76 protein-coding genes, 1 tRNA gene and 1 pseudogene (2 of these 78 running past the window's edge) are annotated in these 115343 nt (G+C 54.3%); 52 read left to right on the top strand and 26 right to left on the bottom strand.

Annotation, left to right across the window (positions count from 1 at the left end; genetic code table 11):
• On the bottom strand, nucleotides 1-298 hold the beginning of the coding sequence (locus tag BLR00_RS16625) for a DVUA0089 family protein (protein WP_176759945.1). Its footprint begins 422 nt before the window's first position; the window shows 298 of its 720 coding nt (coding positions 1-298); it begins with the start codon at nucleotides 296-298; its stop codon lies off the left edge, out of view.
• Between the two features lie 504 nt (nucleotides 299-802).
• Between BLR00_RS16625 and BLR00_RS07530 the strand changes: the two genes are divergently transcribed.
• From BLR00_RS07530 to BLR00_RS07570, 9 genes are all read left to right on the top strand, one after another.
• The gene (locus BLR00_RS07530) at nucleotides 803-1033 is read left to right on the top strand and encodes an MbtH family protein (protein ID WP_074631800.1); all 231 of its coding nucleotides are present in this window, start codon (nucleotides 803-805) and stop codon (nucleotides 1031-1033) included.
• The gene (locus tag BLR00_RS07535; RefSeq protein WP_074631801.1) at nucleotides 1033-1779 is read left to right on the top strand and encodes a thioesterase II family protein; all 747 of its coding nucleotides are present in this window, start codon (nucleotides 1033-1035) and stop codon (nucleotides 1777-1779) included. Before BLR00_RS07530 ends, BLR00_RS07535 begins: the two co-directional genes overlap by 1 nt.
• Nucleotides 1780-1816: 37 nt before the next feature.
• Nucleotides 1817-2449 carry a 4'-phosphopantetheinyl transferase family protein gene (locus tag BLR00_RS07540; protein ID WP_176759946.1) on the top strand — a complete coding sequence of 211 codons (633 nt, stop codon included), beginning with the start codon at nucleotides 1817-1819 and terminating at the stop codon, nucleotides 2447-2449.
• Nucleotides 2450-2563: 114 nt separating this feature from the next.
• A complete protein-coding gene (locus BLR00_RS07545; protein WP_074631803.1) occupies nucleotides 2564-7843 on the top strand; it encodes a non-ribosomal peptide synthetase in 5280 nt (1759 codons plus the stop codon).
• A complete protein-coding gene (locus BLR00_RS07550; protein ID WP_074631804.1) occupies nucleotides 7843-12447 on the top strand; it encodes a type I polyketide synthase in 4605 nt (1534 codons plus the stop codon). Before BLR00_RS07545 ends, BLR00_RS07550 begins: the two co-directional genes overlap by 1 nt.
• Before the next feature lie 79 nt (nucleotides 12448-12526).
• Complete coding sequence (locus BLR00_RS07555; RefSeq protein WP_074631805.1) at nucleotides 12527-15142, top strand: condensation domain-containing protein; 2616 nt, start codon at nucleotides 12527-12529, stop codon at nucleotides 15140-15142.
• On the top strand, nucleotides 15091-15891 hold the full coding sequence (locus BLR00_RS17170; RefSeq protein WP_074631806.1) for an AMP-binding enzyme: 801 nt from the start codon (nucleotides 15091-15093) through the stop codon (nucleotides 15889-15891). The genes BLR00_RS07555 and BLR00_RS17170 overlap by 52 nt, the downstream gene beginning before the upstream one ends.
• A 118-nt stretch (nucleotides 15892-16009) precedes the next feature.
• On the top strand, nucleotides 16010-19333 hold the full coding sequence (locus BLR00_RS07565) for a non-ribosomal peptide synthetase (RefSeq protein ID WP_074631807.1): 3324 nt from the start codon (nucleotides 16010-16012) through the stop codon (nucleotides 19331-19333).
• A complete protein-coding gene (locus BLR00_RS07570) occupies nucleotides 19334-31285 on the top strand; it encodes an amino acid adenylation domain-containing protein (protein WP_074631808.1) in 11952 nt (3983 codons plus the stop codon).
• 50 nt (nucleotides 31286-31335) lie between these two features.
• On the opposite strand, the gene BLR00_RS07575 is transcribed toward BLR00_RS07570, so the two are convergent.
• The 4 genes from BLR00_RS07575 to BLR00_RS07590 form a co-directional block, all read right to left on the bottom strand.
• Nucleotides 31336-32316: an alpha/beta hydrolase gene (locus BLR00_RS07575; protein ID WP_074631809.1), complete on the bottom strand. Its 981-nt coding sequence runs from the start codon at nucleotides 32314-32316 to the stop codon at nucleotides 31336-31338.
• Nucleotides 32317-32346: 30 nt separating this feature from the next.
• Complete coding sequence (locus tag BLR00_RS07580) at nucleotides 32347-34638, bottom strand: TonB-dependent siderophore receptor (RefSeq protein WP_074631810.1); 2292 nt, start codon at nucleotides 34636-34638, stop codon at nucleotides 32347-32349.
• Between the two features lie 309 nt (nucleotides 34639-34947).
• The gene (locus BLR00_RS07585; protein ID WP_074631811.1) at nucleotides 34948-36252 is read right to left on the bottom strand and encodes a lysine N(6)-hydroxylase/L-ornithine N(5)-oxygenase family protein; all 1305 of its coding nucleotides are present in this window, start codon (nucleotides 36250-36252) and stop codon (nucleotides 34948-34950) included.
• A gap of 10 nt (nucleotides 36253-36262) precedes the next feature.
• Nucleotides 36263-37357 carry a GNAT family N-acetyltransferase gene (locus tag BLR00_RS07590; protein ID WP_081346671.1) on the bottom strand — a complete coding sequence of 365 codons (1095 nt, stop codon included), beginning with the start codon at nucleotides 37355-37357 and terminating at the stop codon, nucleotides 36263-36265.
• 351 nt (nucleotides 37358-37708) lie between these two features.
• Between BLR00_RS07590 and BLR00_RS07595 the strand changes: the two genes are divergently transcribed.
• Together BLR00_RS07595 and BLR00_RS07600 are read left to right on the top strand one after the other, a co-directional pair.
• Entirely contained in the window at nucleotides 37709-39427 is a 1719-nt protein-coding gene (locus tag BLR00_RS07595) for a cyclic peptide export ABC transporter (RefSeq protein ID WP_254773484.1), read from the top strand.
• A 27-nt stretch (nucleotides 39428-39454) separates the two neighbouring features.
• Nucleotides 39455-40696, top strand: coding sequence for a PepSY-associated TM helix domain-containing protein (locus BLR00_RS07600; protein WP_081346672.1), 1242 nt, complete (start codon nucleotides 39455-39457; stop codon nucleotides 40694-40696).
• A 64-nt stretch (nucleotides 40697-40760) separates the two neighbouring features.
• On the opposite strand, the gene cgtA is transcribed toward BLR00_RS07600, so the two are convergent.
• The 3 genes from cgtA to rplU all read right to left on the bottom strand — a co-directional run bounded on the left by cgtA (nucleotide 40761) and on the right by rplU (nucleotide 42480).
• Nucleotides 40761-41801: an Obg family GTPase CgtA gene (gene cgtA, locus BLR00_RS07605; protein WP_074631812.1), complete on the bottom strand. Its 1041-nt coding sequence runs from the start codon at nucleotides 41799-41801 to the stop codon at nucleotides 40761-40763.
• Between the two features lie 97 nt (nucleotides 41802-41898).
• Complete coding sequence (gene rpmA / locus BLR00_RS07610) at nucleotides 41899-42156, bottom strand: 50S ribosomal protein L27 (protein WP_074631813.1); 258 nt, start codon at nucleotides 42154-42156, stop codon at nucleotides 41899-41901.
• A gap of 12 nt (nucleotides 42157-42168) precedes the next feature.
• The gene (gene rplU / locus BLR00_RS07615; RefSeq protein WP_074631814.1) at nucleotides 42169-42480 is read right to left on the bottom strand and encodes a 50S ribosomal protein L21; all 312 of its coding nucleotides are present in this window, start codon (nucleotides 42478-42480) and stop codon (nucleotides 42169-42171) included.
• Between the two features lie 191 nt (nucleotides 42481-42671).
• Here rplU and ispB point away from each other — a divergent pair, with 191 nt between their 5' ends.
• The 4 genes from ispB (at nucleotide 42672) to ampD (ending at nucleotide 44797) form a co-directional block, all read left to right on the top strand.
• Nucleotides 42672-43640 (top strand): octaprenyl diphosphate synthase, encoded by a 969-nt coding sequence (ispB, locus tag BLR00_RS07620; protein WP_074631815.1) that lies wholly within the window; start codon nucleotides 42672-42674, stop codon nucleotides 43638-43640.
• A gap of 197 nt (nucleotides 43641-43837) precedes the next feature.
• Nucleotides 43838-43914 (top strand) — tRNA-Pro (locus BLR00_RS07625).
• Between the two features lie 25 nt (nucleotides 43915-43939).
• The gene (locus tag BLR00_RS16935; protein WP_074631816.1) at nucleotides 43940-44179 is read left to right on the top strand and encodes a PP0621 family protein; all 240 of its coding nucleotides are present in this window, start codon (nucleotides 43940-43942) and stop codon (nucleotides 44177-44179) included.
• 54 nt (nucleotides 44180-44233) lie between these two features.
• On the top strand, nucleotides 44234-44797 hold the full coding sequence (gene ampD / locus BLR00_RS07635; protein WP_074631817.1) for a 1,6-anhydro-N-acetylmuramyl-L-alanine amidase AmpD: 564 nt from the start codon (nucleotides 44234-44236) through the stop codon (nucleotides 44795-44797).
• 199 nt (nucleotides 44798-44996) lie between these two features.
• On the opposite strand, the gene BLR00_RS07640 is transcribed toward ampD, so the two are convergent.
• From BLR00_RS07640 to kdpF, 10 genes are all read right to left on the bottom strand, one after another.
• Nucleotides 44997-46601 (bottom strand): ABC-F family ATPase, encoded by a 1605-nt coding sequence (locus tag BLR00_RS07640; protein WP_074631818.1) that lies wholly within the window; start codon nucleotides 46599-46601, stop codon nucleotides 44997-44999.
• A 256-nt stretch (nucleotides 46602-46857) separates the two neighbouring features.
• On the bottom strand, nucleotides 46858-47952 hold the full coding sequence (locus BLR00_RS07650) for a porin (RefSeq protein WP_074631820.1): 1095 nt from the start codon (nucleotides 47950-47952) through the stop codon (nucleotides 46858-46860).
• Nucleotides 47953-48200: 248 nt separating this feature from the next.
• Nucleotides 48201-49871 (bottom strand): magnesium transporter CorA family protein, encoded by a 1671-nt coding sequence (locus BLR00_RS07655; protein WP_074631821.1) that lies wholly within the window; start codon nucleotides 49869-49871, stop codon nucleotides 48201-48203.
• A 443-nt stretch (nucleotides 49872-50314) separates the two neighbouring features.
• Nucleotides 50315-50605, bottom strand: coding sequence for a hypothetical protein (locus BLR00_RS07660; protein WP_074631822.1), 291 nt, complete (start codon nucleotides 50603-50605; stop codon nucleotides 50315-50317).
• A 189-nt stretch (nucleotides 50606-50794) separates the two neighbouring features.
• On the bottom strand, nucleotides 50795-51496 hold the full coding sequence (gene kdpE / locus BLR00_RS07665) for a two-component system response regulator KdpE (RefSeq protein WP_074631823.1): 702 nt from the start codon (nucleotides 51494-51496) through the stop codon (nucleotides 50795-50797).
• A 16-nt stretch (nucleotides 51497-51512) separates the two neighbouring features.
• Nucleotides 51513-54350, bottom strand: a complete 2838-nt coding sequence (gene kdpD / locus BLR00_RS07670; protein WP_074631824.1) for a two-component system sensor histidine kinase KdpD — start codon at nucleotides 54348-54350, stop codon at nucleotides 51513-51515.
• 80 nt (nucleotides 54351-54430) lie between these two features.
• Nucleotides 54431-55003 (bottom strand): potassium-transporting ATPase subunit KdpC, encoded by a 573-nt coding sequence (gene kdpC, locus BLR00_RS07675; RefSeq protein WP_074631825.1) that lies wholly within the window; start codon nucleotides 55001-55003, stop codon nucleotides 54431-54433.
• A 251-nt stretch (nucleotides 55004-55254) separates the two neighbouring features.
• The gene (kdpB, locus tag BLR00_RS07680; protein WP_074631826.1) at nucleotides 55255-57321 is read right to left on the bottom strand and encodes a potassium-transporting ATPase subunit KdpB; all 2067 of its coding nucleotides are present in this window, start codon (nucleotides 57319-57321) and stop codon (nucleotides 55255-55257) included.
• A gap of 12 nt (nucleotides 57322-57333) precedes the next feature.
• On the bottom strand, nucleotides 57334-59142 hold the full coding sequence (gene kdpA / locus BLR00_RS07685) for a potassium-transporting ATPase subunit KdpA (RefSeq protein WP_074631827.1): 1809 nt from the start codon (nucleotides 59140-59142) through the stop codon (nucleotides 57334-57336).
• A complete protein-coding gene (gene kdpF, locus BLR00_RS17175; RefSeq protein ID WP_074631828.1) occupies nucleotides 59142-59231 on the bottom strand; it encodes a K(+)-transporting ATPase subunit F in 90 nt (29 codons plus the stop codon). The genes kdpA and kdpF overlap by 1 nt, the downstream gene beginning before the upstream one ends.
• Before the next feature lie 453 nt (nucleotides 59232-59684).
• On the opposite strand from kdpF, the gene BLR00_RS07695 reads away from it, so the two are divergent.
• On the top strand, nucleotides 59685-60653 hold the full coding sequence (locus BLR00_RS07695; protein ID WP_074631829.1) for an acetyl-CoA carboxylase carboxyltransferase subunit alpha: 969 nt from the start codon (nucleotides 59685-59687) through the stop codon (nucleotides 60651-60653).
• Nucleotides 60622-62055: a tRNA lysidine(34) synthetase TilS gene (gene tilS, locus BLR00_RS07700; RefSeq protein WP_074631830.1), complete on the top strand. Its 1434-nt coding sequence runs from the start codon at nucleotides 60622-60624 to the stop codon at nucleotides 62053-62055. Before BLR00_RS07695 ends, tilS begins: the two co-directional genes overlap by 32 nt.
• A gap of 51 nt (nucleotides 62056-62106) precedes the next feature.
• On the opposite strand, the gene BLR00_RS07705 is transcribed toward tilS, so the two are convergent.
• The 3 genes from BLR00_RS07705 to BLR00_RS07715 all read right to left on the bottom strand — a co-directional run bounded on the left by BLR00_RS07705 (nucleotide 62107) and on the right by BLR00_RS07715 (nucleotide 64761).
• The gene (locus BLR00_RS07705) at nucleotides 62107-62781 is read right to left on the bottom strand and encodes a hypothetical protein (RefSeq protein ID WP_074631831.1); all 675 of its coding nucleotides are present in this window, start codon (nucleotides 62779-62781) and stop codon (nucleotides 62107-62109) included.
• A gap of 182 nt (nucleotides 62782-62963) precedes the next feature.
• Complete coding sequence (locus tag BLR00_RS07710; RefSeq protein WP_074631832.1) at nucleotides 62964-64316, bottom strand: IS5 family transposase; 1353 nt, start codon at nucleotides 64314-64316, stop codon at nucleotides 62964-62966.
• 208 nt (nucleotides 64317-64524) lie between these two features.
• Nucleotides 64525-64761, bottom strand: coding sequence for a hypothetical protein (locus tag BLR00_RS07715; protein ID WP_074631833.1), 237 nt, complete (start codon nucleotides 64759-64761; stop codon nucleotides 64525-64527).
• A 202-nt stretch (nucleotides 64762-64963) separates the two neighbouring features.
• Here BLR00_RS07715 and BLR00_RS07720 point away from each other — a divergent pair, with 202 nt between their 5' ends.
• The 22 genes and pseudogenes from BLR00_RS07720 (at nucleotide 64964) to radA (ending at nucleotide 92498) form a co-directional block, all read left to right on the top strand.
• Nucleotides 64964-65377 (top strand): hypothetical protein, encoded by a 414-nt coding sequence (locus BLR00_RS07720; protein WP_074631834.1) that lies wholly within the window; start codon nucleotides 64964-64966, stop codon nucleotides 65375-65377.
• Between the two features lie 27 nt (nucleotides 65378-65404).
• Entirely contained in the window at nucleotides 65405-66976 is a 1572-nt protein-coding gene (locus BLR00_RS07725) for a phage tail sheath family protein (protein ID WP_074631835.1), read from the top strand.
• A gap of 18 nt (nucleotides 66977-66994) precedes the next feature.
• Nucleotides 66995-67519: a phage tail protein gene (locus BLR00_RS07730; protein WP_074631836.1), complete on the top strand. Its 525-nt coding sequence runs from the start codon at nucleotides 66995-66997 to the stop codon at nucleotides 67517-67519.
• A gap of 5 nt (nucleotides 67520-67524) precedes the next feature.
• Nucleotides 67525-68223, top strand: a complete 699-nt coding sequence (locus tag BLR00_RS07735) for a hypothetical protein (RefSeq protein ID WP_074631837.1) — start codon at nucleotides 67525-67527, stop codon at nucleotides 68221-68223.
• A complete protein-coding gene (locus BLR00_RS07740) occupies nucleotides 68220-68984 on the top strand; it encodes a hypothetical protein (protein ID WP_074631838.1) in 765 nt (254 codons plus the stop codon). Before BLR00_RS07735 ends, BLR00_RS07740 begins: the two co-directional genes overlap by 4 nt.
• The gene (locus tag BLR00_RS07745) at nucleotides 68981-70264 is read left to right on the top strand and encodes a Pvc16 family protein (protein WP_074631839.1); all 1284 of its coding nucleotides are present in this window, start codon (nucleotides 68981-68983) and stop codon (nucleotides 70262-70264) included. The genes BLR00_RS07740 and BLR00_RS07745 overlap by 4 nt, the downstream gene beginning before the upstream one ends.
• Nucleotides 70261-72345 carry an ATP-binding protein gene (locus BLR00_RS07750; RefSeq protein WP_074631840.1) on the top strand — a complete coding sequence of 695 codons (2085 nt, stop codon included), beginning with the start codon at nucleotides 70261-70263 and terminating at the stop codon, nucleotides 72343-72345. Before BLR00_RS07745 ends, BLR00_RS07750 begins: the two co-directional genes overlap by 4 nt.
• A complete protein-coding gene (locus tag BLR00_RS07755) occupies nucleotides 72342-72611 on the top strand; it encodes a hypothetical protein (protein WP_074631841.1) in 270 nt (89 codons plus the stop codon). Before BLR00_RS07750 ends, BLR00_RS07755 begins: the two co-directional genes overlap by 4 nt.
• A gap of 364 nt (nucleotides 72612-72975) precedes the next feature.
• A pseudogene (locus BLR00_RS17180) lies at nucleotides 72976-73221 on the top strand (eCIS core domain-containing protein); the annotation flags it as partial.
• Between the two features lie 762 nt (nucleotides 73222-73983).
• Nucleotides 73984-75474: a hypothetical protein gene (locus tag BLR00_RS16940; protein WP_256324080.1), complete on the top strand. Its 1491-nt coding sequence runs from the start codon at nucleotides 73984-73986 to the stop codon at nucleotides 75472-75474.
• A gap of 302 nt (nucleotides 75475-75776) precedes the next feature.
• Nucleotides 75777-76430, top strand: coding sequence for a hypothetical protein (locus tag BLR00_RS07765; protein WP_074631843.1), 654 nt, complete (start codon nucleotides 75777-75779; stop codon nucleotides 76428-76430).
• The gene (locus BLR00_RS07770; protein WP_218124312.1) at nucleotides 76430-76801 is read left to right on the top strand and encodes a LysM peptidoglycan-binding domain-containing protein; all 372 of its coding nucleotides are present in this window, start codon (nucleotides 76430-76432) and stop codon (nucleotides 76799-76801) included. The genes BLR00_RS07765 and BLR00_RS07770 overlap by 1 nt, the downstream gene beginning before the upstream one ends.
• On the top strand, nucleotides 76794-77921 hold the full coding sequence (locus tag BLR00_RS07775; protein WP_074631844.1) for a hypothetical protein: 1128 nt from the start codon (nucleotides 76794-76796) through the stop codon (nucleotides 77919-77921). The genes BLR00_RS07770 and BLR00_RS07775 overlap by 8 nt, the downstream gene beginning before the upstream one ends.
• Nucleotides 77918-78448: a phage baseplate assembly protein V gene (locus BLR00_RS07780; protein ID WP_074631845.1), complete on the top strand. Its 531-nt coding sequence runs from the start codon at nucleotides 77918-77920 to the stop codon at nucleotides 78446-78448. Before BLR00_RS07775 ends, BLR00_RS07780 begins: the two co-directional genes overlap by 4 nt.
• A gap of 2 nt (nucleotides 78449-78450) precedes the next feature.
• Nucleotides 78451-78771 (top strand): hypothetical protein, encoded by a 321-nt coding sequence (locus tag BLR00_RS07785; RefSeq protein ID WP_074631846.1) that lies wholly within the window; start codon nucleotides 78451-78453, stop codon nucleotides 78769-78771.
• Between the two features lie 7 nt (nucleotides 78772-78778).
• Nucleotides 78779-79144, top strand: a complete 366-nt coding sequence (locus tag BLR00_RS07790) for a GPW/gp25 family protein (RefSeq protein WP_074631847.1) — start codon at nucleotides 78779-78781, stop codon at nucleotides 79142-79144.
• A complete protein-coding gene (locus tag BLR00_RS07795; protein ID WP_074631848.1) occupies nucleotides 79141-81795 on the top strand; it encodes a putative baseplate assembly protein in 2655 nt (884 codons plus the stop codon). The genes BLR00_RS07790 and BLR00_RS07795 overlap by 4 nt, the downstream gene beginning before the upstream one ends.
• 10 nt (nucleotides 81796-81805) lie before the next feature.
• The gene (locus BLR00_RS07800) at nucleotides 81806-84757 is read left to right on the top strand and encodes a putative baseplate assembly protein (protein WP_074631849.1); all 2952 of its coding nucleotides are present in this window, start codon (nucleotides 81806-81808) and stop codon (nucleotides 84755-84757) included.
• Complete coding sequence (locus BLR00_RS07805; RefSeq protein WP_074631850.1) at nucleotides 84754-86775, top strand: hypothetical protein; 2022 nt, start codon at nucleotides 84754-84756, stop codon at nucleotides 86773-86775. Before BLR00_RS07800 ends, BLR00_RS07805 begins: the two co-directional genes overlap by 4 nt.
• A gap of 12 nt (nucleotides 86776-86787) precedes the next feature.
• Nucleotides 86788-90051 (top strand): DUF6519 domain-containing protein, encoded by a 3264-nt coding sequence (locus tag BLR00_RS07810; protein WP_074631851.1) that lies wholly within the window; start codon nucleotides 86788-86790, stop codon nucleotides 90049-90051.
• A 15-nt stretch (nucleotides 90052-90066) separates the two neighbouring features.
• On the top strand, nucleotides 90067-90582 hold the full coding sequence (locus tag BLR00_RS07815; RefSeq protein ID WP_074631852.1) for a hypothetical protein: 516 nt from the start codon (nucleotides 90067-90069) through the stop codon (nucleotides 90580-90582).
• 566 nt (nucleotides 90583-91148) lie between these two features.
• Nucleotides 91149-92498: a DNA repair protein RadA gene (gene radA, locus BLR00_RS07830; protein WP_074631853.1), complete on the top strand. Its 1350-nt coding sequence runs from the start codon at nucleotides 91149-91151 to the stop codon at nucleotides 92496-92498.
• A gap of 90 nt (nucleotides 92499-92588) precedes the next feature.
• On the opposite strand, the gene BLR00_RS07835 is transcribed toward radA, so the two are convergent.
• Both BLR00_RS07835 and BLR00_RS07840 read right to left on the bottom strand, forming a co-directional pair.
• Nucleotides 92589-92918, bottom strand: coding sequence for a type II toxin-antitoxin system PemK/MazF family toxin (locus BLR00_RS07835; protein WP_256324081.1), 330 nt, complete (start codon nucleotides 92916-92918; stop codon nucleotides 92589-92591).
• Entirely contained in the window at nucleotides 92909-93121 is a 213-nt protein-coding gene (locus BLR00_RS07840) for an antitoxin MazE family protein (RefSeq protein ID WP_074631855.1), read from the bottom strand. The genes BLR00_RS07835 and BLR00_RS07840 overlap by 10 nt, the downstream gene beginning before the upstream one ends.
• 88 nt (nucleotides 93122-93209) lie before the next feature.
• On the opposite strand from BLR00_RS07840, the gene BLR00_RS07845 reads away from it, so the two are divergent.
• A complete protein-coding gene (locus BLR00_RS07845) occupies nucleotides 93210-94019 on the top strand; it encodes an alkaline phytoceramidase (RefSeq protein WP_074631856.1) in 810 nt (269 codons plus the stop codon).
• A 57-nt stretch (nucleotides 94020-94076) separates the two neighbouring features.
• On the top strand, nucleotides 94077-94463 hold the full coding sequence (locus BLR00_RS07850) for a group II truncated hemoglobin (protein WP_074631857.1): 387 nt from the start codon (nucleotides 94077-94079) through the stop codon (nucleotides 94461-94463).
• Between the two features lie 185 nt (nucleotides 94464-94648).
• Here BLR00_RS07850 and BLR00_RS07855 read toward each other — a convergent pair whose 3' ends face one another.
• A complete protein-coding gene (locus BLR00_RS07855; RefSeq protein WP_074631858.1) occupies nucleotides 94649-96040 on the bottom strand; it encodes a DEAD/DEAH box helicase in 1392 nt (463 codons plus the stop codon).
• Between the two features lie 475 nt (nucleotides 96041-96515).
• Entirely contained in the window at nucleotides 96516-98363 is a 1848-nt protein-coding gene (ftsH, locus tag BLR00_RS07860; RefSeq protein WP_074631859.1) for an ATP-dependent zinc metalloprotease FtsH, read from the bottom strand.
• Between the two features lie 209 nt (nucleotides 98364-98572).
• Between ftsH and BLR00_RS07865 the strand changes: the two genes are divergently transcribed.
• The 6 genes from BLR00_RS07865 to BLR00_RS07890 all read left to right on the top strand — a co-directional run bounded on the left by BLR00_RS07865 (nucleotide 98573) and on the right by BLR00_RS07890 (nucleotide 105806).
• Complete coding sequence (locus BLR00_RS07865; RefSeq protein WP_074631860.1) at nucleotides 98573-99208, top strand: paraquat-inducible protein A; 636 nt, start codon at nucleotides 98573-98575, stop codon at nucleotides 99206-99208.
• Nucleotides 99195-99890: a paraquat-inducible protein A gene (locus tag BLR00_RS07870; protein WP_074631861.1), complete on the top strand. Its 696-nt coding sequence runs from the start codon at nucleotides 99195-99197 to the stop codon at nucleotides 99888-99890. The genes BLR00_RS07865 and BLR00_RS07870 overlap by 14 nt, the downstream gene beginning before the upstream one ends.
• Nucleotides 99887-101608 (top strand): PqiB family protein, encoded by a 1722-nt coding sequence (locus tag BLR00_RS07875; protein ID WP_074631862.1) that lies wholly within the window; start codon nucleotides 99887-99889, stop codon nucleotides 101606-101608. The genes BLR00_RS07870 and BLR00_RS07875 overlap by 4 nt, the downstream gene beginning before the upstream one ends.
• Entirely contained in the window at nucleotides 101605-102261 is a 657-nt protein-coding gene (locus tag BLR00_RS07880; RefSeq protein ID WP_107797723.1) for a PqiC family protein, read from the top strand. Before BLR00_RS07875 ends, BLR00_RS07880 begins: the two co-directional genes overlap by 4 nt.
• 523 nt (nucleotides 102262-102784) lie before the next feature.
• Nucleotides 102785-103558 (top strand): MlaA family lipoprotein, encoded by a 774-nt coding sequence (locus BLR00_RS07885; protein WP_074631863.1) that lies wholly within the window; start codon nucleotides 102785-102787, stop codon nucleotides 103556-103558.
• Nucleotides 103559-104009: 451 nt separating this feature from the next.
• Nucleotides 104010-105806, top strand: a complete 1797-nt coding sequence (locus tag BLR00_RS07890; protein WP_256324082.1) for an autotransporter assembly complex protein TamA — start codon at nucleotides 104010-104012, stop codon at nucleotides 105804-105806.
• A gap of 60 nt (nucleotides 105807-105866) precedes the next feature.
• Here BLR00_RS07890 and BLR00_RS07895 read toward each other — a convergent pair whose 3' ends face one another.
• Nucleotides 105867-106973 carry a tellurite resistance/C4-dicarboxylate transporter family protein gene (locus BLR00_RS07895; RefSeq protein WP_074631864.1) on the bottom strand — a complete coding sequence of 369 codons (1107 nt, stop codon included), beginning with the start codon at nucleotides 106971-106973 and terminating at the stop codon, nucleotides 105867-105869.
• Nucleotides 106974-107101: 128 nt separating this feature from the next.
• Here BLR00_RS07895 and BLR00_RS07900 point away from each other — a divergent pair, with 128 nt between their 5' ends.
• The 5 genes from BLR00_RS07900 to coxB form a co-directional block, all read left to right on the top strand.
• Nucleotides 107102-111175: a translocation/assembly module TamB domain-containing protein gene (locus BLR00_RS07900; RefSeq protein ID WP_176759948.1), complete on the top strand. Its 4074-nt coding sequence runs from the start codon at nucleotides 107102-107104 to the stop codon at nucleotides 111173-111175.
• Between the two features lie 660 nt (nucleotides 111176-111835).
• A complete protein-coding gene (locus tag BLR00_RS07905; protein WP_074631866.1) occupies nucleotides 111836-112558 on the top strand; it encodes a flagellar brake protein in 723 nt (240 codons plus the stop codon).
• Nucleotides 112559-112715: 157 nt separating this feature from the next.
• Nucleotides 112716-113333: a TetR family transcriptional regulator gene (locus BLR00_RS07910; RefSeq protein ID WP_074631867.1), complete on the top strand. Its 618-nt coding sequence runs from the start codon at nucleotides 112716-112718 to the stop codon at nucleotides 113331-113333.
• Nucleotides 113334-113388: 55 nt separating this feature from the next.
• Nucleotides 113389-114495 carry a metal-dependent hydrolase gene (locus tag BLR00_RS07915; RefSeq protein WP_074631868.1) on the top strand — a complete coding sequence of 369 codons (1107 nt, stop codon included), beginning with the start codon at nucleotides 113389-113391 and terminating at the stop codon, nucleotides 114493-114495.
• A 459-nt stretch (nucleotides 114496-114954) separates the two neighbouring features.
• Nucleotides 114955-115343, top strand: the 5' end (the start) of a protein-coding gene (gene coxB / locus BLR00_RS07920; protein WP_081346614.1) for a cytochrome c oxidase subunit II. 748 nt of this gene lie beyond the right edge of the window; 389 of the gene's 1137 nt are visible here — the first part of the coding sequence; its start codon is at nucleotides 114955-114957; its stop codon lies off the right edge, out of view.

The raw sequence follows: 115343 nt of genomic DNA on the forward strand, positions 1-115343 counted from the left end.
AAAGTGCGAGAACCGAATCAAAGTTACCGGAGACAGAGGTTACGGACGCAGAGAAGATGGTGGGATCGGAAATGAAGATCTTGTACAGATCGACATCTGCATTGGTCGAAACAGCACCCCTGATATTTCTCAGGGGACCATTGCCGAGGGGCTCTTGTGCCGTGCCAAGCAATTGACCCGCATCGCCTGCTTCCTGCCAGTTAACCGCATGTGCCGGGTTGACAAGCAGCGATAATGTTAACAGGGATGCTGTGACGCCCGCTTTCTTGAAGAAGTTGCTATTAAGTTTTGAGTCCATTAAATTACCCTCCATATTTAACTATAAAAATTTCTAAAAATTATTATTAACTTATTGCCAGAACAAATCATCGCAATAACCGCGTCGTCTCTGAAAATTTCACCCCCATTGTCAAGTTATTAAAAATACCCATGACTCTTTTGAAGCTGGCCACAATGTGGCTGCGCGCTATTTCGTTCGTGGCAGTCTTTCCCATCAACTGCATCGCTTATCCATAAGAACCAGCGAGCCTTTGCTCTTCTTGTCTCCCGCTATTCGGACAGCGGGAGTGCGGTCGTCGAAGATATTCTGATCTCCAATACGTAACTCTATTTACTCTAACGCAGTGGCATTAATGATATCGTAGTTAATAATGATAACGATTGTCATTATCGTTAATATTGAGGAACAAGCAAGTTTTTTTTCTTTGTACTTTCCTCGTCCTGATTCGTCTAGGTGAATAAGAAGCATTCTGATCTACTGGATCGGGAATTTATCTGTAGTTATCAAATTCAGGAATCCGTTATGACAAGTTGTTTTGATCGTGAAGACGGGATATTTCGCGTCCTGATTAATCACGAAGAGCAGTATTCAATCTGGCCGGAATGGAAAGCCATACCGGGTGGCTGGCGTGACACGGAAATAGCCGGTGACAAAAAAACCTGTCTGGAATATATCGAAAGAGTCTGGACCGACATGCGGCCTTTGAGTCTACGGCGCTTCATGGACGAACAGGCATCGGGAGCGGGCCAGTAATGCCGGCACCGTTGACACTATTCAGTTTGCCTTGTGCAGGCGCCAGTGCAGCCATGTACTTACGCTGGCGGCGCAGGCTGCCCTCATGGGTGAGGGTGCAGCCGATCGAGTTGCCTGGTCGCGGAGAACGTCTGCATGAAACGCCCGAGAAGACTTTTGATGCGCTGGCTGCACGCTTATGTGATGAGCTTGCAATGAATCCATCGCAGCGATATGCCCTCTTCGGGCATAGCATGGGGGCCTTGCTGGCTTACCGGGTTGCCCATTGTCTGCGTGCGAGAATGCGGCCCTTGCCGGTGGCCTTATTGGTATCCGCGTGTGCTGCACCCTCGCAGCAGGATTGGAAACGTTATGCTGACAAGGATAGCGACGCATCTCTCATAGCTGAACTTCGCAAGCAGGATGGGACACCGGAAGAGGTGTTCGGGAATCCTGAGCTACTGTCCATGACGCTGGGTTTGCTGGGTGCGGATTATCGTATTTGCGCGAGCTTCCGCTATCAGAAATTTCCGCCGCTGCCGCTCCCTATCCATATTTTTAGCGGGCGCGCGGATGAGATTGACGTGTCCAAACTCGAGGCATGGCGACTTGAAAGTGCCGCGAATTGCTCCCTGGATTGGTTCGAGGGCGGTCATTTCTTTCCCCGGTTGCATGAAGAGGCATTTCTTTCCACTCTGGCGCAACGTCTGGCGGGAGATGCCGCCCAGTTATCCGATGTCCCCCATGCAGCGCTTGCCTCTTCCTGAAACTGTTCCTTCCGGCGTTGAAGTCTGGTTACTTAAAATGAATCTGCAGACGCCGGTATCGGATTCGGATCTGGTTCTGCTAAGCGAGGACGAACTTGCCTACGCATCACGGTTTCGCAGGCATGAAGACCAGGTACGTTCAGTCACAACGCGGGCGGCTTTGCGGCGAATACTGGGTTCGCGGCTCGAGTTACCGCCGGACACGCTGAGGTTTATTGCAAATCACCATGGCAAGCCTTTTCTACAGGATGATGCTGGAATCGAGTTTAACGTCTCGCATGCCGGTTACTTTGCTCTGATTGCGCTTTCGACAGGCGGACAGGTTGGCGTGGATATTGAATCACGCGATCACGAGATCGATGTAAAAAGTCTGGGTGCCTATGTTTTTTCGCCATTGGAACGTAAGTCCGGATTAAAGACAGATGAAGACTTTATTAAGCACTGGGTTGCAAAAGAATCGGTGTTGAAAGCCCTGGGTGAGGGAATTTCCGAGCATTTGCAGGCTATTTCCATTCTGCCAGGTGAGGGGGAATGCTACCGCATCGAACACGAGCGTCCCGAGTGGTCGGGCATAAAAGCATGGTCCATTAAGGCGCCTGATGGTTACGCCGCGGCACTGGCGGTTAAAAATGATGCAGCGTTTTCTGCGCTAAAGACATTCCAATCGTAGCCGGTTGCGGCCATAGATATCACCCCCGCATTTCCTGAAATACAGAGTAATCGGTATCGATTTCCATATAAATTTTGATTGTTCGCCAGTTGTGACGACTTACAGGGATTCTCCATGAATGCAAGGTTGATTTCGCATCGCAGTTATCCGGTAAACATGGTTACGCATCTACTGGCGCTTGCATCGACGCGTCCAAATGATACCGCGCTGATTGTGGTGCGCCCGGAGAATTCACAGAGTGGTGCAGCTGTTGATACAAAAATCAGTTATAGAGCACTGGATCGGCATGTCCGCGCACTGGCTGCCATCCTTCAGGAGCGCTTTGCAGCAGGGGAACGGGCGTTGCTCTTGCTGGATAACGACGAGCATTATGTCATTGGCTTCTTTGCCTGCCTGTATGCCGGCTTGATCGCCGTACCCGTTTTTCCGCCCGAATCGACACGTGAGCGGCATCTGGCAAGATTGCTTGCGATCGCTACCGATGCGAAGGCATGTTGCGTGCTCACCACGAGCGAGATTCTGCCTCTGATCGGTAGCGCGGAGCAATTTGCCCAAGTCTCAATGGTCGCGGTAGATGCGGTGAAACCCGATGAGGCTTTCGCCTGGCATCCGCATGTTCCCCGAGATGACGACATTGCCTTCCTGCAATACACCTCCGGATCGACTTCCATGCCAAAAGGGGTGATGGTCAGTCACGGCAATCTGATGGCGAATGCGAGAGCGCTTGAGGAGGGCATGTCGATGAATGCGGAGGACATATGGCTGAGCTGGCTACCTCTCTACCACGACATGGGTTTGATTGGAGGGTTATTGCAGCCTGTTTATCGGGGCATACCTGCCATACTGATGACGCCCAGGTTTTTTATCGAACGGCCCGTGCGTTGGCTGGAAGCGATCTCGCGTCATCGCGCCACTGTCAGCGGTGCACCGGATTTTGCTTTTCGGCTATGTGTGGAACGAGTCAGGGACGCGCAGATGCGGGAACTCGATTTGTCGAGTTGGCGCATTGCTTTCTCGGGCGCGGAGCCGGTACGGTATGACACGACGAGTGCGTTTATTGAACGGTTTGCGCCAGTGGGATTTGCGGCAAATGCTATTTATCCCTGTTATGGTCTGGCTGAGGCGACGCTCTTTGTCACCGGCGGTACGCGCGGGGATGGCATGGAAGCCCACCATTTCTCAGCCGAGATGCTGGCCCAAGGCAATGCCGAAGTAGTGGAGCATGGGACGCCCCTCGTGGCCTGCGGCATGCCGGTATCACATCACGCGATAAGGATCGTCGAGCCGGAAACGCTGGACCCGTTGACGGATGGCAGCATCGGCGAAATCTGGACAAATGGCCCAAGCCTCGCCTGCGGCTACTGGCAACGGCCCGGGGAAACGGCGGACACCTTTGTCAGTCATGAAGGCAGGCGCTGGTTGCGCACCGGGGATCTTGGGTTCGTTCATGCCGGGCAGCTATACATTGCCGGACGGCGCAAGGATCTCATTATTGTACGCGGGCAGAATATTTATCCGCAGGATCTCGAACAGATCGTGGAAGAAGAGGTCGAGGCCGCACGGAAGGGGCGAGTTGCAGCCTTTCCGGTGGACACTGCGGAAGGCGAAGGTATCGGAGTTGCGGTAGAGATATCCCGTGGCATGCAAAAACTTGTTTCCGTTGAAACGCTGGTAAAGGCACTCAGCGAAGCAGTCAGCGCCAGCTGTCACGAGCCACTCTCGGTGATTGTGCTACTGAATCCGGGTGCTCTGCCCAAGACTTCCAGCGGGAAGCTGCAGCGCGCCGCGTGTCGTCAGGGATGGCGTGAGCGCACACTGGACGCCTATGCGATTTATGAACACGGCAGCTACCTGCTGGGTGGCGGCATACAGCCAGTACAAGCGTTAACAGATGAAACCGAGATTGCGCTGGCGGCTATCTGGGAAACGGTGCTGAAACGCACGGGACTCGTGCGTGAGGATCATTTCTTTGCGATCGGCGGCAATTCACTTGCCGCAGTACAGGCTGCCGCGCGTATCGCCGATCGCTGGGAGATCGATTTTCCGGTACGGAGCCTGTTTGAAAGTTCGCGGTTGCATGAGTGCGCGATGGAGATCAAGCATCGTTTGGCGACGGGCACCCCCCGGCGCAACGCCGATATCCGAATCCTGCCGACCGAATACAGAGCGCATTCCTTACCGTTATCTTTCGGTCAGCAACGTCAATGGTTCCTTTGGCAACTGGACCCATCAAGTACCGCATATCATATTAAGCATGCGTTGCGATTAACCGGGATGCTGGATATCCAGGCACTGCACGCAGGTTTCGATGGCCTTATGGAACGCCACGAATCATTGCGAACGGTTTTTCGTCCGGGGAAGGATGGGGCGGCTGAACAAGTGATTCAACCGGTGTTGCAGATTGATATTGTGCATCTTGATTTACGCCAGGTGGCTGTTTCAGAACGTGAAATGCAGGCTGCCCAAGAAGCGCAACGAATCGTCGCGACTCCTTTCGATCTCACCCAGGGTCCGCTGCTTCGGGTAGCACTGCTTCGAATCGCCGATCAGGAGAATATCCTGGTGATAGTCATGCATCACATCGTCTCTGACGGCGCTTCGATGCAGATTCTAGTTGATGAGTTTGCGGCGCGTTATCTGGCCCATGTGCAAGGAAAAAGCGTGCACCTTGAGGCACTGCCCATCCAGTATTCCGATTATGCCATTTGGCAGAGAGGCTGGCTGGATGCGGGGGAGAGGGGCAGACAACTTGCCTACTGGCGTGATTATCTGGGAAATGTCCATCCCGTACTCGCGCTGCCCGCCGATCATCCGCGGAAACCGATAGCACATTACCAGGCGGCACGGCACGCCTTCGACCTGCCTGCGGATCTGGTGAGTGCATTGCGCCGAATGGCGCAGGATCGGGGCGCAACACTTTTTATGGCTTTATTGGCGGGCTTTAATGCTTTGTTGTACCGTCACACGGGACAGCAAGATATTCGTGTCGGTGTGCCGATAGCCAATCGCAATCGGGTTGAAACCTCGAGCCTGATCGGCTTCTTCGTGAACACTCAGGTATTGCGCAGCGAAATACATGGCCGTATGGTTCTTGCCGACGTTCTGAACCAGGTACGGGAAGCTGCCATTGATGCCCAAGCCTGTCAGGACCTGCCGTTCGAGCAATTGGTTGAGGCATTGCAGCCGGAGCGAAGCCTGAGTCATAGTCCGCTTTTTCAAGTGACGATCAACCATTTGCGCAGGGATTATCGTGCACTTCAGCAGCTTCCCGGGCTCACGATGACCGGCTACGATCTCGCTGAGCAGGCGGCTCAGTTCGAGTTGATCCTGGAAACCATTGAGTCGCCGGATGGCGGTGTGCAAGCCAGCTTCATTCATGCTTCCGAGCTCTTTGATTCCCGGACCGTTGAGCGGCTGGCTCGGCACTACGTTCATATACTGCGGATGCTGGCCGGGCAGCCGGAGCGATCCATTGCCGACATCGATCTGCTTAGCGAAAGTGACAAGGGACAGCTTCGAGCCTGGGGTATCCATGACCAGCGCTTTGCGGCGACACAACCTGTCCATCAGTTGATTGAACGGCAGGCGGAGAAATGCCCTGATGCTGTCGCGGTGATTTTCGATAGTACCGAATTAAGCTACGCGGAACTGAATCGCAGATCGAACCGGCTGGCACATCGACTCATTGGCCTCGGGGTAAAGCCGGAAGTCAGGGTCGGCATCGCCGTGGAACGTTCCCTCGAGATGATAGTCGGTCTTCTGGCCGTCCTTAAGGCAGGTGGCGGATATGTGCCTTTCGATCCGGAATATCCGCGGGATCGCCTGAATTACATGATGGAAGATAGCGATATTCAGTTGCTGCTCACACAAAACTCTGTCAAGGCACGCATCCCGCGCCCCTCAAAGCTTGACGTGCTGGGAATTGACACCCTTGATTTGAGTGTTGGAATAGAAACCAACCCGGACGTGGCATTGCATGGTGAAAATTCTGCCTATGTGATCTATACCTCCGGTTCGACTGGCAGACCCAAGGGCGTGGTGGTTCCCCACGGTCCCCTGGCAATGCATTTGACAGCCATCAGCGAGATTTACGATGTTCAACCCGGGGATCGAGAATTGATGTTTTTCTCGCTAAATTTCGACGCCGCCGCGGAACAATGGATGACCCCCTTATGTGGAGGTGCGACGATTGTGCTGTCATCCGCACGGGGACTGGCAAGCGATCATTTCACCGACCTGATTACGACGCATCGGGTAACCACGCTGCACCTGCCGCCCGCTTACTTGCGGCTGCTCCTACCCATCGAGCGCGGAAACGGCGCTTCAGTCCGTACATGTATCGCGGGAGGGGAAGCATGGTTTGCTGCAGATCTTGCCGCGACCCAGGCGGCATTCAAGAACGTTCGGCTGGTGAATGCCTATGGCCCGACAGAAACGATTATTACACCCACCGCCTGGACAGGCAATGCCGCGGCGGGCATCGATGGGGATTATGCCCCCATCGGCCGGCCGGTGGGCGATCGAAACGCATATGTGCTCGATGAAGAACTCAATCTCGTTCCTCCCGGCATTACAGGCGAGCTCTACATAGGAGGATCGGGTCTGGCGCGGGGTTATCTCAATCGTCCAGCATTGACCGGCGAGCGATTTGTTGCCGACCCATTCAGTCAGACTGGAGGGCGCCTTTACCGCACGGGCGACCGGGTGCGTTGGCGGATGGATGGGCAGCTGGAATATGTAGGCCGCCTGGACCATCAAATCAAGGTACGTGGCTTTCGCATCGAATTAGGTGAAATCGAAGCTCAGTTGCTAGCACAGACTGGTGTACGCGACGCAGCGGTGGTGGCGCAGGAGAGCCGCAATGGCACGCGCTTGATCGCGTATGTGGCAGCTCATGCCGGGATACTGCTTAATTCCGCACTGCTTAAGACTGCGCTTGGCACAGTGCTTCCCGAATACATGCTTCCAAGTTTGTTTGTTTTTCTGGATGTGCTGCCACTCAGTCCCAACGGCAAGGTCGACCGGATGGGATTGCCTCCGCCTGAGCAGTTAAACGAACAGGATTACGATCCGCCTATTAGCAGAATGGAAACACTGATCTCGGATGTCTTGGCCGAAATTCTGGAGATTCCCCGTGTAGGATTGCATAACAATTTTTTCGATCTTGGCGGTCATTCATTGTTATTGATCAAAGTGCAATGCAAGCTGGAGGAACGCCTAAGCACCCGCATTGCCATTATCGATCTCTTTAAATACACCACGGTTGCCAGTCTGGCAAAATTTCTCGGGCAGGAACGGACAGAACACGTGTCCTTGCCGCACCATCAGGAACGGGCACAGCGTCAACGAGGTGCTTTTATTCAACGCAAGCCGAAAGCAGGGAGGATTCATTGATGCACCATGAAGACGAGTTATCAGAGGACACAGGCATCGAAATTGCGATTATTGGCATGGCGGGCCGTTTTCCTGGTGCGGACGATGTCAACGCCTTCTGGCGCAACCTGCGGGATGGGGTAGAGTCAATCACTTCATTTAGCGATGATGATTTGCTGGCACGCGGTATTCCAGCCAAGCAACTGGATGATCCGCTTTATGTAAAAGCGGGTGCAAGCCTGGATGGTGTAGATCTTTTTGACGCTTCTTTCTTTGGTTACACCCCGCGCGAGGCAGCGGAGATGGATCCGCAACATCGGCTCTTCCTGGAGACCGCATGGCAGGCGCTGGAAGATGCGGGCTATGATGCTTCGGCTTACCGGGATCTAATTGGCGTCTATGCAGGCTGCGGTGTGAATACTTATCTGCTGCTCAATCTGCTTTCCAGTGGGCATTTCTCGGACATGCAGGACATATCCTCGTTGCAAGGGTTGATGAATGGTAATAACAAGGATTCGATGACCACGACCGTCTCCTACAAACTCAATCTGCGCGGACCGGGAATAACGGTGCAAACCGCCTGTTCCACCTCGCTAGCGGCGATCCACGTCGCTTGCCGGGGATTGCTCAACCATGAAGCGGACATGGCCATAGCGGGCGGCGTCTGGGTCAATCTCCTGCATGAGGGCGGTTATCATTACCAGGCTGGCGCTATTCTTTCACCTGACGGTCATTGCCGTGCCTTCGACGCGCAGGCAGCGGGCACCGTGATTGGCAGCGGGGTGGGGATCGTGGTGCTGAAACGTCTGGCTGACGCCGTGGCGGATGGCGATACGATTCACGCGGTAGTCAAGGGTTCGGCGATTAATAATGATGGCTCGGCCAAGGTGGGCTACACGGCACCCAGCGTGGAAGGGCAGGCAGAGGTTATTCTTGCCGCCCAGGCAATTGCGGGCGTATCCGCTGACACGATCAGTTATGTGGAAGCGCACGGCACCGGCACCACGATGGGTGATCCCATCGAGATCGCAGCATTGACGCAGGCGTTCCGCGAGAGCACGGAACGGCGCGGATTTTGCGGCATTGGTTCGGTCAAGACCAACGTAGGGCATCTTGATGCCGCGGCGGGTGTTGCCGGTCTGATCAAAACCGTGATGGCGCTGGAACATCGGACTCTTCCACCGAGCCTGAATTTTGAACGGCCCAATCCACAGATCGATTTTTCCACCAGCCCTTTCTACGTTAATACTATCGGTAAGACATGGCCTGAGGGTTCGACGCCACGCCGTGCGGGAGTCAGTTCGTTCGGCATCGGTGGCACCAATGTTCATGTGGTCCTGGAAGAAGCTCCGCCAGCAAAACCTTCCGGGCCTTCCCGCAATTGGCAGATACTTGCGCTTTCCGCGCGCAGCGGCAATGCCCTAGAGGCAATGGCTGCCCGTTTAAGTGATCAACTGGAAACTCATCCCGAAGTGCCCCTGGCGGATGTCGCCTATACGCTCCAGACCGGCAGAAAATGCTTCTCCCAGCGAGCCATCGCTCTTTGCCGCGACAATGAGGACGCGATCAATCTTTTGGAAAGCCGTGATGCGGAACGCTTTCTTGTCCGGCAAGTGGCGTTCGAAAATCCTCCGGTGGTATTTCTTTTTCCGGGACAGGGTGCCCAGCACGTCGATATGGCTCGTGATCTTTATGAGAACGAACCAGTTTTCCGGCAGGAATTCGATCGTTGTCTCGATTTGTTGAAACCGCATCTTGATTTCGATCTGCTGACGCTTCTCTATCCAGGCGAGGATGAGGCGGAACAGGCTGCGTCGGCGGTGCGCCTTGCGCAAACAGAAGCTACGCAGCCAGCTCTTTTTGTCATTGAATATGCGCTGGCGCGGCTATGGATGTCATGGGGCGTCATGCCCACGGCCATGATAGGTCACAGTATTGGCGAATACGTTGCCGCATGCCTGGCTGATGTGTTCTCGCTGGAGGATGCATTGCATCTGGTCTCGATGCGAGGACGTTTATTGCAGCGCATGGAATCTGGGGCAATGCTTGCGGTTATGTTGCCGGAAGCAGAAATAACACCCTACTTGAACGTTGACTGTGACTTGGCCGCAGTCAATGGACCGGAGCTTTGCGTTTTATCCGGCTCGTTGACGGCGATGGAAACCGTGGAAGCGAGCCTGGAAAGTAAAGGTATCGCAAGCCGGCGATTGCATGTCTCCCATGCATTCCACTCGGCGATGATAGAGCCTATGTTGCCCGCTTTCATCGATATGGTCGGAAAGATTGCGCCACGTCAGCCAAAAATTTCATTCCTCTCCAATCTCAGCGGTGACTGGATTACTCCCCAGGAGGCGACTGATCCCAGTTATTGGAGACGGCATTTGCGCGGGACGGTGCGCTTTGGCGATGGCCTGCACGAATTACTGAGCAATCCAGCTCGAATTCTGCTGGAGGTCGGCCCAGGGGAAACTTTGACCAAGCTCGCGCAACGGCATCCCGACGTGAGTCCGGAGCAGGTCATTCTTTCATCGCTACCTCATCCGGGCAAAGCCCACCTGGCGCATAGGCATCTGTATCTTAGCCTTGGCAAACTTTGGTTGAGCGGCGTTGCCATCAACTGGCAAAATTTTTATGCTGAAGAGCATCGCCATCGTGTTCCGCTGCCCACGTACCCTTTCGAGCGCCAATCGTACTGGGTTAAACCTGGCGCAGCAAGCGATCATGCCCGCCATACGGTCGAGAATAGAGCCGGAGCGCGGATGGACGACGGGAATAAGTCAGGGGTTAGATCGCTGGATGACTGGTTTTACGCGCCCTCATGGCGGCGTGCCGATAAGGTGGCACTTACTCCTGACAGCTTTTCTTCAGATCCGGCCGAAGGCCTGATCGTTTTCAAGGACGGGCATCATCTCGGCACCGCACTGATCACGCATCTATTAAGCAGTGGAATCCACCCCATCGTGGTTTCCGCTGGTTCGGCATTTCGTCGGCGGGATAAGGATCATTACACGATCTGCCCCGGTGAGCGGCATGATTACGATCTTTTATTGAGTGCTATCCGCGATGATGGAAGGGCGATCGACCATATCTTCCATCTCTGGAGCATCACTGCGGATACCGAAGGGCAGTCACTTGCCGAGAGTCAGGCGAGGAATTTTTTCAGTTTGTTTTATCTCGCACAAGCGTTGGAGGGCGTCCGGGCACTTATTCCTGCGGGTAAAAAAGTGGAAATCACGGTTATAACCGATCAACTAGAGGATGTGACGGGCAATGAACAATTGCGTCCGGAAAAAGCAATGGTGCTCGGACCGTGCAAAGTCATTCCACAGGAATATTCCCATCTTGCCTGCCGTATTATAGATATCGAATTACAACCCGCTGACCCGGTTGCGGAGGCCAGGCTTGTCAAGCAGATTCTGGCGGAATCACAAACCGATTCCATCTCATCCGTCGTCGCCTATCGGGGTCCGCACCGCTGGATCCAATGTTTCGATCAAATTTGCAACCCCGCGCCCCTGCGCTCTTGCCTCAGACAAGAGGGTGTCTATTTTATCACGGGGGGACTGGGTGGGGTCGGCCTCACGCTGGCTGAGCATCTGGCCAAAACGCGCCAGGCAAAACTCGTATTGCTGGGGCGTTCGCAGTTTCCATCGCGGGAAAACTGGCCGCGGTTGCTATCAGATACCGGTAACGGGGATTCAACGCGCCGAAAGATAGAGAAGATCATGCATCTCGAAACGCTGGGTGCCGAAGTGCTGGTATTACAAGCGGATGTCGCAATCCAGGCCGAGTTGAAAGCGGCTGTCGCACAGGTACGTCAACGCTTCGGTGCAATTCACGGTGTTATTCATGCCGCGGGCGAAGTCGGCAGTGGGCTGATATCGGCCAAAACAGAAGCGATGGTGGCACAAATATTCTCTCCGAAGGTGCAAGGAATGCGTGCGTTGCAAGCCGTATTCAAGGATGAGGCGCTGGACTTCATGTTGTTGTGCTCATCACTTGCGGCTATCGCGGGAGGTCTCAGCAAGGTGGATTATTGCGCAGCCAATGCCTATCTTGATGCTGTGGCCCGTGCTGCTTACCGTGAAACCGGGTTTCCCATGATCTCGGTTAACTGGGACGGCTGGCGGGAAGTGGGCATGGCGGCAAATATGGCATTGCCAGCTGGAGTAGGGATTGCGCCACTTGAGGGAGTCGAGGCTTTCGAGCGCATTCTGAACGGTGTGATGAGACCTCAAGTAATCGTGTCCACGGTTGATCTGAGCGAAAGGCTTAGCCAGACCCAGGATGACCTGATTGCTCAGCCTCTAGAATTCGATATGGCCACGAAGCGGGAGAGATATCCAAGGCCTGCATTGCAGACAATTCTTAAATTGCCCGACGGCGAACTGGAGAAAGGTATCGCGGAGATCTGGCAGAACCTGCTCGGAATGGATGTAATCGGTGTCGACGATAATCTATTCGAACTGGGCGGTGATTCTTTGCTGGGTATACAGCTCCTTTCCAGGGTCCGGGTAGGTTTTGGCGTTGATCTTCATCCGGCCGATTTCTTCAGGTCACCCACCATTGCAGGCCTGGCGGCGCTGGTGGAGACAAAACTGATCGATGAGATAGAGTATTCATGATTTTTCTTGAATGGGTTTGTATCAATGACCACGTAGAGTTCTGTCATTGTGGTTTTCATGTCCCTGCACAGAGCTGTTTATGAATAGTGATCTTGTGCAACGGCGTGCAAGGCTGACGCCTGAACAACGCAATCGGCTTGCGCAGCGTTTGTCAGGTTCGGGTGCCACCACGCGGGCCGCATCAGCCATCCCGCGCAGAAATTCCTCTACGCTCCCGTTAGTCTCCTACGCGCAGCAGCGGCACTGGTTTTTATGGCAGCTGGAGCCATTGAGCACGGCGTATCACCTGAGTGGTGCATTGAGTTTAACGGGAAGACTGGATATTGAAGCGTTGCGTTCGAGTTTCGATGCATTGGTAATGCGGCATGAATCGCTGCGCACGGTTTTCCGGGCGAATGATCAGGGGATGGCCGAGCAGATCATTGCAGCAGAACAGAAACTGGATATTCCGTTGGTTGATCTATGCGGTTTGCCGGCGACACAACGCACGGTATGCGCGCATGAAGAAGTGAAGAGGATAAACGCAACGCCTTTTGATCTGACGCAAGGCCCGCTGTTGCGGGTGGTGCTCATCAAGATCGCGCCGGAAGAGCACCTGCTGGTTGTGGTAATGCATCACATCATCACGGATGACTGGTCGAAGCGCATCATCATCGACGAATTTGCCACCCATTACCGTGCGTGCGTGCAGGGACAGGCGCTTTCTTTGCCGGCACTGCCGATCCAGTATGCCGACTATGCCGTATGGCAGCGCAACTGGCTGGAGGCGGGAGAGAAAGACCGGCAGCTGGCCTACTGGCGCGCCCAATTGGGGGACGATCATCCGGTATTGCAGCTACCGACCGATCATCCCCGGCCATCCACCGCCAGCTATCGCGCAGCGCGCTTTTCTTTTGTACTGCCGGCCCCGCTTGTGGCGGGATTGCAGCGCCAGGCCCAACGCCAGGGCGCCACGCTTTTCATGGCGCTGCTGGCCGGTTTTCAGGCCTTGCTGCAACGCTATACCGGGCTGGATGACATACGCGTGGGCGTTCCGATCGCCAATCGTCACCGGATCGAGGTGGAAAGCATTATCGGCTTCTTCGTCAACACCCAGGTGCTGCGTAACCGTATCGACAGCCGCGCCCCCCTTAAGGTACTGCTCGACCAGGCACGTGAAGCGGCGCTGGGTGCACAGACCCATCAGGACCTGCCGTTCGAGCAGCTGGTTGAAGCACTCCAGCCCGAACGCAACCTGAACCAGAATCCTTTATTCCAAGTCATGTACAACCACCTGCGCGAGGATCATCGTCCGCTGGAGAACTTGCCTGGGATTACCCTTGGCGGTTATGAGGTGGACGAACAGACGGCCCAGTTCGAGCTGACGCTGGACACCACCGAACGGCCGGATGGGCAAGTCGGCGCCCTGTTCAGCTATGCCGCCGAGTTGTTTGAAGCGGCGACCATTGAACGGCTGGGTGCACACTATCTTCATCTTCTCCAGCAACTGGCCGAACATCCTGAACGCATCCTGGGCGACATTGATATTCTGAGTGGAGAGGAGAAGGCGCAGCTGAAGGCATGGGGAGTCAACGAGCAGCGCTATGCGAATGCCGAGCCGGTGCACCGTCTGATCGAACGGCAGGTGGAAGCCTGCCCCGAGGCGGTCGCACTGATTTTTGGCGACACCGAGTTGAGCTATGCGGAGCTGAACCGGCGGGCGAACCAGCTGGCGCATCGGCTGATTGGCTTGGGGGTCAAGGCCGAGACCAGGGTGGGCATCGCGGTGGAGCGCTCGATCGAGATGATAGTTGGCCTGCTGGCAATCCTCAAGGCTGGGGGTGCGTATGTGCCGCTGGACCCGGAGTATCCGCAGGAGCGGCTGAACTACATGGTGACGGACAGCGACATTGGCTTGCTGCTGACGCAAAGCCATATCAGGGCGCGCATCCCGCACCCGGCGCAGTGCACGGTGCTGGAACTGGACACGCTGGATGTGAGCGGGGAAGGGGCAGGCAATCCCGCCATACCCGTGCACGGGGACAATCTTGTGTATGTCATCTATACCTCCGGCTCTACCGGCAAGCCCAAGGGCGTGGGGCTGGCGCATCATGCCCTGGCCGAACATGCCCAGGCAGCGGTCGGCTTCTTTGGCCTGAGCGCGGCCGACCGGATGCTGCTGTTTTCCACCATCAATTTTGATGGTTTCATCGAACAGTTTTTCCCGCCCTTATGCGCAGGTGCAGCCATTGTCTTGCGCGGTCCCCAGCTATGGGACAGTGACACCTTCTATCGCGAGCTGATTAATAAACGCATCACGGTTGCGGATCTCACCACCGCCTACTGGTTCTTGCTGGCCCAGGACTTTGCCCGGCAAGGCCCACGGGACTATGGGCTGCTGCGGCAGGTGCATGCGGGTGGCGAAGCCATGTCGCCCGAAGGCATCAAAGCCTGGCGTGAGGCTGGACTTGGTGGCATTACCCTGCTTAACACCTACGGTCCGACCGAAGCCACCGTGACGGCCACCGCCCTGGATTGCGGCAGTTATTCGAGCGATGATTCCGTGCCGATGCAGGTAAGCATTGGCCAGCCGCTTGCCGGGCGCAATATTTACTTGCTTGATGCCAACCTGACTCCCGTCATACCGGGGGTTGCGGGCGAATTGTGCATCGGGGGGATTTGCTGGCGCGCGGCTACCTCAATCGTGGCGGGCTGACGGCGGAGCGTTTTATTGCCGACCCCTTTGATGAGAAGGGAGGGCGGTTGTACCGCACGGGGGATCTGGCGAGATGGCGAGCGGATGGACAGATCGAGTATCTGGGGCGACTGGACCATCAGGTCAAGATTCGAGGTTTCCGCATTGAACTGGGAGAAATCGAAGCGCAGCTGCTGTTACAGCCCGAGATAAGGGAAGCGGTGGTGGTTGCAGGGGAAGGGCCGGGTGGAACAGGGGGCGCCAGGCTGGTGGCGTATGTTTCCCTGCAAGCGGGCGCCAGCATTGACAATGCCGTGCTGCGCGAGGCGCTTGGCCAGGCGTTGCCGGACTACATGATTCCTGCGGCGATAGTGGTGCTGGAGCGTTTGCCGCTGAATCCGAACGGCAAGGTGGACCGCAAGGCGCTGCCCGAGCCGGAATTTACCAGTATCGACCACTATGAAGCGCCGCAGGGCGAGGTGGAAGAAGTGCTGGCGGGCATCTGGGCCGAAGTGCTCGGTATTGGGCAGGTGGGGCGCAATGATAATTTCTTCGCATTGGGCGGACATTCGCTTGCAATCCTGCAAGTGCAGCAGAAGCTGCAACAGATTTTATCCATTTCATTGCCGCTACGTTCGTATTTCGAGAATCCTCTGCTGGCCGATGTTGCGTCCGTCATACAGGGGAAACGATTACTTGGATTCGTGGAACATGTTGAGCTTACCGAGCTGACGGGGATGTCGGAATTGCTCGATTTACTGGAGAGCTGAATGGAGTTGATCAAACAGGATTCTGGAGATCGAGTATTCATGATTTTTGCCGATCTATCCTCTGCCAGCGGTCTGGTAGCCTGTTATCGAAATGAGACATTTATGCGAGGAATTGCTTATGTCGAATGACCTTACGCAACGGCGTGCAAGGCTGACGCCTGAACAACGCAATCGGCTTGCGCAGCGTTTGTCAGGTTCGGGTGCCACCACGCGGGCCGCATCAGCCATCCCGCGCAGAAATTCCTCTACGCTCCCGTTAGTCTCCTACGCGCAGCAGCGGCACTGGTTTTTATGGCAGCTGGAGCCATTGAGCACGGCGTATCACCTGAGTGGTGCATTGAGTTTAACGGGAAGACTGGATATTGAAGCGTTGCGTTCGAGTTTCGATGCATTGGTAATGCGGCATGAATCGCTGCGCACGGTTTTCCGGGCGAATGATCAGGGGATGGCCGAGCAGATCATTGCAGCAGAACAGAAACTGGATATTCCGTTGGTTGATCTATGCGGTTTGCCGGCGACACAACGCACGGTATGCGCGCATGAAGAAGTGAAGAGGATAAACGCAACGCCTTTTGATCTGACGCAAGGCCCGCTGTTGCGGGTGGTGCTCATCAAGATCGCGCCGGAAGAGCACCTGCTGGTTGTGGTAATGCATCACATCATCACGGATGACTGGTCGAAGCGCATCATCATCGACGAATTTGCCACCCATTACCGTGCGTGCGTGCAGGGACAGGCGCTTTCTTTGCCGGCACTGCCGATCCAGTATGCCGACTATGCCGTATGGCAGCGCAACTGGCTGGAGGCGGGAGAGAAAGACCGGCAGCTGGCCTACTGGCGCGCCCAATTGGGGGACGATCATCCGGTATTGCAGCTACCGACCGATCATCCCCGGCCATCCACCGCCAGCTATCGCGCAGCGCGCTTTTCTTTTGTACTGCCGGCCCCGCTTGTGGCGGGATTGCAGCGCCAGGCCCAACGCCAGGGCGCCACGCTTTTCATGGCGCTGCTGGCCGGTTTTCAGGCCTTGCTGCAACGCTATACCGGGCTGGATGACATACGCGTGGGCGTTCCGATCGCCAATCGTCACCGGATCGAGGTGGAAAGCATTATCGGCTTCTTCGTCAACACCCAGGTGCTGCGTAACCGTATCGACAGCCGCGCCCCCCTTAAGGTACTGCTCGACCAGGCACGTGAAGCGGCGCTGGGTGCACAGACCCATCAGGACCTGCCGTTCGAGCAGCTGGTTGAAGCACTCCAGCCCGAACGCAACCTGAACCAGAATCCTTTATTCCAAGTCATGTACAACCACCTGCGCGAGGATCATCGTCCGCTGGAGAACTTGCCTGGGATTACCCTTGGCGGTTATGAGGTGGACGAACAGACGGCCCAGTTCGAGCTGACGCTGGACACCACCGAACGGCCGGATGGGCAAGTCGGCGCCCTGTTCAGCTATGCCGCCGAGTTGTTTGAAGCGGCGACCATTGAACGGCTGGGTGCACACTATCTTCATCTTCTCCAGCAACTGGCCGAACATCCTGAACGCATCCTGGGCGACATTGATATTCTGAGTGGAGAGGAGAAGGCGCAGCTGAAGGCATGGGGAGTCAACGAGCAGCGCTATGCGAATGCCGAGCCGGTGCACCGTCTGATCGAACGGCAGGTGGAAGCCTGCCCCGAGGCGGTCGCACTGATTTTTGGCGACACCGAGTTGAGCTATGCGGAGCTGAACCGGCGGGCGAACCAGCTGGCGCATCGGCTGATTGGCTTGGGGGTCAAGGCCGAGACCAGGGTGGGCATCGCGGTGGAGCGCTCGATCGAGATGATAGTTGGCCTGCTGGCAATCCTCAAGGCTGGGGGTGCGTATGTGCCGCTGGACCCGGAGTATCCGCAGGAGCGGCTGAACTACATGGTGACGGACAGCGACATTGGCTTGCTGCTGACGCAAAGCCATATCAGGGCGCGCATCCCGCACCCGGCGCAGTGCACGGTGCTGGAACTGGACACGCTGGATGTGAGCGGGGAAGGGGCAGGCAATCCCGCCATACCCGTGCACGGGGACAATCTTGTGTATGTCATCTATACCTCCGGCTCTACCGGCAAGCCCAAGGGCGTGGCTACGCGGCATCGCTCGCTTCTTAACCGTCTGGTATGGATGCAACAAGCCCATGGGCTGGTCGCAGGCGACGTGATCTTGCAAAAGACCCCGTTCAGTTTTGATGTTTCTGTCTGGGAATTCTTCTGGCCGTTGATGAATGGTGCGCGCCTGGCCGTAGCCGCGCCGGGAGATCACCGCGATCCTGCGCGCCTGATCGAACTGATCCGGCGATATGCAGTCACCACGATCCACTTCGTTCCTTCAATGTTGCAGAATTTTATATCTGGCGATGACACGCAAACCTGCACAACCTTGCGGCGCATCCTCTGTAGTGGAGAGGCATTGCCTATGGAACTGCAACGCAAGATGCTGAGACAGTTTCACTGGGCAAAACTTTTCAACCTCTACGGACCGACAGAAGCGGCAATCGATGTTACGCAGTGGGTATGCAAAAATGATACCCACGGCAGTGTGGCGATCGGACAACCCATTTCCGATACGAAAACCCACATTCTTGACACGGATCTCAACCTGATCCCACAAGGGGTGGCTGGAGAGCTGTATCTGGGAGGCGTGGGACTGGCGCGTGGCTATCTCGATCGTAGGGGGCTGACTGCCGAGCGCTTTGTTGCCGATCCCTTTGATGAGAAAGGGGGACGACTGTACCGCACGGGGGATTTGGCAAGATGGCGGGGAGACGGGCAGATCGAATATCTGGGGCGCCGGGACAATCAAGTCAAGGTGCGAGGCTTTCGAATTGAGTTGGGAGAGATCGAAACCCAGCTGCTTTTACAGCCCGGAGTGAGGGAAGCCGTCGTGGTGGCCAGGAGAGGAACAGGCGGAGCAAGGCTGGCGGCGTATGTGTCCGCACACGCGGGCAAAAACCTGGATATCCCGGTCTTGCGGGAAGCGCTAAGCAAGGTGCTGCCAGACTATATGATTCCCGCGACGGTCATGGTGCTGGACAGTTTACCACTGAGTCCGAATGGCAAGGTGGACCGCAGGATGTTGCCAAAACCGGAATTTGCCAACAGAGGCCGCTATGAGGCACCACAGGGTGAGATGGAAGAAGTCGTGGCGACCGTCTGGGCCGAGGTACTCGGTATTGGGCAGGTGGGGCGCAATGATAACTTCTTCGCACTGGGCGGCCATTCGCTTGCAATCCTGCAAGTTCAACAAAAGCTGGAACAGATCTTATCTATTGCGTTGCCTTTACGCTTGTATTTCGAGAATCCCCAATTGGTAGATATTGTGCGGGTCCTACAGGAAAAACGTTCTTTAGTGTCTGAAAAATCTGCCGGGCTGCGCGGGATAGCGAATTTACTCGATTTACTGGAGAGTTGAATGGAATTGGACAAGCAGGACATTGCGAAACGATACTCAGCGCTTCCTCCCGAGAAGCAGAAAGAGTTCCTTAGCGCGCTGAAAAAACGGGGATTTGATTTTTCCCTGCTTCCGATCGTCCCGCAGCAAGCGCAAAACCGCAACATACTTTCCTACGCGCAGCAGCGGCACTGGTTTTTATGGCAGCTGGAGCCATTGAGCACGGCGTATCACCTGAGTGGCGCATTGAGTTTAACGGGAAGACTGGATATTGAAGCGTTGCGTTCGAGTTTCGATGCATTGGTGATGCGTCACGAATCGCTGCGCACGGTTTTCCGGGCGAATGATCAGGGGATGGCCGAGCAGATCATTGCGGCAGAACAGAAACTGGATATTCCGGTGGTTGACCTGTGTGATCTCCCACCTACCCAACGCGCGGTGCGTGCGCATGAAGAAGCCAGCGGGGTAAGCGCCACCCCTTTTGATCTGACGCAAGGCCCGCTGCTGCGGGTGGTGCTCATCAAGACCGCACCGGAAGAACACCTGCTCGTGATGGTGATGCATCACATCATATCGGATGACTGGTCAAATCGCATCATCTTCGACGAGTTTGCCGCCCATTACCGTGCGTGCGTGCAGGGACAGGCGCTTTCTTTGCCGGCACTGCCGATACAGTATGCCGACTATGCCGTATGGCAGCGCAACTGGCTGGAGGCGGGAGAGAAAGACCGGCAGCTGGCCTACTGGCGCGCCCAATTGGGGGACGATCATCCGGTATTGCAGCTACCGACCGATCATCCCCGGCCATCCACCGCCAGCTATCGCGCAGCGCGCTTTTCTTTTGTACTGCCGGCCCCGCTTGTGGCGGGATTGCAGCGCCAGGCCCAACGCCAGGGCGCCACGCTTTTCATGGCGCTGCTGGCCGGTTTTCAGGCCTTGCTGCAACGCTATACCGGGCTGGATGACATACGCGTGGGCGTTCCGATCGCCAATCGTCACCGGATTGAGGTGGAAGGCATTATCGGCTTCTTCGTCAACACCCAGGTGCTGCGTAACCGTATCGACAGCCGCGCCTCGCTTAAGATCCTGCTCGATCAAGCGCGTGAAGCGGCGCTGGGTGCACAGACCCATCAGGACCTGCCGTTCGAGCAGCTGGTTGAAGCCCTCCAGCCTGAACGCAACCTGAACCAGAATCCTTTATTCCAGGTCATGTACAACCATCTGCGCGAAGACCCGGATGTGTTGGAGCCATTGCCGGATCTTACGATGGAAAATCATGTACTGGGTGAGCAGACGGCCCAGTTCGAGCTGACGCTGGACACCACCGAACGGCCGGATGGGCAAGTCGGGGCCCTGTTCAGCTATGCCGCCGAATTGTTCGAGCCGGCCACCATTGAACGGCTGGGTGCACACTATCTTCATCTCCTCCAGCAACTGGCCGAACATCCTGAACGCATCCTGGGCGACATTGATATTCTGAGTGGAGAGGAGAAGGCGCAACTGAAGGCCTGGGGAGTCAACGAGCAGCGCTATGCGCATGCCGAGCCGGTGCACCGTTTGATCGAACGGCAGGTGGAGGCCTGTCCGGAAGCGGTCGCACTGATTTTTGGCGACACCGAGTTGAGCTATGCGGAGCTGAACCGGCGGGCGAACCAGCTGGCGCATCGGCTGATTGGCTTGGGGGTCAAGGCCGAGACCAGGGTGGGCATCGCGGTGGAGCGCTCGATCGAGATGATAGTTGGCCTGCTGGCGATCCTCAAGGCTGGGGGTGCGTATGTGCCGCTGGACCCGGAGTATCCGCAGGAGCGGCTGAACTACATGGTGACGGACAGCGACATTGGCTTGCTGCTGACGCAAAGCCATATCAGGGCGCGCATCCCGCACCCGGCGCAGTGCACGGTGCTGGAACTGGACACGCTGGATGTGAGCGGGGAAGCGGCAGGCAATCCCGCCATACCCGTGCATGGGGACAATCTTGTGTATGTCATCTATACCTCCGGCTCTACCGGCAAGCCCAAGGGTGTGGGTGTAGCCCATGGCCCTCTGTCGATGCATGTCCAGGCTATCGGTGAAGTTTACGGTATGACGGCAGCGGATCGGGAGCTTCAGTTTGCATCGATCAATTTTGACGGTGCGCACGAACGCTGGCTTGTACCCCTGGCCTTCGGCGCGGCATTGATGCCGCGTGACAATGATATCTGGTCCGTTGAGCGCACCGTTGCCGAGATTGCGAGGCACCGGATAACCATCGCCTGTTTCACACCCGGTTATCTGCATCAATTGGCTGAGCTAATAGGTAATGCCGGCCGGAGTTTGCCGATCCGCTCCTATACCGTCGGCGGCGAAGCAATGACTCGTGCCAGCTTTGATTTCGTGCAAGAGGTACTTCAGCCCCCCCGCATTGTCAATGGCTATGGTCCTACCGAAACAGTCATTACTCCCTTGATTTCGAAAGCTTATCCTGGTACGGGATTTGAGTCCGCCTATATGCCGATTGGTCATCCCGTCGGGGATCGGACGGCCTACATTCTTGATTCTGACTTCAATCCGGTTCCGCAGGGGGTTGCAGGCGAATTGTATCTGGGGGGAGGTGGATTGGCGCGCGGCTACCTCAATCGTGGGGGGCTGACGGCGGAGCGTTTTATTGCCGACCCCTTTGATGAGAAGGGAGGGCGGTTGTACCGCACGGGGGATCTGGCGAGATGGCGAGCGGATGGACAGATCGAGTATCTGGGGCGACTGGACCATCAGGTCAAGATTCGAGGTTTCCGCATTGAACTGGGAGAAATCGAAGCGCAGCTGCTTTTACAGCCCGAGATAAGGGAAGCGGTGGTGGTTGCAGGGGAAGGGCCGGGTGGAACAGGGGGCGCCAGGCTGGTGGCGTATGTTTCCCTGCAAGCGGGCGCCAGCATTGACAATGCCGTGCTGCGCGAGGCGCTTGGCCAGGCGTTGCCGGACTACATGATTCCTGCGGCGATAGTGGTGCTGGAGCGTTTGCCGCTGAATCCGAACGGCAAGGTGGATCGCAAGGCGCTGCCCGAGCCGGAATTTACCAGCATCGACCACTATGAGGCGCCGCAGGGCGAGGTGGAAGAAGTGCTGGCGGGCATCTGGGCCGATGTGCTGGGTATTGGGCAGGTGGGGCGCAATGATAACTTCTTTGAACTGGGTGGCGATTCGATACTCAGCTTGCAGATAGTGACTAAAGTACGCCGTGCGGGCTGGAAGATCACCCCCCGGCAACTGTTCGAACGGCAGACCATTGCCGCCCTGGCCGTAGTGGTCGCCCCGGCAGAAGGGCTGGCTGAAACGATACAGAAAGATACAGGAAACACTTCAATGGGTGCGAGCAGCCCCGTGCCGCTGCTCCCAATCCAGGTTGAATTCTTCGCACAGGAAATTCCTGTCCGGCATCACTGGAACCAGGCCGTGCTGCTCAAAAGCAGCCAGCTTCTGGATATCGAATGCCTGGCTCGGGCGTTGGAAGCCGTGGTGCGTCATCACGATGCCCTCCGTTTTCGCTATGTAAAACAATCGGCCGGCGACTGGCAACAGACTTGCGGCGAACCTGTTGCCCAAAGTTTGCAGGTTGTGCCATGGGTACGTCATGCTGCCAGTACCGAGCAGTTCGAGGCGTTATGCAATGAGGCTCAACGCAGCTTGAATCTGACGGAAGGCCCGCTATTGCGAGCTCTGGTCATCGAAATGAGCGATGGCACCCAGCGACTGCTGCTGATTATTCATCATCTGGTGGTTGATGGTGTTTCCTGGCGTATCCTGCTCGAAGACTTGCAGAATGCCTATGATCAATATCGGACAGGGGTATCGATCACGCTGTCCGAAAAGACGAGCGGCTATCCGATGTGGGCGCAACGGCTCCAGAGCTACGTTCATAGCCATGGGGATGAACTGCCTTACTGGCAAGGCTTGGCAGATATGCCCGTTTCCCTGCCTAAGGATTATCCGCAAGGCCCGAACAACGTTCATCATCAAGTCAGCATTATCCTCAGGCTCGACCGCAGGCAGACGCAAGCCTTGCTCAAGCAAGCTCCCGCGGCCTACCGTACTCAGGTTAACGACCTTTTGTTGACCGCGTTAGGAAGCGCCTTATGCCGGTGGAGCGGGCACGAGAAAATCCTGGTCGATCTGGAAGGTCATGGACGCGAAGATTTGTATGCGGACATCGATCTTTCGCAAACGGTGGGTTGGTTTACCAGCCTTTATCCGGTGATCCTTGATCCCTCCGGTGATTTGGACCAGAGGATCAAGCGTATCAAGGAGAGCCTGCGGCAACCACCCAACAAGGGATTGGGCTATGGCTTATTTAAATATCACGGTACGCCGGAACAGCGGTGGGCCCTGGCATGCGTACCCAAGGCGGAAGTGGTCTTCAACTACCTTGGACAATTCGATGCCAGTTTTGACGAAGCATCGTGGACGCTGGCAACCGAGCCTGCCGGTGATTTAATGGATGCAGCCGTGGCGCCGACCCATGACATATCCATAAATAGTCACGTCTATGCGGGCGAACTCAGCCTGGAAGTGAGTTATAGCCAAGCTCGTTATGCCAAAGCCACGATCGAGTCCTTTGTTAAGGACTATCAGGCTGAACTCGAAAGATTGATTAACCATTGCACCAGCGGGATCTGGGGCACCACGCCATCCGATTTTCCCCTGATTCAGGTCACGCAAGATGAGTTGAATGGTTTGCCAATTCCGGCAGAACGGCTTGATGATCTTTATCCGCTTTCGCCGATGCAATCGGGAATGCTGTTTCATAGCGTATATGATTCCGACGGCAGTCTCTATGTGAATCAGTTGAGAGCCGACGTCGAAGGATTGGACGTGGAGCGATTCAAGGCGGCGTGGCAAGCTGCTGTGGATCGTCATGACGTATTACGCACAGGCTTCCTGCATCAGCGCGATGTACCGCTTCAGTGGGTAGCCAGAGCTATTGAGCTGCCGCTGACGGAATATGATTGGCAAGACCAGTCAAGCCGGCAATCAGTGAATCAGGAACAGGATCTGCAGGCGCTGGCCCGGTCAGAACACGCTCGCGGTTTCGATCTGGCACAACCCCCGCTCATGCGCTTGGCATTGGTGCGCCTTGCGAACAAGAAGTATCACTTTATCTGGACCATTCATCACCTGCTGCTGGACGGCTGGAGTGCTTCCCAGTTGATGAGCGAAGTATTGCAGCAGTATGGCGGAATGAGGCTGCCCTCATCGGGAGGCCGCTATCGCGATTACATTGAGTGGCTTCAGAGCCGCGATATGAATGCGTCAGAGGTCCATTGGCGGGAACAACTACGCGGCATGGGCGAGCCAACCCGATTGGCTGATGCTTTCTCCGCGCATGACGAAGATTCGGCTTACAACGAATACACATGTGTAATTGAGCGCGCTGCTACAGCGGGTTTAATCGATTTTGCAAGGCGCGAGCGCGTTACCGTCAATACCTTGATACAGGCCGCCTGGGCATTGCTTCTGAATCGTTACACTTGCCAACCAGCGGTGGCTTTCGGCGTAACCATTGCGGGCCGGCCGGATGATTTGCCAGGGGCTGACCGATTGCTCGGGCTTTTTATCAATACTCTGCCCGTGATCGCGATGCTGGATCCAGAGCAAGAGATGGCCGCCTGGCTACGTGAGTTGCAAGCGCAGAATCTGTCCTTGCGTGAACATGGGCATACGCCATTGTATGAGATCCAGCGCTGGGGAGGGCAGGGTGGCCAAGGGTTATTCGACAGCATTCTGGTATTCGAAAACTATCCGATGGACGAGGCTTTGCAGCAATTCGCATCCAGCGAACTGGTCTTTTCCGCTGTCAAAAGCCGGGAAGTTACCAATTACGCCTTGACGGTGTCGGTAACACAGGCAGACACGCTCAATCTTCAATATAGCTACACTAGTAAGGATTTTTCGGAGATCAATATAAGCCGCATCGCGGCACAGGTGGAAAGGCTACTCCACGAAATTGTGCAGGGTTCAGGACGCATCCTGGGCGACATTGATATTCTGAGTGGAGAGGAGAAGGCGCAGCTGAAGGCATGGGGAGTCAACGAGCAGCGCTATGCGAATGCCGAGCCGGTGCACCGTCTGATCGAACGGCAGGTGGAAGCCTGCCCCGAGGCGGTCGCACTGATTTTTGGCGACACCGAGTTGAGCTATGCGGAGCTGAACCGGCGGGCGAACCAGCTGGCGCATCGGCTGATTGGCTTGGGGGTCAAGGCCGAGACCAGGGTGGGCATCGCGGTGGAGCGCTCGATCGAGATGATAGTTGGCCTGCTGGCAATCCTCAAGGCTGGGGGTGCGTATGTGCCGCTGGACCCGGAGTATCCGCAGGAGCGGCTGAACTACATGGTGACGGACAGCGACATTGGCTTGCTGCTGACGCAAAGCCATATCAGGGCGCGCATCCCGCACCCGGCGCAGTGCACGGTGCTGGAACTGGACACGCTGGATGTGAGCGGGGAAGGGGCAGGCAATCCCGCCATACCCGTGCACGGGGACAATCTTGTGTATGTCATCTATACCTCCGGCTCTACCGGCAAGCCCAAGGGCGTGGGGCTGGCGCATCATGCCCTGGCCGAACATGCCCAGGCAGCGGTCGGCTTCTTTGGCCTGAGCGCGGCCGACCGGATGCTGCTGTTTTCCACCATCAATTTTGATGGTTTCATCGAACAGTTTTTCCCGCCCTTATGCGCAGGTGCAGCCATTGTCTTGCGCGGTCCCCAGCTATGGGACAGTGACACCTTCTATCGCGAGCTGATTAATAAACGCATCACGGTTGCGGATCTCACCACCGCCTACTGGTTCTTGCTGGCCCAGGACTTTGCCCGGCAAGGCCCACGGGACTATGGGCTGCTGCGGCAGGTGCATGCGGGTGGCGAAGCCATGTCGCCCGAAGGCATCAAAGCCTGGCGTGAGGCTGGACTTGGTGGCATTACCCTGCTTAACACCTACGGTCCGACCGAAGCCACCGTGACGGCCACCGCCCTGGATTGCGGCAGTTATTCGAGCGATGATTCCGTGCCGATGCAGGTAAGCATTGGCCAGCCGCTTGCCGGGCGCAATATTTACTTGCTTGATGCCAACCTGACTCCCGTCATACCGGGGGTTGCGGGCGAATTGTGCATCGGGGGGGATTTGCTGGCGCGCGGCTACCTCAATCGTGGCGGGCTGACGGCGGAGCGTTTTATTGCCGACCCCTTTGATGAGAAGGGAGGGCGGTTGTACCGCACGGGGGATCTGGCGAGATGGCGAGCGGATGGACAGATCGAGTATCTGGGGCGACTGGACCATCAGGTCAAGATTCGAGGTTTCCGCATTGAACTGGGAGAAATCGAAGCGCAGCTGCTGTTACAGCCCGAGATAAGGGAAGCGGTGGTGGTTGCAGGGGAAGGGCCGGGTGGAACAGGGGGCGCCAGGCTGGTGGCGTATGTTTCCCTGCAAGCGGGCGCCAGCATTGACAATGCCGTGCTGCGCGAGGCGCTTGGCCAGGCGTTGCCGGACTACATGATTCCTGCGGCGATAGTGGTGCTGGAGCGTTTGCCGCTGAATCCGAACGGCAAGGTGGACCGCAAGGCGCTGCCCGAGCCGGAATTTACCAGTATCGACCACTATGAAGCGCCGCAGGGCGAGGTGGAAGAAGTGCTGGCGGGCATCTGGGCCGAAGTGCTCGGTATTGGGCAGGTGGGGCGCAGTGATAACTTCTTTGAGCTGGGTGGCGATTCGATACTCAGCTTGCAGATAGTGACTAAAGTACGCCGTGCGGGCTGGAAGATCACCCCCCGGCAACTGTTCGAACGGCAGGCCATCGCCGCGCTGGCGGAGGTAGCTGAACCAGTACAGGAGTCCGTTGTAGTAGCGGTTAAGCCCGAGAGAGGCTATTTGCGCGACTATCTGAATGTCGAAGCGATCGCCGCGCTGCCGTTTGGAGAGAATGAAATCGAGGATATTTACCCCCTGGCGCCAATTCAGGAAGGGATGCTGTTTCATACCCTGGAAGCACCGGGCACCGGACTTTATGTGACCCAGCTCAGTGTTGCGGTGGAGGGTCTTGACCCTGATCGCCTAGTGGATGCATGGCGAGCCATGATCGCACGGCATCCGGTATTGCGCACGGGTTTCTTGTGGCAAGCTGGATTGGCGCGCCCGCTGCAGATTGTATTCAAACAGGCTGATAATCCTGTTGTTCAGTTGGATTGGCGGGGCCTGGATGGGCAGGAATCGCGGATTGCCGCTTACGCGGACGAAGACTTGAAGCGTGAATTTGATTTCCTCACCCCTCCGGTAGCGCGGCTGAGTCTTATCCGCTTGAGTGAAAACTGTTATCAACTGGTGTGGACGAAGCATCACATACTGTTGGACGGCTGGGGCGACTCCATGCTGGTCAGCGATTGGTTGCGCTGCTATGCCGGCGAAACCCTTGCTGCACCGGGTTCGGGTTATGGTGATTATGTGCGCTGGCTCGCGCAACAGGATGCAGAAGCGACCAAAGCTTTCTGGAAAACCGAGCTCAAACAGGTCGAGGGCGCAACCTTGCTTTCGAATGCCTTTCGCACGACAGCGAAAGCGGACAGCCTGGATAAGCGAACTGGCTACGCTCAGATCTATACGCATTTGAGTGTTGAAGAAACCAGGAAATTGCAGGCATTCGTGCAGCGAGAACGAGTCACGCTCAATACGCTCGTACAGGCCGCATGGGGACAGCTTCTACAACGCTACACTGGAAAGGATACGGTTGTATTTGGGGTTACCGTGGCCGGCAGGTCGCCGAATTTACCAAAATCTGATGAGATTCTCGGCTTGTTCATCAACACCATTCCGGTTCCGGTTGAGCGGTGCAGCGATTTGACGGTGAGCGAGCATCTCGCCATGCTGCAAAGTGTCAATGCAAGACTACGCGAACACGAACATACATCGCTAGCCGATATCCAGCGATGGACAGGCTCGTCCGGGCAGCCTCTTTTCGACAGTATCGTTGTGTTCGAGAACTATCCCATCGCCGAGACGCTGCGCAGTAATGAACTATATGGTCTTCATTTTGGTGATATTGAAGGCAAGGGCCTGACCGGTTACGCGATGGACTTGCAAGTCGTTGTCGGCGATACGATCGAGATCGAATATTCATACGGACGAAATGATTTTACGGATGACTTCGTGCTGGAGCTGCGAAGCCATATGGAATTTTTGCTGCGGGAAATGATGGCCCATCCGGAACGGGCGCTAGGCGAACTGCCATGGATGGGAGCCAAAGCGCTTAATCAAGTAATTTCATTAGGATGTAATACGCATGATCTTGCGACCAGCACCCCGGTACGTTCGCATCAGCCGGTACATCGCCTGATTGAACATCATGCCAGGGTGCAACCCGGCGCTATCGCGCTATTGATGGGTGAACAGGAGCTTTCATACGCCGAACTGAACGCACGGGCAAACCGGCTTGCACATCACCTGATCGATATGGATATCGGCCCGGAAATCCGGGTGGGTGTGGCAATGGAGCGTTCGCTCGACGTGATTGTGGTACTGCTTGCCATACTCAAGGCCGGAGGGGCGTATGTGCCGCTGGATACGGAATATCCAGCTGACCGGCTTTCATTCATGATGGATGATAGCGCCTTGTCCCTTCTCATTACGCAAAACAATGTATTGCCCAAGCTTGTAATCACCACCGGGGTGCGAACGTTGATACTGGATTCAACCTATCTCGATGCTGAGCAGGATTCGAATCCCGAGGTTTCGGTTAATGAGCATAATCTCGCCTATGTCATTTACACATCGGGCTCCACAGGCATTCCCAAAGGGGTGGCAGTGACGCATGGCCCGCTGTCGATGCACTGCCAGGCCACTGCCGAGATTTATGGCATGAGCCTGCATTCATGCGAATTGCTTTTTATGTCATTCTCTTTTGACGGGGCCCATGAGCGCTGGCTAACCGCACTCACTGTCGGTGCGGGACTCGCGGTACGCGACCAGGAATTGTGGACCGCTGAGCAAACCTACGATGCACTGCACCATTATGGTATTACCAATGCTGCCTTTCCACCTGCCTACCTGGGGCAGGTAGCGGAATGGGCTGCGCCCCGGGATGACCCGCCGCCGGTGGAGCTCTATGTATTCGGCGGTGAAGCCATGCCCAAGGCCTCTTATGACCTGATTCGGCAAACGCTGCGGCCGCGTATTCTGATCAATGGCTATGGACCGACCGAAACGGTCGTTACGCCATTGATCTGGAAGACCGAGGCCAGGAACAGTTTTGATTGCGTTTATGCACCCATCGGCCGTCCCGTAGGTGAGCGTACCGCATACGTGCTGGATGTCGACATGCAACCCGTACCTATGGGTACAGTGGGCGAGCTTTATATTGGCGGGTACGGATTGGCACGCGGGTACCTGGGCCGAGCCGGTTTGACAGCCGAGCGCTTCGTTGCCGATCCTTTCGATGAGAATGGCGGACGTCTCTATCGCACTGGAGATCTGGTGCGATGGCTGAATGACGGCAATATCGAGTATATCGGCCGCGTCGACCATCAGGTAAAGATTCGCGGCTTCCGCATCGAACTGGGCGAAATCGAGGCCCGTTTACGTGAAGCAAGCGGAATAGCCGATGCAGCAGTTATCGTACATGAGAGTGCAACGGGCGCCCAGCTGGTTGCCTATGTGGTGCCGATGGATGACATGCCGCCGCCCGACCTGGCTCGGCGGCTCAAACAGGAGCTCGGCAATCGCCTGCCTGACTACATGCTTCCCGCGCATATCATGACGCTCGCGACCCTGCCACGATTACCCAGTGGCAAGCTCGACCGTAATGCGTTGCCGGAACCGGGTGTTGCTATCGGTCTGAGCTACCAGGCACCGTCGACTGATCAAGCCAGGATGCTGGCAGAAATCTGGCAGGAAGTGCTTGGCGTCGAGCGCGTGGGAGAAACTGACAACTTTTTTGCGCTGGGTGGAGATTCGCTATCGAGCCTGAAAGTGATGGCCAAGATGCGCAATCTGCCCGGTGTCAAACTCAACTTCAAACTGCGCGACCTGATGCAACGCCCGACCATTGCAGGTTTGTTAGGAATAGATACCCTGGCCCCGAAAGACGTCCAGCCGCTGCTGGCACTCAATCAGCCGTGCGAAGAGGCAGCACCGCTATTCTGCATTCACGCGGGACTGGGCACGGTATTCGACTATCAGCCTCTGGCACGCTTGCTTCAGGGTGACCGGACAGTATATGGTCTTCCCTGCCGCATGCTGACGGATCCTCAACACCGGGATAGTTCGCTTGAAAAAATGGCGGCAGACTATTGTCAGATGATCCGCCGCATCCAGCCACAAGGGCCATATCATCTGGCTGGCTGGTCTCTGGGCGGCACGCTGGCAGCCATGATCGCTGCATTCCTGGAGGCAGATGCGCAAAAGGTAGCATTTCTGGGCCTGATTGATCCCTTTATTCCGGGCATCGAGCAACCCCAGCCCGATAGCTGGCGCCAGGATTTATCTGATTTCGTCTCTGTGGTTATCCCAGGCATGACGTTAAGCGATATGGACATCGATTCATCCGGTGGCGAAATGACGGAAGCACAGGCAGTTTCCAGCTTGCTGGGGAAGCTTCTTCTAACCGAACGGATGAGAGCGCGAACAGAAGGCGATCAAGAAACAGGAGGAGGCTACGCCGACATGGGAAGAGAAGAATTGGCGCATACCTTCGCCGTCGCGCGCCAGTTGAAAGCGCTGTCGCTACAGGCCACTGGCTTGACCGCTTTGCAGGGCCGGCCAACATGCTGGTGGGCGGCCGAACGTCCATTGCCGGACCGGGATGCGCTGGCTTCGCAGATAGATCAAGACAAGTTGCTTTCCATCGAACTCGAAGCTGACCATTTTGCCATCGTGCGGGGGGAAGCTCTGTTACTGGGGATAGTATCTGCTCTGGCAGCGATTCCGCCCTTGCCCACGGAGAGCAGGGTGGCTGGCTGAATCATGCCAACTAGGCCTTTCAAGGTTTACAGAAAATTGGAAAGAAGCGTTCAGTTTTCCTTTTCAGGAAGTTGAGAAGAAAATGCTTTCGCAAGCGCCTGCGATATATCCCTTCGTACCAGTTCGGCTTCGTTCACGATATTTCCGAGACGGGCAAAATCGTGAGTCATTCCTTCATAGACCTTGAGTTGAGTGGAAACGCCTGCCGCCTTCAGTCTATCCGCATACGCGACACCTTCATCCACCAAGGGGTCATATTCCGCCAATGCGATAAATGCCGGAGCAAGCTTGCCTAGATCAATCGCTTCAAGGGGCGCAAAACGCCAATCCGTACGATCCGCAGCATCGCGCAGGTAATTGCTGAACATCCATTGCAGCGTCGGAGCTTCAAGCAGATATCCCTGAGCCAGGCGGCTGTGCGATCCGGTGTCCTGCCAAGCTGCGGTGCAAGGATAAAGAAGCACCTGTAATACGGGCTGCAGCCATCCTTCGTCACGCGCAGCGATCGTCAACCCCGTTGCCAGCGTTCCCCCCGCGCTGTCGCCTCCTACCGCAATACGCCGGGCATCTATTCCGCAGGTGGACCCATTCGAAAGCAGCCATCGATAGGCGTCCTGGGCATCGTCAACAGCCGTGGGAAATTTATGCTCTGGGGCAAGCCGATATGCAACGCTCAGTACACAGCAGGGGGTGAGTGCCGACAATGCACGACAGAGCGAATCGTGTGAATCCAGTCCACCAACGCAGTATCCGCCCCCATGAAAATACAGCAGCGCAGGTAACAATGATCCATCATGAGCCGGGATAGCGGGTACATAAAGCCGTGCGTCGATCTGATTGCCATCCCGGCATGGTATTTCAATGGATTTTGCGCTGGCGACATCCATTCCTTCAGCATCAAGCGCCAGCGTGGAATTATCGTACTGGACACGCGCCTGTGCTGGCGGCAATTCGTGCAGCGGTTGTGCACCATTGTCGATGCCAGCCTCGACCAGTTCAAGGAACGCGGCAAGATCCGGGTCAAGCGGCATCGTATATCTCGACTATGGTGGTGTGATTGATTAAAAATTAAGTTTAAGCGTGCCAACCACCACGCGGTCCGTCCCACGGAAAAAATTCCCGCCGGAGCTTGCAGAAAAGTAGTGTTGATTGAATATATTATTGGCATTTATGAAAAACCGCCAGGGGCCGTGATCATACCGAAGCACCGCATCGAACAGGGTGAACGACCGCGTGGTACTGGTATTTGCGTCATCGTTATAGACCCTGCCCACATAGCGAACTCCCCCACCGATTCCAAAGCCCTTCAACCAGCTTATATTCAGTGCACTAAAGTTGTAATCGAGCCAGCCGGAAGTAGTCGTATTCGGAACTCGGATGGGCATATTACCTTCAAAGCCATCCTCGCTCTTGGTCACCTTGACATCATTGTAAGTAAAAGCACCGATAGCATTCAAACCTCGGAAAATTTCCGCCCTTGCTTCCACTTCCGCGCCGCGAGAGCGAATTTCACCCGTTTGCGACAGAACACCACCTGCGCGCAGATCGGGGGTCAGAACATTGGTTTTGGTCAACTCAAACAGCGCCACCGTGAACAGAGCTCTGGAGCCCACAGGCTGGTATTTGACCCCTACCTCATACTGGGAGGCCCGAGTAGGGTCGAACGGCCGGCCGTCACCATTTCGATCTATTCCAGGTTGAGGCAGAAATGATTGGGAATAGCTGAAATAAGGGGCGATGCCATTGGAAAAAAGATAGGTCAAGCCAGCCCTGCCGGTGTATGCGGAATCCTTATTCCGAAACACATCTCCGCTGACGACATCTGATGTGTTGTTTGACACCTTGTCGTGACGGCCGCTGAGGGTAAGAATCCAGTTTTGATATTTGACTTGGTCCTGTATATAAAAACCGACATTATCGATCTTTTGTTTCGCATCGACAGCCAGAAAATCCGGCGTAGGTATCGGCTGAAAGTACACAGGGTTAAATACATCTATGGACGGTGTTAATGAAGTGCTGGCAAAGTAATTGAGGGAGGCGTTCATGCGATTCCAATCAATTCCGAATAATGTCGTGTGCTTTATCGGGCCCGTGTCGAATCTTGCCTGTAAATGGGTGTCCAATGTTGTCTGATCCAGTCTCTCCTTGGTTGCAAATGCTGAACGATCCAGGATGGAGGTAGGGTTTCCCGTTATGGGGTCGACAGCAAATCCAGCTGGGTTTATGTCTCTAAAATTACCATCCTGCCTCTGGAAACGAAAATTCTGTCGTGCGGTCCAGATTTCGTTGAAATGATGTTCGATTTTATAACTGAACGAAGCTTGATTGGTGGAGTATCGTGTAAAGGCCGGGTCGCTGATTAATGTATTGGTTGGGGTAATCAAATCCGGTGCTGCAGAATAAAATGCAGCTGCCCCGCTGCGGTTGTTTAGAATATCGCCAAAAAGCGTAATGGATGTCCTGTCACTGGGGCGCCATGTCAGCGATGGGGCGATATAAAAACGCCTGATGCTGGCACGGTCTCCATTGGTATTGGTGAATCGGACCTGAGTGTCCTGGTCCAGGGCTGAGGTGACGAGACGGAACATGAGCGTGCCATCTGCATTAGTCAATCCAAAATCGGCGGCGACCCGCTTGCGATCGAAATTGCCATACTGGATCTCGAATTCGCGGACCGGGGTGGCGGAGGGAAGCTTGGTGATGCGATTCACGATACCGCCTGCGTCGCCCCGGCCGAAGGTGACCGAAGTGGGTCCACGCAATACTTCTACCCGCTCAAGCGCATACGGGTCCGTGATAAATGCGCCGAAATAAAGCCCCGTTGCTGCCTGATTCAAATTATCCCGAAAATTCGCAGTAGTTTGAACATTGAAGCCGCGCATGCCCAGATATTCGAAACCTGTTCCATTGAAACCGAATTGATCGACCGTAACCCCAGGCACATAGCGCAGCGCTTCAGTGATATTAAGGTTCACGGCGCGTATATCCATCTCATTGCGATTAACAACGGAAATGGACTGCGGCACCTCGATAATCGGTGTGTCGGTTTTTGTCGCGCTCAGCGTGCGAGTGGTCACATAGCCAGGAATGTGTCCTGTATCCTTGACGATCACCGTCGGCAGGACCGCCGCCCCTCCAGCGTTCGTGGGTTTGGGGTTGCTTTCCTGTGCCTCGAGCACACTCGGGGCGACCGGCTTTCCTTTCGTGTCCGGTTTGGCCGATTCAGTGCCAGCTTGTTGCGCATGAGCATAACCGGTGACGGATAAGGCCAGGAAGGTGTACTGCAGGGCACGTGAAATTACGGTGTGTTTCAGGTGTTTCAGCCCTATGTTGGTTTTTGTGTAGGCTTTCATAATTATAGTTACTCGTGGTTAAAAAAAGGGTGTGGAATTGACTGCATTAAACCTAAATCCGGTAGTTGGACGGGGTGAAGTGTGCGGTTTTTGGGGCGCGGGGCAAGGCGCAACGACGCGGAATGGTCGTTCCATTCCAAGAAGTTGCAACGCAGCCATGTGCCGCAAAAACTGTGCAATTCACCCCGTAGCGGTCTCACCCGGAAGGTGAGTGTCAAATAATAGGAAATATTTTTATGAATCATGGCATTGATATGTTAAATGAGCGGTCAACTACCGGATTTAGGTTAAATTAAAGAAATAAAAAATTTACCGGCCGGCAACCGCCCGTATTGGATTATCTGTTTGCGTTGCTCCGGGCTGATTGACCACGCCCAGCAATGCTTGCCCTATCTCATCCGTGCGAACCGCAGTGACCGAAAGTAGGGTATCGCTCAAACCGTGACTTGATTCGCAGGCACCTTGCAGGAAAATGGCGGGCCGAAAGTTTGGCGTACTCTGCAAACAGTATTGACGGTCGACCGCGAACTCGCCCATATAAGGCGAAAGTGGTTTCAATAGCGATTTGTGGTGGTCCCGGTTATAGCCAGTGGCAAGTACGATCGCGTCATAGGTGGCAACATGCTCGCGACCGGCATTCAGATCCCGTAGAACCAATTGAATGCCTTCCGGCAAAGGATTGGCGCTGACCACTTCGTGACGACGCAGGAAGCGGTGGCGCTCATTGCCCGTGACTCTTTGCTGATAGAAAACATTGAAAATTTGTTCTATCAGAACGAGATCGGGTGCCGCGTAATTGGTGTGCCAGAACTCGTCGAGGAGTGCGACGCGATCCTCATCGGAGCGGCTGAAAACGAACTCAGTGAAATCGGCATTAAAAATTTCGTTGACGAAGGGACTGTCATCCGACGGTTTGATTGCACGAGCGCGCATGATCAGGTCGACATGTGGAGCGCCGGGGCGATTGTGTAAATCCATGAAAATTTCCGCGGCGCTTTGACCCGCTCCTACGACCGCTATCTTTTTGGCACTGCCATGCTGTGCGATCTCACGAAGGTATGCGCTCGAATGAAACACGCGTGGATCGCCTTTTAAAGACAGGAAGCACTCGGGAATGCTGGGCATGCCGCCGACACCAACGATAAGATTGCGGGTGAGCCGTTCATGAATCGCGCCGTCCGAATCACGCGAGCACACGCGCAGGAGTGCGACTTCGTCATTTCGTTTTTCGGGGAGGACTTCCAAAACTTCTTCGCCATACGCACAGCGATCATTGAAATGCGACGCAGCCCAGGCCAGGTAATCGTTGAACTCGTGTCGGCTTGGAAAAAAAGTTTTCAGGTTGATAAAGTCTTGCAGCCTTTGCTTCTGATGCAGGTAATTGATAAAAGTGAAATAACTTGAAGGATTTCGCATGGTCGCCAGATCCTTCAGGAAGGAAATCTGCATATGCGTGTTATCCAGCATCATGTTGGCGTGCCAGGCGAAACCCGGCTGCTTTTCGATAAAGAACGCGTCTACATTGAACCCATACTGCTTTTTTTCCTCCAGGGTAATGGCAAGCGCAATATTGGACGGGCCGAAGCCAATACCGATCAGGTCATGAATTTGCATGGCGATATCCTCAGAGCGGAGTGGCGGAAATTGACATTGCTACGGCATCGCGGGGAACCCACAATTGTTCAACAAAGAAGCGCTCCCGCAACAGTATGCTGAGCATGGCGCGTTTGTGAGGGAAGTCGAACTCCTTGAGATTGGCGTAGCCACATTTGACTAGATTGCGAATCATCTTGTAATTATCCGAACGAGGTTCAATGACTATGCGCCGCGTTCTGCAATCATCGAGAAACAGGTAATGGGAAAGGGATGGCATCCATGCGGTAACAAATGGCTTGCCTCGAAAGTGGGGTTCTCCGATCAGTACATGCCAGCCACGGTCAAAATCGTCCGCATCGTAGAAGGGAGCAATCCGATCTTCCTTCGCCCAGTAAACTTCAAAATAACCAAATGCTTCGTCGTCAAAACAACCAATAAGCCCGATGGTATGCGGATCGGCAGCGATGCCTTCCAGATAGGTCTGGTGTTTGGCAAGGTCACCTTGTTCTCCCCATGAGTGTGCTACCACCGGATCATTCATCCAGCGATTGAAGCGTTCCAGATCGTATTCGATATTCACGGCCCGGAAGGAAAGCGTGCGGTCGAGCCATGGAATGTACCGTTGATAAACGATACCGGCCGGTTTAGGCGGTCTCAATGGGTGGCGACGGCCCTGGCTGAAGACGTAGGATGAGGGGAAGGCGTATGGCAGAGGTGAAGGGAGCCAGATTCTGGCCTGCTGCCAGAAAAGCTCACTGCGGGCAATTAGGTGATTGTTCCCGCTTCTGAGTAAAACCCCGGATTGAAGTAATTCATCGGCCTGCCCAACGGGTGTCACGAGGTTCAACTGATGTTGATTGGGATAACGGGTAAAGGCGGCTTCCAGCGCTGCCAGCAACTCGGCCGTATCCGGCATACCCGAATGAGTATCGATCCATTCCAGCTTTAATTGGCCCGATTGCTGGGTCAGTTTCCACCTTGATGGATTTTCTTCTCCATCAACGATCTGCAACAGCAGCGTATTGCCATAAAGCGTTGCCACATAGAGGGCTCCATCGGGGCGGGATTTCAATGGCGTCACATGAGCGGATGGCTCCTGAATTTGCTCATGCTGTATACCCATCAATGGACTCCTGGCAGAACTTAGTTTGAGGCAAATGATCCCTATAGTGGAGAAAGACGAATGAGAAACGTTATTATTTAATAACTTTTCGAACGTAATGAATATCGATTGGATTTAACTAAGAATCTCATTCGGAACCTGCTGGATTGGCGTTGCCGGCACATGCCGGATTCATCGCTCCGGCGGCTTCGTGCTTATAGATTCACAAGAATGACGGTCGAAGGCGAAGGGAGAGGAAACGAAGCTGCAGTCTGAGCAGCAGGAGAGAAAATTGCTGGGCGCGACACCATGAAACCAGCGCGCTTTGCAAAAGGAGCTGTCGCGACATTGTGCTCTTAGCAGTAAATATTCATGGTGATCATTCGTCACCTTCATATTCATCTTTATTACGAGACAGCCGTGCTTAAGTATCTCATCAGCCAATCAAAAAGATTACTAATAGGTGCATCGATTGCAAGCGTAGTGCATGGTGCTTGCAGTGTATTCCTGTTGGCGCAGATCAGTTCCGCGCTTACGGCCGAAGCCCCGGATCGCATGGAAATGGCGCTGATTTTTGGGGGAACCGCAGTTGCGGTCATGCTGAGCTATATGGTTGCGAATATTTTATTTGAGCGCTTGGGGCAGCGTGCCCATGCTGAATTGCGCAGTTTTATCGCGAAACGCGTGATAGCCTCTGATTACCGGCATCTTGAATTGATCGGCGCCGCGCGTGTACAATCCGCGTTATCCGAGCATTGCACGCATGTTGCTGAATTTTTTGTGAGTTTTCCGATAATCCTGACCAATGCGGTCATCGTGGCTGGATGTCTGATTTATATGGCGCTGCTTTCCTGGCAAGTCTTCCTGCTCGCGGTTATTGTTATCGGGTTCGGCTCGCTGGGCTATCATCTTGCACATTTGCGTGCGATACGGCATCTGGATACTGCCGCTCAGGAGCAGGACAGGCTGTTTGCCTATTTTCGCTCCCTAACCGATGGGGCCAAGGAGTTACGTCTGAATCGTGATAAACGGGTTGCATTTTATGATAACGTGCTAGGGAAATCGATTGAGATCGTCCGCCATGAACGGACTTTTGGCATGTCGCTGTTTATTGGTTCAGCAAGCTGGGGTAATTTCCTGATCTATGCTTTTATCGGCATGGTATTGTTCGTGCTGGTGGGTGACGTGCCCGATCGGGCGTTAATCATGACGGGCTTCGCACTGGTGTTTGTTTATATGGTGGGACCGCTCGAAGCACTCCTGTTGAATATTCCGCGAGCTAACCTGGCACAGGTGTCCGCGGATCGGATTGACGAGATTACACGCACTATGGCAGCGTCGGAAGAACAGACAGATGGACTTTCTCCACCGTCATTGCAATCCATTAAGCTTCAAGGCGTATTGCATCGTTACTATCATGAACAAAGCGACGAATTGTTTACCATGGGTCCGATAGATCTGGAGTTTTGTCCGGGACAGATCACCTTTCTGGTCGGCGGTAATGGCAGCGGCAAGACAACCTTAGCCAAATTGCTGGTAGGGCTCTACCCACCGGAAGAGGGGCAGATAATCTTCAACGGCACCGTGGTGGACGAGACAAATCGCGATCACTACCGGCAGCTATTTTCGACAATCTTTTCCGATTTTCATCTTTTCGATCGCCTGCTCGAAACGGGTGGCGTCGATCTGGACAATGAAGGCAACCGGCTTCTGGCCAAACTACATTTGCAAAACAAGGTAAAGGTCAAGGATGGCGCCTTTACTACGCTTGAGCTGTCACAAGGACAGCGCAAGCGCCTGGCGCTAGTGGTGGCTTATCTGGAGAATCGGCCCTTCTTTATGTTTGACGAATGGGCGGCGGATCAGGACCCGGTATTCAAGGAAGTATTTTATCGTGAGGTGCTTCCCGAGTTACGTGCCATGGGTAAGGCGGTATTGGTAATCTCGCACGATGATCGCTACTTCCACCTTGCCGATCGTCTGATACGCATGGAGAGCGGTTGCCTGACCCTTAATAGCCAGGCGGCGATGAAGGACAAGGACAGTCTGGCGTCCGCAACACCCTCGGTAGCCTGTAGCAATGCGGTTTGATGCCATAAAGCGGAGTATTGCGTTGCAATGTCCAATGTAATCGAGCAATTCGAAAAACAACGCGCTGCCAAACTGTCGATCGGGCGTAGTTTTCTTGTCCTGATGCACCGTTGGGCCGGTCTTTTTCTGGCCGTATTCCTGTTCATTTCCGGTCTTACCGGTGCAATAATCTCATGGGATCATGAGCTGGATGAGTGGCTTAACCCGCAACTATTCGAAGCGCGCGGGTTGGGAAAGCCGCTCCCTTCATTGTTGATTGCAGAGAAACTGGAAGCAGCCGATCACCGGCTGATGATCACCTGGGTTCCGCTCGCGGTGGAGTCTGGACACAACCTGGGGGTGGGCGTCGGCCCGCGTCTTGATCCAGCGTCCGGCAAGGCGTTCGAACTGGACTTCAATCAAGTTGCGCTCGATCCCGTGAGCGGGGAAATACGAGGAAAACGGATGTGGGGAGAGGTCTCGCTCAGCCGTGAAAATTTACTCCCATTCCTGTATAAGTTGCACTACAGCATGCATATCCCCGATGGGTTTGGGATCGAGTTTGGTGTCCTGTTCATGGGGATCCTTGCCATTGTCTGGGCTCTCGACTGCTGCATTGCGTTATGGATTTCGTTCCCCAAGGCGAGCGCATGGCGTAAGTCTTTCATTTTCCGGTGGCGGCAGGGCCGCTCCAAGCTCAATTTTGACATGCACCGTTCCGGCGGGGTATGGGTGTGGGGATTCTTGCTGCTTCTGGCCGTCACCGCAACGTCCATGAATCTCAATCAGGAGGTGATGAGGCCGCTGGTATCGCTATTCTCGACGCTGACCCCAAGCCCCTTCACGGGTACGCCCAATCCACCTGACCAGCCCATTGAACCGGTGGTTAACCGCCACGCTATCATCCAGCTCGCTACCGAGGAAGCTAAAAGGCTTGGTTGGGACGCCCCACCAGGCGGAATATTTTACGTACCCGAGTTCGGTATCTATGGCGTGACTTTCTTCGAGCCGGGGCACGAGCATGGAGATATTGGCCTGGGCAATCCATCCCTGTATTTCGACGGCAGGAATGGATCGCCTGCCGGGGCCAATATACCAGGCACCGGCAGTGCCGGAGACATCTTTATGCAAGCCCAGTTCCCCTTGCATTCCGGCCGTATCCTCGGTCTGCCCGGCCGTATTTTTATTTCCGTGATGGGGCTGCTGGTAGCAACGCTCTCCGTTACCGGTGTGATTATCTGGCAGAAGAAGCGCTGGGTACGAAAGAAAATGCTAGCAAAGATCGATTGAGAAAGCGGATGGCACATTTCAATGTATCGATTCTTCAGGACTTAGTAAATCAGCCTCTTACCCATCACGTGATTGGCTCCTGGTTTCCGGTTACTGATTCCTGCTCCAGATGCTCCATGATAGCGTAGGTGAGGGCTTTGCAGCCTTCGCCGGACAGCGCTGAGATGGTGAAGCTTTTTCCCTTCCAGCTCAGACTGCGAATGAATTTCTTGCAAATCTTCTCGCGTTCATCTTCGGGTAGCAGATCGGTTTTATTCAGTACCAGCCACCGCGGCTTCTGGTAGAGCGATTCATCGTATTTTCCGAGCTCCTTGACGATGGCTTTGGCTTCGCGTACGGGATCAATGCTCTCATCCAGCGGGGCCATATCCACGATATGGAGCAACAGACGGGTGCGCGTGAGATGCTTGAGAAAGCGATGGCCCAGTCCGGCACCCTCTGCTGCGCCCTCTATCAGACCGGGTATATCCGCCATCACGAAACTGCGATTTTGATCGACGCGTACCATCCCAAGGTTAGGGTGCATCGTGGTGAAAGGATAATCCGCGACCTTCGGGCGGGCAGCGGAGACCGCGCGGATCAGCGTTGATTTGCCGGCATTGGGCATGCCCAGGAGCCCCACGTCCGCCAGCACCTTGAGTTCCAGTTTAAGCTCGAATTCCTCCCCCGGGTCACCAAGGGTAAATTGGCGGGGCGCACGATTGGTGCTGGACTTGAAATGCAGGTTACCAAGCCCGCCCACACCACCCTTGGCCAGCAGCACCTTTTTTTCATGGTGCTCCAGGTCCGCGATGGCATCTCCCGTCGCGGCATTGGTGATGACCGTACCTACCGGCATGCGCAATACGATGTCGTCAGCGCCCTTGCCATAGCAGTCGGAGCCGCGACCATTCTCTCCTTTTTTGGCACGATGCAAACGGGCAAAGCGATAATCCACCAAGGTATTGATGTTGCGGTCAGCAATGGCGTAAATACTGCCGCCATGCCCGCCATCGCCCCCTGAGGGGCCGCCTTTTGGAATGAATTTCTCCCGGCGGAAGCTGGCGACGCCATCGCCTCCCTTCCCGGCAACCACCTGGATTATTGCTTCGTCTATGAATTTCATAAGATAATTTTTCCAGCCGGATTTTCATGCATAAATATGCAGGCTTAAAATGAAAAAGCCCTGCCGGGCTGACAGGGCTTTTTCGCGCTGGTTATGGTTAGGCCGGTATGATGCTTACTGTTTTGCGTTGCGTCGCGCCTTTAGTGCGGAAATTTACTGTGCCGGTAATCTTGGCGAACAGGGTATGATCTTTACCCATGCCCACATTGTCGCCGGCATGGACCTGCGTGCCGCGCTGACGAATAATGATACTGCCGGCCGGGATCAATTCGCCGCCGTAGCTCTTTACACCCAGACGTTTGGAATTCGAATCACGACCATTTCTGGAACTGCCACCTGCTTTTTTATGTGCCATGGTAAACTCTCCCTATGCTGAAATGCCAGTGATCTGGATTTCAGTATAATTCTGCCGATGTCCCTGATGTTTCTGATAATGCTTCCGCCGCCGCATCTTGAAAATACGCACCTTGTCGTGTCTGCCCTGGTTCAGTACGGTCGCCTTAACCGATGCGCCGCTGAGCAGCGGTTTGCCCATCGAGACATTCTCGCCGTCGGAAATCATCAATACCTGGTCAATCGACAGCTCGCTGCCAATATTCGCCGGTATCTGTTCTATTTTAAGTTTTAGTCCGGCTTCAACGCGGTATTGTTTTCCGCCGGTTTTTATGATCGCGTACATGTTCGACTCCAGTTATTGCTCTCTCGGGATGCCCCGAAAGAAGTAAGCGCGCATTATACATACCGGCCCCTCCAAGGTCAAAGGCCTGTTGCGAATGAGTTTTGTGTCAAAATATGCGGCTAGCCGAATTGTCGAGCTTGACACGTTGGCCGTGACGTTTCTACCATGGCACCTTTTTTGCGGGAACCCCAGTGTCTATTGAACGTATCAGAAATCTTATCGCCCAGGACATGGATGCGGTGGACGCGGTTATCCGCGACAAACTCTATTCCGATGTGGGACTTATCCGGCAGGTAAGCGAATATATCATCAACAGTGGCGGGAAGCGCCTGAGGCCAGCACTGGTGATTCTTGCCGCGGGTGCATTCGGTTATTCCGGCAGATATCATTTCAATCTTGCGGCAGTCGTGGAATTCATTCATACCGCGACCCTGCTGCATGACGATGTCGTTGATGCATCGGAATTGCGGCGCAGTAAAGCTACCGCCAATGCATTGTTCGGTAACGCCGCCAGCGTGCTGGTCGGGGATTTTCTATACTCCCGCGCGTTCCAGATGATGGTGGAAGTGGACAACATGCGTGTCATGCAGGTATTAGCCGATGCCACCAATACGATTGCCGAAGGTGAGGTGCTGCAGTTGCTCAATTGCCGCGATCCCAACGTTGATGAGGAAAACTACCTGCGGGTGATTCGATATAAGACCGCCAAACTATTTGAGGCGGCGACCCGGTTGGGGGCGATTCTTGGCAATGCCACACCGGCGGAGGAAGAAGCGATGGCTGCTTATGGAATGCATCTGGGTACAGCGTTTCAGTTGACCGATGACATGCTGGATTATTCCGGGGATTATCAGGAAACGGGCAAGAATCTGGGTGACGATCTGGCCGAAGGCAAGCCTACGCTACCATTGATTTATGCAATGAGAACAGGATCAAGTGAACAGGCCACTATCATACGTAATGCGATTGAGCAGGGCGGAGAGGGCGGCTTCGGACCGGTTTTGGAAGTTATCCAGCAGACTGGAGCACTGGCTTACACGCGGCAGCGGGCACAAGCCGAATCTGACACGGCGTCCGCAACGATTTCATCAATCCAGGATTCTGATTACAAGGAGTGTCTGTTACAACTGACCACCTTTGCGGTGGCGAGAAATTATTAGACAGACAGTTTTCGGCGCCAGGACCGGCGATCGGGCTTGCGACTAAAGTTCAAGGTTCGCGAGAGGCTTCTGGAATAATTTTGGATTGCCCGGATGCCCCTTCCTGCGTACAATTGCTGCCCACGCACCTGGTAGATGTAACTGTTGAAAATGTTGCGTGCTATTAATAATATACGTAAGTCGCTGATTAAATAATTCGGGGTGTAGCTCAGCCTGGTAGAGTACTGCGTTCGGGACGCAGGAGTCGGAGGTTCGAATCCTCTCACCCCGACCAATTTTGATACGGTAACGGAGACGCGTTGGGTAGACTACTGTTCTTCGTCCTTATCGCCGTGCTCGTTTTCTGGGCAATACGAAGCTATCGGCGCGGATTAAAAAAGCGGCAGGAAGAGGCTCAAAAAGAGTCACCATCTATCGAGAGTGAAGATATGGTGCGCTGCACTCATTGCGGTGTGCATTTGCCGAAAAGTGAAAGTATTCTCTCCGAAGACAAGTTTTTCTGTAGTGATGAACATCGTCATTTACACCTGCAGCGATAGATTTCAACGCTTCCGAATATACGGCGATTCAGGTAACGTGGACCCCGGCAGCGTGTGAAGGCCAGCCCCCTACAAATTGACGAAACGGGCTGCCTGGACGGTGTACACTTCATTCCTTCACCCAATTGCGACGAGCGTCCGGCCGGATGTGCGATCGATTTGCTGGTGATCCATAATATCAGCCTGCCACCGGAGGAATTCGGCGGTGACGGTGTCATTGAGCTATTCACCAACAGGCTTGATCCCGAAGCGCATCCCTACTACCAGACTCTGCGCGACCTCAAGGTTTCCACCCATTTTCTCATCCGCCGGGATGGTGAGCTCATCCAGTTTGTTCCCTGCGAAAAGCGTGCCTGGCATGCGGGAGTATCCAGTTGGCAAGGCAGGGCTCGCTGTAACGATTTCTCAATCGGCATAGAACTCGAAGGCAGTGATGCCACGCCGTTTACCGTCAGCCAGTATGAGGCGCTGGTAGCGCTCACGCTGGCGTTGCAAAAGGCCTATCCTATCACCGGCATCGCCGGGCATTCAGACATTTCGCCGGGCCGCAAAACCGATCCGGGACCTTGTTTTGACTGGGAGCGCTATCGTGCGGCTCTGATTGCCGCCGGCTGTTGATTCGATGAGTAAACGGTACAAAGCAAACAGATGGAGTTCCGCTATCGCGGGAATGGCGGAAAGTAAAATGTCATACCGGCGCAAGCCGGTATCCAGCGGTATTCAAAGCACGTTATTACCGGCTTAGGCTGGATTCCAGGTCAAGCCTGGAATGACGAGATTCATGGTATTTTCTCGTGGGATAATTAGGAGAAATGACTCATACCACCCCTTGACCCAGCAGATAGTCTTCATAGCTGCCCTTGAAATCGCTGATTCCATTGGGCCTCATTTCGACGATGCGTGTGGCCAGTGAGGATACAAACTCCCGATCATGAGAAACGAAAATCAGCGTCCCCGTGTATTTTTCCAGCGCGCCATTCAGGGATTCAATGGATTCCATGTCGAGATGATTGGTCGGTTCATCCATGAGTAATACATTGTTCTTTTGCAGCATGAGCTTGCCGAACAGCATGCGTCCTTCCTCGCCGCCGGAGATTACTTTAACCGGTTTTTTTACTTCATCGCCGGAGAATAGCAGCCTGCCGAGAACGCTGCGTATCGTCTGATCGTCGTCGTGTTCGCGTCGCCACTGGGTCATCCAGTCGGTGAGCGGCATATCTGCTTCAAAATCACTCGCGTGATCTTGTGCAAAGTAACCGGGGCGTGCTTTTTCCGCCCATTTTACTTCTCCCGCATCGGGTGGCAGATCGTTGGCCAGACATCGCAGCAGCGTGGTCTTACCGATACCGTTGGGACCGATGATGGCGATTTTCTCGCCTGCTTCGACATTGAGGCTGAATTTTTTCAGGAGCGGTTTTTCCATGCCGGCAAATTGCTTGGTGATACTTTGCACCGATACCGCCAGGCGATGCAGTTTTTCCCGCTCATCCATCTCAAAGCGAATATAGGGGTACTGGCGGCTGGATGGTTTTACGTCCTCCAGCTTTATTTTCTCGATCTGGCGTGCGCGGCTGGTGGCTTGCCGTGCTTTGGAGGCATTGGCGGAAAAACGGCTGACAAACGACTGCAATTCCGCGATCTGGGTCTTCTTCTTGGCATTGTCGGCCAGCATGCGCTCTCGTACCTGGGTGGACGCAGTCATGTAGTCGTCGTAATTGCCGGGGTAAATACGGATTTCCCCGTAATCCAGATCTGCCATGTGAGTACAGACACTGTTCAGAAAATGGCGATCGTGTGAAATAATGACGATGGTACTCCTGCTGGCATTGATGACATCTTCAAGCCAGCGGATAGTATTGATGTCCAGATTATTGGTGGGTTCGTCCAGCAGCAGAATTTCGGGATTCGCAAATAGCGCCTGCGCCAGCAGCACACGCAGCTTGAATCCGGGCGCTATGGCGCTCATCAGCCCGGTATGCTGTGACAGCGGAATATCCACGCCCAGCAGCAATTCCCCGGCCCGCGCTTCGGCGGAATAGCCATCCAGCTCGGCGAAGCGCGCTTCAAGTTCGGCGGCGTGCATATAGTCGTCCTCGCTGGCGTCAGGATTGGCATAGATCGCGTCGCGTTCCTCCTTCACGCGCCACAGCTCTTCGTGCCCCATCATGACGGTATCGATTACCGGGCAATTCTCAAAGGCGAACTGATCCTGACGCAATTTGCCCACCCGCTCGCCGGCATCAACACTGACATTGCCGGAAGTGGGTTCAAGATCGCCGCCGAGGATTTTCATGAAGGTGGATTTGCCGGAGCCGTTGGCTCCGATCAGACCATAGCGGTTGCCGTCGCCGAATTTGACGGAGACATTTTCAAACAGGGGCTTGGCCCCGAATTGCATGGTGATATTGGCAGTAGTGATCAAAGCTCGCTTCCTGAAAAAGATAGCAAAAAAACCGCCTATTTTATACGTTTTTACAGTGAATTCCGAGCATCGTTTGTGATTGCCGTCACCGGACCGGCTGAGAGCAGAGCAGATGCGGCAGGCGTTCCGGAGGCCTTGTTTGCAAAATTGACTCTGTTCAAGCAAACGGATTCAGTGCCCTGAATCTATTGGGTGAGAATTCCAGATATCTATCTACCATAACAACGAGTTACCGGTCTGCGAGCAAATAATTGCGTCAGAAATTGACAGCTAATGATGTTGTAATAAACGTGTTGTTGTCGGCGGCGGTACCATTCCTGGTGGTAAAAATACTGTCTTTACTGCTCAATGTTCTTGCCTCAATCCGCCACAATAAATTGCTGGTGATGTGGTAATCAAAATTGGCTGAGAACCCCCATGTTCTAAAACCATTAGGTGTGCCGGATGCGATGATTACGCCGTGTCTGTCATCGTAGTATTCCGCTCTGACTGCAATGGCGGTTTTTGCTGTGGGCGTATATCTCAGAATAATCGTCGGGTTGAACCATGTATTCATGGCTGAAGAATTCTTGTTTCGTTGTTCAATACCAATATCAAAATTTATCGCGGCGGAAAGTGCCTCAGTCACGCTAAAAATACCATAGAAATTATGAAAATAACGCATTTGCCTGGTGCTGTCAGGTTTGTCGCTACCGATAAATGTGCTGCTATTCAATGTTATTTTTGAGGAAGGTTTATAAGTAATCTGGGTACCAAATGCGGGAACAGTATTCCCGTCCACTGGTTTAATGTGTTGCCAACCGTTTAGAGCTAATGCACTAAAAAACCATTTTTCATTCTTTGATGTGTAACTGATCTTAGCGCCTGATTCAAAATAGGGGGTATTCTCTGCACCCATACTCCGGGTTAATGTCCAATTATCTTTACCCACCGCGCTTTCAAGACCGATGTGTGAAGCGAAGACACCGGCATCCAGCCACAGATTATTTTCTCCCGACAGCTTTACACCCACATTACCTTCGTAGAAATTTCCCAATATGCCAGGCTCGGCCGCATAGTTGGCATTCATATAGGTACCCGCCGCTAACGCAAGGTTGCCCCTGATTTTGTTTGTGGTATACGATCCTTTCAGGAAAGCCAAATTTACTGAAGCTTCATTGTTTTTATTGAAATTAAAGAGAAACGAAGGCCTGGTGTCTCCGATTGGGTTATTGAAATCACCGCCATAGTAAGTTTCCGCGTAGCCGCTAATGGTGAATGGTGAGAGGAAGCGGTTGAAAATTCCGGTACTGACTTGTGCATTGGCTTGTAGGGTTGTCAGTAGACAAGCGGCCAACACTATTCTTTTCATCTTTGTCTTCTACGCCTCCGGCAAGTTTGACCGGGGAAACGCGTTTGTCAGTTATAAGTAACTGAATATTAGAAGAAAAAGTATAAAAATATTGTAAATAGCCAGCGAATTGTTATAAAAAATTCGTAAAAATCGTGTGCGGCCTTATCCATGAATCAGGGAGGTTTTTTTTCACACGATTACACGATTAGGGTAGGACTCTTCCGGGGGCAAATTTCACCTTATTCAACCACGGGATTCGGCTTGAGTCATGCTTGCCGGGAAGCGCGCCGTTCTTTTTTCCAGATCGTGAACAGGGTATTCAGCTTATCTCGCTTGGTTAGTCGCTCGTCGGAAAGCGTTTCGAGAAACTCGGCCAGGCGTTTCGATTTCACCACCGTGTAGACCGTCAGTGCAATAATTGGAATGAGTATCAGCATAAAGTAGATCAGTTTGGTGCTGAACGTATTGTCGGCGGCGGCGATCAGGTTCATTCCCAGAAAACCAGTCGTCACGGTACCGATCAGGCCGAACGTGGTCACCACGGTCAACCGCACCATGGAATCGGTTTGACGCCTTACCTGGTCTCTTTCCAGGTAGTCGTTCATATCCAGAATACGCAGCCGCGTGCGCCTGTACAATTCGTCTGTGCCAAGGTGGTTTCTCATCATGGTAAAAACATCGCGGGCCTGAGCCTGGTCGGACACTTCATGAAACCAGTAGCGATTAGTAAACCGCAAAAAAATCTCGGTGACATGTTTTACGTCGCGTCTGAAGGCACGTACCGAATCGGGCCGGCGGATATCGAGCCGGCTGATTTCGGCAACGAGCCGGTTGGAGAGTATCAACAACGCGGCCTTATGGAAATGCGTGATCAGAAAGAGCAGAAAGTACTGATGACGGAACTGACCCAGCATGCCGCTTTCCGTATCCGTAAAGAAAGGTTCACCTGTTTCGCCTATCATCGTGAAATCATGACCGTTGGAGAGGAGACGCATATCGCTGAAATCATGTTCTCGCGCCTCTTCCCAGTAGCGATCGTAGCAGTAGCGCCGCTCGAAATCCTCCAGGAATTGCTCCGAAAATGGTAGCGTCCGCGCGTCGCCTGGGCGCGTGACCAATCCGAACCGGACAAGATCGCCACGAGTCAGCCGGGTTTTTTCATCCAAAGCCAGGTAACTCATCAACGGCATACGTTGATATTCGATTTCCCGATAGCGGACATCCCCTTCCCGCTGTGAGTGGTCAAGCACCAGCGGTTCCATCAGAAACTCCCAGTGGGACGCCACGCATGGTGCCCGATGTTCACCGACAAACCGCAGATAGCGTGCTTTGTTTTCATAGTCCGATACCGCAAGCACGGCGCCGCTATGCGAGAGCCACTCAACGCGCTCTGCGCAGTGCCCACCGCGGCCGCTCCGCTCCCAATGTGTCGGGTAAGCTCGGCCGAAGCGGTACAGGGTGTCAAGTGCGCGTCGTAGCGAAAGTTTTTCGCCTATTATTTCCATGACCAGGATGGCGATGTCTATGTCATAGAAGAAATACAGATCGACATGTGCCACATTGAAAGTTGCGGGCAGGGGGTCGTCAGGAAGGGTAATTCGCGCTTGCGCAACATCATTGCGGCGAAATACGTGAATTGGCGAGCGCCCGAACCTTCCATCGCCATCACTGCCACCGCCCTCGCCATACAAAAAGCGTTGCACGAAGGGCAGGAAAGTGACAAATTCCTTGTAATGCCTTTCTTTGAACTCGGCTGGATCGACGCTGAACTCGTCCGCCACTTCATTCCATACAGAATCGGTGCTTGTCGCGCTCAGGCACTCCCAATGGTTCTGAATTTGTGTGCCTTCATGGCGCGGCAACAGTTGTACCGGCCAAAGCACGATTTCTCTGAATTTTTCGACGTTTGGCAATTGAAGCGGTTCCGTGGCATTCATTCTCATCCCTGACTTGTTGAGAGAACTGGATTGTTGCTGATTTCGACATATTACGCTTCGCATGCTTGGGAGGCTAAGTCATCCTAACCGGCGCTAAGCTCAAGCCTGGCGGTGGCCGCCCATTTTTCGCATCTGCTTCGCGGATTGCCTGCTTACCCCGTTTCACGTCGGCGAAAGCGGGGATGCTTCGGATTACGCTGCGATCCGACCTATGGAACTACCGAACTTTGTTTTCATGCCATTTCCATTTTCTTCTTCTTTGTATTTCACACGTGAAACTACAGGTTATTGGCCTTCCGTAGGCCATGTTGTGGCGCACGAGATTGACCTGGTGCGCTTTTCCGCATATCGGGCAACAGTGCGGATAAAACCTCATTGCAGGTGTCTCGTTCGAGATTGGCGAGGGATCATATGTTTGCTGGCTAGGTGGCTTAGAACATAGGTTAGTCATGGTGAAGCATATCGGACGATATATTCTCGATCTTCGCGGCATGCGCCGTCGAAAGTATGGCGGAAATTATGCCGTCAGAGCGATTGTCATCGGACGTAACCTCCAGTCGCATATGATCTTCACGCTTGGCAATGGCGGTCCCGCAGTACCAGTCGCCGAGTTCGCTGATGCATGTCCGATGCGACACCGGGGCAATTATCAATCTATTCGCGCCTGCGATAAAAATGGCTTTACGCACCGCTGCCATTTCTGATGCGCTTACTACGAGGTTGATGCGTTTCATGCGATTCTCCTTATCAAACAAGCTCAGCAGAGCCTGAATCAAATGCTAGAAGAAACAGCATAAAAACGTAGTAAATAAACAACCGCCAACCGTAAAAAAATCATAAAAATGGCCTGATAGGGTATTCACCAGGCTACGCTTTACTATTTCGATCGACGGTATCCGAATTTGGAAGTGCTCTTGACGTCGCTATTCCAGAGACAACAGTAATCGGTAGCCCACAGCGGTTTCGGTTTGAAGATATTTCGGTTGTGCGGGATCGTCTTCGAGTTTTTGCCTCAAATGTCCCATATAGATGCGTAGATAGTGACCGCTTTCCGAGTGCGACGGTCCCCAGACTGCGCGCAGGAGTTGCGGACTGGTTACCACCCGCCCCGCATTTTTCACCAGCATCGTCAGCAGCCGATATTCTAGCGGCGTTAAGTGAACTATTTGATTAGCCTTGGTTATGAGGCGCGCCTTGAGATCGATCCTGACATCTCCAAACTCGCAAACCCCATGATCGCTAACGCCAGGCTGGAGGTTTCGCCGTTGCATGGCGCGTACCCGCGCAAGAAGTTCGCCGACGCCGAACGGTTTGGTGAGGTAGTCGTCGGCCCCGGCATCAAGCGCTTTGATCTTATCCTGCTCATTGATGCGCGCCGACAAAACGATGATAGGAATCGATGACCATTTCCTGACGTCCAGGATGAAATCGACCCCGTCACCATCAGGCAGGCCGAGATCCAGGATAACGAGGTCCGGTTTGCGTGTTCCCGCATCGATGAGCCCCCGCCGGATGGTTTCTGATTCGAAGACTTGCCATCCTTCCGTCTCCAGCGCCATGCGCACGAAACGCCGTATTTGCGGCTCATCTTCGATTATTAGCGCAACGGGTACGGATTGACTCATGGGCGCGCCTTTAGATTCACAGTTCCGCAGGCCGGCTTAGGACAGCGTCATCCGGTGTATCTCCCTCATTTACGAGATTGACAGCACTTTCATCCATCTTGGGCATATCCGGAGGCGTGCCGAGCGGAAGCGTAAATACGAAAGAGGCTCCACCAGTCGATGCGGTTTCGGCATGGATAGTGCCACCGTGCGCCTCGACGATGGCGCGGCAAATTGCAAGTCCCAGACCAACGCCCGGTTTAGCCGATTCCCGCTCACCCCGGGTGAATTTCTCGAAAATAGCCTCTTCCATGCCGCGAGGTAGCCCAGGCCCATTATCGGAAACAATCACTTCCAGAAATCGCGCTTTCACCTCGGCGGCAATAATGAAACATGAATCGGGCGGCGTGTATTTGCTCGCATTTTCAAGGAGGTTACACAGCACTCGCTCAATCAGCACGGCATCGAAGCGCACAAGAGGCAAATCATGGGCGAGCCGGGTTTGCATATGATGCTGGATAAGCTGCGAGCGGCAGGTACGCAGCGCGCTGCCGACAACCTCTTCGAAGGGTTGCCATTGCAGATTGAGTTTGACTTCGCCACTCTGAATGTGCGCCATATCCAGCAGATTTGACACCAGATTATTCATTCGAAGTGCTTCGTCGCGCAAGGCGACCGCAAGTTCCCGCTGCGGTGGAGCAAGCGGCGCGGACCGTACGAGCGAATCGGATAGCCCCACAAGCGACGTCAACGGTGTGCGCAAGTCGTGCGACAGCGCGGAGAGCAAGGAATTACGCAGCCGTTCGGATTCCATGCGTATCAGCGCACCCTGTGCGATTTCGATATAATGCACCCGCTCCAGCGCAATTGCTGCCAGCGTGGCAAAGGTGTCGAGCTGCCGCCGTTGCTCGGGAATGAGCATCCAATGGCGGTTCTCCGGCTGGATGGCCAGGAGGCCACGCGTGCGCATGGGGGCGACCAGCGGCAGATAGAAGAAGCTTCCGCCAGGAAGCGTATCCGTTCCGATACCTGCGGATATCGCATGGTCAAATGCCCATTGCGCGATACCCATATCCAGCTTGTATAGATGTTCCAGCGCAGATACGGGTGAAACGGTTGATTCTTCACCAGGCGCGAGGGGCGGCGGTTGTAAGTGACCCGCCTCATCTGGTAATAGCAATGTCGCCTGTGCGCGAAAAGTGCGCTGAATGAAGGTGCGCGTGCTCTCGAATATTTGCTCCGTCTGCAATGCGCCGGACAATTCGCGCGCAAATTCATACAAGGCGCGCGACCGGGATTCGCGATGCGATGCAACACGAGCCTGATAGCGCAAATCAGCGGTAAGATGGCCAGTGATCAAGCTCACCGCAAGCATTATCGCAAATGTCACCAGGTACTGCAAGTAACTGACAGCAAACGAAAATCTCGGCGGTACAAAAAAGAAATCGAACGCTATGATCCCCACAAACGTGGCGGCCACCGCAGGTCCGCGTCCTAATCGCACGGCAACCAGCACCACGGTCAGTAAAAAAAACATGACGATGTTGGCCAAATCCAGATAGAGCGACAACGGCATGGCCGCAAGCGCTGTTACCAGGCTAGCCGCTGCTGCCCAGAAGTAACTCCACTGGCGCGCGGGGCGGCGTTTTGAAGAAGAGAGTTTTCTCCCTTCCGTGTGTCGGGCTGCTGCGTTCGATCTTTCCAAAACCGGCGGTTCTTCCGGATTTGCATGGCCGATTTCAATCAAATCCATGTCCGGTGCGTAGGCAGCGATGCGTTTTAGATATCCGGTCCGCCAGGGCCACGCAGGGTGGCCGCGTCCCACTATGATATTTGAGAAATTATGACTTCGCGCATAGTCGACGATCGCAAGCGCAATGTCATTTCCGGCCAGTATCGCTGTAGTGGCGCCATTATCCTGCGCAAGCTTCAGTATCTTTAGGATTCGTTCGCGATGTGCCGACGGCAGATGCTGTAATTGTGGCGTCTCAACATAAATCGCGTGCCAATTGGCATTCAATTGACTGGCCAGCCGTGCCGTGCTTCGAATCACATGCTCGCCTCCCATCCTGGGTCCAACGCAAGCAAGCAGGGCTGAATCTGTCTTCCATACCGCGTGGATTGACTTCTCGATACGATAAGCCTGCACATCATCTTCGACACGATCAGCCGTGCGGCGCAGCGCTAGCTCACGCAATGCAATCAAGTTGCCTTTACGAAAAAAATTACGCGCCGCGCGCTCCGCCTGTTGCGCCTGATAGACTTTTCCGGCCTTGAGCCGCATGAGCAACTCATCCGCTGTAATATCCACCAGCACGACTTCGTTGGCTTCATCAAACACGGTATCAGGCAAAGTTTCTCCAATGCGAATACCGGTAATTCCGCCCACGACGTCATTCAGACTTTCCAGGTGCTGCACATTGACCGTTGTGAATACGTCGATGCCTGCGTCCAATAACTCTTCGACATCCTGCCAGCGTTTGGGGTGGCGCGAATCCGGTGCATTGGTATGCGCCAATTCATCTATTAGAATCAGCGCGGGCTGGCGCGCCAGCGCCGCATCGATATCGAATTCAGTGATAGCTTTACCGCGGTAGCTGATTTCCTTTTGTGGTAGAACCTCAAGCCCGTTGACGAGTGACGCGGTTTCATTGCGGCCATGCGATTCGACCACCCCGACCACCACGTCATGGCCATCAGCCTGCAATTGCCGGGCGGCGGTCAGCATCGCATAAGTTTTGCCGACCCCTGCGGAAGCACCAAAATAAACGCGGAGTTTTCCACGGGATGCGCGGCGCTCCTGTGCCTGTACTTGCGCCAGCAGGGCGTCCGGGTCGGGGCGTTGGGGGTCGCGCTGGTTGTCAACTGGGCACATGGTTAGCAATAATTTTATCTATAAGAAGTGGCGGGTAACGAGTATTGCAGGCCGCGTTAGCGCAGCAGCCTGGCGGCCCCTTAACGCCGTTGGTCGAGTGCCAGATTCAGTGTCAGTACATTGACGCGTGGCTCGCCGAAGAAGCCAAAATACTGCGGTTTGCCGCGTTTATCAATCATGCCGCGTACTTCTTCGATAGTCAGTTTACGGGCGCGCGCGATGCGTCCCGCCTGATAGTAAGCTGCAGCCAGACTGATTTCCGGGTCCAGGCCACTGGCCGAGGCTGTCACCAGGTCGACTGGAAGCCGTGCGGTATTGCCGGGATCGGCTATTCTCAACGCGTCAATACGTGTTTTTAACGCATCGATCTGCGCGGGATTGGTTGGACCGAGATTCGAGCCGCCCGACGATGCGGCGTTGTTCGGCATCGGACCGGTGGCCGAAGGCCGTCCCCAGAAATAGCCGGAGGATGAGAATGCTTGACCGATCAGCATGGACCCGACAGGCTGGCCATCACGCAACACCAGGCTGCCCGTCACCTTATCTGCAAAGAGTATTTGCCCGATACCGGTGATCGCAAATGGGTACAGTACGCCGCAAACAAGCGTCAGCGCAGTGAGCAATACGAACGCGGGACGAAGGATGGATTTCATCCTAAGTCCGGTAGTTGAACAGGGTGGAGTGTGCGATTTTTGGGGTGCAGGGCAAGGCGCAACGACGCGGAATGGTCATTCCATTCCAAGGAGTTGCAACGCAGCCCTGTGCCACAAAAATCGTGCAATCCGCACTGTAGCGAACTCACCATAAAAGTGCAGGTCAAGTAGCGCAAATAGTGTTTATGTGTCATAGCACCGAGCTTGAGAAATGAGCGGTCAACTGCCGGATTTAGGATCATGCCAGGCTCCTAAACAAGATGGAGAGCAGTCAGCGCCATGTCGATCACCTTGATTCCAGCAAAAGGCACCAGAATGCCGCCCAATCCATAAATCAGCAAATTACGGCGCAATAGCAGGGCGGCGCCCACGGCACGATATTTCACGCCCTTTAATGCCAGGGGAATTAATATCACAATGATCAGCGCGTTGAAAATCACGGCGGAAATGATTGCCGATGAGGGACTGGCAAGACGCATCACGTCGAGCGCCGCCAGTTGCGGATAAGTGGTGACGAAAGCCGCCGGAATAATGGCAAAATACTTGGCGGCATCGTTGGCTATCGAGAAGGTGGATAAGGCCCCGCGTGTCATCAGCATTTGCTTGCCGATCTCGACGATTTCAAGCAATTTGGTCGGATTGGAGTCGAGGTCGACCATGTTGCCTGCCTCTTTCGCCGCCTGCGTACCGGAATTCATCGCAACAGCCACATCCGCCTGCGCCAGCGCGGGCGCATCGTTGGTACCATCGCCCGTCATTGCAACCAGGCGTCCCTCGGTTTGATAGGTTCGAATCAACTTGAGCTTGTCTTCGGGCGTGGCTTCCGCCAGGAAATCATCGACTCCCGCTTCGGCTGCGATCGCGGCGGCAGTCAGCCTATTGTCGCCGGTAATCATTACGGTTTTGATGCCCATGCGGCGCAGCTCGGCAAAGCGTTCCTTGATACCGCCTTTGACGATATCCTTGAGTTCTACCACTCCCATGACACAGTCATCGTCGACCACGACCAACGGCGTACTGCCGCGGCGCGCGATATCGCCCACAGCTCTCGTGACTTCAGAAGGGAAAGGATGTCCCAGCAATTCAACGTATTTTTTTATCGAATCGGCAGCGCCTTTGCGGATGGCACGACCGCCGACATCCACGCCGCTCATGCGAGTTTGGGCGCTGAATGGGACAAACGTCGCATTCAACGATGCTATTTCGCGTCCGCGGATGTTGAAGCGCTGCTTCGCCAGCACGACAATGCTGCGGCCCTCCGGTGTTTCATCCGCCAGCGATGCCAATTGGGCAGCATCCACCAGTTGCTCTTCTGTGACCCCGGGAGCCGGAACGAATGTTGCCGCTTGCCGGTTACCCAGCGTGATAGTGCCGGTTTTATCCAGCAACAGCACATCCACGTCGCCAGCGGCTTCCACCGCACGGCCGGACGTGGCTATGACATTGGCCTGCATCATGCGGCTCATGCCAGCGACGCCGATGGCGGACAGCAAGCCGCCAATCGTGGTGGGAATCAGGCATACCAAGAGTGCGATAAGTATCGTGATCGTAACCGGCTTGCCAACCTGGGCGGCCTCTACGCTGAACAATGAGAATGGCAACAGGGTAACCGTTACCAGCAGGAAAATGATGGTCAATGCAATCAGCAGGATATTCAGCGCGACCTCGTTCGGCGTTTTTTGCCGTTTGGCGGCTTCAACCATGGAGATCATACGGTCAATGAATGCCTCGCCCGGATTGACAGATATGCGCACCACCAGCCAATCGGACAGCACGCGGGTGCCGCCCGTTACGGCGGAGAAGTCGCCGCCCGATTCTCGGATAACCGGTGCGGATTCGCCGGTAATAGCGCTTTCATCGACCGATGCAACGCCCTCGATCACTTCACCGTCGGCCGGAATGACATCGCCCGCTTCCACCAGCACGGCATCGCCCTTACGCAGGCCGGTGGCGGGGGTCGATGTCCAGCTGCCGCCATAGCGCGGCGCGTCCAGTTTCTTGGCGGTGACCGTTTGTTTCAAGGCGCGGAGTGAAGCCGCCTGCGCCTTGCTGCGGCCCTCCGCCAGCGCTTCGGCGAAGTTTGCAAACAGCACCGTGAACCACAGCCATACCGCAATGGTGAGAATAAAAGCAGGGCTTTCCTCACCGCCGCCGGTAGCCGACTGCATGAACAGCAAAGTGGTAATGATGCTGCTGATATAGACGACAAACATCACCGGACTGCGCCATTGAATGCGTGGATCCAATTTCTTGAATGCATCAATGATGGCCGGGCCAATCAATGCGGAATCGAAAAGTGTCAGGCTTTTGCGTGACATGCCGGATTCCTCTTAGCGTGTGGCATAAAGTTGTAAATGCTCGACAATCGGCCCCAGTGCAATGGCCGGAATGTAGGTCAGCACACCGACCATAATGACGGTACCGACGAGAAGTGTGATAAAGAGGGGGCCATGGGTTGGCATTGTTCCCGCAGTCACTTCAAGACGCTTCTTTGCGGCTAGCGAGCCGGCAATCGCTAACACTGCTACGATAGGAATAAAGCGGCCCAACCACATCGCGATTGCCAGCAGGACATTGTAGAACGGTGTATTGGCCGATAAGCCGGCAAAAGCGCTGCCGTTATTATTGGCGGCCGACGACAATGCATACAAAATTTCGGAAAAGCCATGTGCGCCGGGATTCAAAATACCTGCCTTGCCGGAAGCAACCATGACCGCTAATGCAGTCCCGCCCAGCACCAGTAGCGGTGTAACAAGGATCGCAATCGAGGCCATTTTCATTTCAAACGACTGAATTTTTTTGCCCAGATATTCGGGCGTGCGGCCAATCATCAAACCGGCGATGAATACGGCAAGAATGGCGAAAATCAGCATGCCGTACAAACCCGAGCCAACTCCACCGAATACCACTTCGCCCAGTTGCATCAGCAGCATAGGTACCATGCCGCCAATTGGCGTCAAGGAATCATGCATCGTATTCACCGCGCCACAGGATGCCGCCGTGGTGACTGCGGTGAACAATGCGGAAGCGCTGATGCCAAAGCGTGTTTCCTTGCCTTCCATATTGCCGCCGGATTGCAGCGCGTTAGCGGTTTGATCAATGCCGAGTGCTTGCACCGCCGGATGCGCCTGTTGCTCCGCGATCAGCACGACGGTCGTCATCACGGCAAAAATGATTGTCATCGCGCTCAATATCACCCAGCCCTGACGTATATCGCCGACCATGCGGCCGAACGCAAAGCACAGTCCGGCGGGAATCAGCAGAATCGACAGCATCTCGGCAAAATTGGATAATGGAGTGGGGTTCTCGAAAGGGTGCGCAGAGTTCGCATTAAAAAAACCGCCGCCATTCGTTCCGAGCAGCTTGATGGCCTCCTGTGAAGCAACCGGTCCCATTGCCAGTGTCTGGGTTTTGGCAATCGCGGACTCCATCACTTGATTGCCCTTTTCGTCTTTTATCGCTTGGCCGTCGGAGCTGGTTTTAGCCTGTAGATAGGTGACGGGCTCAATCAAGCTTACTTCCTTGTATGCGGAAAAATTCTGTATCACGCCTTGACTGATCAGAAATACGGCAAATAGCGTTGATAGCGGTAGCAATACATAGAGGGTCGAACGAGTAATGTCATGCCAGAAATTACCGATTGATTTTACCGAGTGGCGTTTGAAACCGCGGATCAATGCGTAGGCGACGGCCATGCCGGTCGCGGCCGACAAAAAATTCTGTCCAGTCAGCACCAGCATTTGCGTGAGATAGCTCATCGTCGATTCACCGCCATAACCTTGCCAGTTGGTATTGGTGGTAAAGCTGATGGCGGTATTGAATGACGAATCGGGATTGACGTTGGCAAATGCTTGCGGATTGAGCGGCAGCCAGGCTTGCAGGCGTTGCACTGCGTAAACGGTTAACGCGCCCAGCACATTAAACACCAGTAGCGCCAATGCATAGACCTTCCATCCCATTTCCGAATCCAGCGAAATACCGGCAAGACGGTAAAAGAAGTTTTCAATTTTTCTTATCCACATCAGGCCGCGTATGGGCTCCCCCTCGCCGACTTTTGCCAGATACGTACCCAAAGGATAAGCCAGCATCAGCAGTGTGGTGAGGAACACCACAAGCAAAACGAGAGATTGCGCAGTCATTACAAATCCTCTGCGTTTATCAGGGCAATGACCAGATATATTAATAGACCAGCCGCGACGACCGCGCCAATAACATAAAACATGTTCATTGACGCTCGCCCAGTTTGCCGCAGCCGATGGCAAACGCGCAGGTCACGAGCAGAAGTGCCAGGATTGCACCGATATATAGAAGATCCACTGTCGCCCCAACCAGGCTATTTTGAATATAGACAGATTAACCGGGGTCGCCTAAAAATCTTGTAAATATCCGGTCAATGGGCGTAAAGAAAGTGTAAAAATTGCGGTGTTGTCGAATGCGTGCAATCGAATCCAGCGATTACGGATTTCCAGATGTGATGCCGAGGAACTGCTGAATCGGTTCCTGATACAGTCGTGCGGTATTTTGGTATTCCTGTATCATTGCGGTTTCAAAATTACGCCCATGTTTCATAACCCTAAATCCGGCGGCTGACTTTTAAAGCTTAGCACTATGATTCACAAAGACTTTTTTATCCATCTGACCATCACCTTCAGGGTGGGTTCGTCCAACTGCGGGATTTAGGATGAAAATCACCTTCCTGGATTTCGAACAGCCCATCGCCGAGCTTGAAGCAAAAATCGAGGAGCTGCGTTTTGCACAGGACGATTCGGCGGTAGATATATCGGCGGAAATCCTGCGCCTGCAGAAGAAAAGCCAGTCGCTCACGAACGGCATATACGCCAAGCTTACACCGTGGCAAATTTCGCAGGTTGCGCGACACCCGCAGCGCCCCTATACGCTCGACTATATCCAGCATCTGTTCACCGATTTTGAGGAGCTTCACGGTGACCGGAATTTCGCCGATGATCAGGCCATCATCGGCGGATTGGCACGGTTTATGGGGGAGACGGTCATGGTTATCGGTCACCAGAAGGGCCGTGATACCAAGGAAAAAATTCATCGTAATTTCGGTATGCCAAGGCCCGAAGGCTATCGCAAGGCACTGAGATTGATGCGTCTAGCGGAAAAATTCTCGGTGCCGTTATTTACTTTTATCGATACGCCGGGTGCGTACCCCGGCATCGGCGCTGAAGAACGCGGCCAGTCGGAAGCCATCGGCAAGAATCTCTATGTGCTGGCGGAGCTTAAGGTACCGGTGATCTGTACCATTATCGGGGAGGGCGGTTCCGGCGGTGCGCTGGCAGTGGCGGTGGGCGATGTCGTGCAGATGCTGCAATACGCAACCTATTCTGTCATTTCTCCAGAAGGCTGCGCCTCTATCTTGTGGAAAAGCGCGGACAAGGCGCCCGAAGCCGCCGAGATTATGGGCATCACCGCTCATCGGCTCAAGACCATGGGGCTGATCGACAAGATTATCAGCGAGCCGCCTGGCGGGGCTCATCGCGATTACCCTGCCATCATGCAATCCGTGAGGAAAGCATTGCAGGAATCGCTTCGGCAATTTCAGGGCTACGCGACAGAGCTGTTGCTGGAGAAACGCTTTGAACGGCTGATGGGATATGGCAAGTTCAAGGAAGTTAAAGTCAAGTAGCATCTCCAGCAAGGCCGAAAATGCGTTGCGCGAGCAGACTCGGCGTGGCGATCATCTGGTTGCGGCGTTGAGCGGCGGGGTAGACTCGGTTGTGCTGCTGGATTTGCTCATTCCACTGTCGGTTCATTTGCAGTTTTCACTCTCCGCCGTTCACGTCAATCACGGTATCAGCACCCATGCGGCCCAATGGGCCAAGTTCTGCCGCGACTTGTGCCGGACCAGGGGTGTTCCTCTCAAAATTGCCAGATTAAAAATCAAGCGGAAATCCGGCATCAGCCTGGAAGCGGCTGCCCGTGATGCGCGCTATCGGGTATTCGCACAACAAAAAGCCGAGTATGTGGTGTTAGCCCAGCATCTGGACGACCAGGCTGAAACGCTGCTGCTGCAGTTGTTGCGGGGGGCCGGTGTGAAGGGGCTGGGCGCGATGCCGGTAGTCAGGAATTCCGCACCCCCGATTAAACATGATGCGTCAGAAATCCGGAAACGTGTGTACGGAAGCAGCGCCGGTACGACGGATTATGAGCCGCGGATATTGCGGCCAATCCTCGATGTATCGCGGTTCGAAATCGAGGATTACGCCAGGAGAAATGCATTGCGGTGGATCACTGATGAAAGCAATGGCGATATTTCTTTTGACCGCAATTTCCTGCGCCATGAATTCTTTCCTCTGCTGGAAAAGCGCTTTCCTTCCTACCGTACGACTTTTTCGCGCGCAAGTCGGCATATAGCGGAAGCAGCAGATTTACTTGATGAACTGGCCGAAGCCGATAGCAACAAATGTGTCGTCCCAGGAAAACTTCAAGCTGGGGATTTACGGGAATTGAGTTTTCCCCGCGCCAGGAATCTGTTGCGCTACGCGTTGTCGCAACAGGGCGCAATACTGCCCAGCACAGCAAAACTGGAAGAAATCTTGCGGCAGTTGCGGTCCTCGAGCGCCGATTCAAAACTGCATATCATTTTTGGGAATACGGAGGTGCGTTGTTTCAGGGGGGTGGTTCATGTGCGCAATGCCGATTCATCTCCCGGCTCAGAATGGCGGACCACATGGAACGGAGAAAAGCAGCTCCCCATCGCCGGTCTGGGCGGTACCGTCAAATTCACGCGCCGGAAGGGTGCAGGAATCAATCTTCGGAAACTGATGGAGAGTCCTGTTACCGTGCGTATGCGCCAAGGGGGCGAACGGCTGCGCCCGGACTGCAACCGTCCGCGCCGCAGCCTCAAAAATCTTCTGTGGGAAGCGTTGCTCCCGCCGTGGGAACGGGAAACACTCCCGCTGATCTTCAGCGGAGAGCATCTGGTGTGTGTACCGGGAATCGGTGTGGATTGCGGCTTTCAGGCGCTGGCGATGGAGCCCGGCATAGTGGTAGAGTGGAAATCAGGGGGAAAACCAAGGTCAGCGTGACATACTTTACGCTGCTGTTTCACGTCTCCCAGTTGAAACAGCCCTATATTGTTATTTTCCGGTCCCGGGCTTCGTTCCATATTCATTTTGAGCAGGTGGCGGATTAAGCGGCTTGCGATAGAGAGAGCCGAGTTCTGGCGCCGATGTGAGATCGGTCGAGGTAAATGCAAATATAAAAAAAACCGTATAATCATTGTAATAGGCGTCGGCTAGAAAAGGAGGGGTTGATCCGGAAAATTTGCCCGACGGCAGTTCAAAAATGTTCATATAGAATTTTGCGTATCCGGTCTGGTATTGAGATTTATAGAACGCTAATTCCGGTAACGAAAAGGGAATAAGCGAACTCGTGACCGGGGGCATGCCGATGAATGTTCCGGATACCTCGGTGCCCAGCGATCCTACAATCACATCAATGCGATGCGTTGCATTTTTATCGTCTTTCTGAACAACCAGGTAACCCTGCTGCCCTAACCAGCCGGTCAAAACTTGCTGCAGGAGAACTTGATCCGTGTTCAATCCTGATGTGGTAAGTATGACGTTTGCGCCCTTAGGAATAGGCAGAGGACGCTCAGGCGTGGGGGAAGCACTCCGTATCGCAGCTTCGCTGATGAGCAATTGTTCGATGGGTGTTCTTGCAGACTGGGTAGTTTTGTGGGTGGTCGAGCACCCTGTTAGCAATGCGATGGAAACCGCGCCCACAGTCAAAATTTTAAAAATATTAATCATCGTTCTATCCTCCGCACATTAGCCTTAATAAGTGGCAAAAAAGATCGCTGATATAAACATTAGCACATTGGTCAGGGACGTGCATGCGATCGGTTTCAGTACACACCCCTCCATAGTATAGCTTCAGGAATTTCAGATAGGTTCATCGCAGAATACTTAGTCAGCCCTGAACAATTCGATTTTCAGGCATAGATGACGGTAAGAGGATGATTAACTGTGCCACCCATTGCGGGTTGCCAATGCCCCCGGACAAGAATTTGGGCGAGAAGAAGCCGCAGCTTCCTCAGAATCATCCGCAGGTTGTGTCCGCAACCGCATAGCAAGGCATGAAAGGCGTCGCCTTCTGTGCCTTTCAACCAGTTTCTGCGCAGGCGGCCATCGTTTTTCATGTGCCCGATCGCCGGTTCGATGGCGCTGCGTCGCCGAATGTCCCGCTTCAGCCGTGCGGTGATGCCGCGCCTGAGTTTGCGGTGGTAGAGCTTGACCCCAGCCGGGAGGGCTGCACCGCGATAGCCCAGATCCACGAATATTTCCTTCGGCTGGTGCTGTGTCAGGATTTCCACTTGCTTCACAGCCGCGTGCAAGGTATGCCCGTCGTAGGGATTGCCCGGCAGGCTGCGCATGCCGACTACCAGCCCTTCCTTGTGTGTCGTCGCCACTGACACCTTCACCCCAAACTCATAGGGCTGGCGCGATTTGCCTTTGGCGATGCACTCCACTTCCGGCGCGTGCAGACGGTAGAGCTTGTGGCTATCCTTGGGCTGCTGCTTGAGCAGGCGCTCCACCTGCTGCAGTAAGCCGGTGACCTTGGGCTTGAGGTGCGCCGGTACCTTGGCCAATTGGCGTAATGCGTCGCGCCAGACTCGGCCCACCAGCGTCTTGAGTTTCTTCAGGTGGCTGCGCATGCGCTGGTATTGCCGGGCATGGGCGTAGCGGGCAATCTTGCCTGCCAGCTTGGGGGCTTCACGATTGTAGTTCTGGCGTAGCGTCATCCCTGCTTCTGCCGCCAGCTTCACCAGTTGTTCCCGTCCCCGGTTCAGCAGCTTGCTATTGGTCGGATAGGCAATGGCCTTCTCCTGTACGGTGCTGTCCACGATGACCTTGTTCAGGCTTCGCCGCTTGATTACCTGGGCCGATGTGGCGGCCTTGATGGTCTGGGCCAGTAACCACTCCATGCCTTCTGCGCCGATCCGTTGCCGCCAGCGCGTCAGTGAACTGGGGTCGATAGGCAGATTATGCTGAAACCAGATTTCGCCACAGAACAGCTGCCAGTAGGGATTTTCGATCCAGCCCCACACGACTTCTTCGTCGGATAGGGCAAAGGTGTGTTGCAGGTACAGCAGGCCTGCCACCAGGCGGGGAGCCGTCGCGGGACGACCCCGATGCGAAGGGAAAAAACCGGCCCATTCGCGCTCAAACCCTGACCAGTCAATATGCTGGGCAAATTGCGCCAAGGGGTGTCTCGGGTTGACCAGCTCATCCAACCGCTGGCGGAACAGGTCATTGCTTATGGGTACACTCGGCTTTGGTCCCATGTAACCCTCGCTAGATTTGCAAGAAATTACATCAATTTTACCAGAAACCGGCAAATTCAGCCGCTACAATTCAACAATTAATATAACATAATCAGTTGATTATGGATTGTTCAGACCTGACTACTTAGTTAGCTATCGCGCTTGGCATGTTAGGAATCACTTCAGAAATTTTCTCAGAACGCCCAATACCAGGCTCTGGTTGGCGTGGCTAACTGAGTCCGGTGCCAGCCGTTCCGGCCTTTTTTCGATAGCGTTGATTGTCTTTGCAGTCTAAAACCTCTTTTAGGCTTCCCTGGATTTCAAAACATTCAGCCCTGGGTGGAGCGGGCAAGAGCGGAGTGGGAAGGTTATCCGAGCCGGTAACCGCAACGGTACTGGTCTTGAGGCTGACACTTCCATCGGCGTCATTCGTTCTCAAGAATGCCGGTACAGACGACTGATCCATGGCCGAAATTGATATGGTTCGCGATTTTTCCTTGCATTTCCAGAAAACTCTTCTATGTTGACTATGTATATGGGACGTACGTAACGGGATAAATTTGGAAAGTCGACATGCTGTGACTGAGCGAAATCATAGTCTTGTCACCTAGTATGTGGGTGTATCTGGGAGAACCATATAGGTTTTGTTTCAACCTGAGGAGGTGGTCATGGCGAACATAAGCTGGTCAACGTCAATTCAAGTAGCGGGTGGCCCAACTATAACCGTAACACAAGGCCCTATTGTAGCGGAGGCTATTGAGCGTATCGAGGTGTCTGTACCAGCGGGCTCAGACAAAAAGCTCATTAGTCTTCCGGCCGGTCCGATCAGTGATATTCATCTTCTGCTCATCAAATCCAGCCACTATAAAGATATCACCTTTAAAGTAAGTGATGGTTCCAATACTGCTGACGGTGATGGACTTGCATTGACCGGCCCGCAATTCTTTTCGGGCGGGGCAGCCGCACTTTTTGGGTCTGACCAGGAAGCGCATTTTCTGGAATTCATTAATAGTAGCACTAGCGGTGATACCGCCCAGATTGAGATTTTCGTTGCACGCGATGCAACTCCTCCCGCTCCATAATTATCCCCTCCAATCGGAGAATTGAATATGCCTCAAGCCCTCACTTACCCCGGTGTATACATTGAAGAAATTTCCAGCGGTGTGCGACCGATCACTGGTGTTTCAACATCAATCACCGCGTTTATCGGGGCAACACTGCGTGGCCCCATTGACACGCCCGTACGCGTGCAGAACTTCGCGGAGTTCGAACGCAACTTTGGTGGCCTCTGGCGCAACAGTCCACTTACGTATGCAGTCAATCAGTTTTTTCAGCATGGCGGTTCGGATGCGCTCATCGTGCGCGTAAGTAACGTTCCGGGGACAGGGAAAGCCACCGTTGGCACGGAAGGTCTCAACCTTGAGGCCGCTTCGCCGGGCACGTGGGGAAATCTGCTCAGGGTTCGTGTGGATCATGCAACCAATCCTGAACTCGCTACCGCTGAGCAGTTGTTCAACCTTACAGTACGCGATATGGGTACCGGAACGACTGAACGCTTCCTCAACGTATCCGTGCTGCTTGCGCATCGCCGGTTCATAGGCAAGGTATTGGAGGAAGAATCCAAGCTTGTACGGCTAGCCGACCCAATCCCTGCGACTCGTCCCAATTCCACAGGGGAAGACGGGGCAGGGCGAGACCCACTGACAGTAACACCTGGCTCTGTCCCTTTCAATGCTGACGGGAGTGACGGTGACACCATCGGAGATGAACAGGTTTCCTCTGGTGCAGGTTTACAAGCAAATAAACGAGGTCTTTGGGCATTAGAGAAAGCCGATCTGTTTAATCTTTTATGCATTCCCCCCTTCTCATTTGATGAAGATATTGGGGTACCAACACGTGTTGAAGCAGCAAAATACTGCCGCGACCGCCGAGCACTTTATATCGTCGATCCGCTACGTGTTTGGGATGAACCCGCCGACCTTAGAGCTGAAACGAACGGTCTCGACAGCGAAGAATGGGGGTTGGGACGTAGCGAGAATGCCGCGCTATATTGGCCAATGTTGCGCATTCCCGATTCCCTTCAGCAGGGAAGGCTCGCCGACTTCGCACCTTGCGGTGCGGTGGCGGGCGTGATGGCGCGCACGGATAGCCAGCGCGGCGTCTGGAAAGCCCCTGCCGGGATCGAGGCAACACTGGACGGGGTGCCGGAATTGAAAATCAAGCTTACTGATGGCGAAAACGGTCAGCTTAATCCATTGGGAGTCAATTGCCTGCGTGCGTTTCCGGAGATCGGGCGTGTTGTCTGGGGTGCCCGCACACTGCGCGGGGCAGATTCGCTGGCATCGGAATGGAAGTATGTTTCGGTCAGGCGATTGGCCTTATTCATCGAGGAAAGCCTTTTTCGGGGGACCCAGTGGGTAGTCTTCGAGCCTAACGATGAGCCGCTATGGTCGCAGATCAGGCTTAATATCGGGTCCTTCATGCATACCCTGTTCCGGCAGGGCGCATTCCAGGGCAAATCGACACGTGAAGCTTATTACGTTAAATGTAACAGTGAGACCACCACCCAGAACGATATCAATCTCGGTATCGTGAATATCGAAGTGGGTTTTCTTCCATTGAAACCAGCCGAATTCGTGGTCATCAGGATTCAACAGATGACTGGAGATATTCCGACCTAAGCTTTTAGGAGAAATACGATGCCACAGTTCAGCGTGAACGCAACCAGATTGGACCCCTACAAAAATTTTAAATTCCGCGTGAAATGGGATGGCCGTTATGTAGCCGGTGTCAGCAAGGTTGGAGCACTCAAGCGGACTACCGAGATTGTAGAGCATCGCAACGGCGGCGATCAATCAACCTCTCACAAGTCAGTCGGACGTACTAAATTTGAAGCAATAACGCTTGAGCGCGGTGTTACTCACGACATTGAGTTCGAAAGGTGGGCAAATAAGCTATGGAATTACGGCGCTGCGGAAGGGATGGAAATGGCACTCAGCCTTTTCCGGAAAGATATTATGATTGAGGTCTACAATGAGGCCGGGCAGCTTGCGTTAAGGTATAAGGTTTATCGTTGCTGGGTATCCGAGTACCAGGCATTGCCGGATCTGGATGCCAACGCCAATGCGGTCGCCATACAATCCCTAAAATTGGAAAATGAAGGATGGGAGCGGGACTATGACGTCACGGAACCAGCCGAACCCGATTTTAACGAACCCCCCTGAAACTCATGGTAAAGCTGTCTTCCGTGCAAATGCTGGAGCTATGGGATCGTGGAGCGCGGTGCCATTCCCTTGATCGTGCTTTGTTGCTGCTGGGCAGCGCACGGCCGGGAGAGTCACTGGAAGAACTGGCCGATGTGACGATTGGCATGCGTGATCAAGTCCTCATAGCGCTACGCCAAGCAATATTCGGCCGCAAGCTGTCGAGTTATATCGATTGCCCGCGATGCAGGACAAGATTGGAATTTGTGCTGGACACCGAAACGCTGCGTGGCGAGGTGAGCGATAGCCCTATCGAGATTGATGGCTTGCGAGTTCGCCGGCCTACCAGCCGTGATCTTGCCGCTGCGATAAGTGCACAGGACACGGACCAAGCTACACTACTGCTGGTGCAACGCTGCGGCATGGCCGACGGGAACCAGTTGCCGATATTGAGCGGCGTCCAGATCGAGAAAATAGAATCTGTTCTGGCCGAAGCCGACTCGGCAGCAGACATTGTATTGGATTTCAATTGTGAGCAATGCGGCTTTGTCTGGCAAACGTCTTTTGACATCGGTGCTTACCTATGGCGCGAGGTGGAGCTATATGCCAAGGCATTGCTGGCTGATATTCATACATTAGCCCGTGCTTATGGCTGGAGCGAACGGGAAGTGCTGGACCTGAGCGATGCGCGACGTGCAGCCTACATTGAGATGGTGACGGCATGAGCGGTTATTTTCGGCGGCTTGTAATGCGAAGCGTGGGTACGGAGCCCGATATTCGCCCGCTGACGCATCGACTTCATGCATTCTCGACCTCAAATGCGGCGGAGTCCTATGACGATGCCGAGGAATTCGTAGCCGGCGCAGCAGAGGCATCCGCCTTATTCCACTCCGAAACGCCTCAATCGTTTACACACGCTCCGCGGGATATGAAAGCGTCGCCCGTCAATACGGTGGACGCAGATTTTCGTTCTCATTCATCGCGGAATGATTCCGATATGGTGTTACCTCAAACTGATTCACGGGCCTTGGATGGAGAGTTGGCACAAAGAGAGGATGGTGAATCCCGAACTGGGCCGATTTTCAGAAACGTATCCCCCGGTAACAAGCAGGGAAGCCATGGCGGCCAGAGACGCTCTATTGCACACCGTATGACACCGCTTAAAAATAAGCTTGAAGAACGATCACCGTTCCTGCCCCCAGTGAGGGACTTCAGCCTGATGCCAGAAGCTGACCCGCCGCCGCCTCCTGCTTCATCAATGACGAGGGATCATGCGAAGACGCAGGTACACGCTTCAGGTCTGTCTTTTTCTGAGCGCCGCGGCAAGGAATCTCATGAGCACAAGCCGCCGGAGATTCATGTCAGCATTGGACGGGTGGAAATTCGCGCAACCGTCGCACCGCCGCCTCTGCGGAAGACTACGGCTGAATCGCCAACGATGAGCCTTGATGAGTACCTGAAGGTGCGTAACGAGGGCCGGCGATGAGCAACTCCTTGGCAATCGCAACGGTAACCGCAGCCTTGAGGCAGATTACTCATCACGCGGTAAGCTCCGCCGTAAGCGGTGCGGAAGCGTTGATAGAGCGCCCTCTCAGCAGCATTTCAGACGATGATCCGCGCGTACGTTTGTTTCTATATCAAGTGACCCCCAATGCCGCGCTGCGGAACGACGATCTTCCAACTCGCGCAGCGAGCGGGAGCTTGATGAAACGGCCCACCGCAGCACTTGATCTGCATTATCTGCTTGCATTCTACGGGAATGAAAGCGATCTGGAGCCCCAGCGTATGCTGGGCGCCGTGATACGCGATCTGCATGCACAACCTGTCTTGTTACGGCAAGTGATAGTAAATGCCATTACCAGCGATGGATCTCTCCTCACTGGATCGAACCTGGCCGAGGCTTTCGAACAAATAAAATTTACGCCTTTATCGCTTTCCCTGGAGGAGCTCTCAAAACTCTGGTCGGTATTTTTCCAGGCACCCTATGCCTTGTCCGTTGCCTACCAAGGCACGGTCGTTCTCATTGATAGCGAAGAGAATGCGCCTCTGGCGGCGCCTGTCCTTAGGCGGGGCGAAGCTGACCGTGGTGTCAACCTCGCGCTTGGGCCGTTCCCCGCACTCGAAAGCTTTCATATCGGCGCACCCGAGGATGAGGGGTGGCGGCCACGCCAACCCTCATACCCCAGTGCGCAACTCGGCACGGTGTTGACGCTAATCGGCCGTAATCTGGGCGGTGAAACTGTCAGTGTCCGGTTCCACCATATCAAGCTGGGGGTCACGCGTACCATCGTGGTGGCACAAAATGACAAGACAGCAACCGAGATTAAAATCGGAATTGGCATTGGTGATGACGCTGCCGCACGGGCTGCCTGGGCTGCAGGGTTCTATATCGTGACTGTGCTAATAGAGAATGGCGGGCATCCGCGCGCCAGCAACCAATTACCTCTGCCTTTTTCCTCCAGGATCAGCGGAATTGCGCCTTCCGTCCGGGCCGGTAGAGATGTCACATTAACCATTACCTTCGACCCTGAAGTACGTTCGACCCAGCGCGCCAGCCTGATCATTATGGATCGAGAGATCGAGGCGGAGGATCCTGTCACCGAGACCGGCGAATTGCGGTTCATCATCGAAGATGCGCCAACCGTAACGGATGCCATTGTGCGCCTTCGCATTGATGGGGTTGACAGTTTGCCGTTCAGGCGGCAGCCCGGTCCACCGCCAGCCCGTATGGTATTCGATGAAAATCAAAAAATCACTATTTTATGATAGACCTCGACGCCTGGCACAGAACCAACAATGAATACCTGTCAGCAGCGGTGCGCTGGCTGCGCCTACGCCTGGCTCGTCTGGTTGAACAGCAGCAAAGAATAGCATCCCAGCCCATACAAACTTCTATATCGCCATTCACCCTGCCGCTGGGCGCGGATCTTCCGGCTCAGCCGGATGATGCGTCATCCGACCCGTTAGGCCAGCCAGAAGCCGACCAATTGGCCAAGGTACAAATCGAACAAGCCGCTGCCGCCATGGAGCAGGCCGCCACATCAGAACCGGCGCCCGCGCTGAGTATCTTGAGCCGCCGCCTGGGATTGGTGCGGTTCGAGGAACAAATCCTCTTGCTGTGTGCCGCCATGGAACTCGATACGCGCATTGCCGCGCTCTGCGCACACGCCCAGAATGATAAATCGCGCCCTAACCCCACTTTTGCGCTGGCCCTTGCCCTATTCGACAATCCGGTGTGGGAAGCGCTCTCGCCAGAGCGTCCCCTACGCTATTGGCGTCTGATCGAGATCAACCAGCCGGGGGCGCAACCCTTGACCGCCAGCGCTTTGCGTGCCGACGAGCGTGTAGTGAATTATCTGAAGGGACTCAATTATCTGGACGACCGCCTTACGACATTGCTGGCGCCATTGATCGATGTTGCGGATGATTTGCCGCCCTCCCAGCAGGAGCAAGTGGGAATCATCGTCCGGCATCTGCGCGCCGCGCGAAATGGCCTGCCGGTTGTACATTTGCTTGGTACGGATACGGACAGCAAGCGATCGATTGCAAAGCATGTTGCGCATAAGCTGCGTTTGAGTATTTATCGGCTCCCCGCAGACATGCTGCCAGCCACCTTGCCCGAGCTGGAAATATTGGCCCGCCTGTACCAGCGGGAAAGCAAGATGCTACCGCTTGCGCTCTACCTGGATGCGCAAGATTCCGACAAGGAACTGCCCGCAATCAACCGATTGCTGTCCAGAATAGACGGGCCGGTTTTTCTGGATACCTACGAATCATGGCCGCAACTGGGGCGCGACGCGCTGACACTTGATGTAACAAAGCCCACCCCGGCGGAACAGGAAGAAGTGTGGCAACAAGTATTGGGTGAGGATGTGGGCAATGGGTCCGCATTGCTGGCGAGTCAATTCAACCTGAATCTGCACGAGATTCAGCGCGCCGCCCATGCAGCGACAGATCACAAAAAACCTACGATCGATCAGGCATGGGATGCCTGTTTGATTGCATCCCGGCCGCGCCTTGACTCCCTGGCGCAGCGTCTGGAACTGACGGCACAAGTATGGGATGACCTTGTCTTGCCGGAGCTGGAGAAAAAGCTGTTGCGGCAAATCATGAGTCAGGTCGGCCAGCGCCATTTGGTTTATGAGCATTGGGGATTCAATCGCAAATTGAACCGCGGGTTGGGTATCAATGCGCTTTTCGCTGGGGAGAGTGGCACGGGGAAGACCTTGGCCGCCGAAGTGATTGCGCGCGAACTGAAGCTCAACCTATACCGCATCGATCTATCCCAAGTAGTGAGCAAATACATTGGCGAAACCGAGAAGAACTTGCGCAAGTTGTTCGACGCCGCCGAGGATGGCGGAACCATACTGTTCTTCGACGAAGCGGATGCGCTTTTTGGTAAGCGCAGCGAGGTAAAAGACAGCCATGACCGCTACGCCAATATAGAAATCAACTACCTGCTGCAGCGGATGGAAGCCTACCATGGCCTTGCAATCCTGGCGACAAACAGGAAGAGCGCGCTCGACACCGCATTCATGCGCCGCTTGCGTTTCATCGTCACTTTTCCGTTTCCGGGTATACCTGAGCGCAAGCTAATCTGGGAGCGGGCTTTCCCGAAGGAAACCGCCAAAGATGGTCTGGATTACGAGCGACTGGCGCGGCTGAGCCTAACCGGAGGCGGCATCCAGAACATCGCCATCAACGCCGCTTTTCTGGCCGCGGGAGTAGGCAGCCCTGTGACCATGCCGTTGATACTTGAGGCAGCAAAAACGGAATTCCGCAAGCTCGACAAGCCCATCAACGAGGCGGAGTTCCGCCTGATCCAGGCGATGGGGGCAAGTACATGAACATTCGCCTGCATATCGAACGCCTCGTGTTCGACGGTGTTTTAATACCACCGGACCAACGACCCTATCTGCAAGCGGCGATCGAAGCGGAATTGACCCGGCTGCTTTCTGCTAGGGGCATTGCGGGAGGTATCAATGCCCGACTTTATGTGGGAGCATCGTTGTACTCGGTTAACGCGGGACAAATTGAGATTTCATCGGGCAGGAACCCTGCCGAGCTTGGAAGGCAGATTGCTGTCGCCGTATACGGAGGGATCGAAAAATGATAGGCGCAAGGCTATTCCTCTGAACGTTCAAAGAACTTAGCAAACCCATCTTTCTATGAGTCAGTTGCCGGGCCTCTCTTGAAACATAAAAACCTCCATAGGAATCATACAATCACGGGCAGCAAGAGAGAGAACGCGGAAAAGGAATATGTAGTTTTTGAAACCAAAATGATTGAACGCGGTTCGATAATTAGTATTATATGCAGAAGCTTAGCTTTTTATGAAACAGGGAACCTGTACATGTACGTCGGGGGCACGCCAAAACCGATATGCCGGTTCCGATTGGGCCGTTCGTATGAACACTTTACCTAGATCTACAACTCGTTTGAAACCGAAAGATGCTTTCCCAGTGCCACCCATTGTCATGGAGGCGTTGAACGCTAGCGGGCAACCGCTCCGTCCAATTGTGCAGCGCGAATTTGGAGATCTGTTCGGATTTGATTTTAGCGGCGTCCGAGTTCACGCTGGTTCGGAGGCCACACGATCGGCCCGAGTCCTTAACGCGGTTGCATATACGATTGGGTGCCATATCGTTTTCGGCGAACGCGGGTTTGACCCGTCAAGCAAAGTAGGGCTCGGTGTATTAGCACACGAGTTGACGCATATAGTCCAACAAGGAAGCAACAGAAAGACACCTGACCACGTACAAGTGAACTCGCCAAAAATAGACGGGTTAGAGCAGGAAGCGGAGCGCGTCCGCTATGCTGTCGAGTCTGGTCTACCGGTGCCTCCTATCACTGGCCGGGCGCCATCTGGTCTACAGCGCTTACCAGGGTCGCCGGCAGGCGGGTGCGGGCTTTGTTATGGGACCCCAAGAGACGTGGGCCTTGAGGCTCACCCGCTTATAGAAGAGGCATTCAGAACGCAGTATCCATATCTACAGACGGAGCTCACATTTCCCTTGCTCGCGCCAAGCCCAACTGACACGAATGGCCGTCTGGATCTAGCTGAGTTAGTGGGCCGTGACCGCATCAATATAGGAGAGATAAAGCCCTCTAACGTTGGTGGGCTAATTGGGGGTGATCTTGATCTGTTTTGGTATGAGGAACAGCTTGAGCGACTTGGGTTTCGTGTAGGTCGGCTAAACTTGCCCCCCCCTTTAGAACCGGTCCAGTTCCCCACGCGCGCTCCCTCTACCTGTTTGCAGCGGCAGAATTTGTTCATTGACCCACCCGTCCATGGTCTGTATGGCTATTGGTGTATGCCAGATTATGCGCAACTGATTGCAGAGTGCGATTGTCGTGACGGGCGTAGAAGGCGCCCCGAGCATTTGGATGTTCCTGGGGTGGTTCACGTCCCAGTCGCAACTCCAGAGGTGCGACCCGTACGGGTTCCTGAAGGACGGCTAGTTGGTCGTCCAGACGAGCCGCAAGTGACTGAACCTGTTTGGGGTTCAGGAGAACGAATTCCGGAAGTGCCAGGACCCGGCCCTGAAGAAGTACCAGAGGAAGGGGAAGTACTAGAGGAGGGGGAAGTACTAGAGGAGGGGGAAGTACTAGAGGATGTGTTACCTATCGCTGCAATGACCGCTCTCGCCAGCGCTGCGGCTTACGCTACCAGTCGGTCCGCACAAAGACCTGGACGGCATATGGGTCCTCTCGCAACTCGAGCAGTCGGCCGCGCGCTTATCTATGCGGAAGCTGCCGCCGCGGCTGCACTAATTGTTTTCTATAGCGATAGGGTGGAGGCGAGCCCTGACGTTGGGGAAACACCGCTAGAATCGCTTTTTCGGGCTATGAGCGAAGCCGGTGTTAGCATACCTCCCGAGCTGCATGAACGTATTAATGCAGATCCCGAATTGCGTCGGCTATTATCTGAAGCCGCTACGTATAGGAATGCGACAGAGGCGCAGGCTGAGCTTAGCCAGCGCATGCTTCAGGTGATCGCTGAAAACCCAGAAGCCTTTTCTGAAGAAGATCTTGAGATCCTGTTTTCGACTGTGAATGATTCATCGCTTTCCGGTACGTCCGGAGCTGATGCAAGCCTCCGAGCAATTCATGCGGAAATCGAGGCACGGCGCCAAGGTGAGCCGATCCGTCACGTTCCGGGATCGGGAACTGGAGCTGGTGCAAGGACAGAGGAACCGGAGATAGGCGGCACGGAAACCAGAGGGGACGCGACTGACGAGCCACTGCATGAGACTACCGAATCTAGTCATCAGCGGTTAGCGACCGCGACACCGCCGGTGCGGGCTCTGTGGGAAGCGATGGTAAGTACGGGCAGCGCTGGTCCCGAAGTTAACGACGAGGCTCTTCAAAGATTCCTTCAGACGGTCCCCTCCGATCTACGTACCGATGAAGCGCAAGAGCTTGCGCAGAGAATCCGACCAGCCACTGACGAAACGCTTGACGAGATCCTTGCTTCTCTTCAAGAAGCCCTACATAGTTTGCGCAGTGCCTCGGAGGAGCCCGGGGAAGTGGCCCAGATGCCAGGAGGTGCCTCAGTTGCGTCTCCAGAGCAGGCTGAAGAGGAAGTGGTCCAAGCCAGTGAATATATTGAGCAAATGGTCGACGTTATTCATAATTTTGGCGGCTGGGATCAAGTATCATTGAGCACAGCACGACTTGTAATCTTTGACGACCGTGGCTATACCCGAGTTCCGATATCATCGGAAGTTGACGCAGTTTTATTTGGGAAAACACCCCTAGCTACCGGGGGTTTTCTACGAAGCGCAGCGTCCCTACGCGTGCGGGTGGATTCTCGCTCAAGAAGACGCGATGGCAGGGTGCAAGTGGGGGTAACGGTAATGAACTGCGGCGAGGTTGTTTTGGAAAATCGCATGCATAGCCCATGCTCTATTCAGCCAGGAACACGTCATATCGTTACAGTATTTTTGCACGGACGGGAAGAGGGATTACCTTAAAGAGGGTTTAAGAAAAAAATGCCTTATACCCGATTGCAAACATCCTGAAGCGTGTTGTGAGAGATACTTGCGCAGGAGGTCGTCAAATTTTCTGATCGCGAGGTAGCTTATAGAGAAGGCAAAAATTTCACGGGCGAAAATTTCTTGGCGCGAGGTTAGCTAGGTTATTTGGTACCGCCACGGGACTGGATGAAAGGATGGTCAGAGAAAAGAGAAAGGGAAGGAAAATTATGGACCAACTCACTTGGCATCAAAATGGCTGAGGGAAACCGCATAATGGTGATCGAGAAATGTAGCAAATAATGACTACCTTCCCCAACTCCCCCAAACTTCTCAAAGCCGGTATCGTGCTTGTTGATGTTGAGACTTCGCGCATGCAGCGGGTGATCTCTCTGCAATACAACCCAGACTCGCTTACGCGCCGCCTCCAGGTCCAGGGCACCGGCGAAGGCGGGGAGCGCTCCGAGGCGCTACGGTTAAAAGGCCCCGCCGCCGAGACAATTACGCTGGAAGCGGAAATCGACGCCACGGACCAGCTGGAATTTCCCGAGCGAAACCCGAATGCCGTACAGTTTGGCATCCACCCTCAGCTCGCGTTGCTGGAAACGCTGGTTCATCCTCGTTCCGAGGATCTCCAAGCCAACAACACCATGGCTGGCGAAGGCACGATTGAAATACTGCCGACCGAGTCGCTGTTAACCTTGTTTGTCTGGAGCGCGCAGCGCATTCTGCCTGTGCGCATTACTGAATTCAGCATTACTGAAGAGGCGTTCGATCCCTCACTTAACCCTATCCGGGCGAAAGTAAGCTTGGGCATGAGGGTGCTGAGTGTGGATGATGTCGGCTTTACTCACCGGGCGGGGCAGCTATACATGGGCTATTTGCGTAACAAGGAGAGCTTGGCTGGACGTTCGCCCTTCGGTACCTTGACTGATCTTGGGCTGACGAGGTTGTGATGGATGAAGCACTTAGAAAACTCGAGGCGATTCTGGGAGGTTCGGCGGCGGGCACGCAGAACTTTCCGCCCAGTAGCCGCTATCACGGGGTTGCTACTGAGGTCCATGCTAGCGAGGACGGCAGGCCGAAAGTCTATCTCAAGCGCCGCATCGTTCCTGCCCCAGAACGTTTTTCCACAATTTCCGAGCATAGCGTTCAGGAGGGCGAGCGGCTCGACTTGATCGCGGGCCGGTATCTGGGTGACGCGGAGCTCTATTGGCGCATTTGCGACGCCAACGGTGCGCTACGGCCCAACGAACTGATCGAGGCTGTCGGCACGCGTTTGCGCATCACGCTGCCTGAAGGTGCGCCGGGGAATGGTGATGCTTAAAGGGATAACTCTCACCTTGCTGATCGGCACCGGCGCGCCTTGTCCCGCACCCCCGGAGGTGGTGGATGCCTTGGACAGCGTGCAGGTCAACAGCAATAACCAGACCAGCGGTTTTCAATTGAGCTTCAAGGTCGGCAAGACTTCGAAGCTGCTTACGGAGCTGCTGCCGGCGGGATACTTCGATCCCATTATCAGCCGCGTGCTGATAATGGTGACGGTGCACGGAATTCCCCAGGTATTGATGGACGGAATCATTACGCGCCAGGAAATGTCGTCCAGCAACGAACCGGGAAAATCCACCCTCACCATCACGGGCGAGGATCTCACGGTAATCATGAATCTGGTGGAAATGCCCTTCATGCGCTTCCCCGCCATGTCCGTGATGGCGCGGATCAACTCGATACTGGCCAAATATGCGGCGCTAGGCGTCGTGCCGGTGGTGACCTCGCCCATGTTCGATGAAACGCCTATGCCTACAAAGGAAATTCCTACCCAGACGGGAACAGACCTCGAGTACATTCAGCAACTCGCGCGGGCAGCGGGTTATGTGTTCTATCTGGAGCCCGGCCCGCTCCCCGGTACCAGCATCGCGTATTTCGGTCCGGATGTGCGCATCCCGGTGCCGCAGCCGGCCTTGAATGTGAATATGGATGCGCACACCAACGTCGAGTCGCTTTCCTTCAGCCTGGACGGTACGCAGAAGAAGGTCGTGGTCATCAGCATTCTGGACCCCGTAACGAAAAAGAATGTGATTCCGATCCCGGTACCGAGTATCAGTGTGTTGCGTCCTCCCTTAGGTGCGCGGCCTGTGGTGCCGGCAAAAGTGGAGTTTCCCTCCAATATGGCGCGCCTTTCATCCGGAGAGGCTGCTAATCAGGCGCTGGGGATCAGTTTCGCATCCACCGACGCAGTCTCCGGATCGGGCTCGCTGGACGTGCTGCGATACGGCCGCGCCCTGCGCGCCCGCATGTTGGTGGGGGTGCGCGGGGCTGGCGTCGCCTACGACGGCCTGTACTATGTCAATAGCGTGACGCACAATCTCAAGCGGGGGGAGTACAAGCAGAATTTCAATCTTTCGCGGGATGGGCTCATTTCCAATACACCCAGGGTGATGCCATGACATCTTCCGGCACAACGGGACGTTTCTACGGTAAATACCGGGGTGTTGTCACCAACAACGTCGATCCAGACCAAACTGGTCGGCTCATGGTGCAGGTGCCGGATGTGTTGAGCCTGGTTCCATCGAGCTGGGCCGAGCCATGCGTACCGCTGGCAGGATCCGGGGCACCAATGGGAATGTACATGGTGCCGCCGATCGGGGCGGGGGTATGGGTGGAATTCGAGGCAGGCGATCCAAACTGTCCCATATGGACGGGTTGCCGATGGGGTTCCAAGTCGGATATTCCGTCGTCCGCGCTCGCCGGGAACCCGGCAGCACCCAATATGGTGATGCAGACCGCAGGACAACTCACCTTCATGCTCTCGGATATGCCTGGACCAACGGGTGGAATTCTCCTGAAGACGGCTGCAGGCGCGTCGATTTCCATAAACGATACGGGGATTACGATCACGAATGGCCAGGGTGCAACTATCAAGCTGAGCGGGTCGAGCGTTGATATCAATCAGGGAGCACTGACAGTGACATAACCATGGCGAGCGCTCTTCTTCATGTCGGTGCAACGGTGCAGTGCAGCCACGGCGGTACTGCTACCGCAACTTTGCCCAATAGCAGGGTGCTGGTTGGCAATCAGCCCACCGTCACGATGTCTGCTCCGTATACCGTGGCGGGCTGTTCTCATACGATAGGCACTTCCCCATCACCCTGTGTTACCGCCCAGTGGACACTGGCTGCACAACGGGTGACGTCCAATGGACTGGCGCTGGTCCTGATGGATAGCCAAGCCACCTGTACGCCAAACGGCACGCCTCTCATGCAGGTGCAGGCACAGAGACGCGTGACCGCGAGTTGAGAGAACCATGAATCTTTCGTATCCATACAGAATCGACGGTCGGGGCCGCAGCGCCAGTGACTCCGAGGAGGTTTGGATACGCGGGTTAATCGAGCAAGTCCTGTTCACCATCCCTGGCGAGCGCGTGATGCGGCCGGATTTTGGCAGCGGAATACTCCAGCTCGTATTTGCGCCCAATAGCCCCGAGCTTGCAGCGGCGACCCAGATGTTGGTGCAGGGTGCGTTACAGCAAGCCCTGGTGGAGTTGATCATTGTTGAAAACCTGGCAGTAGAGGCAGTTGATTCTACCCTGCGCATAACCGTGCAATATATTGTTCGCCGCACCGAGATCCGGCAGCTGCAAACATTCGAGCGCGGAGGGGTGGGATTATGACGCGCTATACCTGTTGTGACGAGTTTCGCCGCAATGCCGTTAGAGATCACGAGGAGCTGAATGGGATCGATTATCTGGAGGTATTGGATACGGATGCGCCCCGTGGCAGTCCACGGCAGCGTACGCTTCTGCTGCGTTTTCTCAAACCAGTTCCGTCGACGCTAGGCAAAGATAGTCTGCGAATAGAAGGCGGCGAGCGCGTGCGCAATATTTCCATCGAGTGGGCCAGGGCAGCAGATAATCCACCCGAAACGATACCAGAGGAGCACCAGTTTTTTATCGCTTTGCCATATGCGAGCCATGTGCTTTTGATACGTACTGACCGTCATGGCGACCACTCGCTTTACCGGTTGCTTTTGCAGCGTTCGACCACGGATCAGCGTCCCCCTCAGGGGTTCGACCCGCGTCTGGCAGCGATCACGTTCTCGTTCAAGGTCGAATGCCCGAGCGACTTCGATTGCAAACCGCAGCAGGACTGTCCCGAACCGGCAGTTTCCTCGCCTGACATTAATTACCTGGCAAAGGATTACGCCAGTTTCCGGCGGCTTCTCCTCGACCGCCTAAGTCTGCTAATGCCCGGCTGGCGTGAGCGCAGTACCGCGGATCTGGGAGTGATGCTGATGGAAATGATGGCATACGTTGGCGATCATCTGAGCTACTGGCAGGATGCGGTGGCGACGGAAGCCTATTTAGGCACAGCACGACGACGAACCTCGTTGCGGCGGCATGCGCTGCTGGTGGATTATTCCTTGCATGAGGGAAGCAATGCGAGAGTATGGCTGCAATTGAGGTTGGCCCACGGTGTTTCGCAAGCCACCGTCAGCCTGAATGGCATGCGCTTCCTGTCGAGATTGGCTAATATGCCCGCGCGCATCGTGCCTTACTCACGCAATTATGAACAGGCGTTGGCGGCAAGCCCCGTGGTGTTCGAACCGCTTGACCCAGATGGACAGCTTGAGCTTGGCATGGCATCTCAAGTAACGCTGTACTCGACGCATGATGAAATCCATTTCTATACATGGGGCGATAAACGCTGCTGCCTCCCCAAAGGAAGTACATCTGCCACGCTTAGCGGGCACTTCAAAACACTCACGGCTGGACAGGTGTTGATTTTTGAAGAGGTGAAAGATCCCGTTACAGGTGAAGAAGGCGATGCCGATCCCTCGCATAGGCACGTGGTACGCCTGACGCTCGTGCGCTACAACGGTGAAGATGGCATTGGGGATGGTGCTACTCCGTTGCGTAATGCCTTAACTGATCCATTAACTGAGGAAGAGATAACCGAGATCGAGTGGGCGAAGGAGGATGCCCTGCCATTTCCGCTATGTATTTCCTCAAAAAAAGATGAAGCCCACGGTGGAGATATCGCCGAGGATGTCAGCCTCGCCAGGGGCAACATCATACTGGCTGATCATGGGCTGACAATTTTGGACGAAGAACTGGGATTCGTGGCGCTTCAGCGCCTGCGTTTGCCCTTGGCCTCCGGTCAGGATCGCTGTGCGAAACTGCCGCGTGAGTTCTTGCCGACACGTTTTCGGCCGGTATTGCAAGGAAAACCTCTGACGCATGCGGCAACGATTTTGAAAACAATTCGCGTTGATCGCCGGCCTGAAGCGCTGCGGTTACGCTTTGATCCGATGGGCCCAGCGAGCAATGCTTTCGTGTGGCGCACCGAAGACATATGGCCGGTAATTCGTCTCGAAAGCACACTGGAGGATGGCACGGCTCCCTTGACTTGGCTGCCGCGACGGGATTTGCTGAACAGTGATGGCCAGGCTTGTCACTTTGTGGTGGAAGTGGAGCACGACGGACGCGCCGTGCTGCGTTTTGGTGACGATGTTCATGGCAAGCGTCCAGACGGCGGCAGGAAATTTACAGCTACCTACCGTATCGGTAATGGTGTCGCTGGCGTTGTTGGGGCGGAGGCACTGGTGCACGTGATCAGTGACGATGCGAATATAGGCGGGGTGCGCAACCCGCTTTCATCCCGGGGTGCCAGCGAGCCGGAAACTGCGGAGCAGATACGCCGCCGCGCGCCGGAGGCTTTTCGCACCCAGCAACGCGCGGTTACCCCTGAAGACTATGCGAAGGTGACGCAAGATTATCCCGGTGTGCAACGGGCAGCAGCCACCCTTCGCTGGACAGGTAGCTGGCACACTGTTTTCAATACGGTTGACCGCATTGGCGGCCAGCTTCTTGATCGCGATTTTGAGCTGGCACTTGCCAGCCACGTTGAACCCTATCGCATGGCAGGCCATGATCTTGAATTCAACAACCCGGTATATGTGTCCCTGGAAATTGACATTACCATATGCGTAGAGGCGGGTTATTTCCGCAGCGCCGTTCGGGCGGCGATACTTCAGGTGCTCAGCAATCGTGAGTTGAGCGATGGCATGCGCGGAGTTTTTCATTCCGACCTGTCCAGTTTCGGGCAGACCGTTTTTTTGAGCCCAATCTATGCCGCGGTGCGTGGCGTGGCGGGGGTCGAATCAGTTGTAATAACGCGTTTTCAACGTCAGGGACAAAATGATATGCGTTATCTGCGCTTTGGCTATATGAAACTAGACCGCCTGGAAATTCCGCGCCTGGATAATGATCCTAATTACCCGGAACATGGCCTTCTACGGCTTTACATGCATGGCGGTAAATAGGTGAAACCAGATGAATGATAAATCCGAGGATTGCGATTGCTGTGCAGGCACAGACGCCGAAACGCCAAAGCGTCTTTACAATCGGCCAGGATTGTCGGAAATCGCTTATCGTACCGGCACGCATCACGAGTTCAAGGAGTCGATGCTGGCCCGGCTTTCGTCCGCTGATCTTCCGGCACTTGCCCAGTTAACGGCGCGCGATGATGCCGACTTCGGGATTGCTTTATGCGATGCCGCCGCCACCATGCTGGATGTGCTCAGCTTTTACCAGGAACGCATCGCCAACGAGAATTTTCTTCGCACGGCGGGTGAGCGGCGCTCCATCCTAGAACTGGCCAGGCTCATTGGTTACGAACTGGCGCCGGGTGTTGCGGCGTCCACCCATCTGGCGTTCACCTTGCAGGATGCTCCTGGATTGCCACGAGGTGTTGCCGAAACAGTGACGATTCCCATCGGTTCGCGTGTACAAAGCGTGCCTGGTCCGGATGAACAGCCGCAATCATTCGAAACAGTGGAGGCCATCCAGGCACGGCCCGAATGGAATGTATTCAAGGCAAAAATGCGCGAAATGAAAGCGCTGGGGTTGGGTACAGAGGTCATTTACCTCCATGGTATTGCCACGCAGCTCAAGGCTGGGGATGCACTGTTGTTCGTTAGTTCCGAGCGGGAGAACGATACTGGGAGCGAGAACTGGAATTTTCGCCGTATCCAACGCGTGGTACTCGATAGTATTGCAAATTGCACTGTTGTCGCTTTGGAACGTGAACTGGACATGAATCCATCGGGCACGTCAGCCAGTAAGCCCAAGGTTTATGCTTTGCGCCTTCGCGCTTCGCTGTTTGGTCATAATGCACCTGACTGGCGTGTTATGGGCGAGGGTGTAAAGAGAGGTTATCTGGGGCTAGGGCCAACCTCTGATATCACCGATATGCAATGGCCCGGTTTCACAATTGCCGACATCTCCGACCCGCCGTCCGGCACCGCTACGGGCACCGGTCTATACGGTGAATATTTCGATACCCAGAATCTGACTAAGCGCAAACTTGTGCGCCTCGACGCCACAGTGAATTTCGACTGGGGGGAAGGCTCGCCTGATTCCGTAATCGCTAGTAATACTTTCTCAGCGCGCTGGACAGGTTGGGTGCACGCTCCATCGACCGGTATGTATACGTTTTATACTTATTCCGACGACGGTGTCCGGTTGTGGGTGAACGGTCAGTTACTCATCGACGATTGGAATGTCCGCGCTCCCATTGAACGCAGCGGTCAGATCCGGCTCACAGCCGAAAAAAAATACGATGTTAAACTGGAATTCTTTGAGAATCAAGGCGGTGCGGTCATGAAGCTGTCATGGCGGCCGCCACGCCCACTCAGCAAAGAAGTCATTCCACAAAACCGACTCTATCCCCGAAATATTCATACTTTACACCTTGATAGTATTTACACACAGATTCTGCCCAATAGTTGGCTGCTACTCTCCACGCCGGAAGATCAAGAATTGTATCGGATAGAAACTATAGCTGAGGATTCCCGCGCCGCTTTTACCCTGACAGGCAAGACCACGCGCCTAGTTCTCCAGGGCGAAAATCTGCGAGAACTCTTCAATGAGCGGCTACGGGAAACCGCGGTATTTGCGCACAGTGACGAACTTATACTGGCGGAATTTCCCATCATCACTGATATTTCGGGAAACTCTCTGCACACTGACCGCATGGTAAAAGACCTCATGCCTGGGCGCATACTGATACTCAGCGGTACGACTACCGCAGGTGTTGAAGCCAGCGAGGTGTTGACGCTCCTGAAAGCCGAACTGGACAGTGGCACCAGCAATCTGTTTTTTACTACGTCGCTGCAAAATAATTACAAACGCGCCACGATCAAGCTCTACGCGAATGTGGCAAGCGCCACGCATGGGGAAATAGTGAGCGAGCCTGTGGGGAGCGGCAATGCGGCCCGCGCGAATCAATCTTTTACGTTGCGGCAGTCGCCGCTGACTCATGTCAGCGCCGCAACCGCCAGCGGCCGAGCCTCGACACTGGAACTGCGGGTTAACGATTTGCTCTGGCGTGAAGTCCCGTCTTTATTCGGCCGGGCAGCTGCCGATTCTGTCTACGCGTTGACTACCGATGATGCTGGGCGCACGAGTGTGGCGTTTGGTGACGGTATTGAGGGTGCGCGTTTGCCTTCGGGACAAGACAATATTCGCGCGCGGTACCGCAAGGGTATTGGCGTCGCCGGCAATGTTTCGGCCGGTAAGCTGAGCAATCTGTTGAGCCGCCCTTACAGCGTAAACGAGGTCATCAATCCGCTGACGGCCAGCGGCGGGCAGGATGCCGAAAGCGGTGATGCCGCGCGCGCAAATGCGCCGCGCACGGTGTTGACACTTGATCGCGCGGTTTCGATTCAGGATTACGAAGACTTTGCGCGCAGCTTCGCGGGAATCGCTAAGGCTCACGCCACGTGGATCGCGGCAGGTCCTGGAAGAGGTGTGTTTATTACAGTGTCGGGCGAGCAAGGCGCGTCCGTACTTGAGGACAGCAGGACTTTTCGAAACTTGCTGGCGGCGTTGCGTCAGTATGGGGATGTGCTATTGCCGCTGCGGCTGAGCAGCTACCGCCCTGCGGCATTCAGGTTGCGTGCGGCCGTCAAGGTAGCTGCAGATGCTCAGGTTGATTTGGTGCTGACCCAGGTCAAGACTGCTTTACAGACTGAATTTGGATTCGACAAGAGGTGCTTTGGTCAGATGGTTTCGATCGACGAGGTGATGGCAGTGCTGCATGGTGTGGCTGGGTTGGAGGCAGTCAACGTGCTGCGCCTCTACCGTTTCGATGAAGGTGCGATGCCGCGCCTTGAGCCTCGGCTTTTCGCTCGCTTGCCGGAAGCTTCGTTAATATCTCTGCCGCGACCTGCGGAATTGTTACTGCTCGATGCAGGATCACTTATTGTAGAGCAGATGCCATGAATAGTTTCGATGCGGAGAAGCTTTACCATCTGCTGCCCTCCATTCATCGTATCCGAGATGAGGAACAAGGCGGGCCGCTCAAGGCGCTGCTTACAGTGATAGCGGAGCAGGTCAAGGTGATGGAAGAGAATATCGAGCAGCTTTATGATGATCAGTTCGTCGAAACCTGTGCCGATTGGGTTGTCCCTTATATTGGAGACCTGATAGGTTATCGCGTGCTCCATGGTGCCACGGAGCGGATAAGCAGTCCCCGTGCGGAAGTTGCTCATACTATTGCGTTACGCCGCCGCAAAGGTACAGCCTCAGTACTGGAGCAGCTGGCACGTGACGTAACCGGGTGGAACGCACGCGCGGTAGAATTTTTTCAGACGCTTGCCACCACGCAGCACATGAACCACATACGTCTCAATAACCATTACGCTCCCGAGTTGCGCAAATGGGAATCGCTCGAATATGTTGGCACCGCTTTTGACACCATCGCGCATACGGTGGATGTTAGGCGAATCGCCTCGGGACGAGGCCGTTACAATATTCCCAACGTCGGGCTATTTCTGTGGCCTATTGAATCACATTCGCTCACGCGCTCGACAGCTGTGAAAGTAGATGGCAGGCGCTGGCGCATCAGTCCGCTCAATCACGATATGCCTTTGTACAACCGGCCGGAAGCGGAAACACACATCACCCACTTGGCCGAACACGTAAACGTGCCGATGCCCCTCTCGCGTCGAGTTTTGCATGAGGACGTGCGTCCCGTCTCCCAGTATTATGGCGAGGGACTTAGCCTTGCGTTGTATGTAGACGACACGATGCAACCGGTAACCAATATAAAAATTTGCAACCTCAGCGGTGATGACGCGAACTGGGCGCATCTGCCGGAAGAGGAGAAATATGCAATCGACCCTGTTCTGGGCCGTGTGGCATTGCCGGAAGGTGTGCCCGCCACAAAGGTTGAGGTTACGCATCACTACGGTTTTGGCGCACGGATAGGCGGGGGCGAGTATGAGCGCGGGCAAAGCTTTGCTGCTTCCGTGGATCAAATCGTTTCGAACGCGCCAGGCCATCACCCCACGATTACAGCCGCTCTTGCCGCGCTCGCCGGCAATGGGGTAGTTGAAATCCAGGATAACGGACGATATGAGGAAGCGCTGAGCGTTCAGGTGCTAGCCGGTAAACGTATCGAGCTTCGTGCCAAGAATGAATGCCGCCCCAGCTTGGTGCTGACGGATGAAATGACCGTGACTGGCGGGGTGGATAGCGAGTTCGTCCTCAATGGATTGCTGGTGAGCGGAAAGAAATTGCGTGTACCGGCAACTGCTGGGAACCGGTTACGGCACTTGCGTATTGCCCACACGACGCTGGTGCCGGGCTTGGCACTGACGCCTGAGGGAAATCCCGTTCATCGCAATGAGCCGAGCCTGGTAGTTGAAACTGCCAATACCGAGGTCAATATCGAGCGAGCCATTATCGGTGGTTTACGCTCTGGCGCTGATGTGAAGCTGGCGCTTGTTGACAGTATTCTGGATGCAACACATGTCGACGGTATAGCAAGCGCTGGTCTTGATGATATACAGGAGGGAGGCAGCCTATCCATGTATGGGTGCACCAGCATCGGGAAGCTGCACGCAACTGCGATGCCCTTCATCTCGAACAGTGTATTGCTTGCTACGCCGGCTCAAGGCGATACCTGGGTGGCACCTGTGCAGGTTAAACAAAGACAGACTGGTTGCATCCGCTTCAGCTGGTTGCCTCGTGACGCACGAGTGCCGCGCCGTTACCGCTGCCAACCGGATGCAGGATCAATGGCCGCGCCTCGCATACTCTCTTTGCGTTATGGCACTCCTTTCTACTGCTGGCTGTCCGCAACCACCGCCAATGCGATTCGGCGGGGAGCGGAAGACGAGGGCGAAATGGGAGCGTATCACCATTTGCATGCACCCCAACGCGAAATCAATTTACGTGTCAGGCTCGACGAATATCTGCGCGCCGGCCTTGAGGCAGGAATTTTTTATGAGATATAAGGGGACACAACCATGACGTTCGATTCCAGCCGATTCACGTTTGATGCCTGGCGGGATTTCCTTGGTGTAGTCATGCAGCAGGGTCGGGTGCAGCTTGATTCCGACTGGAACGAGCTTGTCGTCCAATTTCTCCGCCGGATGCAGGCCGGGTCACTTGATACCATGGGGCCTGCTATTGTGCCACGCGAGACACCCGAAGGTTTTCTCATCAGTGTAGTTGGCGGCACATTGAAAATTGGTGTCGGTCGCATGTACGTTGATGGACTGCTGGCGGAAAACCATGGCGGTGGAGCAAAAACCTGGGATCCAAGGTTGACTGAACTGAAAGGGGGGGCAGTCGACTATACCGCGCAGCCTTATTATCCAGAACCGCTAGCATTGCCGCCCGCAGGCTCGGCTTACCTCGTTTATCTCGACGTATGGCAGCGGGAGGTCACATACCTGCAATACCCCGAGCTTGTCGAGAAGGCGGTGGGAATCGATACAACCGGTAGGTTGCAAACGGTCTGGCAGGTCAGGATATTGCACCAGATCGGGGATGGCGTGACCTGCTCATCAGTTACCTCATTAGAGAGATGGAAGACTCTTACCCAATCTTCTAGTGCGCGCTTGTCCACCAGCACGGGTGGAGTGCCCGGTACTCCTGACCCTTGCCAGATTCCACCCTCCGGGGGATACAAAGGGTTGGAGAATCAGCTCTACCGGGTCGAAATTCATCAGGGTGACCAGCCGGGACCTATACTCGCCCATGGTCCGACAACTTTCAAATGGTCGCGTGATAACGCTACTGTAGCGAGCCGGATTAGTCATATAAATCCTGGATACGAAAGTATTGTCGTAGAGAGCATAGGACGCGATGAAGTGTTGCGTTTTTCCGATGGTGACTGGATTGAAATTACCGATGATGTACGTGAGTTGCAAGGCTATTCTGGGGTGATGTGCCGAATCAGGATTGGCGGTGGGGTGGATGCTGCCACGAATACCATTGTACTAACGAAACCTTTGCCAGAAGGTACGTTTCCCTCCAGCGAGGAGCCGATTGACCCATCACGCAACACTCGTGTACGGCGTTGGGATCACAAGGGGCGGATTTTACGAGCGGACGGGACCGTTTATTTTGATCTTGATTCACCCGATAGCGGAGGAGAGGTCTCCGAAGGCGTAATTCCAGTGCCGGATCAGCATACGTCTTTATTTCTGGAGAATGGTATTCTCGTTCGTTTTGGTTCGGCTTCAGAAGGAGGAATTTCTCATACCGGCGACTACTGGAATTTTGCCGCGCGGACGATTGATGCTTCTATAGAAATTCTTAACGAAGCGCCTCCGCTTGGCATACACCACCATTATGCACGCTTGGCAATAGTTACTTTCCCCCCCGCTGCTTCTCTCCCGATTGTCTCCGATTGCCGCGTGCTATGGCCGCCCGAATTCGAGGCGGAAGGTGATTGTGCATGTGATCAATGCGTGAAACCTGGAATTGATACGTTGCAAAAGGCTATTGATACCCTGGCGAAAACCGGTGGTGTCATCTGTCTTGCCGCAGGCATCTACTACCTTACTAACCCGCTGAGCATCACGAAGATCAGGTCGCTGCGTATTCGGGGGAAAGGTTGGCGTACATTACTGATAGCCAGCCATGACTTAACCGCAGTTGCTCAGGTTAAAGACAGTCAAAATATCGTGATCGAGAATCTTGCAATTATAGGGGCGGGATTAGGCAATAAGCCGATCAATTTAATTAATGTGCGCAATACTTCAGGTTTGGAGCTGGATCACCTTAATTTGTTCGCAATGCCACCTGACAATATCCCCGGTGTTCCTGTGTCCACTACGGGCGTATCCCTCAGCGGGTACATACTGGGATTTCGGATGCGCGAATGCTCAGTAATGGCGGAAGTGGGAATAGGAAGCGACGTGAAGCAAGGGATGTCATTCGTGAGCGCGCTGGCTGTGACTGACAACCTGTTTGTTTGCAGTCGCATTGGTATCGGTTTGTCTTCCGAATTTTTCCATCACAGCGAAACGCGAATCGCACATAACCGCGTATTTGGCACAGAGCAAGTTGGTATTCAGATTCTCGGCGCAGCATTGCCCGGTTCCAGTTGTTTGGTCGAAGCCAATGTATTGCATCTACTTTACCCGTCTGGGAACGCTATCGTGGTTGGCGTTGACGGCCTGCGCATTGTGGGGAATGAGATTTTGGGCCCAGATAAGGATGTGGAAGGGAGTGGTGTGAACGGAGTGGTGCTCGAACCTGGATTGGACCCGCGAGGTATCGGCCACTGCTGGATTACCGGCAACCGGATTGCCAACATGCACGGGTCAGGCATTGCCATCCGCACATTCGTTGGCTCGGCCATGATCAAACAGAACGTTATTGAGCGTACAGGATGTGGCATCGCTTTCACCGATGCGGGCAGCGCAGGGCATCTGAGCATTGAGAACAATCATCTGTTAGAAATTGCTGCCGATGCTGAATCCGGCAGGCCCGTGGTCGCAATCCAGGTGCTGGCTACGCTCCACACCGACATCACGGATAACATTGTCAACGGCTTTGCGGTCAATCAGACGAAGGCGCGAAATGGGGCTGCCATCCTGGTTATTGGCGGTGGCGATATTCGCATTAGGGGAAATCATCTATCCGATCTAGGACCGCGAGAAAAGAACACCTACTATATTACTAGTATAGAGCTGGTAATACCATTCAAGTCAGTTTCCGTTGAGGACAACACGATCATTCGTAGGGAGGGGGGGACTGTCCAATCCTCGAAGTGGCAGGCGATTCGCATCGTACCGCCTACGGCTGGAAGTACGCAGGTACATACAGATATCATGATACTTCCCCGAGGAGAGAATGCTTTTTTTCTACTGACAGGCAGCCGATTATTTCAGGTGGAGCTAACGTCGGATCTTGACGCTCCCGTTACAATTAGCGGGAATAAGATTGTGGTTCAAAATAGCGAAATGCCGATTGTACAAGTGGAAGGTGACATTAGCATTTTATTTAGTGGAAATAATTGCATGGCTTGGGCGGCAGAGAGTATTTGGGGGTCAGAATTAGCTACCATCATGATAAAGGTCGCGCGAAGTTCGAGCGCTGTCATAATCAGCCAAAATCAGATTCGTTCGTCTAAACTTAATTCCGTTATTGTTTCCGGCCCCAGCCCTCAGGATATCCCGAATTTTACGGTAATGGGCAACATTACGGATGGAATTAAAATCGGTAGCGACCGTCTGGGTGAGCCATGGAAGCAATTGAATATCATCAGAGGATAAAACGGAATCTTAACTATGCACATTACCGCTGTCACAACTGAAAAGAATCTGGATGAGCTGCTTCGCAAGCTTAACATTAATCTGAATCCTGCTGAACTCGTTCGTATTCGCGATGCGACGCTTGAGATTAATCCACATCTGCGCACCGAGGGAAATTTCAAGCCGGGTACGGTAATCATGTTGCCCAATCTGGAGCAACTTGACCTAAACGCTTTGACCAATCAGAACGATGTGAACACATCATCGAATAGTATTGAATTGATTATAAATGGAATAAAGACACACGGTAGGCTATTGATAGACGAATTAAGGTTGAATAGCAAAAAGATTGATAAGTCGGCTAAGCTGCTTAGATCACTGAAGAAACAATCCAGGAGTACGGAGTCGACGGAAGCAGCGGTTTTGGCGGAAAAATTTGAAAGCACCCTTGAGGCTGAGCGTGCGGCAAATGAAGAGGCACTGAACAGCTTACCTAGAGAAATAGCTGTTCTCCAAAGTGATTTGTCAGTACTGCTTAAGAACTTGGATTAGGATTTGTACGCCTTCGTGCAGTAGAAAAATTATCGTAGAATGGATGCCTATAAATAGCGAATGGATTAAAACAATGATGTCGAAGTATCAAATTAATGGAGATGGACATGGTCGAAATTCAACTGATTGAAAAACAGATTGAAGGTCTTGATGACTAGGCTTTCGCCGCGCTTGTGGCTTGGTTTGCCGATTACGAAAATAGCCGATGGGATCGGCAAATTGAGGTGGACCCGCATTTCGGAAAATTCGATACTTTCATCGAAGAAGGACTGGCTGAATACCGGAAGGGATAAACGGCTCCGCTTTAGATGTCTTGAAGCATTTCACATCAACCTGTTTCTGGCATTGCTTTCAACAATTGTCTACAGCGATTCGTGAGCGTCTCAATAATAACTTACTGTTTCTACATCAGAATCATTCTCACCCACCCCGCAACTTCAAAAGACTGGAGAAGTTTGGTCCACCAGAGTTGGTGCGTACTATCGTGTTGCCATAGAAACGGATGACGTACTTATCTGGTTCTGGATTGGTAGTCATGCGGAATATGACAAATTACTTTCTTGAGAATGGCTAAACCAAAGTCCATTTATTCCTGTACGGAGTGCGGCGGCCAAACCCCAAAATGGCAGGGTCAATGCCCGCATTGTCAAGCATGGAATACGCTGGTCGAGGCCATCGCCGAGAAAACGGTGTCGCGCTTTACGCCCGTATCTGGAACGAGCGAGGTGCAGAATCTGAGCGAAGTGGAGGCGGGCGAAGAGCCACGTTATTCCACGGGGGTGGTTGAGTTCGACCGGGTGCTGGGCGGTGGTCTGGTGCATGGCGGTGTGGTGTTGCTGGGCGGCGATCCCGGCATCGGCAAGTCCACGCTGTTGCTGCAAGCGCTGTGTCATATGTCTGCTGCGCGCAATGTACTGTATGTGAGCGGCGAGGAGTCAGCGCGACAGGTGGCTCTGCGGGCAAAACGTCTAGCACTGGATGCAAAGGCGGTGCATTTACTGGCAGAAATCCGGCTGGAGAGGATTCAGGCGGTGCTGGCTGAACGCAAGCCAGACATAGCGGTTATCGACTCGATCCAGACAATATATTCTGACGCGCTGCAATCCGCGCCCGGTTCGGTCGCACAGGTGCGCGAGTGCGCCGCCCAATTGACTCGGCTGGCCAAGTCCAGCGGCACGTGCATTATTCTGGTGGGTCATGTGACCAAGGAAGGCGCGCTGGCCGGGCCGCGTGTACTGGAGCACATGGTGGATACGGTGCTCTATTTCGAAGGTGATACCCACTCCAGTTTTCGTCTGATCCGCGCTTTCAAGAACCGCTTTGGCGCGGTGAATGAATTGGGCGTGTTTGCCATGAGCGAAAAAGGTTTGCGTGAAGTGAGCAATCCTTCGGCGCTATTTCTTTCTCATCATGGCGGGCAGGTGCCGGGTTCCTGCGTCATGGTGACCCAGGAAGGCACGCGTCCGCTACTGGTGGAAATACAGGCGCTGGTGGATGAGGCGCACGCGCCCAATCCAAGGCGGCTAAGCGTGGGGCTGGAGCAGAACCGGCTGGCGATGCTGCTGGCGGTGCTGCACCGCCATGCGGGAATTCCCTGTTTCGATCAGGATGTATTCGTCAATGCGGTCGGTGGCGTGAAAATTACTGAACCAGGCGCGGATCTGGCGGTTTTGCTCGCTATTGTTTCCTCGCTCAAGAACAAGCCGCTGCCAGAAAAAATGGTGGTATTCGGTGAAGTCGGGCTGGCGGGAGAAGTGCGCCCTGTTCAGCGCGGCCAGGAACGGTTGAAAGAAGCTGCCAAGCTGGGCTTTACGCAAGCCATTATCCCAAAGGCCAATAAGCCGAAACAGGCGATTTCGGGTATTGAGATTATTGCGGTGGAACGAGTGGAAGAGGCGGTTGCAAAGATGCGTTGACAATCCGCAGTTTGCGAGTTTTCGCTTTTTGGCTCGCCTGTTTACCCAGTTTCGTTCATTATGTCGCTGCCTGTGTAAAGTACATGTGACTCATGCGAAACCCAAGAATACAACCAAAGCGCGATTGACAGCCAGCATGGCTTCATTGTCCAGCCGCCCTATAGTAATCCCTATCTTTTCGCGGTGAACGGTTTGTACTTTGTCCACCATGATCTGGGATGGCTTTAGCAGACCGTTATTCGCGTCCGGTTGTACTGGTATACGGAACAAGGGTGCCTCCCGAATTACGCTCGTTACGGGTAATAGGGTAACGGAAGGATGTTCGTCGAACAGATCCGACTGGATGATGAGTGCTGGACGCGGCTTGCCGTAGTCGCCTTTTAGCGCGATTGTGACCAGATCGCCTCGCCTCATTCCCATTCATCCGTATCAGCGGCAGCGGACAGCCATGCCAAGATATCCTGCTCATGCGAATCGTCGCGTAGCTGGCGAGACTGACGGCGGCATTCTTCCGCGAAGCCGGGGCGCCGGGTGTCTGGCACCCAAATCTGTATCGGGCGCAGTCCGCAAGCTCGTAATCCAGCCCGATGCTTTTGCACGCGGCCTGAAATACTTGTTCTCATATCACTCCTTTATTATCATGTTACATGCAACTTATTCTAGGCTATGATGCCGTTACATGCAACACAGCAATTGGTGTAATAGTCTAATATGGGTAATAGGCACAGGTTGTGGATATTGGGCATTCTTTCGGCAGGTACGTTGCTGGTCGCCGTGATTGTTCCGCCGATTCCGCAGCCCATGGGATATCATCAGTTTGCAGACCGGCGTATTTATTTCGATATTCCGAATTTTTTCAATGTTGCTTCCAACGTTATCTTTCTACTCATCGGGGTAGCAGGTCTGGTGTTTCTACTGTGCTTGCGCGGAGCGATGGCTTCGGAAGCATTTGCCGATCGGTCCGAACGCTGGCCTTACTTGGTTTTCTTCCTGAGCGTGGCGATGGCATGCATTGGATCAATCTATTATCATCTCGCTCCGGGCAATGACCGGCTGGTTTGGGACCGGTTGCCTATAGCGGTAGGCATCATGGCATTGCTTACCGCAACGCTCAACGAGCGCGTCGGTCCAAGAATGGGTGTGCCGCTGCTGCCTGTTCTGATTGCGATTGGAGCCGGAAGTGTGATGCACTGGCATTGGAGCGAGCAGCGGGGTGCCGGCAATCTGAACTTTTATATTGTTGTGCAGTTCTATTCATTGCTGGTCATTATTCTGCTCGGCATTTTCTTCCCGTCGCGATATACCCGGGGAGCCGATATATACATGGCGCTTGCATTGTATGGCTGCGCCAAACTGGCGGAAGCGGGGGATCGCGAAATCTATGATCTCGGGCAGGTGGTAAGCGGCCATACGATAAAGCATTTGCTTGCCGCGCTGGCTATTTACTGGATATTGCGTATGCTGACAAAACGCAGGCCATTGCCGGAAAGAATGGGGAGATTCGGGTCCCACGCCGTTTAGTTATTGTGCTTAGTTGCCGCCTGTAGTGACCGCACGTGAACAATCAAGGAGAGTCGAATGCATATTGCGATGTCATACGAACGGATAGGTGGAGAAGCCATTATACGCCGCCTGGTGGATCGTTTTTACGATCTGATGGATGAAGATCCAGACTATTTCGGTGTACGCAAACTTCATCCGCAGGATTTGACTCACTCCCGGCAGAAACTGTTCATGTTTCTATCCGGCTTTACGGGCGGACCATCGCTGTACACCGAGAAATATGGCGAGCCTCGCATGCGTACCCGCCATATGCCTTTTGCGATCGGTATTCCGGAGCGCGATCAATGGTTATCGTGCATGGGTCGCGCGATGGTGGATGTCGGACTGGATGAAGAATTATGCAAGAAACTCGCCATGGCGTTTTATCAGACAGCGGATTTCATGCGTAACCAGCCGGAGTAGAAAAGATAACCAAGGACTTCCCCAATCATCTCTCATTTTCGAAATGATGTTTTTGTAGAGAGGCGAAGCCTACCTGTTGTTTCAATAGCGATGGATTGCGCTTCGCTTCACTTCACCAATCCTATCCTGCGCTGGCTACTGCAACCAGCTCGGACATGCCGAGCCAGTTGCATTAACAGAAATGCTTATTTGCTTCTGAAATAGGGACTTGGAGCGCCGCTGTTGCCGAAGGTATGGCTGCGGGTATTTCCCCCGGCATTGCCCCGCGTATTTTCCCGATTATCGTTAAATGAACGGCTACGGCTATTATCCCAATTTCCATTGGCGTTATTAGAGCCGCTAGCGGGGCGTCCACTATCGTTTGCCCAGGTACGGTTACGTTTGTGGGCGACGCTGGGCGTACCCCTGGATGGGCCGCCCGTAGCGGGACGCGGCTTGAATCGCGGCTCAAGTCCAGGTATTACGTGAGAGTCGATCCGCTGGCCAGTAAAGCGTTCGATTTTCTTCAGATTGACGCCATCCTTACCTGAAGCAAATGATACCGCGATTCCCGATGCACCCGCGCGGCCGGTGCGGCCAATGCGATGTACATAGTCTTCGGCAAATTTCGGCAGATCGAAATTGATCACATGGGTAATGCCGACCACGTCGATTCCCCGTGCGGCGACGTCAGTCGCTACCAGCACCCGCAGCCCGCCATGACGAAGCTTGGTCAGCGTGCGGGTACGGTCGCGCTGATTCATGTCGCCATGCAATGCGGCGGCTTCATGTCCCTGGGCGGAAAGATTGTCCGCCAGCATATCGGCGTCGCGCTTGGTGGCTGTGAAAACAATGGCCTGTTTCAACGTGATATCGCGTAGTAGATGATCCAGCAGCCGGTTTTTGTGCGAAATGTCGTCAACATAATGCAGCCGTTGTTCGATGTTATCGAGCCGCGCCTGCTGCGTTGCAATCTGGATACGCTTGGGCGCTTTCAGCAGACGTGCAGCAACCCTGTCTATCGCACTGTCCAGCGTAGCGGAGAATAGCAAGGTTTGGCGGGTCGCGGGCGTGGCCGAAGCAATTCTCTCCACATCATCGATGAAGCCCATGTCGAGCATGCGGTCGGCTTCATCCAGTACCAGCATTTCCAGGCGCGAAAAATCGATGCGTCCACGCTGAATATGATCAATCAAACGGCCAGGTGTCGCGACAAGAATATCCACCGGCTGCGAAAGCAATTTATTCTGTAGCGGATATGGCATTCCACCGAGGATGCTCACGACTCTGACGCGAGGCAGATGCTTGCCATATTTGGCGGCAGCTTCGGATACCTGAAGCGCAAGTTCCCGCGTCGGGGTCAATACCAGTACCCGCGGGCCGCGGCTATGTACTTTGGAAGGCGTTGCGAGGCGGTGCAGTGCCGGCAGCATGAATGCGGCGGTTTTGCCGGTGCCAGTTTGGGCCGAGGCCATGATATCGTGCCCTGCGATCAGTTCAGGAATGGCCTGTGCCTGAACAGGGGTAGGCGTAGTGTAGCCCGAGTCGATAACAGCTTTAAGAATAAGTGGATGCAGATTAAGATTTTCAAAAGACACGTTGTTTTTCCTATTAAGTGAAAAATATGGTGCGCCCCATAAGTTCTCAGTGCGGTGACGAGCTCAAAGCATGAATATTGCTCAAAATTTTCCGCTTGCATTATTGATATGCAGCACAAAAATTTCTTTGCAAACATCCGCGTCGCGGATTGTCTTGCCTGGAGCTCTGAATTTATAGAAGCGCCCTAACGCGCGCGAACAGAATATAGCTGCCGGAGATTAATGGGCAAGGTACCGCTGGCGCGCACATAAAACATCGCCGCTAACCACGGTACCGCACAATTTCCGTTGGAGACTTGAAAATCGAAGAGAGGTCAGGAACGATGAACCGAAAAAAAGGCAAAAAGACATAGGAGCCTTTTCATCGAAGCGCGGAGTATACAGGAACCGGAGTCTGTTTAGAACTTATTTTTTTAAATAGAAACGGCGGCAAAGCGCAGAGCAACCGTAATATCCATACGCGTTTATACAAACGCTATGCCGCTGGCGGAGATAGAGGTTCGGCGGGGCCGCTGACAACCTCTCGTTTTAACGCCTCGATCTGAGGCGGGTTCAGCGTCTCGGTCTTTAGCAATTCATCCGCGGCGCGGTCAAGCAGAGCGCGATTAAGCTGTAGTATGGCAACAGCGCGCTCCAGCGCATGATCCACGAGCTCACGCACAGCGGCGTCGACAGCATTCGCTGTTTCCTCGCTGTAGTCCCGGTTTTGTGGTACTGGCATGCCGGTTTGGAGGTACGCCGAGCGGTCGCGATCGTAGGCGACATTACCCAGGGCGTCGCTCATTCCATAGCGTAATACCATGGCGCGCGCGAGGTCAGTGGCACGGGCAATATCATCCGATGCGCCTGTCGAAACCTCATTGAACACCACATGCTCAGCCGCACGTCCACCCAACAGCACAGCCATTTTGTTTTCCAGCTCCACGCGTCTCATCAGAAACCGGTCTTCGGTCGGACGCTGGATCGTGTAGCCGAGGGCGCCGACACCGCGCGGGATGATGGAAACCTTGTGTACCTCGTCGGTACCCGGCAACGCCAGCGCAACCAGGGTATGTCCCAGCTCATGGAATGCGACCACACGGCGTTCAACCGGATTAAGCAGACGGTTTCGTTTTTCAAGCCCGGCGACGATGCGCTCAATGGCATTATTGAAGTCATCCATTGTTACCGACGTGCCTCTGCGCCGGGTGGCGAGCAGCGCCGCCTCGTTGACCAGATTTGCAAGATCCGCGCCGGTGAAGCCCGGCGTCAATGCCGCGATCTGTTCCGGCTTCACATCGGTATCGAATTTCACTTTTTTCAGATGCACAGCCAGAATTTGTTCACGGCCTAACTTGTCCGGCCTGTCCACCAGGACCTGGCGGTCGAACCTTCCAGCACGCAGCAATGCCGGATCGAGGATCTCCGGCCGATTGGTTGCGGCGAGTAATACAACCCCGCTTTTTGCATCGAAACCATCGAGTTCGGCCAATAGCTGATTCAGCGTTTGCTCCTTTTCGTCGTGTCCGCCGAGTCCGTAGGCACCGCGAGCCCGCCCAAGCGAATCCAGTTCATCGATAAAAATGATGGCCGGGGCCATCTGGCGTGCCTGTTCGAACAAATCGCGTACCCTGGCTGCGCCGACGCCGACGAACATCTCGACAAACTCCGAGCCGGAAATCGAAAAGAACGGAACACTTGCCTCGCCCGCAACGGCACGTGCCAATAGGGTCTTGCCGGTACCCGGCGGGCCGACCAGCAGGATTCCTTTTGGCGCCCGCCCGCCGAGGCGGCTATACCCTTCCGTGTCCTTCAGAAAATTGACGATTTCGATCAGCTCTTCCTTCGCCTCATCGACACCGGCCACATCGGCAAAGGTAACTTTGGTTTCTTTCTCCACGAATACCTTGGCGCGGCTCTTGCCGATCGACATCAGTCCGCCGCCGCTAATGCCGCCTTGGCTCATGCGGCGGATGATAAATAGCCAAATCCCGATGAAGACCGCCATCGGCAGCAGCCAGGACAACAGATCGCGGCCCCAGGTACTTTGAATTATCCCGGTATAAATTACATTATGCTTATCCAGTTTATCGGCCAGTTCGGGTTCCACCCGTGTGGTGACGAAATCCTTTAATCCGTCGGCCCCTTTCTCTTTGAGCGATCCGTAAATGTGATTCTCGGTCACTGCAATCTCGGCGATCTTGTCCTGCTCCAGTAATGTATGAAAGCGGCTATAGGGGATCGGCTCAACCTTTGTATATTGCTTATAAAGGTTCTGCACCACCAGAACGCCGAGTACCGCAACGATCACGTACCAGGCGTTGATTTGGGTTTTCTTGTCCATCGGGTTTTCCTTGTTGTGTCCAGTTATTAAAGACAGTTCGGAAAGCGATTTGTTTCAGTATGGCACACGCCAGGAACAGGTATAGACGGGCGGACGCTATGTATAAAAGCGAGAATCACACTACCATCAAGCGGAGCGCATTATTTTCCAGCAAAATATGAATCTTGATGTATTATCAATATTATTCGCTACGCAAATAATGAAAAAACATGCAGGAAGTAACCGACCTGATTGCCTGTGAAGAATGCGATGCGATTCACCGCAGATTAGCGCTGGGTCACAATGAAGTGACGCTTTGCGGTCGTTGTGGCGCTGCGCTGGAACAGGATATGAGCGTTCACAGTCGGCGCGCGCTACCGTTGACGATCGCCTGTTTGCTTATGTTTGTTGTCGCCAATGTCTTCCCGATCGTTGAGATGCAATTCCAGGGTAATGTCAACCGGACTACGATCATCGGCGCGGTTCTTTCCCTGAACGACGCAGGAATGCCTGGCGTGGCGTTATTGGTGCTGGTTACGATCATTCTGTTTCCATTGATGCAGCTTCTTACCCTGATGTATTTGCTTATCGCGGTAAAAAGAGCTGAATACCATCACCCTGAATTCAATTTTGTGGCGCGACTGGTCCAAATGGTGAGGCCATGGGCGATGGTGGAAGTGTTTCTGCTTGGCACGATTGTGGCGTATGTTAAATTGACGAGTATGGCGACTGTGGTACCCGGCACAGCCCTGATGGCATTCGGCGTTCTTACTATTCTTCTTGCGGCGGTATTGTCGTTTAATCCTCGTCATATCTGGCGAATGGCTCGTCAAGACAACAGGAGAAAACAATATGCGGGCAAGTAGCGCCGCTTCGGTGTCGACCAATGCTCCGGAGGCCGCGCCATCCACGACCAAAGCGCCTGTAAAGACAGCGGCAGGGCTGGGCATGACGTTGTGCCATTATTGCGGCACTTTGTGGAAGAATGTTACGGCCCACGATCATTGCGGACAGTGCGGAGCAAGTCTGCACGTACGCAAGCCCGATAGCATTAACCGGACATGGGCGTACCTGATTGCGGCCTGCATCATGTATATCCCCGCAAATGTGTTGCCGGTTATGATCACCTCCTCGATAGCAGGTGATCATGCAGACACTATCATGAGCGGCATCATCTATTTCTGGGTTTCCGGGTCGTGGGAGTTGGCGGCGATTATCTTTATCGCCAGTTTTCTTGTTCCACTGTTCAAGCTGGCGGCTTTGATGCTTCTATTGATCACGGTGCAGCGGGGCAGCAACTGGCGGCTCTTGCAACGGGCAAAGCTTTATCGTCTTGTTGAAGTAACCGGCCGCTGGTCGATGCTGGATGTTTATGTCGTGGCAATCCTGGCTGGCCTCGTCCAGATCAAGGGGTTTGCCACAATATATGCTGGAACAGGCATCGCTGCATTCGCTGCTGTGGTAGCGTTGACCATGTTTGCAGCCCACAGCTTTGATCCCCGTTTGACTTGGGACACTAATGAACACAAATCCAGGAAATCGGTATGAGCGAAGAAAAAATAGAAGAACCTGCTGACGAGACAATTCCTGTGCCTGAAAAGGCCCGGCAGAGGGACTGGATGCCCTCGTTAATCTGGCTGATTCCCATACTTGCCGCAGTCATCGGTATTACACTCGCGGTCCATACGTGGCTTCAGCGCGGTCCAGAAATTGTTATCGAGTTCCGCTCCGCCGACGGACTGGAAGCGGGGAAGACCAAGGTCAAATATAAAGAAGTCGAAATCGGTAGCGTGACAGCAGTCAAGCTTGCCAAAGATCATACCCGGGTCCTGGTGACCGTGCTCTTGAACAAGGAAGCGGAAGACTTTGCGGTGGCCGACAGCCGTTTCTGGGTGGTGCGCGCCAGAATGGGAAGTTCGGGTATATCCGGACTTAGCACCCTGCTGTCCGGCGGGTATATTGGCGCCGATGCGGGTATTGAAAAGAATAAATCACACAAGTTCACCGGACTGGAAGTGCCGCCGATCGTCACGCGCGACGCATCCGGCAAGCAATTTGTCTTGCATGCTGATGATATTGGATCGCTTGACATTGGTTCGCCTGTCTATTTCCGCCGCATCGAAGTAGGGAAGGTAAGCGCATATGATCTGGATCCAGACGGCAAGAAAGTCACCATGCGCATATTTGTTAACGCACCCTATGACAAATTTGTCGGGGTCAATACGCGCTTCTGGCATGCAAGTGGTTTTGAAGTGAAATTAAGCGCCAGCGGCGTTGCTGTTAATACTCAATCGTTGATGAGTATCCTGCTTGGTGGTCTTGCGTTTCAAGCTCCAGAGTTCATGCGAGGCGCTCCCGCAAATGAGAATACCACTTTTGTACTGGCTAAAGATCAAACTGAAGCGATGAAGGATGATGATGGCGAAGCAAAAACCGTATTACTTTATTTCAAGCAATCGGTGCGTGGTCTGACGCCTGGGGCTGAAGTAAATTTCCGCGGGCTGATACTGGGGCAGGTCAAATCCATAGGCATAGAGTATGATCGCGAGCGAAAGGAATTCAACATGCCGGTGCTGGTGGAAATTTATCCGGCGCGTATCGGACGGAAGTATATCCAAGCTCGAGACGAAGAAAAGATCACGCCGCAACAGCGGTTGCACTTCCTGATCAAGCGTGGCCTAGCTGCCCAATTAAGAACCGGCAGTCTCCTTACCGGGCAGCTTTACGTTGCTCTTGATTTTTTCCCCGAGGTCGCCGCGGCAAATAAAGCTGCTTCCAAAAATGGGACCGGCACAAAAGCTTCGCCCGCAGATGCTGCGCCCAAAGATGCTCCACCCACGGATGCTCTACCCACGGATGCTCCACCCACATTACTTCTATTGCCCACTGTTCCCGGTAACGTTGAGCAAATGCAGGCACAGATTGCGGCGCTGGCGCAGAAGTTTAATAAAATTCCATTCGATCAGATTGGCAATGAGTTAAACGATTCGTTAAAAGAGCTTAAGCAAACGCTGAACAGCACCGGACGGCTGGCGGACAAATTGAACAACGATGTGGCGCCCGAAATGGCCGTGGCGTTGAAGGATGTGAGCAAAACCTTGAATCAGACGGAGCGCATATTGTCTGGAAATGCTCCGTTGGCGCAGGATTTACGCCAGGCCCTGCAGGAATTGACGCGGGCGGCCGCTTCACTGCGAGTCTTGACAGACTATTTCGAGCTTCATCCTGAAGCGATAATTCGGGGCAAGCAAAAGGATAAACAATGAAACCAATGACACGCGGCATTCTTGGCATGGTGGGAGCATTATTGGCCGCTGGTTGCGCGTCGGTTCCGGATACGCGGTTTTATACGCTGTCGGTTCCGTCCAAACCCTCCGAGGTGACGGATGCGTCACAACGTTCCCCCGCGCCAATTTATATTGAAGTGATGCCGGTTAACGTGCCGGAACGGCTCGCCCGCCCGCAACTGGTTGTGCGCTCTCGGGGCTCGGGGGACGAAACTCAGCTTTTTATCCTTGAACAGGATCGCTGGTCATCGCATTTCAATAAGGAACTGCGTGATGCGTTTACTACCGGCATTGCTGAGCAAACCGGAGCGGTAAACGACGTACGCGGGGTTCATAAACCCGATCAACCTGTCTATCGCATTGCGATTGAGCTGAATGAATTTGACGCCATTGTCGGCGATAGGGTGCAGGCAAGATTTGGCTGGGCGATTACGCGTTCTAACGATGGCCGTGGCGCTGTATGTTATGCGGTAATTTCAGAGGCGGCCAGCGGGGGTATCGGGGGCGTGGTTAAAGGTGTGCAACGCGCGGTTTCGAATGTGGTTGCGGAAGTGTCGAAGAATCTGGTTGAACTGGAGTCAGGCCGTGCCGCAACCTGCGTACCGCAGAGAAAAATTGATGATGTCTATTAGGGCCTGTTAACACTTATTTCGCATCCGCGTTTTTTGTGTAGCAACCCGAAGGGACGGGACTGATTTCATCCAGCCCTTCGTTACTCGCCGCTTACGGAGGCCTGCTCCGCCGCGCGGCTCATGCCTCGTACTGGATGAAATCAGTCGCCGTCGCGGGTGCGAAATAAGTGTTAACAGGCCCTAGCTTATAGATCAGTTGGATGGAAAGGCTGGGTTAGACTAAACCTGGCCCAAGCGGGATTTCTTCAAGGTCCTGCGCCAACCTGTCTCTTTGTCTTGATTCCACTCGTAACAAATCCTTTCTTTCGCGAAGTGTGGAGAATACCGCTGGAGCCGATTTCGTAGGCGAATATCGTATTTGTACCAGCAGGTGTGTCCTCATGCTCCCGGCGGTGGTTTTCCCGCTTATGGTGAACCAATTTCCAGAAGAATCCATCACCTTAATCGTTTATACTTCGGGGGCAGGCACCTTGCTGATGGATGCCACATATATCAATATCATAACCTTACTTACCCACTGCTCATGAGACATAGTCATCCGATCACTTTCCTGGTGCTGATATGCACAGTGCTGTTTGGTGGTTGCGCCACCACGCGGCCGCACGACCAGAGCACAGATCCGATCGACCCTTATGAGAACATCAATCGTAAATCCTATGCATTCACGGATGTGATCGATCGGAGGATTGTGGCGCCGGTTGCTGATGCCTATATCGATTACGTGCCTGACCGTATGCAGCGCATTGTCGGAAATTTTTATGACAATCTGGCATATCCGAATGTGGTTCTGAATAGTTTTTTGCAAGGCAAGGTACGTCAAGGATTCCAGGACACGCTGCGTTTCGCGGTCAATTCGACCATCGGTATAGCTGGATTCTTCGATATGGCTTCGCCCATGGGTCTGCCGCAGCACAACGAAGACTTCGGACAGACGCTGGGGGTATGGGGTGTTGATGCAAAAACTTATTTGTTTATCCCTTTGCTCGGGCCCAGCAGCAACCGTGATGTATCAGGCATTCCCGTCAGCGTATTTACAAACGGTCTCTTTTATTTCGGTATTTATGTGATAGGCGCTCCCGTCACGGTGCCGCTTTCCATTCTTGGCATTGTTGATAAGCGAGCGCGGCTATCCGGTCCCATGCGGATTCGCGACGACGCCGCGGTTGAGCCCTACCTGTTTGTGCGGGACGCTTATCTGCAGCAGCGCAAGCATTTGATATATGACGGCGACCCGCCACGCGAAGCCTACGATGATCCTGCGATGCAGGATGAACTTCCCGGCAAACCGGTGCGCTGAAGTACGGTTTCCATCCTATCTTGTTTCGGCCGGTTGCGTTGACGGACGTAGCTAGGTATTATCCAGTGGGTGCGTTCATCGGGTCCCGTCGGCTATAGCAGCGACAGCCACGTTCAATTTGATCCCATATCCCTTTTGCAGGCACGTTGCCTGCATGCACTTTCGAATCTAGCAGCCTGTCGGACTTAAAGGAAATCGGCTGCAAAAGCGTCTGGCCGGTCCATATTTCGCCGCTTTTTCGGCCAATAGAACAACTATTGGCCTTCAAAACCGCCAAAATCTGCCCTCGCCCAGTCACTTTTTCACTTCGATTCTTTAAGTCCGACAGGCTGCTAGGTATTTCGTTAACATAGCTGTTGCGCAGTCATGCGGAAATTCCATTTGACTATGGCCGGGAACATTCCGCGACGTTGTGGACCAGTGTTCCCGCGGCATGAACCCTCACTTTGCCATGTCTCTCGCCGAATATTTCACTTATCCTTATCCAGCGCGAACAGGAATATCAGTCCTCCTTCCGGCGCTCATTTTTTTTGCGCTGGGGAGTGGTGTGGCCGAGGCACATGAGGTACAGCCATCCGAAGCTAAAAACAATTCGCCACCTGTCATTATTTCCGCCCCGGAATCGTTGCGGAATTTGCTGAAGACTCATTTCCAGTTGCCTGCCGAACCGGTGGTGGATGACATTGCCCGAGCCACTTTCATGCGCCGGGCGCGGCAGGAAATAAGCGAACTCCTTGCTACCGAAGGTTATTTCACACCCGCACTAACATTGCAATCCACTCCGGATGAAACCCCGGTGCTGGAAGTCGCGCCGGGGCCGCGCGCATTGATTACCGAAGTCCGTATTGAATTCAAGGGAGATCTTGCAGTCGACGCGCCTGAGCGGCGCGCACGCATTGAAAGTCTGCGGGCCGCCTGGCCTCTGCGTGCGGGTGATCCGTTCCGCTCGCCGGCGTGGGAAGAAGCTAAAGCGGCATTAATATCCAGTGTGTCGCGGGATGACTATGCCGCGGCAGTAATTGACGAGAGCAAGGCGGAGGTGGACCCTGTCTCCGCTCGCGTCCGGCTGTTGGTAATAGTGGATTCGGGGCCTGTTTTCCACTATGGAAATATCGTAATCAAGGGACTTAATCGCTACGATCCAAAGCTGGTTAACAATCTTGCCCCGTTCAAAGCCGGCGACCCTTACCGGCGGGATCAGCTACAAGCTTTCCAGACAAAACTTCAGAACCTAGCTCAATTCGGTTCGGCCCTGGTCAGTGTCGAACCGGATGTGGCGGCACATCAAGCAGCGCCCGTGGAGGTGACGTTGTCGGAGACGCAGTCGCAGCGCATATCGTTTGGCGGAGGCTACAGCTCCAATACCGGGGCACGTGGAGAGATCAATTATGGCAATCACAATTTTCTGGGCAGGGCATTGCGGTTCAGCAGTCTGTTGCGCCTGGAGCAGAAACGTCAGTCACTGGCCATGGCGGTGGATAGCCTGCCGAATCGAGCGGGCCGCTGGTTTTCCCTGGGTGCGGGCATCGATCGAACTACCATTGAGGATCTGGACACTTTGCGCGAGAAAGTTGCTTTGAATCGTAACCAGCTTGTGGGGAAGACCGAAACCCGGATCGGAATCAATTGGCAACGGGAAGATCGGGACCCCAAAGGCGGCTTGCACCAGACCAATCAAACGCTGGTATTGGATGGGCAATTGCGCTACCGCTCGGTGGATGATGCATTGTTTCCGCGCGATGGCAGCGTGATAGAATTTCGCATCGGTGGCGGCAGCAAGCAATTGTTGTCCGATCAGAGTTTTCTGCGTACTTACTATCGTCATCAGTATTGGTACCCAGTAGGTAAGCGCGATGTGTTATTTTTGCGCGGTGAGGCGGGATATACCTTTGCCGACTCGCGTTTTGGTATTCCGCAGGAATATTTGTTTCGCGCCGGGGGCATACAGTCTGTGCGCGGCTATGACTTTCAAAGCCTGGGTGTGCAGGAAGGCCAGGCCATCGTGGGCGGCACGGCGATGGTTAGCGGGACCATCGAGTACAATCACTGGCTCACACGCGAATGGGGCGCCGCCGTATTTACCGATGCCGGAGATGCCGCCGATAGTCTGCATCGCCTGCATCTCGCCGTTGGTTATGGCGGTGGAATTCGCTGGCGTAGCCCGGTTGGGCCACTGGCACTGGATCTCGCTCGAGGTCAGAGAGATGGCAAATTGCGGCTGCACTTTTCGATTGCTGTGGCATTCTGATGATGTATAGACATCATCCCGGATCAGGGAGACGCCGAGCCATCCATAGTCAAAGCAGGTTCAGCGCGACGAGAGTCGCCACGATATCACAGAACGCATAGTGCCAATCAATGTCAGAGACCAGATCAGTAGCGCAAACCAGCCCCAATATTGGGGAATGATACCCAGTGACGCGGAACCTGTGGCTTTCGCCAGGGAGAGCGTACAGGCGGTGTACATTCCTACGGGAAAGACTCTGCTCCATGAGGAAGGGTCATAGAAATAATGTTGCCTGCCGAATGCCAGCCGCAACCATGGAAAGGTTTTAATCCATAACGGTGCTCGACCCGCGACGTTAACGGTGGTGAGTTGCCGGATATCCATGAAAATTTGATAGGGAATCCATGATGTTCCAATGACCCATGCAAGAATCGTTATCCGCAGCGTAATCTCCCGAATATCTTCCCATTCCGGTACAGCGGGCATATGCATGACAAACTCCGAACCCGTCAGGGTAATGATTGCCGGCGCTCCCATGCAGATCCAGTAAGGGGCTTCCCAATCTCCAGGCTCAAGGGGTTTAAAAAAGAGGCGATCAATTATCAATGGAACGATGAACAGGTATAGAGCGAATCCGGAGGCCCAGAAAATCCATGTGGCAAAGTAGGCATACGCGGCATGTATGGCTGTTGCGTCCAGCAGGCGCAGCCCCAGCAGAGCTATGGAGACTGTGCTGACAATAATCAGCAGCGTGGCGCCGTTCACCATTTTCCGTACGGTTTTCTTCCGCATGAGGATGACGTCGGAAAGAATGAAGTAGATACATATGATCCAGCTGATCAGTGCGATAAGCCATAGTAAACTCGCCAGAGTGGTGGCATGCTGAAATATGACAAGCTGCGCTCCGATTGTATTGGTGCCCACCACAAACGTCAGGAAAAGCCATGCCCGCGGAAGGATTTTGAGATCCGCCATCACATTCGAGCGGAAAAGTAACAGGCGTGCAGCCAGGATGACGCATAAAATCGAATAAAAGACCAGATTCAGCAGAAAAAGAGTTTTTGCTATGCAGGAGAAAGCCATCGCTTCAAAAGCGATGGATACAATGCCAGTAGCCATCACCATCGCAAAATAAGCAGGGTGAAAATCTTTTATACCGTTGCTGATAGTAGTACCGAGCCGTTCCATGCCTGGGAATCCACAGTGATAGGCAATCTCGCGGTATGCCACGCGAATTGCGGTTTGCCTTTCGATTGTGGTGACATTCTGCTGTTATGCCAAACTTGCTAAACGAAAATCAGGCTAAAGAGTTTGCCGTGAAAAAGCGGCAATGGCGGTGGCCCGCATTATTGCTCGCCACCCTTATCATTCTATCCTCAGGTATCAGCGTTTGGCTATCAACCACCCCATCCGGTCTCAGATCGTTGGGATCGGCAATATCTCATTTTAGCGCAGGCAACCTATCGTTTGAAGGGTTGGATGGTACGTTATCCGGTTCGTTTAGTATGCGTACCATGCGCTTTGAGAGTGACGATCTGCTTGTCATTGCACGGGATATGCAATTGAGCTGGCAACCGGGTTCATTGAAGGAAGGCCGTCTGGATATAACGTCGCTGACAGCCAGGGAGGTGGAGATCGTTGCGTCACCTTCTACCGAGCCGAAGTCTCTGCCCGTAAGTCTGGAATCATCTTTTGCGCTATCTCTGCACAAGCTTGATATTGGTACGCTTCGCCTAACGCATGAGGAAGGCGGTACGCCGGATTTCAAGGCGACAGAGTTGGCGGCACAACTGGAAAGCGATGGCCGCAGGCACCGCTTGTCCAATCTGCGCGCTGGCCTTGAATTTGGTGGATTGACGGCATCGGGGCAGATAGATGGGAACAGGCCCTTCGATCTGAACATTCAAACTGAACTTACCGGGCGCGCCGGACTTGGCATTGCGGGTGTTGAGTTGCCGGAAATGCCGGGCGCGCGTATTTCCGCCGCTATTACCGGCAACCTGGAACAACTCGATATCAGGATGAATGCCATAGGAGGAGCTGATGCTGGGTTGACGGGAGGAGGTGAAGCGCTGCTGCGGCCTTACGCCCCGATTTTGGTTGCCGCGCTACGGTTATCGCTGCATGGCCTCGACCCCCATGTGTTTTCACCCCACGCCCCTAAAGCCAGCCTCTCATTACAAGCTGATTTGCATGAAACCAGTGCCGGGCGGCTGGAAGGCGGCATGGCGATCGAGAACGCCGAACCCGCGCCGCTCGACCTCGGGGGTCTGCCGCTGCTCCAGGTACGCGCGCAGACAATACTCTCCGCGGAATTACTTCAGTTCAACGCGTTGACACTGGCCGTGGCCGGTGGCGGCACGGTTTCCGGGAATCTGCTCTGGCGGCCTGTGGAGGCGGCGGGAACGGCGGATCTTGCCGTCAGCCGGATTGATCCCGTCAGACTGGATACCCGCCTGCGCGCCGCCAATCTGAGCGGCGGGATAAAACTCAGCGGGGACGCACAGACGCAGCAAGGTATTTTGACGCTCAGCGACAAAGCGCTGAGCATGGATATTATTATCGCCAAGACAGGCAGTACGTTGACGCTGGACAAGATGCATCTCAAACATGGCCGGTCGGCGCTTACCGGGCATGGCAAGCTGGGACTGGACGAACGGCAGCCGTTCATGTTCGAGGGCAGACTCCAGCACTTTGATTTATCGGTCTTTGCACAGACGCCGCGCACCAGCCTCAACTCCACAATCGAATTGGCGGGCGAACTGACGCCAGAGACATCCGGTACGATACGCTTCAATATGAGCAACAGCCAGGTGGCGGGGCAGTCCGTTAGCGGCGATGGCCGGGTCGTATTCGCAGACCTCGATCTGGCTAGTCCGGCTACGGCCAGGGCTTCGGGGAAAATTGAACTATGGCTTGGCGCCAACCGTCTGCTTGCGCAAGGCGGTTTCGGCCGCAAGGGTGACCGGCTGCAATTAGAATTGGCCGCACCTGCCCTTGCGCAAATCGGGCATGGATTCAGTGGTTCCCTGATGACCAGGGCTACACTGGAAAGCCGTTCTACAAACGGTGAGCCTGAGTGGCCGGATATGATCGTTAGCGCCGAAGGACGCGATCTTGCTCTTCCGGGCAATCATTTTCTAGCCAGCTTTATGGTTGACGGCAATTCGCATGGTGACGCCATTTCACTAAAAATTAAAGCGGTGGATTATAAGACGGAAGAGGCAACCCGTTTGCGAAGTCTGCAACTGGAGGTGGAGGGCAGTAGAGCGCGGCACAAACTATGGACAACCGCCCGCCTGGACGACGATCTGAATCTGACCCTGCGAGCCATTGGAGGGTTGAAAATACCACTGCAGACGGGTGGGAAAGGATCGAAGGGGAAAAAGAGACAAAGCGGGAAGGGATGGAAAGATACTACATGGCTAGGGGAGATATCGGAACTGGCCATGACTGGCGGATTACCCTTTCATTTAACACGGGCTGCCTCGCTGGAGGCTGGCAGGGAACGCATTTCGCTCGGTACGGCAGAGTTAGTCATTGCTGGAGGCGGCGTGCAGTTCAGTGGAACCGAATGGACGCCTCAGCAATGGCTCAGCCGTGGCAAGTTCAGCGGCATCGGGTTGCGCCCCGGCGGACCGGCTAGAATGGATGAGAATGAAAAAAATGGTAAAGTGCTGCGCCTGGGCGGGGAATGGGACATTGCATCCACCACGCAGTTGACAGGCAGCCTCAGGGTTACGCGCGAAAGCGGCGATTGGATTTTGCCGGGAAACATGTCGTTCTCGCCACTGGGTTTGCAAGCCCTTCAGCTTTCCGCTCATGCAGGCGGCGGAAGCCTCGCGGTGCAACTGAACGCACAAGGCGAACGGCTGGGCATGGTGAATGCCAACGTCTCCGCGCCGCTAGCCAAATCCGCGAGTTCCAGCCTGAATTGGACCGTGTTGCCCAGTGCACCCCTTACCGGACGGATATCCGCCGATATGGGCGATATGTCATGGCTGGGCCCCCTTGTCAATAACAACCTGAGAAGCGGTGGCCAGGTTGCCTTGCAGGCGGACGTGACCGGCACTCTCGGCAAGCCGCGTCTAAAAGGACAAATACGAGGCGATGATCTTGTATTGGCACTTCTGGATCAGGGTGTGCGACTCGAGCAAGGAAAACTGGCGGCACGTTTCGATGAAGAGTCATTGCATATGGATGTTCTAAGTTTTGTCGCTCCGCATGCGCCGCCTCCCGCCGACCGCTTGCTTAAAAACGTGAAAACTTCCATCAGTCCGAGCGGTTCCCGTGCATCTGGCATCATGAACCTTCTGGGTGAGTACGGCATCCTGGATGACACGGCGCGACATAAACCGCCCTCCGTCGATGATATGCCCAAAAGTCTGGAGCTTCCAACAGGTCCGGGTAGTCTCCAGGCATCGGGCACCTTGAACTTCATGGGCGAGCAGGGTGATCTGGAGTTCACGGCGAGCCGCCTGCCCCTGGCTCAGCGGGCGGACCGCTGGATTATCGTATCGGGAGGCGGGCGCGCCCGTCTTGAAAAAAACGTGCTGACTCTGAATGGGAATCTGCTGACGGATGCCGGCTTGATCGCCCAGCCAGAGGCCGGCCGCCCGCAACTGCCAGATGACGTCATCGTCATGGGGAGAGAACCTGCCGCCCGGCAAGCGCCGCGGATCAGGCTTGAGACAACCCTTGATCTGGGCGGGCAGTTCTATATACGCGCCTCGGGATTGGAAGGCCGGTTGGCTGGCCAACTGCGCGTGCACGGTGAGCCAGGTCAACAATTGCGCACTACCGGTACGATCACCGCTCGCAACGCAAATTTTGAAGCGTATGGCCAGCGCCTGATGGTGGAGCGCGGCATCGTAAGTTTCCAGGGGCCAATCGACGATCCTGGACTGAATGTGCTTGCGGTGCGTACGGGGTTACCGGTGGAAGCGGGTGTCGAAGTGACCGGCAGCGTGCGCCGGCCCCGGGTGCGGCTGGTCTCCACGCCGGCCGTTTCGGATCTGGAGAAACTTTCGTGGATCACGCTGGGCCGTGCCCCTGAAGGAAAGGCCGATGCATCGCTGTTAATGACCGCAGCCAATGCCATTCTGGGCGGTCAATCCGGCGGTGTCACGGATAAAATCGCCCAGGCGCTGGGTGTGGATGAACTATCCATACGACAGGCGCGACCCATGGGTGGAGATGTATTGATGGGTCAGATCGGCACCGTCGGCAAGCGCCTTTCGAACCGAGCCTATATCAGCTATGAGCAGGCATTAACGGCGGTGGCCGGAGTGACCAAGCTCGCCTACAGCCTGACCTCCCGTATTACGGTTGTCACCAGGGCGGGTATTGATAACGCGATCGATGTGCTTTATACAATGCGGTTTGATTGAGCGCTAAGACTCTGTTCGTTTTACAGGCGCAATTCAAGAAAAGCCGATGCGCCGGACAAGTTAAAGCCGCAAGCGCATCGGCTAATTAAGTTATTAGTTCCGACTTCTGTATGCTGTAGTCAGAAGATATTCCTTGCCATGGGTCCTACGCAAGGTTGTAGGATCGGTTTCATTCGTGCCGTCCATCCTTCGACAGAAAGAACCAAAGGCCGACCGCCGCTACACCTACTACGAGAATCGCCAATTCCATGATTATCTCCTTTAAGGATTGAGATGCTCAAGAATGACTCATTTGATGACCATCTACCAACGTTGCACTTCTCAGTCCAGTCAGCAAACGCCTTCAAAAACATCTCCATTACTGTCTAAAAAAACGTCACCTGCGAACAACATATAACACGTCCGCGAAGATTTGACTCGTACTAATATAAAAAGTTCTTACACTGATTGAAAATCTTCAAAATCCATCCTCGATCAGTCGTTTTTTTGCTTTGATTCTTCAGATCCGGCCATTCGCCAGCTCCGGGTATTTCACCATACTTTGTTAGAGACGATACTTTTCATCTGATGGAACTCAACCAAACATGAAAAATCACTATAATTGACGCTGGAATTGGAAAAATAATAGCCATACAATCTGATTAAGCAAGCTGATGGATCATGTTGGAACAGGATGACGACGAAAAGTATCGCATTTATTCAGAGGCCGGGATTCTCTCGATTCTGCGGTCCATGATGCGGAATAATTCCCTGGTGACGTGTAATGTTGGTCACAGTGACAGTCATATTTTGACGACGGTTATCGATGTTGATGCGGAGCAGGGTGAAATGGTGCTGGATTACGGTGCCGATGAGATTGTCAACCAGCAGGCGCTGAAGGCCAATGAACTGGATGCCGTCGCATTTCCGGACCATGTGAAGATTCAGTTCGTTTGCGAGGGGATCGAGAAAATCCAGTTTGAAGGACACGCCGCCTTCCTTACCCGGATTCCGGAAACGCTGTTGCGTATACAGAGAAGGGAGTTTTACCGCGTCGATACCCCGACAGCCATGCCCATCAAGTGCGTGATACCATTGCCGGAGGGACACTCCCCGGCCGTCGTTGAAGTTATTCTGCATGATATAAGCTGTGGCGGCATGGCGGTGATCGACGCTCAATCCAGTCTCAATTTTGAGACGGGCGCCATCCACCACGACTGCCTGGTCGTGTTGCCTGAGATTGGTACGGCCAAGGTCAATCTCCAGGTACAGGATGTTTCAGAAATTCCCCATGGAGACGGCCAGCGCGCCCGGTGTGTCTATGTTGATCCGCAGGAGAGTGTGTTGTCCATGATCCAGCGTTATATCAATAAGCTGGAATTGGAGCGAAGGCGAAGGCAGTAATTTTTCATTTGACGCTTTTATGCATTGCCTCGCGTCCATAGATCCCAGCTCTTCAGGCTATCGGTATTGATAACGTCCCCGATGTCCTTTACACTTTGCATTACGACTGAGCTAAAGCATTTTCCTTCTTCTGAATCAATCACTCATCGGAGGAAACATGGCAACAATTGATCAGATTGTTGACGCCGCGGTTGAGCTGGGGGAGCAGGGATCGTGGGAGGCTGTGCGCTTGCACGACGTGGCGGTCACGCTGGGGATTACCCTGGACGATGTACGCGCGCATTTCCGTGAGAAGGAAGACATTGTTGATGCCTGGTTTGAGCGTGCCGATAGCGCCATGCTCAAAGCCGCACAAGCTTCCGATTTTTTCCATCTGACGCCCCGTCAGCGTTTGCATCGTTTGATCATGACATGGCTTGGCGCACTTCATCCTTGCCGCAAAACAACCCGGCAGATGATCTATGGAAAATTGGAACCGGGACATATCCATATCCAGGTACCCGGACTGATGCGCGTCAGCCGCACTGTACAATGGATGCGTGAGGCCGCCAACCGGGATGCGACCTATGTCCGGCGCGCACTTGAAGAAACCGGCCTGACGACAATTTACCTGGCGGCATTTTTTCACTGGATGAATGATAATTCACCGGGTTCGACCAAAACCAGCCGGTTTCTTGAAGGGTGTCTCTCCGTCGCTGAAAACCTGGATCGTAGGGTATTCAGCCGGCATGCAACCACGGAAAGTACGGGCGAAAAAGCGCCACAGGGTATTTGAGCCGGTACTCTGGTATTTTCCACCGTCCTTTCCTCCTTGTAATTCCGCAAGCGGCATGGATACTCTGACCCATGCGTTAAGCGGTGCTTTGCTGGCGCGTGCAACCGCACCGGCAACACCGGGTCCCGGTGCGCTGACAACGCGCGCACGTATGACAGTGGGGTTCGTGGCGGCCGCATTTCCCGACAGCGATATTGTATTGCGCCTGTTTGGCGCGCTTCCGTATCTTGATCTGCACCGGGGTGTCACCCACTCGATTATCCTGCTTCCCGCATGGGCGCTGCTGTTAGCCTGGCTATTTTCACGGTTTTCGCGCCAACGCTATTCCTGGCGGGCAATATACGGCACCGCCGCCCTGGGTATCGCCATCCACATCGCGGGCGATATTTTTACCGCATACGGCACAATGGTGCTGGCGCCTTTTTCCTATCATCGTTTCGCTCTTCCTTTCACATTTATCATCGACCCGTATTTTACAGGCATTATTGTGATTGGCTTGGCGGCGGCCATGCTCAGACGCCAAAGGCGGTATCCCGCCATCATTGCCATGATGCTTCTGGGGGGCTACGTCGGATTTCAGGGAGTTCTCCATTCTCAGGCCATCAAGGTGGGAGAAACTTACGTCGAAGCCCATGGACTGGGAGGAGCGGGGGCCGAGGTTCATGCCATTCCTCAACCCCTGTCGCCTTTCAACTGGAAGATCATCGTCAGCCGCGGGGATGACTATTACGAAGCACTGATCAATTTGTGGCGCACTCATAAGCTGAACCCACCCAATCCGCCAAGTGGAATATCAGGCATATGGGGAAGGGTCGCCTCAAACTATCAACCGGTTTCAGCGGCAACGTGGGTACACTACCGACGATTTGGCATAACAGAATCTCAAAGTATGCTCGCGCGTGAAGCCTGGAGCCAGGAGGTTTTTACCCGCTACCGCCAGTTTGTGATGTTCCCCTTTCTCGATCGAATAGAATCCGCCGAAAACGGTGTGTGCGTGTGGTTTCTTGATCTGCGCTTTACGACTCCTTCACTGCCGCCGTCTTTAGGATTCGGCGTATGCCGGGATAGTGCCGCAGGCCCCTGGCGGCTGGGACACGCAGCCGGCGCTTTCGGGACTGACACGATTTCCGAGCTCTTGGGAATGAAGAGGGAAGGAGATTAACTGCCGTACATCAAAATGTCTGAAGGAGCAGAATCTTTAAGTATGCCTATGCAGAACGGATAAATCGTAGCCTCCTCAGAATCTACGCATAACACGATATATCAAACTCTCTTGTTGTTGATCCGGTGAGCAAACAGTACCACTGGCGGAGATCCCACCGAATAAGTCACAAACGATAGCATTTCTCCCACCCGTATCGATTACCAGTAGCAGGTTAGCAGCCAGTGACATGCTGTGCTGCCACCATTGCTGCGCCGATATAGCAGCCATACAAACCGAAATTCGCTCCCGGCCGGTTTCTTCATAAAATAAACTCTCCTTCCGAAAGTGCGCAAAAGTTGACATTTATCAAGGTTTCCTCGCGCGGCGCGTCATACGATTCGATACCGGATAAGAAAATCTGATTATCTTCAATGCTCATTCGACTGAATGAGCAACGCGGATCAAGTGGGGGGAAATATGAGTAGTAAAGTAACAGCAGCGCTGGCAGGAGTTCTGACGCTCGCCATGTATTCCGGATTGGGAATGGCGGCGGCGGATCCTTACCAGTTGAACTTGCCCGAGCCGCAGACGATTATCGCCAGACAGATCTATGATCAGCATACGCTGGCCTTATGGATATGCCTGGTTATTTTTATCGGCGTATTTGGCACCATGTTTTATTCGGTGCTCAAGCACCGCAAGGATGCGGGTTACAAAGCTGCGAATTTCCATCACAGCACCACGGTGGAGATCATCTGGACCATCATCCCGTTCTTCATTCTGATTGGCATGGCTTATCCGGCCACCAAGACCATCATCGCCATGAAAGATACCTCCAGCCCGGACATCACCATCAAGACGACGGG

Origin of the sequence: Nitrosospira multiformis, assembly GCF_900103165.1 — a bacterium.
Classification (GTDB): Bacteria; Pseudomonadota; Gammaproteobacteria; order Burkholderiales; family Nitrosomonadaceae; genus Nitrosospira; species Nitrosospira multiformis_D.

Coding starts and splice junctions, on each gene's coding strand:
- BLR00_RS07530 (WP_074631800.1), top strand. CDS start 803: ATGACAAGTTGTTTTGATCGTGAAGACGGGATATTTCGCGTCCTGATT.
- BLR00_RS07535 (WP_074631801.1), top strand. CDS start 1,033: ATGCCGGCACCGTTGACACTATTCAGTTTGCCTTGTGCAGGCGCCAGT.
- BLR00_RS07540 (WP_176759946.1), top strand. CDS start 1,817: ATGAATCTGCAGACGCCGGTATCGGATTCGGATCTGGTTCTGCTAAGC.
- BLR00_RS07545 (WP_074631803.1), top strand. CDS start 2,564: ATGAATGCAAGGTTGATTTCGCATCGCAGTTATCCGGTAAACATGGTT.
- BLR00_RS07550 (WP_074631804.1), top strand. CDS start 7,843: ATGCACCATGAAGACGAGTTATCAGAGGACACAGGCATCGAAATTGCG.
- BLR00_RS07555 (WP_074631805.1), top strand. CDS start 12,527: ATGAATAGTGATCTTGTGCAACGGCGTGCAAGGCTGACGCCTGAACAA.
- BLR00_RS07565 (WP_074631807.1), top strand. CDS start 16,010: ATGTCGAATGACCTTACGCAACGGCGTGCAAGGCTGACGCCTGAACAA.
- BLR00_RS07570 (WP_074631808.1), top strand. CDS start 19,334: ATGGAATTGGACAAGCAGGACATTGCGAAACGATACTCAGCGCTTCCT.
- BLR00_RS07575 (WP_074631809.1), bottom strand. CDS start 32,316: ATGCCGCTTGACCCGGATCTTGCCGCGTTCCTTGAACTGGTCGAGGCT.
- BLR00_RS07580 (WP_074631810.1), bottom strand. CDS start 34,638: ATGAAAGCCTACACAAAAACCAACATAGGGCTGAAACACCTGAAACAC.
- BLR00_RS07585 (WP_074631811.1), bottom strand. CDS start 36,252: ATGCAAATTCATGACCTGATCGGTATTGGCTTCGGCCCGTCCAATATT.
- BLR00_RS07590 (WP_081346671.1), bottom strand. CDS start 37,357: ATGGGTATACAGCATGAGCAAATTCAGGAGCCATCCGCTCATGTGACG.
- BLR00_RS07595 (WP_254773484.1), top strand. CDS start 37,709: ATGGTGATCATTCGTCACCTTCATATTCATCTTTATTACGAGACAGCC.
- BLR00_RS07600 (WP_081346672.1), top strand. CDS start 39,455: ATGTCCAATGTAATCGAGCAATTCGAAAAACAACGCGCTGCCAAACTG.
- cgtA (WP_074631812.1), bottom strand. CDS start 41,801: ATGAAATTCATAGACGAAGCAATAATCCAGGTGGTTGCCGGGAAGGGA.
- rpmA (WP_074631813.1), bottom strand. CDS start 42,156: ATGGCACATAAAAAAGCAGGTGGCAGTTCCAGAAATGGTCGTGATTCG.
- rplU (WP_074631814.1), bottom strand. CDS start 42,480: ATGTACGCGATCATAAAAACCGGCGGAAAACAATACCGCGTTGAAGCC.
- BLR00_RS07650 (WP_074631820.1), bottom strand. CDS start 47,952: ATGAAAAGAATAGTGTTGGCCGCTTGTCTACTGACAACCCTACAAGCC.
- BLR00_RS07655 (WP_074631821.1), bottom strand. CDS start 49,871: ATGAATGCCACGGAACCGCTTCAATTGCCAAACGTCGAAAAATTCAGA.
- BLR00_RS07660 (WP_074631822.1), bottom strand. CDS start 50,605: ATGAAACGCATCAACCTCGTAGTAAGCGCATCAGAAATGGCAGCGGTG.
- kdpE (WP_074631823.1), bottom strand. CDS start 51,496: ATGAGTCAATCCGTACCCGTTGCGCTAATAATCGAAGATGAGCCGCAA.
- kdpD (WP_074631824.1), bottom strand. CDS start 54,350: ATGTGCCCAGTTGACAACCAGCGCGACCCCCAACGCCCCGACCCGGAC.
- kdpC (WP_074631825.1), bottom strand. CDS start 55,003: ATGAAATCCATCCTTCGTCCCGCGTTCGTATTGCTCACTGCGCTGACG.
- kdpB (WP_074631826.1), bottom strand. CDS start 57,321: ATGTCACGCAAAAGCCTGACACTTTTCGATTCCGCATTGATTGGCCCG.
- kdpA (WP_074631827.1), bottom strand. CDS start 59,142: ATGACTGCGCAATCTCTCGTTTTGCTTGTGGTGTTCCTCACCACACTG.
- kdpF (WP_074631828.1), bottom strand. CDS start 59,231: ATGAACATGTTTTATGTTATTGGCGCGGTCGTCGCGGCTGGTCTATTA.
- BLR00_RS07695 (WP_074631829.1), top strand. CDS start 59,685: ATGAAAATCACCTTCCTGGATTTCGAACAGCCCATCGCCGAGCTTGAA.
- tilS (WP_074631830.1), top strand. CDS start 60,622: ATGGCAAGTTCAAGGAAGTTAAAGTCAAGTAGCATCTCCAGCAAGGCC.
- BLR00_RS07705 (WP_074631831.1), bottom strand. CDS start 62,781: ATGATTAATATTTTTAAAATTTTGACTGTGGGCGCGGTTTCCATCGCA.
- BLR00_RS07710 (WP_074631832.1), bottom strand. CDS start 64,316: ATGGGACCAAAGCCGAGTGTACCCATAAGCAATGACCTGTTCCGCCAG.
- BLR00_RS07715 (WP_074631833.1), bottom strand. CDS start 64,761: ATGGATCAGTCGTCTGTACCGGCATTCTTGAGAACGAATGACGCCGAT.
- BLR00_RS07720 (WP_074631834.1), top strand. CDS start 64,964: ATGGCGAACATAAGCTGGTCAACGTCAATTCAAGTAGCGGGTGGCCCA.
- BLR00_RS07725 (WP_074631835.1), top strand. CDS start 65,405: ATGCCTCAAGCCCTCACTTACCCCGGTGTATACATTGAAGAAATTTCC.
- BLR00_RS07730 (WP_074631836.1), top strand. CDS start 66,995: ATGCCACAGTTCAGCGTGAACGCAACCAGATTGGACCCCTACAAAAAT.
- BLR00_RS07735 (WP_074631837.1), top strand. CDS start 67,525: ATGGTAAAGCTGTCTTCCGTGCAAATGCTGGAGCTATGGGATCGTGGA.
- BLR00_RS07740 (WP_074631838.1), top strand. CDS start 68,220: ATGAGCGGTTATTTTCGGCGGCTTGTAATGCGAAGCGTGGGTACGGAG.
- BLR00_RS07745 (WP_074631839.1), top strand. CDS start 68,981: ATGAGCAACTCCTTGGCAATCGCAACGGTAACCGCAGCCTTGAGGCAG.
- BLR00_RS07750 (WP_074631840.1), top strand. CDS start 70,261: ATGATAGACCTCGACGCCTGGCACAGAACCAACAATGAATACCTGTCA.
- BLR00_RS07755 (WP_074631841.1), top strand. CDS start 72,342: ATGAACATTCGCCTGCATATCGAACGCCTCGTGTTCGACGGTGTTTTA.
- BLR00_RS07765 (WP_074631843.1), top strand. CDS start 75,777: ATGACTACCTTCCCCAACTCCCCCAAACTTCTCAAAGCCGGTATCGTG.
- BLR00_RS07770 (WP_218124312.1), top strand. CDS start 76,430: ATGGATGAAGCACTTAGAAAACTCGAGGCGATTCTGGGAGGTTCGGCG.
- BLR00_RS07775 (WP_074631844.1), top strand. CDS start 76,794: ATGCTTAAAGGGATAACTCTCACCTTGCTGATCGGCACCGGCGCGCCT.
- BLR00_RS07780 (WP_074631845.1), top strand. CDS start 77,918: ATGACATCTTCCGGCACAACGGGACGTTTCTACGGTAAATACCGGGGT.
- BLR00_RS07785 (WP_074631846.1), top strand. CDS start 78,451: ATGGCGAGCGCTCTTCTTCATGTCGGTGCAACGGTGCAGTGCAGCCAC.
- BLR00_RS07790 (WP_074631847.1), top strand. CDS start 78,779: ATGAATCTTTCGTATCCATACAGAATCGACGGTCGGGGCCGCAGCGCC.
- BLR00_RS07795 (WP_074631848.1), top strand. CDS start 79,141: ATGACGCGCTATACCTGTTGTGACGAGTTTCGCCGCAATGCCGTTAGA.
- BLR00_RS07800 (WP_074631849.1), top strand. CDS start 81,806: ATGAATGATAAATCCGAGGATTGCGATTGCTGTGCAGGCACAGACGCC.
- BLR00_RS07805 (WP_074631850.1), top strand. CDS start 84,754: ATGAATAGTTTCGATGCGGAGAAGCTTTACCATCTGCTGCCCTCCATT.
- BLR00_RS07810 (WP_074631851.1), top strand. CDS start 86,788: ATGACGTTCGATTCCAGCCGATTCACGTTTGATGCCTGGCGGGATTTC.
- BLR00_RS07815 (WP_074631852.1), top strand. CDS start 90,067: ATGCACATTACCGCTGTCACAACTGAAAAGAATCTGGATGAGCTGCTT.
- radA (WP_074631853.1), top strand. CDS start 91,149: ATGGCTAAACCAAAGTCCATTTATTCCTGTACGGAGTGCGGCGGCCAA.
- BLR00_RS07835 (WP_256324081.1), bottom strand. CDS start 92,918: ATGGGAATGAGGCGAGGCGATCTGGTCACAATCGCGCTAAAAGGCGAC.
- BLR00_RS07840 (WP_074631855.1), bottom strand. CDS start 93,121: ATGAGAACAAGTATTTCAGGCCGCGTGCAAAAGCATCGGGCTGGATTA.
- BLR00_RS07845 (WP_074631856.1), top strand. CDS start 93,210: ATGGGTAATAGGCACAGGTTGTGGATATTGGGCATTCTTTCGGCAGGT.
- BLR00_RS07850 (WP_074631857.1), top strand. CDS start 94,077: ATGCATATTGCGATGTCATACGAACGGATAGGTGGAGAAGCCATTATA.
- ftsH (WP_074631859.1), bottom strand. CDS start 98,363: ATGGACAAGAAAACCCAAATCAACGCCTGGTACGTGATCGTTGCGGTA.
- BLR00_RS07865 (WP_074631860.1), top strand. CDS start 98,573: ATGCAGGAAGTAACCGACCTGATTGCCTGTGAAGAATGCGATGCGATT.
- BLR00_RS07870 (WP_074631861.1), top strand. CDS start 99,195: ATGCGGGCAAGTAGCGCCGCTTCGGTGTCGACCAATGCTCCGGAGGCC.
- BLR00_RS07875 (WP_074631862.1), top strand. CDS start 99,887: ATGAGCGAAGAAAAAATAGAAGAACCTGCTGACGAGACAATTCCTGTG.
- BLR00_RS07880 (WP_107797723.1), top strand. CDS start 101,605: ATGAAACCAATGACACGCGGCATTCTTGGCATGGTGGGAGCATTATTG.
- BLR00_RS07885 (WP_074631863.1), top strand. CDS start 102,785: ATGAGACATAGTCATCCGATCACTTTCCTGGTGCTGATATGCACAGTG.
- BLR00_RS07890 (WP_256324082.1), top strand. CDS start 104,010: ATGTCTCTCGCCGAATATTTCACTTATCCTTATCCAGCGCGAACAGGA.
- BLR00_RS07895 (WP_074631864.1), bottom strand. CDS start 106,973: ATGGAACGGCTCGGTACTACTATCAGCAACGGTATAAAAGATTTTCAC.
- BLR00_RS07905 (WP_074631866.1), top strand. CDS start 111,836: ATGTTGGAACAGGATGACGACGAAAAGTATCGCATTTATTCAGAGGCC.
- BLR00_RS07910 (WP_074631867.1), top strand. CDS start 112,716: ATGGCAACAATTGATCAGATTGTTGACGCCGCGGTTGAGCTGGGGGAG.
- BLR00_RS07915 (WP_074631868.1), top strand. CDS start 113,389: ATGGATACTCTGACCCATGCGTTAAGCGGTGCTTTGCTGGCGCGTGCA.